Below are 115,343 nucleotides of genomic sequence, written 5' to 3' on the forward strand. Positions count from 1 at the left end.
AGAGCAACACAATAGTGTATTTCCGTAGTGATTGAATACTTGTAATTAAATAAATCAGAAGTCTATATAAAATGCGGAATAAATTAATCTTGCAAAAATCAACCACCATTTAGAAAACAGCCTAAATAATAAAACCCCCGCTTATCCGCGAGGGCAACTATATTAATCTTCTTCTAAATATAACTTTCCTGCTACTACTTCCTCCAGTGCCATACCAACGTACTTTTGTGATTTAGGATTTTCTACTTGTAAATCTTTTGTTTCACTAAGTTGTCGTGCACGTTTAGCAGATAAAATAACTAATGTATATTTGGATTTTACTTTTTCCTGTAGAACGTCAATGGAAGGTTCTAACATCATATTTGATCATCCTCCAATATTTTTTTGTATTGTGCCGCCACCCGTTCACGCTTCAAATGCTCACTTTGAATAATGGCTTCAATTTTATCAACTGCATGATCAACTTGATCGTTTACAACGACATAATCATATGCATCCATCATTTCAATTTCTTTTCTAGCTTCCTTTAATCGATTTAATACCAAGTCGTTTGATTCCGTCCCACGACCCAGTATACGATTTTTTAATTCAGCTAAACTCGGCGGGAAAAGGAATATGAAAACTCCTTCAGGAAAATTCTCCTTCACTTGCAAGGCACCCTGAACTTCTATTTCCAAAAAGACATCAAAGCCTTTTTCCAGTGTTTCTTCTACATATTTACGGGGTGTACCATAATAATTATTAACATACTTCGCATATTCTAAAAGTTCATTTTGTTCAATTAAACGTTCAAATTCCTCTTTCGTTTTATAAAAATAGTCCACCCCATCGGTTTCACCAGTTCTCTTTTCTCTGGTCGTCATTGAAATAGAGTATTTTAAATCTGTGGACTTTTCAAACAGTCTTTTTCTAACTGTTCCCTTTCCTACTCCAGATGGTCCAGAAAGAATAAATAAAATTCCCTTCTCATCAATCAAAATGTTTCCTCCTAAATAATTGGGATACAGAAATTATTCCTCAGTAATCTCTTCATTGCTTATAACCCGCTGTCCAACAGTTTCTGGCTGTACAGCAGACAATACGACATGGTCACTGTCTGTAATAATTACCGCTCTCGTTCTACGCCCATATGTTGCGTCAATGAGTTTATTATTTTCCCTAGCAACTGTAATAATACGTTTTATTGGTGCAGACTCGGGTGAAACAATCGAAATAATTCGATTTGCAGACACGACATTACCGAATCCGATGTTTATTAAACTTAAGCTCAAATTCTTTCCCCCTAAATCTCTCATTTATGTAAAAAATCAAAGTACCAATTTAAAGTGAATCAAAAGGAAATCCCTTCATCCCACAGTTTATTAGCACTACATGAGTATAAATGTTAACTGGATGTAAATGATACTTACCATTTCTGAAATATTAATTATATCTAAAAGCGGATGTTCAAAAATGGGAATCTTACAGACCATTATCAACGTGATAGAATGATACCGGTTGATAATTATACAATAAATTATAAAAAAAAAGATAGATATAATTCAAATTTTTATTCCAAATTCTGCACTTGCTCTTTTAATTTTTCAATTTCACTTTTTAAATGAACCGTCCACTCGCTTATCTTCACATCGGTTGATTTAGAGCCGATTGTATTTGCTTCCCGAAGCATTTCCTGTGTAATAAAATCCAATTTCCGTCCAATAGGTTCCCGTTTATCAAGCATTTCCTCAAAATGACACAAATGACTGGAAAGCCTGGTAATTTCTTCGGTAATATCACCCTTTTCCGCTAAAAGGACGATTTCCTGATGAATTCTTGCCTCGTCTAAGGAAACAGTATCCTTTACATGTTCCCCGATTCTTTCTTCAATTCGCTGACGATATTCGTGTATAACTATTTCTCTTCGGTTATGTAGGTCCGCAACGATTTTATCCATTTTTTTCAAATGTACCCGTAAATCCTCGACTAAAAATTGCCCTTCTTGTATTCTCATTTTCTGTACTTCTTCACATGCATTGCTGGTACATTTTAAGATTACATCTTCTAATTGATCTGGTACTTGATCGCTTTCCTGAACAGAAAAAACTTCCGGGATAGAGGGAATTACGGTAATAGGAACTTCACTGGTTAACTGATAACGTTTTTTCGCTTCTTCCATACTTTTCATGTACTGATCCATTAATTCCCAATCCGCTTCAAGCGTTTTTTGGACAAGATTTTTACCATTCAAGGTTAAGAATAACTCTACTCTTCCTCTTTTAAAGTAGGATTTTATTATTTTCTTCATTTTTTCTTCGTACATCATAAGGGAACGAGGAAACTTTATCGAAACGTCCAGGAAACGATGATTGACACTTCTGATTTCAACAGTAACAGAGGTATCCTCTATTTGTAAACTATATCTTCCATATCCTGTCATACTCATTGCCATTATTATCACATCCGTCATTATTATAACATATTGTTAAAAACGAAAACTACTTTGACTAATGAAGAAGAAAAATTCACCCATAAAAACGGCCCGTGAAGGACTAATACCCTTCTCAAATCCTTTAATAGTAGGATTTATCGTAAAAATGGTTACTTTTTAATACTAGTAATTTGAGATGTTTAAGAAAACGATTGTATCTGTTTACCTCATTTCGTCAATTTTATTGCTTTTTAAACTTCGCAGTTAATATAAACTCCTGACCAATGAAAATTCCTATTTATGATGCTCTCGCTTGATCTAATGATTACATCGTGCATGAATACTTACGGTTCGTGGGCACTACCTAAAGTCTCCTCGCGGAAAACCGGTGCGCCTCAAGTCTTCTAGTAAAGCTTCGTAGTAGGATTCCTCCAAGGGAACAAAGAAGATTACTCAAGTAGTAAACTCGCTGCTCAGGTCTGGAACGTGCTATTCCCACAGGACAAGGAACGCGAACTGGAGCTCTACATCGTACGAAGAAAATCGGTTTGTATTTTCGAGGAGTTATCATGAACGAAACTAGCCCCTTAATCGTAACAACGTAGATTAATTTGGTAATACTGAATAACAATCCAAAAATTACCAAATCAGATCTATAATACGAAAGGAGCTAGTATTATGAATGATATCACAAAATACGTAGGTTTAGACGTATCAAAAGACAAAATTGCAGTAACGGTAGATTAAGCTCCAACATAATATAAAGTTATTTAGCAGTGAAAGTAGCGGCCTTTTAGAAAAAAGCCTTCTGTTCTGCTTGTATTCCACAAATACAACCAAAACAAAAGGCCCTTGGAAAGTTTGTTAAGATGATTTATTTTTTAAATCCGAATAATACGGTTGGGATGGCACTTAATGCTCCAATAAATAACCAGTCCCTAAAAGCTAAACTAGTTGTATGGAAAATTGGCTGCAGTGGTGCCCAATAAATCACAATCAGCAACAATAAAATGGAGGATAAAACGGCACCTACAAGATACATATTTCCAAAAGGATTACGATCAAATACAGAGTTTTCTGCTCGGCAATCAAATACATGAATTAACTGAGCCATGACCAGCGTTGCAAAAGCAATGGTTTGTGCATATATAAGATTATCCGGATTATTTTGATAAGTTAGCATAAATGCTATAAGCGTCACCAAACCAATTATTATTCCTCGACTGATGATTTTATAGCCTAATCCCCTGGCAAAAACCCCTTCCCTTGAATTTCTAGGTGGCCGTTTCATGACATTATCTTCAGCCTTGTCCAGTCCAAGCGCCATAGCGGGAAGGCCATCCGTTACCAAATTCACCCATAATATCTGCACAGGTACTAATGGCAAAGGTAGTGCTAACAGCATCGCAAACAACATGACTAATATTTCTCCAACGTTGGAAGCTAGTAAATAACGAATAAATTTTCTTATATTCTCGTATATATTTCTTCCTTCTTGAATGGCCGACTTTATCGTTGCAAAATTATCATCCATTAATACTAGAGAAGATGCTTCCTTCGTTACGTCTGTACCACTAATCCCCATACTAATTCCGATATCACTTGCTTTAATTGCAGGTGCATCATTCACCCCATCACCCGTCATTGCTACAATATGACCCTTCTCTTGAAATGCTTTGACAATCTTCAATTTATGTTCAGGAGTAACCCGTGCAAATACATACGTATCTTCAATAACCTCTTCCAATTCTTCAACGGACATTTGATTTAACTGATGCCCTTCCAAAACTAGTCCATTCTCTGGAAGAAGGTTCAGATTTCTGGCGATTGCGCTTGCTGTATTCACATGGTCACCTGTGATCATCACCGTCTTAATCCCTGCCTGTCTGCACTCTTCTATCGCACTTTTCACTTCTTTTCTAGGAGGGTCAATCATGCCATATAACCCGATAAACGTTAATTCATTTTCTATAAATGCATCATCCAATGAATCACTTTTCGCTAACGGTTTGACACCAATAGCAATCGTACGAAGTGCCTTATTTGCCATATCATCTATGGAACGTTCAATTTTGCTTTTTTCCTCTTTTCCCAGTAATGCTTGTCTTCCCCCTTCTAATAAGTAAGAGGACCTTGGCAGCAATACATCCGGTGCTCCTTTTGTAATCAGAAGACGTTTTCCGTTTTCGTCTTCTATGACAACACTCATTCGTTTCCTTTCCGAATCAAAAGGCAGCTCTTTTATTATCTGGAATTTTTCGCCATCAATTGGTTTCAAGCCAATTTTTCTAGCAGCTACTAACAGTGCGCCATCCGTTGGGTCTCCATCAATATGATATTTTCCTTTTTTAACCATTAAAGTAGCATTATTACAGAGCATCCCATATAAAAGCATGCTTTCTAAATTTGGATAATCTCGGTCTACTTTTTCTTTATTTAAAAAGAAATCACCTCGAATATCATAACCATCCCCGGTAACATATAAATGCTTTCCATTTAAAAAAATTTCTTTAACGGTCATTTGATTTTCTGTCATGGTTCCTGTTTTATCTGAACAAATAACAGAGGCCGTTCCCAATGTTTCTACTGCAGAAAGCTTTCGCACGATTGCTTTCTTCTTAATCATTCGCTGTACACCAAGTGATAATGCGACCGTAACAATGGCTGGTAAACCTTCAGGAATGGCTGCTACGGCTAAAGAAACACCCGCTAAAAACATTTCGTAAATCGGATTTCCCTGCATGACACCAAGAATAACAACTAGCGCTGTTAATAATAAGGCGACTACAATTAGGATTTTACCTAATTCAGCTAATCTTCTTTCTAATGGTGTTGTCTGTTTCTGTGTATGAACCATTAGGGAGGCGATTTGTCCCATAACCGTATTCATTCCCGTACCGACAACGACACCAATCCCTGAACCCCTTGTGACAAGAGTTCCCATAAACCCCATGTTTGCTTGATCCTGGGCTTCCAGATTATCTCTTTGAATCGCACTTGCATGCTTTACTACCGGCAAAGACTCTCCAGTCAGTGCGGATTCTTCGGTTTCCATACTATTTGATTTAATGATTCGTACGTCAGCAGGAATTCTGTCCCCACTGTTCATTCGGACAATATCCCCTACTACTATTTCCTTAGAAGGGATTTTTTCCCATTTTCCATCTCGAAGCACATTAGCCATAGGAGCAGACAATTCTTTTAACTTTTCGAGCGACTTTTCCGCCTTCTGCTCCTGGAAGTATCCGATAAATCCATTCACCAAAACAATGACCATAATAGCTATTGCATCAATGTATTCGCCAAGCAATCCAGCGATTAGTGTTGCGGCCAGCAGGACAAGAATCATAAAGTCCTGAAACTGTTTTAAGAATATTAGCCATTTCGGTGTACGTTTTTGTGATTCCAATTCATTTAGTCCATATTGTTTCATTCGTTCTTGAACCTGTTTGGAATTCAAGCCTTTAGACGATAAAACGTGCAGCTTCCTTTCTACTTTTTCTACATCTAATTGATACCACTTCATCTGCATTCCTCCGGGATAATAGATAATACAATCTTGTTAACTCCTAATTGATATCTATGCATACTTGTCCCAAAAAATGCTATAATTGCTCAGGGAGGTGATGGAAATGCCTTTTGATGGTATTGTCACTAGAGCAGTAACAGAAGAAATGAAAAATCTGCTAACACCAGGAAGAATTACGAAAATATATCAACCAACAGCAACAGAACTAGTTTTTACGGTTCGCAGTCAGGGGAACAATAACTCTTTATTATTGTCGATTCATCCTACTTATTCACGATTTCATCTAACCGATGATACATATACAAATCCTAAAGAAGCACCGATGTTTTGTATGATACTAAGAAAACATTTATCAGGTGCAACGATTGAATCCATTGATCAGCATGAAATGGAAAGGATTGTTACCTTTACAATAAAGTCGAGAAATGAAATTGGAGATATTAGTCAAAAACTGCTAATTATCGAACTTATGGGCAAACACAGTAATATTATGCTTGTTGATAAAGAGAAGGGTCATATTATCGATAGTATGAAACACATATCAACAGCCCAAAATCGCCACCGTACTATTTTACCGGGGCAAGAATATATTTTCCCCCCTGTACAAAATAAATTAAATCCACTGAAGATAAGTGGTGATGAATTTATAAAGCGACTCGATTTTAATGCCGGAAAAATGGAAATGCAAATCGTAAATACGCTTGAAGGATTCTCCCCTTTTCTGGCAAAAGAGCTGGTACATCGTATTCATCTAGGATCACTTCAAGTTTATGAAGAGAAATTTATAGAAATGAAGGAACAGATAGCCGAAAACCAATTTAAACCAGCCATTTACCGAAATAAGAAGGAAGATTTCCATGTAATTCCGATTTACTCCTTTAAAGGAGAATCCGAATCCTTTGAAGACATAAATAAGATGCTGGATGCCTTTTATTCCGGAAAGGCTGAGCGAGATCGGGTAAAACAGCAAGCAAAAGACTTATATCGATTTATCAAAAATGAAAGAAGCAAAAATGAACGCAAATTAAAAAAACATGAGAAAACAATCAAAAAAGCGGAGAATGCTGATGAATATCAGCGATTAGGTGAACTACTCACCGCCCATATGCATCTCGTATCAAAAGGTGATAAAGAGGTCAAAGTAATGAATTACTATGACCCGGAACAAAGTGAACTAACCATTCCATTAAATCCAAATAAGACACCTAGTGAGAATGCACAAAACTATTTTAAAACGTATCAGAAATTAAAGACATCCAAATATATTGTGGAAAAAGAAATCGAAAAGACTAAAGAGGAAATTCACTATTTTGACCAACTGCTACAGCAAATGGATGTCGCAAGTATGGAAGATATTGAAGAAATTCGCGATGAATTACGGGAAGAAGGGTATCTAAAAAAACAAAAGAAAACAAAGAAAAACAAAAACAAGCCTGCTAAACCGGTTCCGGAAAAGTATATTTCCTCTGATGGTACCGAAATTCTAGTCGGTAAAAACAATAAACAAAATGAATACTTAACCATGAAACTGGCGCGCCGGGATGAAGTATGGCTTCATACGAAAGACATACCCGGTTCCCATGTCGTTATCCGGGAACAGGAACCAAGTGAAAAAACGTTAGAGGAAGCAGCACAAATTGCCGCATATTTCAGTAAATCACAGAACTCTTCTACCGTTCCTGTTGACTATACAAAGATACGGCATGTACGAAAGCCAAATGGAGCCAAACCGGGGTTTGTTATTTATGAAAATCAGAAAACATTATTTGTTACACCGTCCAAAGAAATCGTCGATAAACTAAGAGTAAAATAGTAAAAGAAGCGCAAGTATCCCTTTCTTAAAGGATACTTGCGCTTCTTTTAAGCTAAACTGGAAATTTCTCCTTAAGCTTATTCTATGATGGTAACTTCGACTGTTCTTCTGCCCCAGCTATATGCTTCATCTTTTGTCGGTACATGGACATCAATTTTATTTCCTTTAATGGCACCACCGGTATCAGCAGCAACAGCATAGCCATAACCTTCTACGTACACTCTCGTACCAAGCGGTATAATATTCGGATCAACGGCAATTACTTTCTTATTGGGATTATCCTTTAGATTAACACCTGTTGCAGTAATGCCTGAACATCCGGAACAATACGCTGTATAGGCGGTTGCTTCAACAGATAAGGTTTTTCCTTCCAGTGTCGTTTCCTGTTTTTCCGGTTCGTCTTTCTCTTTCGATTTACTTACTTCCGTGCTGGCTGCTGAAACAACAGATTCTGATTCCGCTTCTGAAGAACTATTATTACTAGCGGGTTTTTCTGCTTTATGAAAATACTCACCATTTACGATTAACTGCTGCCCTGTAATAATGAGATCCGAGGGAAGATTATTCCAAGCTTTGAGTTTTTCAACGGTGACGTCATCTCCCTGCACTTCGCTAATCTCACTCAGCGTATCTCCCTTTTGCACCTCATAATACTCAACATCTTCTTCATCTATTTTCAATACCTGTTTCGGGTAAATTAAGGATGAATGTAATCCATTTATATCCATCAGCGCTTCCACGCTTGTATTCTTTTCGTTTGCTATATCCCAAAGGGTGTCCCCCTCTTTCACCTCATAATCGGCTGCTGATGCCACTTTTGCAAACAAACCTATAATCATAAACCCAACAAATAGAGATACTAACTTTTTCATTATGTAGTCCCCCTCATAATTATTGACAAGCTAATCTTATCATGGGGCCACCCTATTTGTGGTTACAGCCTGTTTAAGTATCCATGTCAGAAATTACAAATATTATATAAATAGGTTAATCGGTTCTAGCTTGTCTTTCTCCAGCATAGAATAAAACGTTGTACATGCCAATTGTATTCTTATATATATTCTGTATAGGTTAATGCTTTTATAAAATGATTAACTTGTGGAAGTTGACGTACCCCTTCCTGAAAACATAGCCACGTATCCCTCGTAACGGGTTGACCATTTAATTCCAGTGGAATATGTGGGTACTCTTCTTTCATGGAATCGGAAACACTTTCCGGCAGTACTGCCATGCCTATTCCCTGTTTCATAAATTGTTTGCATGTTTCAATTTGATCAACCGTCATCATTTTTAATGGTTTAATCTTTTCCTGATGATAATACAACCAGTTGTCCACTTGTTCATGCATACTGTCATCACTCTTAAAGGAAATTAACGGTCTCTCTTTTAATTTTCTTGTTGGAAATGGTTCTGTATCAAAAATATACAAAGGGTCAGCAAATAGCCGGATACACTGACTATCCTTTAATTTATCTCCTCTGATAATGCTGACATGATAGTTTTTATGATCTCGTCTAATATCCTCACTGATTCCTGTTACGAGATCAATCGTTACATTCGGATATTTGGCTGTATATTCTCCTAATATTGCAGGCAGGAAGCGCTGACTAATAACCGACGAACAGGCAATCGATAACGTTCCCTGAACTTCACTACTCGATTTTGCCAGCTGATCCTTGAGTGCATTTTCCTGTTCCACTATTTTCCTGGCATAATTCAAGATAATTTCCCCACTTGGAGTTGGCATTAACTGTTTCGAGGTGCGAATAAATATCGTCACACCAAAATATTCTTCAATATATTTCAATCTTTGCGTAACCGCAGGCTGAGAAATTAAGATAACTTTTGCTGTACCGCGAATCGTTCCAATTTCATTTAATTTTAATAGTAACTCATAGTCTTCAATTTTCATGGCAGACTTCCTTTGATAAGTATTTATTATAACTTTTGATTATAAAACGGAATTTTACTTATTACACTTATCATCATATGATAAATATAGAAAAAAGAAAAGAGGGGTAAACGTGAATGGCAAAGAGAAAGTAAAACAGGTTTTTTCAAGGAATAGAGAAGCATATATATCGAGTAGCACTCATTTGAAAGGTCCGGACTTAGAGTTTGTTAGTTGACTGGCTTTCACCTGACTTACAAATGTCGGTCCTAGACATTGCCACTGGTGGCGGACATGTTGCCAAGACTCTTTCCCCATTTGTCCAAACCGTCTTTGCGACCGATCTAACGAAAGAGATGTTAGCTGTTACGGCCAATTATCTACATGACTATAAAAATATTCACTACGTTATTGCTGATGCAGAAGATTTACCTTTTCTGGACCAGAGCTTTGACATCGTCACATGCAGGATTGCAGCTCACCATTTTCAGGATAAGGAAAGATTTATTCAGGGGGTAAAGCGTGTTCTTAAAGATGATGGAAAGTTCCTTTTTATTGACAATGTTACACCCTAAAATGAGTTACTTGATGCATTTATAAATACATTGGAAAAGATGCGTGACTACAGCCATGTCCGTTCTCTAACCATTTCACAATGGAAACAACTATTAGTGAAATACGGCTTAAGGATCAACAAACAAATGACAAGAAAGAAAAGTTTGCCTTATGATGAATGGTTGAATCGTACGCTAAAACTAGATAATGAAAAGATCAGAGTTACAAACTACCAGTTACATTCCTCAGAAGAAATACAAGATTACTATGATATCAAAATCAGCAATAATCACATTCTCTCATTCGCAATCGACGAATGGATGATAATAGCCGATCAGAAAACGAAGCATTCATCTGTTCTTTAGCAAAAGGATTGTTGCTTTTAAAAAAAGTATTATTCCCATTTTCGGAAAAATTTGAACTCATGGAAATTATCATCGTGACTCTCGTTGTTCTAATGACGTTTAGCGTGCTTACATTCGCTCCGGCAGAATACTCCGTTTTCCGTGGGCACGACCTCAGCCTCCTCGCGGAAAACCGGTGCGCCTGCGTCTTCTAGTAACGCTTCGTAATAGAATTCCTCTGCGCAAGGGAACAAAGAAGATTACTCAAATAGTACCCTCCTGCGGGGGTCGAACCAACAATATGTCAAAACTATATGCTTCCTTATGTAAGAAAAAAGTTCATAAGGGATTGATTTCCCCTATGAACGCTTTATAATTGATTTCGCCAATCTAGCAGTTTAATCTTCTCATCGTTCGTTAACTTTTCATCGTTAAACAGTGCATCTATCAGTTCATCAAAATTCGTTATCGTTGAAAAGGCTAGATTTGCTGCTGCAAATTGCTGAACAGATTTCTTTAGACCATAAGTGAAAATTGCAAGCACACTTAGTACCTCAGCACCCTCTTTTTGCAGTGCTTGAGCAGATTCTATGGAAGAACCGCCAGTTGAAATAAGGTCCTCAATCACAACTACTTTTTGGTCTTTTTTTATTTCTCCTTCTATTTGGTTTCCTTTTCCATGTCCTTTTGGTTTAGATCGTACATAAACCATAGGAATACCTAATCTGTCTGCAAGCCATGCAGCATGGGGAATTCCTGCGGTTGCACATCCAGCAATAACATCCGGTTTTTCTTCCATTGCTTCCACTTTTTGTGCAAATGCTTCGGCAATTTTTTTACGAATCGCAGGATAAGACATCGTTAAACGGTTATCACAATAGATTGGTGATTGTATGCCTGATGTCCATGTAAAATATTTATTTGGATTAATTTGTACAGCTTTGATTGCTAATAAATCCCGCGCTAATTCCTGACTTAATGTCATTTGATGTCCAACTCCTTTACGGCTCTTTCATAAGCATTCCTTGGTTTAACTGCTTCTGTTATGCTTCTGCCAATTACAAGTATATCTGAACCATTTTCTTTAGCATATTTTGGCGTCGCCACCCGTTTTTGATCGTTCACGTTAGAATTTTCCAGGCGGATTCCCGGTGTAACCGTAAGATAATCAGAACCGCATTTTTCCTTAATTTGCTTGGCTTCGTGAACCGAGCATACAACACCATCTGCTCCATTTTGCTTTGCAAAGTCAGCGAAATGAACAGCGTTTTCTGTTACTAATCCTGGAATGTGCAACTCATTGTTTAACGTCTGCTCATCCACCGAGGTTAAGATGGTTACGGCAATTAGCTTGGTTTTCTTATTGCTGCTCAAAAGCCCTTCTTTAGCTGCTTGGATCATATCACTCCCGCCTAAAGCATGTACATTAACGATATCCACTTCAAGATTTCCTAAGTTTCGCATCGCCTTCATCACGGTAGTCGGTATATCGTGCAGCTTTAGATCAAGAAAAATAGAATGATTGTTTGCTTTTAATTTATCAATGACAGAGGGTCCTTCACGGTAGAAAAGTTCCATTCCTACTTTAACCGGAACACCTTGAAGTTCATTTTTTATTAAAAAATTTTCTGCTTCTTTCCAATTTGGAAAATCAAGCGCAATATAGATCGAATCATTTACCATGTTATATAACCACCTTTCCGATGGCATCTTCCACAGAAGTAAATCCGTATTTTTCTAAAGTAGCTGGAAGGGCATCGATAATTTCAGAACATATGAGTGGATTCGTAAAATTAGCAGTTCCGACTGCTACTGCGCTTGCACCGGCTAACAAAAATTCCAGTACATCCTCCGCACTAGTAATTCCACCCATTCCAATGATTGGAATCGATACATGCTGTTTCACTTCATAAATCATTCGAACTGCGATAGGTTTAATGGCAGGCCCTGATAAACCACCTGTTTTATTGGCTATAAGCGGCTGTTTAGTTGGTAAGTGAATCTGCATCCCTGTTAGTGTGTTAATCATGGACAAACCATCGGCTCCTGCACTTTCTACCGCTTTTGCCATACCAACAATATCAGAAACATTTGGTGACAGTTTGACATAGACTGGCAAATTGCTTGCCTTTTTCACCTTCTCCGTTACCTTAGCAGCCATAGATGGATTGGTACCAAATTGAATACCGCCTTCTTTTACATTTGGACAGGAAATGTTTAATTCCAGCGCATGAACATCTTTTGTTGCATTAAAAGTTCCAGCAACTAATTCATATTCTTCGATTGTGCTTCCTGCGACATTTGCAATTATGGACGTATCATAGTTTGCTAAAAACGGGACTTCGTTTTCTATGATTTTTTCTACGCCAGGGTTTTGTAAACCTATTGCATTTAACATTCCTGATGACGTTTCTGCAACACGTGGAGTAGGATTACCAAATCGTTCCCTTCCCGTTGCCGCCTTCATAATAATCGCACCCAATTTGCTTAAATCATAAAATTGGCTATATTCTCTGCCAAACCCAAAGCAACCAGAGGCAGGCATGATCGGATTTTTCAAGTTCAAGCCAGGTAACTGAACCTTCAAATCTATCATAGGACAACCTCCCTGGCATCAAATACAGGACCATCGCTGCATATTTTCTTATAGCCCTTTTCTGTTTTTGTTGGCAGCACACAGGCAAAACACGCTCCAACCCCGCATCCCATTCTTTCTTCCAAGGATATAAAACCCGTTTTTTCCTGCAGTTTATTTGTAATTGCTTTTAACATTGGTAGTGGTCCACAAGAATAGTAGTTGTCAAACTTTCCAACTTTATGAAGGGCATTCGTAACAAATCCTTTATCCCCGTATGAACCGTCATTCGTTACGATAAAGGTTTCTCCTAATTCTTGGAATTCCTCTTCATAAAAAACATGTTCTTTGGACTGAAATCCCAATACAGAAATAACATTTATACCTTGATTAGCGTATGTTTTACCGAGGTAATACATAGGAGGGACACCAATCCCTCCACCTATAAGCAGTACAGTAGATTTACCTTTCGTATCCACCGTAAAACCATTCCCGCCTGGCCCTAAAACATCAAGTAATGCACCAGAATTTACTTCCGCTAATTGCTCAGTACCTGAACCTAATTTTTTAAACAAGATCGTAACTAGTTTTTTTTCTTTATCAACATCTGCTATCGAAATCGGCCTTCTTAGTGAATGACCTTCCAGTAAGATATGAAGGAATTGTCCCGGTACTGCTGTCTCACTGATATATGAATTTTCCAGCTTCATTTCAACCGTGTCTTTAGCAATTTCTTTAGATGAAATCACTTGCATGCTTTCTTTTTTGATCATATTACCACTGCCTCTTGATCTGTCATAGGTTTCGCACTGAACGTGGTGGAATCAATAACATTTAATATCGCATTTGCTGTATCCAAGTTCGTTAGACATGCAATTCCATGCTCGACTGCTTCCCTGCGAATTAAGAAACCATCTGAACGCGGTTTTTTACCAGAATTTAACGTATTGATGACAAATTGAACATGCCCGCTTTCAATCGTAGAAAGAACGTTTGGTTCATTGGATCCAACCTTTTCCACCTTCACTACAGGAATTCCTAGTTGCTGGACATATTCTGCCGTACCTTTGGTTGCATATAGCTGAAAACCTAGTTGATGGAATCGGTCCGCAATTTCCTGAATTTCCTCTTTATCTTTATCGGCAACCGTTAATAGCACACCACCTTCTTGTGGAATTTTAATTCCGGAAGCGATTAATCCTTTGTAAAGTGCCTTTTCCAATGTCTTGTCATAACCAATTGCCTCGCCAGTCGATTTCATTTCTGGCCCAAGAATGATATCTACACTGCGCAGCTTTTCAAAGGAGAAGACTGGAATTTTAACAGAAACCTGGTCTTTTTCAGGTAGTATTCCTGTTTCGTATCCTAAATCAGCTAATTTTGTTCCTAATATACATTTGGTAGCGATATTTGCCATCGTTACTTCGGTAATTTTACTTAAGAATGGTATGGTTCGGCTTGCTCTTGGATTCACCTCTAAGATATATACATCTTCATCACGGATAATAAATTGGATATTAATCAGCCCTTTGACGCGAAGAGCTGCCGAAATTTTTGTTGCAGCATCCATACATTTTTGTTTTACGGCTTGACTGATTCGCTGTGGTGGATAAACGGCCATCGAGTCACCAGAATGAACTCCTGATCGTTCAATATGCTCCATGATTCCTGGAACAATCGTTGTTTCTCCATCACTGATAGCATCTACTTCCACTTCAATTCCGGTAATATATTTATCAATTAGGATGGGATGTTTGGGATCCACTTTATCCGTTTTTTGCAAGTAACTATGAAGTTCATCATCACTGTAAACAATTTCCATCTTGCTTCCGCCGATAACATAGGATGGGCGCACTAATACAGGGTATCCGATAGAATTGGCAACATCTAACGCCTGATCTAGTTTTCGTACTGCCTTTCCTTTGGGACGAAGTAAATCCAGTTCATCCAATAAAATTTCAAATTTATCCCGATCTTCTGCACGGTCAATCGATTCCAGACTTGTTCCTAAAATTTTGACCCCTCTTCGTTCCAATCCTGCGGCAAGATTAATCGCTGTTTGCCCTCCAAATTGAACAATAACTCCTTCTGGCTTTTCAAGGTTTACAACATGCATAACATCTTCCAATGTTAATGGCTCAAAATAAAGTTTGTCGGAAATACTGAAGTCTGTAGACACCGTTTCCGGATTATTATTCATAATGATTGCTTCATAACCCATTTCCTTAATTGCAAGTACGGAATGTACCGTCGCATAATCGAATTCGATTCCTTGTCCAATTCGAATCGGTCCGGATCCCAGAACAAGGATTTTTTTGCGATTAGAAACGATGGATTCATTTTCTTCCTCATACGTACTGTAGAAATACGGTGTTTCTGATTCAAATTCTGCAGCACATGTATCCACCATTTTATAAACTGGTACAATTTGCTTTTTCGTACGGAAAGCATAGACTTCGTCAACCGACACTCCCCATAGTCTAGCAATTTGTACGTCGGATACACCTAATTCTTTCACTGTTTCCAAGATTTCCACAGAAAATGGATGTTCTTTTATTTCAATTTCCAGATGAATCAGATTTTGAATTTTTACTAAGAAGAACCGGTCGATTTTCGTTAAATCAAAAACTTCATCAATGGTCATCCCGCGGCGGAATGCTTCTGCAAGTATAAAGATCCGCTCGTCATCAGCTTTTTTCAGACGCTTGATTAATACATCCTTCTCTACGTTTTCCAAAGCCTTTTGCCAAAGTTCCTCTGTACCACTTTCCAGGGAGCGAATACCTTTTAATAACGACTCTTCAAAGTTCCGCCCAATTGCCATGACTTCTCCTGTTGCTTTCATTTGCGTTCCCAGCTTTCTGTCACCCATGATAAATTTATCGAATGGGAAACGAGGGAACTTCGATACAACATAGTCCAAGGATGGCTCAAACATGGCATATGTTTTACCAGTAATAGGGTTCATGATTTCATCCAATGTATAGCCGACTGCAATTTTGGCAGCCACTTTCGCAATCGGATAACCCGTAGCTTTCGAAGCGAGTGCAGAAGACCTGCTTACCCGAGGATTAACCTCAATAATATAGTAATCAAAACTATTTGGGTCCAGCGCCAATTGAACATTACATCCACCTTCAATTTCTAAGGCACGGATAATTTTTAGTGATGCATTCCGCAACAAGTGGTATTCTCGGTCACTTAATGTTTGTGATGGGGCAACAACAATCGAATCTCCAGTATGGATTCCAACTGGATCGACATTTTCCATGTTACACACGACAATTGCCTGATCATTCTTATCACGCATGACCTCATATTCAATTTCTTTGAAACCTGCAATATTTTTTTCAATTAAACATTGACTAACTGGGGATAGGGAAAGACCATTTCTTGTAATTTCCTTCAGTTCTTCTTCGTTATAGCACATCCCACCACCTGTACCGCCAAGTGTATATGCGGGGCGAACAATTAAAGGAAAGCCAATTTCACTCGCAAAGTCGAGTGCTTCTTCTACCGTATGAACGATTCTGCTTTCAGGCACTGGTTCACCCAACTCTTGCATTAAGGTTCTAAATTGCTCACGGTCTTCGGCTTTTTGGATGGCTTCTAATGAAGTACCAAGTAAGGAGACATTATATTTCTTTAAAACTCCTGCTTCTTCCAAAGCAATCGCTAAGTTCAGACCTGTTTGCCCACCTAATGTCGGTAGTAAGGCATCTGGCTGTTCTTTCCGAATAATCTTTGTTAAAAACTCAACCGTTAAAGGTTCCATATATACCTTATCTGCTACGGTATTATCCGTCATAATCGTGGCTGGATTGGAATTTGCCAGGATAACCGTATATCCTTCTTCTTTTAACGACTGACATGCTTGTGTTCCGGAGTAGTCAAATTCTGCTGCTTGCCCGATCACAATCGGTCCTGATCCAATAACTAGAATTTTTTCTATTGCATTATTTTTAGGCATACACTTCCACCTCTTTCTTGGTGAGATTCTCTTTCATCATGTTTAAAAATTCGTCAAACAGGTAGTTCGTATCCTCTGGCCCTGGTGATGCTTCCGGATGATACTGAACGGAAAATGCCGGATACAGAGTATGTCGGATGCCTTCTACTGTACTGTCATTTAATGCTACTTGTGTCAGTTCCAGTCCTGTACCTTTCAATGACGCTTCGCTTACCGCATAACTATGATTTTGTGAAGTTAAATACGTTTTATTTGTATGAATATCTTTGACTGGATGGTTGGCACCTCGGTGGCCAAATTTTAATTTTTCTGTATCTGCTCCATTTGCAAGTGCGAGCAGCTGGTGACCAAGGCAAATTCCAAAAATCGGTATATTGCCAATAACCTGTTTAATCATTTTGATAGCTTCTGGAACATCTTTTGGATCTCCAGGGCCATTTGTCAACATAATTCCATCTGGTTTTAACCGTAAAATATTTTCCGCGCTGTAGTTATAAGGTACCACCGTAATATGGCAATCCCGCTTCGTTAATTCTCTTAAAATTCCATGTTTTGCACCAAAATCAACCATGACCACTCGCATCCCGCGACCTGGAACAACATATGGTTTTACAGTGGAGGTACGGCTGACCTGATCCGTTGGAAAACTTGTATGTTTCAGTTTTGCAGCTATATCTTCTGCAGATTGATCCATATCAGCAATCATTGCCTTCATTGTTCCGTATTTACGAATAATTTTAGTAAGTTTTCGAGTATCAATCCCAGAGATTCCTGGTATATCATGGGCCTTTAAAAAGTGGTCCAAGCTCTCCTCATTTCGAAAATTAGATGGTGAAGTACTAACTTCTTTTACAATAAATCCATTAATAAAAGGTGTGATTGTCTCAAAATCATCTCGGTTTATCCCATAATTTCCCACAAGCGGATAAGTCATCGTAACCATTTGACCGCAGTAAGATGGATCTGTAATGACTTCCTGATATCCTGTCATCCCCGTATTAAACACTACTTCTCCAGATTGTGTACGTTCACTGCCAAATGATGTGCCAATAAATACTGTCCCATCTTCTAAAATCAATTGTCGTTTAGCCATGAATATCCTCCTCATCAATGTATGCGACATTTCCTTCAACCATCGTTAAGACTGGCTGCCCGGTGACTTTCCAATCATGAAATGGTGTGTTTTTCCCTTTAGAAAAAAATGTTTCTTTATCTATGACACTATTTTTATTTAAGTTTACTACGGTTATATCTGCTGCTGCATTCTCTTCTAATTTGCCATATGGTAATGTAAATACTTCAGCTGGTTTAATAGATAACCATTCTACTAATTGATGAAGTGTTATTTTTTCTGTTTGTACCAGATTGGTATACAGAAGAGAAAACGCTGTTTCCAGCCCTACAATCCCAAATGGTGCTTCAAGCATCCCTTTTGCTTTCTCTTCCATGGCATGTGGTGCGTGATCTGTTGCAATAAAATCAATGGTTCCATCGATTAATCCTTCCAATAAAGCTTCTTGATCTTCTTTAGCACGAAGCGGCGGATTCATCTTAAAGTCTGTAGAGGCAGTTGTAATGTCCTCTTCATTTAACAATAAATGATGTGGTGTAACCTCGGCTGTAACATGAATTCCAGCTCTTTTTGCATCTCGAATCACACGAACAGATTCCTTCGTACTGACATGGCAAACATGGTAATGACACCCAGTTGCTTCTGCTAATAGTACATCTCTGGCAATTTGGACGGATTCGCTTATGGGAGGAATTCCTGGTAGATGAAGAGATTGACTCACCTTGCCGTCATGAACAACACCTTCGTACACAATGGAGTTATCTTCACAGTGTGCAACAATGGAAGCTCCTGCTTTTTTCGCTCGCGCCATCGCTTGAAGCATGAAATCTGCAGTTTGTATGCCAACACCATCATCTGTAAAGGCAAACACTCCCAAGTCAGCAAGTTCCTCGATATTCGTTAATTCTTCACCTTTTAAATTTTTCGTAATCGAAGCATATGGAAGGACACGTACTTGCGCATCCTGTTTAATTTTTTCAAATAGCGCGTTTACTGTTTCTGAACTGTCAGGTACAGGATTGGTATTCGGCATGGAACACACGGTGGTATAACCTCCGCGTGCTGCTGCTTTCGTTCCGGTCAAAATGGTTTCTTTATGTTCCCCACCAGGTTCTCTGAGGTGTATATGGACATCGACAAAACCAGGTAAAACAACATTTCCTTTGACATCTATTTCTCTATCTGCTTCTTCGTTAATGACAGAACGAATTTCCTTTATTTGCTTATCCTCTATTAAGATTTCACAGTCTTCCAATTTATTTGACGGTAGCAAACGCTTTGCGTTCTTTAAAATTGTTCTCATTTATAATCCCCCACTCTTCTAATAATTCCATGATGATAGCCATTCTTATATAGACTCCATTAGCCATTTGCTTAAATATTCGTGACCTGGAGCACTCTACAAGCTCTGTATCAATCTCCACCCCTCGATTAATCGGTGCTGGATGCATAATGATTGCATTGTCTTTCATTTTTTGTTCTCTTTCTTTCGTTAATCCATATAAGTTTAGGTAATTGGATGTTTCCGCTTGATGAACATGTCTTTCATGCTGAATTCGTAATAGCATCATAACATCACAGATTTCCGCAGCTTTATCAATCGGTATATATGGCATGCCCAGTTCTTCATCTTCAAATCCAGGCGCTGCACAAAGGTAAACTTCCGCACCCAATTTTTGCAGTGCCTGAGCATTTGACCTAGCTACTCGACTATGTTTGATATCCCCCACGATAGCGACTTTTACCTCTAAAAATGTTCCATATTCCTGATATATCGTTAATAAATCAAGCATACACTGTGTAGGATGTTCTGCCTTCCCTGCACCGGCATTGATGATCGGTATGGAAAGTTTACCTTTCAATTGATCAAACCAGTCATCCAATTCATGTCTGATGACCAGCATATTCGCACCAATTGCTTCAAAGGTTTTCGCTGTATCATATAAGGATTCTCCTTTCAAAACGCTGGAAGACTCTGAATGGAAGTCTAATGATTCTAACCCTAACTTTCGCTGTGCAACGATAAAGCTCATTTTTGTTCTCGTACTAGGTTCAAAAAACAGATTCGCTACAAATAGTTGATGATTGAGTTTAAAATCTTTCAAACGATAATATTCCGCTCTTCTTAAAACGTTGTATATATCCTTTACTGGCAACTGATCAACTGAAATAAAATGTTTCATAGCTCCTCCTTAGATTTGTTAGACATTTTCCCCATAAAAAAACCTCTTTGCATAAAAGGCTGCAAAGAGGTACACGTGTAGTATGCTTTTCCGCTGTACACGCTCCATTAAACAACCTTTTAAATCTCTCTGGATTTAATTAAAAGTTGAACTCATTTATTTTTCATATATCGAAACCTTATCTTCTTCATCCGTTTCACTTAATTGAACGACAATAATTTCCTTTTCTGAAGTTGGAATGTTTTTCCCAACATAATCTGCTCGGATTGGCAATTCCCGGTGCCCTCGATCCACTAATACTCCCAGCTGGATAAGTGATGGTCTCCCATTATCCATGACTGCATCCATAGCAGCACGCACGGTTCTGCCTGTATATAAAACATCATCAATTAAGATTAATTTCTTTCCAGATAAATCCTCATTAATTGTTGTAGACTTTAATTCTGGATCTGTACTTTGTGTTACTTTTTCTAAATCATCGCGGTAAAGGGTTATGTCTATTTCACCAACTGGCACATCCATGGATTCAATTTGTTTTATTTTTTCCTGGATTCTTTTTGCTAGCGGTACTCCCCTTGTTTTAATCCCTACTAGAATAAGGTCTTCTCCTCCCTTATTCTTTTCTAATATTTCATGTGCCATTCTAGTTAATGCTCGGTTCATTGCAGCAGCATCTAATATTTCCGCTTTTTTCTTCATCTGTTGCAGCACTCCCTATTTCATAACTTCACAAATGATTTTACATTAAAAAAACCCTATTCCATGTATGAGGAAAAAGGGATTTGGATATACGTATAGTATCTTTGATATCACCGTTCCTTTTTTAGCCTCACTGGACTATTTTTAAAAGGGCTTTTATTTAATTGTCCTTATTATTTCAAATTCTAGTCAGGATGTCAATATATTTTTTCAATATAGTTAATAACTTCCTTGAAATAGGCTGGTGCCTCGACTTCAAATTCCATCCATTCGTTCCTTCTTGGATGTCTAAAACCCAGTATTTTCGCATGCAGCACTTGCCCATTCGTTTCCAGTGTTTTTCTTGGACCGTATTTCGGATCACCTACGAGAGGATAACCAATATATTTCATATGGACACGTATTTGATGGGTTCTCCCGGTTTCCAATTGGCACTCAATGTAGGTATAGTCAGGATAACTTTGAATGACACGAAAATGAGTCACTGCGGGCTTTCCTTGATCAACAATCCCCATTTTTTGGCGATCTTTCGGGTCTCTCCCTATCGGTGCGTCAATGACACCTGTTTCATGAGGGATTTCTCCATGAACGATGGCCTCATATTTACGTTTTATTTCTTTGGATGCAAGCTGTTCGGATAAATCAGTATGTGTCAAGTCATTTTTAGCAACGACTAAAAGCCCGCTCGTATCCTTATCAATACGATGAACAATACCTGGTCTTTCCACCCCATTAATCCCTGATAAATCATCACAATGGTATAGAAGTGCATTAACCAGCGTCCCACTTCCATGACCTACAGATGGATGTACAACCATTCCTTTTGGCTTATTTACGACCAATAAGTCACGATCCTCATAAATAATATCCAGTGGGATGTTTTCAGGTGTTAATTCCAATGGCTCTGCTTCCGGGATTGTCCAGGCTATTTCATCCCCTGCTTGACATTTATAATTTGCTTTTACCCTTTCGCCATTAATCGTAACATAACCATCTGCAATCCATGTTTGGACCTGGGAACGGGAATTCTCTGCATTTAGTTCTGAAAGTATTTTATCAATTCTTTGTTTTTCCTGTTCTGCTGTTACAACATGTTGAAAAGCACTCATGATTTTGTTTTTCCTTTCTTTGTTTCCTCTAGAATCGTAGCAATAATAACAAAAATAACGCCAACGGTTAATGCTGAGTCAGCTACGTTAAAAATTGGAAAATTATAGTTAAATATGTAGAAGTCAAAAAAATCAACTACTTCTTGACGGAACAAGCGGTCAATAAAATTACCAATTGCTCCTCCTAATATAAAGCTTAACCCTAAAGCCAACCATTTATCACTGTGGGCATATTTTTGCATGTAATAAACCACACCGATAACAACAATGACCGTTACAATATAGAAGAATAGCATCCTGCCTTCTAATATTCCCCATGCAGCACCTTGATTGCGATGTGATGTAAGATAAAAGAAACCATCTATGATGGATATGTTCTCCCCAATCTCCATGGAGCGAACAACCATCCATTTCGTTAATTGATCTATTCCAATAATAAGAAGAGCAATGATGTAATACCAATACATCGAATATCCCCCGATTCTATCTGAAGTTCTTATTCATCTTATACGTTAATGGATAAATTTTCAAGAACAAAAGCGCAAGCAATGAAAATGAGAACATTTACAACCTTGTGGAGTGTTTCTCCTCATTACCCTGTATTAAGAACAATAACATATTTTAGTATCTTATAGTGGCTGCTTTCTATAAGATTGGGAATGCGCTACTCTTGCCACCGAAAAAATTTGTTTTTGACACAAAATAAATAAACTGTGAAGTAACTTTATATATGTTGAAGCTTAATCTACCGCTCCGGAAATACACTACGCTAGTTTTGTGCTTCCCAACATTAAAATTTAGCTAAATAAATTATTAGGATAGCTAATCACTATTAAGCTGGTTGATTGGAACAGAGGGCAGTCGACTCCTGCAGGAAAAGCACGTGTCAAGACCTCAGCAGCGGCGGTTTTCCGCGAGGAGGCTGAAGCGTGCCCTAAGGTGCGCGACTGCCCGGAGCGGAATCGGGCAGTGCACTCATCAGATGTATATATTAACTGTGAAGAATAAAAGCAACAATTACTAACGAAAATAACTATTTTATTAATAGCAAAAAACGAGGTACAAATAGATTTGTACCTCGTTTCATCTTTATGCACTATAGTTTTCTTTAACAATGCTAGCACAGCGGGTACATAATTCTGGGTGGTCATGGTCCTCGCCAACTGTATCAGATGATACCCAGCAGCGTTCACATTTTTCACCAGGATGATTTTCCACTGCTACACTTACATAACGATAATCCTTCGCACCGTTCACAGTGTCTGTGACAACTGCTTCTGAAACGATTAATAATTGATGTAAGTGTTCCATAGTTTCCAACACTTCTTTCGTTTCGTTGTCTTTTGGTACAATGGTCACTTTTGCTTCTAATGATTTACCAATGACTTTCTCATTTCTAGCTTCTTCTAAAGCTTTTAATACATCATCACGAACCTTCATGAAGTGACTCCATTTTTCTTCATTAAACCCAGCCAATTTTCTAGGTTCAGGCATATCTGTTAATTGAACACTTTCCGCTCCAACACCAGGAATGAATTCCCAAACCTCATCTGCAGTATGTGGAATAATTGGAGCCAACAACTGCACTAATGAAGTGAGGATTTCATAGTAACCTGTTTGCAGACTACGACGTCGCTTGTTATCAGCAGCCTCAATATATAGGATGTCTTTTGCAAAGTCCAAATAGAACGAGCTCAATTCTACCGAACAAAAGTTATGAATACTGTGATAGATCGGAGAATATTCAAATCTTTCATAGCTTTCACGTACCGTTGTAATCAATTGCTGTAATCGGTTGAGCATGTAACGATCTACTTCTTCCAATTCCTCATCAGCTACTCGATCTGTGTTTGGATCAAAGTCTGCTAAGTTACCAAGCATGAATCGGAATGTATTACGGATCTTACGGTAACTTTCCGAAATTTGTCTTAAAATATCATCGGAAATACGTACATCTGCTTGATAATCAACAGATGCCACCCATAAACGTAAAATATCCGCACCGTACTGTTTGAGCACTTTAGATGGGAGAACGACATTACCTAATGACTTACTCATTTTCCGTCCATCCCCGTCAAGTACAAATCCGTGACTGACAATGTTCTTATATGGTGCTTTTCCAGTTACTGCGACCGCAGTTGAAATGGACGAGTTGAACCAGCCACGATATTGGTCACTTCCTTCCAGGTACACATCAGCAGGTCTTCTGTGTCCTTCGCGATTAAGCAAGACAGCCTGATGGGATGATCCTGAATCAAACCATACATCCATGATATCTGTTTCTTTTGTAAATGTACCATTTGGACTATGTTCTGATGTGAAGCCTTCAGGTAGTAAGTCTTTTGCTTCCCTTTCAAACCAAACGTTTGAGCCGTGTTCTGCAAATAATTTAGACACATGATTAATGGTTTCATCGGTAATAATCGGTGTACCATCTTCCCCATAAAATACTGGAATTGGAACTCCCCATGTACGTTGACGGGAAATACACCAATCTTCACGATCACGAACCATATTATATAATCTTGTTTCACCCCAGCTTGGATACCAGTTAATCTGTTTGATTTCATCCAGGATGTTTTGACGAAAGTCTTTAATCGAAGCAAACCACTGTGATGTTGCACGGAAGACAGTTGGCTTTTTCGTACGCCAGTCATGCGGGTACGAGTGAGTAATAAATGAAAGTTTCAATAATGCCCCAGCTTCTTCAAGTTTTTCTGTTACGACTTTATTTGCATCATCATAGAATAGCCCTTCGAATCCTGGTGCTTCAGAGGTGAATACCCCTTTGTCATCCAGAGGAGATAGCGCTTCTAAGCCATAGGATTTACCAACATAGAAGTCATCTTCCCCGTGCCCTGGTGCGGTATGAACACAACCCGTCCCAGCATCTGTTGTTACATGTTTTCCTAGCATTACAATTGACTCGCGGTCATAAAATGGATGTGTTGTAACGGCTTTATCCAGTTCTTTTCCTTTAAATGTTTGGACTACTTGAGGGTTTTCCCATCCTAATTCTGCTGCAACGGTTTCCAACAACTCATGTGCAACAACAAATCTATCTTCCCCAACTTCTGCAGCAACATAATCCAAGTCTGGATGTAAACTAATTCCTAGGTTCGCTGGAATTGTCCATGGAGTTGTTGTCCAAATAACAATTTTATCTCCCTTATCGAGTACCCCGTTTCCATCTGTCACAGAAAAGGCTACATAAATGGAAGGAGAGCGTTTATCATAATACTCAATTTCTGCTTCTGCCAATGCGGATTCGGATGATGGCGACCAGTACACTGGCTTCAAGCCTTTGTAAATATAGCCTTTTTTAGCCATTTCACCAAATACTTGAATTTGTGCGGCTTCGAAATCTTTTGTTAAGGTTAAATAAGGATTATCCCATTCACCTCGAACACCAAGCTGTTTGAATTGAGATCGCTGTCCATCTACCTGGCCTAACGCATATTCAGCACACATTTGTCTGAATTCCGCGATGCTTAACTTTTTACGGTCTATTTTTTTATTTTTGCTTAACGCTGTTTCAATTGGCAGACCATGTGTATCCCAGCCGGGAACATACGGAGCATGATATCCAGTCATAGATTTATGACGTACAATAAAATCCTTCAAAATTTTATTCAGGGCATGACCAATGTGCAAGTCGCCATTTGCATATGGCGGCCCATCATGTAAAACGAATGATGGTCTTCCCTTTGTTCTTTCCTGAACCTTCTCATATAATTTTAATTCATCCCATTGTTCTTGCCTTTTCGGCTCTTTATTTGGTAAATTTCCACGCATTTTAAATTTTGTTTTAGGCATTAACAACGTGTCTTTGTAGTCCATTTTGCTTCCTCCTTAAGTTGTTTTTATACTTATCTAACCTAAAAAAGCCTTCTCAAATCCCAAAAGGGACGAGAAGACTCGCGGTACCACCCTTATAAATTCAAAATAAGCATTTTAAATTCACTCGATATCCGTAACGTGGATCACCGTCCAATACTACTTGTTTCATATTGGATACTTTGGAGTGATGTTCTAAAAGCATTACTGACCAGGCTTCCACCATATCCTGATTCGCTAATCCAGTAAGGCTGCTTTTATACTGTCTCCGTCATCGTATTTCGACTTATTATCCTTGTTTATGAATTATATGTAAAATCGTGCATTTCGTCAAGATTTACGATTCATTTTCTATTAATTCGAGCTCTTCACCCATTTCTGTATCAAATAAGTCCTCCCAATCGTCCGTTTCAATCATCTCCAACTGAGCCTCTACTAACATTTTTAGTCTTGTACGGAAAACTTTTGCCTGTTTCTTTAATTCTTCCACTTCAATCGAAATTCGCCGTGACTTACTTAACGCTTCGTTTATAATACGGTCAGCATTTTTTTCCGCTTCTTTAATAATTAATTTTGACTCTTTCGTTGCACTGCTTTTCACTTCTTCTGCTGTTTCCTGTGCAACCAATATCGATTTATTCAATGTTTCTTCAATATTTGTAAAATGTCCCAATTTTTCATTTAACTGATTCAATTGTTCTTGCATGTCTTTCTTATCTCTGATCACCATCTCATAATCTTTGATGACCTGATCTAAAAATTCGTTTACCTCATCTTCATCATAACCACGAAAACTTTTTGTAAACTCTTTATTATGAATATCCAGTGGTGTTAATGGCACATTGGCCACCTCCTTATAAAAATAATAGATAATAATCATATAAGAACGTTTTTGTTTTCAACTAACTATTCGACAAAAAAGCCTTAAATCCTGCAAAAAATAAAACTAATTTTTAAAAATGGTTTTCTTTGCCAATAAATATAGAAACTCCGGACTAAGTAGATACTGCTAACCAACCGCTGCGAAAAACACCTAATTTAAAACCGCTATCGTTATTTTCCATTTTTCTTTTTTGGATTGTCCATTAATCCTAACTAATTGGCTTCGTCCTTTTCCTCGGAGTGAAAGCAGATCTCCCTCCTGCAGTTGGAAATTAACTTGGTCTACCGTTTTATAATTAACTTTAACCAATTGCTTTTTTATATATTCTGCGGCATCTTTTCTGGAAATATGATAAATTTCTTTAAGAACTGCATCCAGGCGTAAGGAGGAGACCGTTTTATCCGCTTCGTTCCAGTTTTTTTCCATTTCTATCAAACGGTTTAACGGAATTTCCTCGAATAATATGTTTGTTTTTTTGATGGAAATTAAGTTAGTTAGCACATAGGCTGCTATTTCATTTGCTGTCACGAGTTGTACGATTCCATCCCCTACAAAAATATCACCCAGTTTTTTTCTTTTCATGCCTAATGATAAAAAGGCACCCATTACGTCCCTATGGTCAAGTGAAACAAACTTATCTTGATAAAATGCCTGCAAGAGACTAAGTTGGTATGTGTCCTCTTTTATCTCTTCATAATAAGGTGCAATAACCGTACGTTTTCTTTCACTGTGAATTCCACCACCATAAAGGCGGAGCTGTAATTCATCCTGATTTGTTCCAATTAACATTTCCAAAATTTGCTGTTCTCTTGGATCAAGAAAATCAGTCAGTTTAGGTATAAAGGTCCTTTCAACCTGCTCTTTCCATGAAAGGACTTGATCAATAAACTCATGTTCATCTTTACGAAAATGCTGATAAATATCCATTAGAAACTCCTATTTGTAAAAGCCTTACATTAGAATAAAAACATTCTAAAAAACTCATATAACCCTAATCTAGCCAAGTGTAAAACAAAAATGGCTATAATTGGTGAAAAATCTATCATACCGAGTGGTGGGATAAATTTACGAAACACCTCTAAATAAGGTTCACAAATTTTTCCTAACATCTCACCAAAAGCAGATTCCCTTGCTCCAGGAAACCATGACATAAAAATATAAATAATTATTCCCCAACTGTATAAGTTAAGGGCTAAATCTAATATTTGTAATAATGAACCCATTTGCTGTTACCATCCTTTTTCATAATCATCTTCATTAAATAGACTATCTGTAATAGAACCAGAAACATCTATATTCTCGGGTGTGCATAAAAATGTTTCTGCACCCAGTTTTTGAATATCACCATTGACCGCATAAACCGTTCCACTTAAAAAGTCAACAATACGTTTAGCCTGATTGCGGTCCACTCGCTGTAAATTAATGACAACAGCTCGTTTACTAACAATATTATCAGCTATTTCCTGTGCTTCATTATACGTCCTGGGCTCGCATAATACCACTTTGGAATTCGGCTGCTGAACACTTGTCAAGCTGACGACATTTTGACTTTTTGCCTTTGCATTAAATTTACTTTCGGGCATTTGTTCTTCATCTACATATTCATACTCGTAATCTTCTTCTACAAAGAAATTTTTTATTTTGTTTTTTATGCTCATTTGTTTCACCCCACTATGGAAAAATATTTAACTCCCCACTAATTTGGAACCTATTCTAATATGGGTTGCCCCTTCTTCAATTGCAATATCATAATCATTGCTCATCCCCATGGATAAATATTCACATGGGGCATGCTTATAATTTTTTTCTTTTATTTGACCCCTTAACTCTGCTAATTGTCTGAAAACACCTCTAATTTCTTCTCTATCATCAATGTGAGGTGCCATGGTCATTAGGCCAACAACACGAATGTTAGGGAATTTTTCTAGTTCTTCAATAAAAGGCAGCACCCCACCATGGGCTAGTCCATGTTTTGACTCTTCCCCGCTGACATTCACTTGAACAAAACAGTTAACTGGTTTTTCTGTTCGTTTATTCACTTCTTTTGCCAGTGACTTGCGATCAAGGGAATGCAGATAATCGATTTTATTGATGACATCTTTAACTTTACGTGACTGCAGTGTTCCAATAAAGTGCCAGCTTGCTTTGTTACCTATTTTTTCGTATTTTTCAAGAAAACCTTCATTTCGATTTTCGCCAAGATTTTTAATCCCTGCGTCAATTGTCTCTTCTGCTCGTTCTATTGTAACATATTTCGTCACTCCGATAATCGTTATTTCATCAAAATTACGATTGCTTTTCACGCAGGCTTTTCTCATGTTTTCTTCAATTTCTTTCAAATTTTCTGCTACATCCATTATTATCATTTCTCCTCCCTAGTATAATTAAGCTAAATATCCTAGGAAACCTAGCATTCTTCCTGTTTTCCCTTTATCTCTTCGATGTGAAAAAAATAGCGCATCATCTTTAAATGTGCAATAATTTGTCACTTCTATATTATGACGTAATATACCAGATTGTAAAAGGATTTCTACATTTAATTGCTTTAAATTCAATAAAAAACGATTATTTCCTTTAGAAATGATACATTTCTCCCGATATTTTCCATCAATGGTGCTCACTACTCTTTCATCCACTTCGTACATTTCTTGGGAAATACAAGGTCCAATTGCAGCTAACAAATTGGTTGTTTGAACACCTTTTTCTTTCAAAGCCAAAACCATTTTTTCTGCCATTCCATTGACAGTGCCCTTCCACCCTGCATGTGCTATTCCAATGTATTCACTCACTGGATCAAAAAAATAGATTGGTACACAATCGGCGAAAAACGCTGTACAGAGGATTCCTTTTTTATTGGTTATAAGGCCATCTATTCCTTTTAATGAACTATCATATGAAATAGAGCCCTTTCCTTTGTCTTCTTCAGAAACGACCTTTATGGATGTTTGATGTACTTGCTCACCAGACACCCAATTTGCAACCGGAATATGAAGTTTATTCGCTAAAATGTTGCGATTTTTTATTACATCTTCTTGATTATCTGGGACATGCAGACCAAAATTGAGTGTATGAAATGGAGGAGCACTTACTCCTCCATTTCTTGTTGTAAACCCAGCTATTAACTTTGGATGTAATTGCTGCCATTTTTTTATATGTAAAAAAGAGTCATCACTTTGACAAAATGCTTCGATCATTATTTAGTCCCCCTGAAATATATTTTATTACATGAAGTAAACATGGAATTTCAACAATATCGTGTAACGATGCCAAATTTCGCTAACAGTCACGAGTGAATGCGAGTTCCTCTAATATTTTAGCACATCTTACAGTAATTTTTCTTATTTATGCGAATATGACTGTGTGAGCAGTAGTGGCCCCTTCGCTTCTCTTACCAGTATAACATCTGAACCTATTCGGACAATCTGATCCCAGGAAATAATCAGTTCATCGGACCTGCTAAAAAAATTTCCTTTCTTATCCTTTACCAATAAAATAAACGCCTCAATCTTCCCTGTATCAGGGTTAATTTCAAGGTCCGAAATATTTCCTAACCTACGCCCATCCTCAATTAGAATAACTTCTTTTAGCTGCAATTCTGATAATGTAACCATACTAATCACCCACCTTACTACACTATATGCGAGGATGTACAATATTTTCATATAGAATAAAAAGATTTATGTATTTTGTTTTAAAATATGTTAATCGTACAGAAAAAGGAGCTGGGAGATTAATCAACGGGAAGAGTACTCGACGTTCAAATCTTTATGAAAGGCTCTTTTCGCAAAGTTTTTTTGTTATGAATTGATATAAACTCCTGACTAACTTAATTAAGAATAAATGTCTGATGGGATGGGGGCTATGATGATTTCCGCTCCGGGCAGTCGCGGATCTTAGGGCACGTCCTCAGCCTCCTCGGAAGAAAACCACTTCCTGCTCAGGTCTGGACACGTGCTATTCCCGCAGGAGTCGACTGCCCTCCGCTACAATCAACCATCTTAATAGTGGTAGAGTATATTTTATAGCATAATCACATGCTAGAAAGCCAAAAGCACCAAACTAGCTGAGGAAATACACGGAGACTCCCGCGGGAAAAGAGGCATCGGTGAGCCCCCTAAAGAAGACAGCACGAGGAGGCTCACCAGCCGCCCTAAGGTGCGCGTAGTGTATTTCCGCAGCGGTAGTATTATCTCAAATTAAATATATTTGCAGTCTATATAAAATGCGACACAAAATTTCCATTTAAAAGCAATAATCTTTTAGAAAATAGCCATCTGAAAACAGCCTTAATAAAAGAAAAAATCCGAACTAATTCAAATTCTAATGGAAGAATTTTGAATCATCGTTCGGATTTTTTTAACTAGAACACTTTTGCCCCAGCCTCACTTTGCGAATACGAAACAAAAATGATCTGCTATAATATTGCAATTATTATCCTTCAAACATCTGCTTATTCATTTGGCTGATTGCTGCTTTCTCTAGACGGGATACTTGTGCTTGGGAAATTCCGATTTCATCTGCCACTTCCATTTGCGTTTTCCCTTGAAAAAAACGTTTATTTAAAATCATTTTTTCCCTTTCATTTAGCTTATACATTCCTTCTTTCAAAGATAGCTTGTCTACCCATGTGGAATCTTTATCTTTATCATCACTAATTTGATCCATGACGTAAATCGGATCTCCACCATCGTTATATATAGGCTCGAATAGGGAAACGGGATCTTGAATGGCATCCATAGCAAAAACGATATCATGATGGGGGATTCCCATCTCTTCAGCAATTTCAGCTGGGGTTGGTTCTTTAGAAGTCTTATTAATCAATTTTTCCCTTACCTGTAAAGCTTTATATGCAATATCTCTTAACGATCTTGAAACTCTTATAGGGTTGTTATCTCGGAGATACCTTCTAATTTCTCCGATAATCATAGGAACAGCATAGGTCGAAAATCGTACATTATGTGACAAATCAAAATTATCTATAGATTTCATCAATCCAATACAACCTACTTGAAATAGATCATCTACATATTCTCCCCGATTATTAAACCGCTGGATAACACTAAGAACTAGTCTCAGATTTCCATTCACTAGTTCTTCCCGTGCAGATATATCTCCTTCTTGTTGCATTCTTGTAAATAGTTCCTTCATTTCTTCATTGCTGAGTACTGGTAACTTCGATGTATCAACCCCACAAATCTCAACTTTGTGTCTAGTCATATGTTAACCCTCCCGGATGGTGATGCTGTTCATGGACAGTATCTCCTCTCGAGAGGGTTTTTATGCAATGCTAGGAGCTTGAAAAAAATACCATTACCTGTCAAAACCTTAACTAACTAAGCCTAGACCATTTTATTAAATTCTTTTTTCAGTCTCCTGATTATTTTCTTTTCTAAACGGGAAATATACGATTGTGAAATCCCTAACATATCGGCTACATCTTTTTGTGTTTTTTCTTCCTTACCGACTAAGCCAAATCTTAGTTCCATGATTTGTTTTTCTCTATCATTCAGTTTTGATAATGCCGCTTTCAGCAAACTTTTATCTACATCGGATTCTAGTCCTTTAGTTATTATATCATCATCCGTACCAAGGACATCTGAAAGTAATAATTCATTACCATCCCAGTCAATATTCAGTGGTTCATCAAAGGAAACCTCTGATTTGAGTTTGTTATTCCGACGCAAATACATTAAAATTTCATTTTCAATACATCTTGAAGCATATGTTGCTAATTTAATATTTTTCTCTGGATTAAATGTGTTTACTGCTTTAATTAAGCCAATTGTTCCTATACTTATTAAATCCTCAATATTAATTCCAGTGTTTTCAAATTTACGAGCGATATAAACGACTAAGCGTAAATTTCGTTCAATTAATATTGACCGTGCCGTTTTATCACCTTTTGGCAGCAATACCAATAATTCCTGCTCTTCTTGTTTGGAAAGTGGTGGAGGAAGTGCTTCACTTCCTCCTATATAATATATTTCATCCGTTTTAAAACCTAGTCGAACGAGTAACTTATACCACTTTAAACGAAGACGTAATCGCAGTTTCCAAAATTTCACATCTCATCTCTCCTTCTATGCTGAATGAATGGTAGCTAATTGAATAATTTGAGGATGAAGTAAGCAATGATAACTATTGTCCTTCGTAAGTCCTGCAAACTGAATCCCAATTAATAATTTACGACTTTTAATTTTTTCTTCACCGTAGTACACAATCAAATGTTCCGGACGAATAGCAAACAGGTACATATTACTACCCTGTACCCCTTGATAGGGAACAATCTGAATGCTCGTTTGCCATTCTTTCGGGATTTGTTCCATATCAAAATGATCATGAGCCCTTTTTAAACTTTGCCAGTCCTCTTCGGTAAACCACTGTTTAAGAAATGATTCATCACAAATAATGACCGGCTTTTTTGTTAGAGGATCCACTAGCTGATTACCGCTGTCTATGTAACCCGTAGTGGAAAAACTTTTATCCTTGATTTGGATTGTTACTGAATAAAGTTGATCATACCGGATTTTTTCCGATGCGTGCTTGTCCATACGGGCCTTGGTAAAATACCATACAAATGGAAATCCAATAATGACAAATAGCCAACTAACCGGATCTCCATATCCTTTATTAAACGTCATCAAGCCGCCTGATGATACGGCAATTGGATTGGAAAAAAGAAAATGTAATCCTACGAGTCCACCTCCTATGGAAAATGTTGTGAAATAAAACAATAAAAGTAGTTTTGAATACCGATAAATCGTTATAAAACCAAAAGAACATAATATAATAAAGAGAGAATATAAAATTTTACCAACTACCCCAGAAAAGATTGAATCCGGATAAAATACGGTAATCGGTACAATTAAGGAAGCAACAAATGCCCCTAAAATAATTCGGATCATTTTAGTACTATCTCTTGCTAATGCTTTTGTAAGCAATAAGAGCATAAAGTCCAAGCAAAAATTTAACGCCCAGACCGCATCCAGGTAGATGGTCATCTCACTCTTCCTCTCTTAAAAGAGGACTTAACTCTTTTAAATTTAATATCTTATGTTCTAAATGGTTAGGATTTACTGAGAAGTATAACCAATCTCAGCAGCAAAGTCTGTCATTTCTTGTATGCAGAAACAGGCTAATTTTAACTAGTTATTGAGGAGTTTGTCGGGAGGATTCTGATAGAGAGTATGAAAGTGCCAGTTTACAGGGTATCCATTTGTCGAAACTTATTTGAAGAAACTTAAAGTAGAAAGATACGTTACCTTTGTTTACCTAAGTGCGAAATCATCCTCTATGCGAGGAGATTTCATGTTGCCATTCCCGTGCAAAGCATGGTACATCCGAAGCTAGAGATTTTTATACCGGAATAAAGCATATCTTTATTAGTAGGTTTTCCCCCCTACTGATAGTTAGATGAACAAATAAGTAGTTTACTAGCTGTCCGACCCGACCCACTTATCCTTCTTGAAATATCCCGAATTCTTGAAGTGATGACCTTACAGCCAGTTAATTACGTGGTGTAAATTATACAGTCAATAAAATTTACCATTTCCTAAATTGGTATAAACTCCTGGACTAATGAAAATTGCTATTGTGTTGCTCTCGCTTGCTCTAATGATAATGGCGGGCTTCATTCGCTCCGGCAGAATACTTACGGTTCGTGGGCACGTCCTCAGCCTCCTCGCGGAAAGATGCCGTGCTCAGGTCTGGAACGTGCTATTCCCACAGGACAAGGACCACTTCGGCAGCAATACATCGCACGAAGAAAATCGATTTTTATTTTCGAGGAGTCTTCGTATTCTGCCTACGCTAGTACTGGTTTTCTAATTAATGTATAGCTATAACCTCTATAATAGTGACGTATGATAAGTTTCTTTTTACTTAAAGAGAGAGTACTCTAAAGAAATAAACTGCGCTCAGATTCAATCAAACACCGGTTAGCAACACTCAAGTAGAATGGTGAATAGCACTAGACCAGCGGAGAAAATACACGGAGACTCCTGCGGGAACAGTGACCAGAGTGAGACCCCTAAAGACGCGATAGTACGAGGAGGCTCACGGGTCGCCCTAAGGTGCGCATAGTGTATTTCCGTAGCGGTAGGTACAACACCAACTTAGCATCTAAAGTTACTCCGGTGTTTATATTAAATGCGAAATAAAATTTTCCCGCAAAAAAGCAACAATATTGTATAATACAGCCAAAAACAAAAAGCAAACGAGCGATATTTCTCACTCGTTTGCCATGTATCATTATCTTCTATTTCGATTGCGGTTTCTTAAGAAAGTTGGTATATCCAGTTCATCATCTTCCTGCTGTCTGGGACGTTGGACCTGTTCCCGTTGTTGTACAGGCTCCTCTTTTGCTGCTGCATGCTGATTATGATTAATGACTGGTCGCTGCTGTCTTGGTTTTGCTTCCTGTTTTTTATTTAGTTCATCAAAACCAGTTGCAATAACCGTTACGACAATTTCATCATTTAAATTCTCGTTAATAACAGATCCAAAAATAACATTCACTTCTTTATCTGCAGCAGACGTTACTAAATCAGCCGCTTCCTGAACTTCATATAGACTAAGATTCGTTCCACCAGTAATGTTCATTAATATACCATGGGCACCATCAATAGACGTTTCAAGTAAAGGAGAAGAAATAGCCTTCTTCGCTGCTTCTGTAGCACGTGTTTCCCCAGTAGCTATCCCTATCCCCATTAGTGCTGAGCCTTTATCATGCATAATCGTTTTAACATCAGCAAAGTCAACATTAATCAAGCCTGGTTTTGCAATCAAGTCGGAAATACCTTGAACACCTTGTCGTAACACATTATCAGCTTCACGGAAAGCTTCCAGCATTGGTGTATTCTTATCCACAATTTCAAGTAAGCGATCATTTGGAATAACAATTAACGTATCGACACTTTCCTTTAAAGCATCAATACCAGAAATGGCTTGTGTAGAGCGTTTTCTGCCTTCAAAAGTGAAAGGTCTGGTAACTACACCAACAGTAAGTGCCCCTAAATCCTTTGCCACTTGAGCTATTACTGGAGCAGCACCGGTTCCGGTACCACCACCCATTCCTGCCGTTACAAATACCATATCAGCACCTTGTAAAACTTCTTCAATTTGCTCTTTACTTTCTTCGGCTGCTTTCTTTCCAACTTCCGGATTTGCACCTGCACCCAGACCTCTTGTCAGCTTGCCGCCAATTTGAATTTTCAATTCCGCTTTTGATAGATTTAAAGCCTGTGCATCGGTATTTACTGCGATAAATTCAACACCTTCTACACCATGTTCAATCATTCGATTAACAGCGTTATTACCGCCGCCGCCAACTCCAATGACTTTTATCGTTGCCAATTCATCCATATTTGTATCAAACTCTAACATTTTTCGTTCCTCCTAATTTCTACGCAAATCACACGAGTTTTATAGATTTAAGTATATAGTCGCCTAATCAAAGAACCATTTAAATAGATTGCCAACTTTCCCTGTCTCTTTCTTCTCTTTTCTTTTCGGCTCATCTGTGCTTTGCTGCTTGGGATTACGTTTAGGGGAAGGTTCACTAACTTCATTTCGGACTGCTGGATATAATTCTTTTCCTTGAATTTTTGCATTCCGATGAGCAAATTGCAGAACGCCAACTCCTGCAGTGAAATGAGGCTCTCTAACTCCAATGTAATCTGGAATAGCAATACGAACATTAGAGCGGAATAAATCTTGAGCCAGATCTAATACCCCAGGCATTGCCATTGTTCCTCCTGTTAGCACATATCCGCCGGGTAGTTCGTGATACCCCATCTTTCGAATTTCCCTCTCAGCAAAAGCATAGATCTCTTCCATTCTTGCTTCTATCATATCAGAAATTTCGAGCTGATTATACGTTTCTCTTTTATTACTTCCTATAATAGAAACCTCAAATGTTTCATCTTCCTGGGCATCATCATAAAAGGCGTGTCCATAATTTAATTTTACATCCTCGGCTTCTTCCGTGGTAGTACGTAAACCGATGGATATATCTTTTGTTATATTATTTCCACCTAAACTGACAACACTTGTCCCCTGCAAATGATCATTTTCAAAAACAGAGATAGTTGAACAGCCTCCCCCAACATCAATTAATGCAACACCCATGTTTTTTTCATCTGGAGATAAGGCTATCGTACCAGCAGCAAGTGGTTGAAGGCAAATATCTGCTACCTCCAAATTTGCACGTTCAACACATTTTAAAATATTATGTAAAACCGTTTTCGAACATGTAATAATCGTTCCTTCCATTTCCAGCCGAACGCCAATCATTCCTCTTGGATCTGTTATTTCATCTAATCCATCGACAATAAACTGTTTGGGAATAACGTCAATAATTTCACGTTCAGGTGGAATAGAAACCACTTGTGCCCCATCAAGCACTCTACTTATATCTTCATCACCAATTTCACGATTTTCACTTTGAACAGCGACCACCCCGTGACATGGCTGCAGACCAATATGATTCCCGTTTATTCCTACAACCACCCGCTCAATATGCATTCCAACCATACGCTCGGCTTGTTCTACTGCATTTCTAATGGAATGTACGGTTTGATCAATGTCCACTACTGCACCTTTTTTCATTCCATTGGATTTTGCAGTACCTACTCCAATGATGTTTAATGAATCATTTAATACTTCTCCAATGATTACTTTGATTTTTGATGTTCCTATATCAAGACTTACTAGTATTTCACTGTTATTCAAAGAAAGGCACCTCCAAATTCAAAACATCCATACATGATGGATTCAACAATCCGTTCATTATTTCCGGCAATTAACTAGTTTAATAAGAAAAGAAAATATATATAGGTATTTCCACAAAAAAAAGCGTATTCCTTTAATTTTTTCCGAAAAATCTTATCTCGTTTTTCTTTTTCCTGTAATCATATGCATTCGATTGACTTATCAATTATATGGGTTTCGATATCATTATTCTGATAAAGTGAATCTTCAATCAGTGTGAGATTCATCCCTTCTGATTATTAGATAAACGAATCAGGATTTTACTGGCTGCGCGTCCCCCATATCATTCCTGAAGTATCTCGAATTCTTCTAGTTGAGGTCTTCAGCCAGTTAATCACGTGATAATTCTTCGGAAACGTCTTCTGACTCTCCACCCTCTGAAGAATTCGTTTCAAAGGATTCAAAATACACACCGACTCCAATATGTATAATACCTTCTGATCCCGGTTCCAATTGGGAAACAATCGAAGGATACACTTCCATTCTACTGGCAAAGTTTCGAATCGTTCCATCTACCAAATAACCATCTCTCATATACAAAAGGATTTTATTTTGGTTTTCCTCTGTAGGTTTCCAATGAATTTCCGAGATAAGATTGGCTATATTTGCTGGTAACTTATTTAATTCCTGAGCTATCCGTTTTATAGGCTCATCCTCCGTAAAACCAATCAACATTGGAGAATTTCCATTATATGTAGCTTGTCCTGTTTCAAGTGTCACGCCATTAGCTAAGATTGGAAAAAAGTTCCTCTCTTGTTTTATATAACCGACAACATTATGTTCCGTTATATCAATTGTCACTGTCCATGGAAGTTTTCGGTTCACTTCTGCACTGTCTACAATGGGATTACTCTGAATCTTACTTTCTATGGAATCAAAATCAATCATCCATATATTTGTATCGGCAATTAGTTGACTTAATTGAATAATTTCTTCTTCCGTTGTATGTACATTTCCATGAACAGTAATCGTTTTAATTTGGCTTAATGGTGATTGTAAATAAACGATAATTGAAATCAAGAAGAAAAAGATTGATAGATAAAAAATTAATCGACGATTTGCTTTTTTTTTGCGGGCTTGTTTTAATTTCGGAATGCGATCCTCAATTGAAACAATATTTTTGTCACTCATCTCCATTTCTTCCTTTTTAGAAAATTAAAAGAATAAACGGCATAAAATTATGCCGCTTTTATTCAGTTACATGAATTATATCATAAAATACAGGGAAACATATAGTGTACAACCATTAGTTTATCAAGTTTTTTCATAAAATGTATCTTCTAATATTTTCCACTCACAAATCGCCACTATATTTTGGAATAAATGCTAATATTTAACAATATCCCAACCGAACATAGGGTTAAAGTTAACGAAGATCCCCCATAGCTGAGAAACGGAAGCGTTATCCCTGTAACAGGTATTAAGCCAATAACAACACTAATATTAATCATTGCCTGAACAGCTAACATAGAGACAATCCCAAGTGCCAACAATCTTCCGAAAAGATCCGGTGCTTCCAACGAAACTTTTATTCCCCTCCATAGGAGAAGCAGAAATAATACAATAACAAATGTTCCCCCAATGAAACCTAATTCTTCTCCTATAATTGCGAATATAAAATCATTCTGTGGCTCAGGCAAATAAAAATACTTTTGAAGACTATTCCCTAAACCTAAACCCATTAAACCTCCGGGACCAATCGCATATAACGATTGTATAATCTGAAATCCGTCCCCCAACGGATCTTCCCATGGATTCAAAAATGCAGTAATACGATTAATACGATAGGGCGCAGATGCAATTAAACCGACTAAACCGAGTACACCAAGTGCAGCTAGTCCAAAAAAATGCGACAGTCTTGCACCGGCAGCAAATATCATAATCATACAAGTAAGCACCAAAACCATACCAGTTCCTAAGTCAGGCTGCAGCATAATCAGACCAAAAGCTGTAAAAACCAGCAATAGACACGGTAAAAACCCCTGTCTGAAGGAAGTTATATACTTCTGACCTACAGCAAGCAAATTAGCCAAAAAGATAATAAGACCCAGTTTCATAAATTCGGAAGGCTGAATACTGAATGCACCAACTCCTATCCAGCTTTGAGCACCACCGCGTACTAAACCAATCCCCGGAATTAGAACAAGAATTAACAAACTAAAACATACAATCAAAATTACTTTGGCATATTTTTTCCATGTATTGTACGGTATGAACATAAAGAAGAACATGGCAATTACCCCTACACCAGCAAATAGTAATTGTCGCTTCAGATAGAAAAACCGATCACCAAACTTATACTCTGACCAAACATAAGACGAGCTGTAAACCATCACGACTCCGACAATCAGTAAAACTATAATAATCCATAACAACATAAAATCAGGTTTACTTTGATCATCCAGACGTTTTTTAAACAAAAAAACACCCCTTTACCTAAAATGATAGACAGGGGCATTCAATATTCCTTTTATTTTTATTTATACAAGCCCCTACACTAGTTTATGCACGGCTTGTATAAACATGTCACCTCTTTCTTCAAACGTACGATACTGATCCCAGCTGGCACAGGCTGGTGAAAGTAATATAATATCTCCTTCATTTGAAAGCGAATATGCTTTTTCGACCGCATCTTCCACACGATTCGCCAATACAACTTCATTAACTCCCGTATTCTCGGCTAACTGTTTCAGTTTTTCCTTCGTTTGCCCAAAAACAACCATTGCTTTGACATATGTTAAAAATGGAGCCAGCTCATCAAATCCATTTCCTCTATCCAATCCACCAGCAAGTAAAATCACCGGTTTATCAAAAGCAGATAACGCCTTTTGTGTTGCTAAAAGATTGGTTGCTTTGGAATCATTGTAAAATAAACGTCCTAGTTTATGACCCACATATTGGAGTCTGTGTTTTACACCCTGGAATGACGTTAGTACGCTACGAATCCCCTCATTTGTTGCACCATTTAATTTAGCGGCTGAGATGGCTGCTAATATATTTTCCAGGTTATGTTTCCCTACTAGGACAATTTCTTCACGGGAAATAACTTTCTCATCTTTAAAATAGACAAAGTCCTCGTCCATCCACGCACCCTGTTCCACTTTTTTGCTTATAGAGAATGGAACAAGCACCGCTTTTGCATTTTTTAATTCAGAAACAATCACATCATCGTCTGCATTATAAACTAAGTAATCATCACTCGTTTGGTTTTTAAAAATATTGCATTTTGCTTGCTTATAGTTTGCGAAAGTCTTGTGATAATCGAGATGTGCTTCGAAAATATTTAACAAAACAGCAATGTTCGGTCTGAATTTTTCAATGCCCTGAAGCTGAAAGGAGGACAATTCTAATACTAACGTTTCCTTTTCTGTAAGTGTTTGAGCGACCTCGGTAGCTACTATTCCGATATTGCCGGCTACCTTCACAGGCCGTTTACTTGCTTGAAGTATTTCTGTAATTAAGGTTGTCGTAGTTGTTTTTCCATTGGAACCAGTAATACCTATAATCGAATGACCAGCTAATTGATAAGCAATTTCTATTTCGGTAATAATAGGTATGTCGCGTTTCTTTGCCTCAACGATAATAGGATTATCATAAGAAATACCTGGATTTTTTACGACTAATTTGATGTCATCCAGAACAGAAAGTGGGTGTGATCCTACAACCACCTCTGCTCCCATTTTACGTAAGTCAACCACAACCGAATCGTTTTCCTCTGTTTTCATATCATTTATACGTACTTGTATTCCATTATCGAGCAGTAGTTTTGCTGCTGCTGTACCACTCTTAGCCAGGCCAAGAACGAGCACATGTGAATATGGAAAATCCAATAGTTTTTTCAATTTAAGCCCACCTCAATATATATGCCAAGCACAGCAAAAATAAGTCCAATTAACCAGAATGTCGTTACCACTCTCCACTCGGACCAGCCTAATAATTCATAGTGATGATGTAGGGGACTCATTTTAAACACTCTTTTTCCAGTTGTTTTAAATGAGATAACTTGAATGATAACAGATAAGGTTTCCAGAACGAATACCCCACCTATGATAACAAGCAATATCTCTGTTTTTGTTAAAATCGCAACAGCACCTATAGCTCCCCCTAGTGCTAAAGAACCTGTATCTCCCATAAACACCTTTGCAGGGTGTGCATTAAACACTAAAAATCCTAAAAGAGAACCTACAACAGCAAGGGAGAAGATTGATACTTCCGTGTGTCCTCCCAAAAACAAGGCAAGAATTGCATATGCCCCAAATGCAATGGCTGCTATTCCTGCTAAAAGCCCGTCTAAACCATCCGTCAAATTTACTGCATTGGATGCACCTACAAGCATAACAATGATTAAAATAGCATAAAACCATCCAAAATCCCACTGTACATCGGTACCCGGTATATGAATATATGTAGAAAAGCCTTGTCCTTTAAGGATAAAGTAAAAGATAAGTGCAATAAGAATTTGTCCCAGCATCTTTTGCTTTGAAGTCAAACCTAAGTTACGCTTCATTGCTACTTTTATAAAATCATCTAAAAATCCGAGTAATCCATATCCAACTAAAACAAAAATCAATAGCCAAAATTCATAGCTCAGATTGTTCCCCAGAACTTTATAAACCATAATAATGGATGTAATCACAATACTTATGACTATCATGATCCCACCCATTGTCGGGGTACCTGACTTTTTCATATGTGACTTTGGTCCTTCTTCTCTAATACTTTGACCAAATTTCAACCTTCTTAATAAGGGGATGAAAATGGGAGACAAAAGGACGGTAACTAGAAATGCAATTGCTATGGTTACAAATATGACAAATAGATCCATTAATATTCCTCCTCTTACCTTAACCGTCCATACATAAAAATATGGTTAATCCGTTAGTTCATTTACTAGTGATTCGAATTTTAATCCTCTGGATGCTTTAAATAATAGCAATGATTCATTATTTAAATACGGTTGAAGTGATTCCAACAGTTCTTCTTTTGAATGAAAATGCTCGGTCTTAATGAAATTAGCTTTCTCCCTATTTACGGTCTGAGAAATGACTTTTGCATGTTCCCCTATCGTGAACAACGCAGTAATTGGTGACTCAACCACTTCTGCTACTGTTTGATGCAGTTGTTTCGCATGTTCCCCAAGTTCCAATACATCTCCAAGAATTAAAACTTTATCGGTAAATCCGCTCAATTCTTTTACCACTTCAATGGCCGCTCTCATCGATGTTGGTGATGCATTATACGCATCATTAATAATCGAAACATCGTTTACACCCTTGATTAACTCAAAACGCATCGACGTTCGCTGAACCGAAAGTAATGCTTGTTTCCTTTGGTCTTTTTTAATTCCCAACTGTTCACCTAGTGCTATCGCAAAGGTTGCATTTTTGGCATGGTGTTTACCTAGTAATGGGACATGATAAATGGCATCATCAGCCAGCTTAAAGATGGTTTCCTTTACCGTAACTTTCGCATCTACTATTTTATAATCATTTCCATCATTAAATCCACAGGTAACCGTATTTGGCTTTTGATGCAATGAACGAAGCAAATCTTCATCACCGTCAATAATAATCGTACCATTTTCTTTTAAGCCATGTACGATTTCCATTTTCGCTTTTGCAATTCCTTCTCTGGATCCAAGAAATTCAATATGTGACTCTCCTATATTGGTAATGATTGCATGATCAGGCTTCGCTATTTTAGATAAGGTTTCAATTTCGCCAAAATTACTCATTCCCATTTCCAATACAAGTACTTCTGTATTTCTTTTCATCGATAGTATCGTTAATGGAAGACCAATGTGATTATTAAAATTTCCATTTGTATAATGAGTCACATAACTTGACATTGCCATCGAGGCAACTAAATCCTTTGTTGTCGTCTTCCCATTGGAACCTGTAATCCCAATCACAATTGGGTTCACCTCATCACGATAATTCCTTGCCAGCCTCTGCAAGGCGTTTAATGTATCTTCTACCATAAATACTGGAATATCAGAAGAGATCGATGACGGTAGCTCCTTATCTTTCTTCCAAAATATGGCCACAGCTCCATTCTCGATAGCTTGCTCCACAAATTGATGACCATCAAAGTTTTCACCAATAAGTGGAATAAACAAAGAATTTCTAACCTTTAACCGGCTGTCTGTATTTACCTCTTGAATTTCAACAGTTGGATCAACATTCCCTTGAATATCGGAAAACCAATTTGCTAACTCCTTTATCGTCCATAACATGAGTCATTACCCCTTAGCAATAATCGCGCTTTTTGCTACTTCACGATCATCAAAATCATATTTAATGTGACCAATTTGCTGATAGGTTTCATGTCCTTTTCCAGCAATTAATATAATATCATCTTTTTTGGCATAAGCAATCGCTTTGTTGATTGCTTCTTTCCGGTCTACAATAACTTCGTAGCTATCTGATGCTTCCAATCCTTCTATCATATCATTTAAGATTGCTGATGGATCTTCTGTTCTTGGATTATCCGAAGTAAAAATAGCATAATCAGCATATTGTAGTGCTTTCTTTGCCATTAATGGACGCTTGGTTCGATCACGATCTCCCCCACATCCTACAACAACATAAATATGGTTTGCGGCAAATTCGTTTACCGTTTGCAGCACATTTTCCAATGAGTCAGGGGTATGTGCGTAATCAACGATAACCGTATAGTTCTGACCATTGTCAACAACCTCAAATCGGCCACTTACACCTTGTATACTTTCCAAAGCTGCTTTTATCACTTCTAATGGAACATTTCCAGCAATAGCCGCTGCAGCTGCTGCAAGCATATTGTAAACATTAAACATTCCAATTAGTTTGCTGGAAACCGTTACTGTTCCAATTGGAGTAATTAAGGTGAAGGAAGTTCCGGCTGCATCGAGCTTTACATCTTTAGCCGAAACATCTGCTTCATGGTTGTATCCGTATGTTAAAATATGCTGTGCCGTGCTTCGTTTTAAAAGGTCGCAAGAAGCATCATCTGCATTTATAACAGCAAATTTTTGTTTATCTAGATTATAGTTATTACCCAATTGACTAAACAAAAGACTTTTTGCCCGCAAATAATCATCTAAATCCTTATGGTAATCCAGGTGATCCTGGGATAGATTCGTGAAAACAGCAATATCATAATCACTGCCATGCACCCTTCCTAAATCAAGGGCATGGGAGGATACCTCCATGATGGCCTGTTCAACCTGTTCGTCTTTCATTTTTTTGAAAAAGCGTTGAAGATCCAAAGCATTTGGTGTTGTATTTGGTGTAGGAAACGTATCTTCACCAATTTTCATTTGAATGGTTCCAATTAACCCTGTTTTTTTCTCATACTGATTAAATATTTTTTCTAATAAATACGTAACCGTAGTTTTTCCGTTCGTACCGGTAACCCCAATGAGTGGTATCCTTGAAGTTGGGTAATTAAAAAACCTAACTGCTAGCATTGCCAGTGCCTTGGAAGTGTCACTAACTAAAATAGTTGGTACACTCGCTTCTACCTGTTTTTCCGCAATAATTGCTGATGCACCATTGCGAACCGCTTCATCTACATAATCATGTCCATCCACGGTAAATCCTGAAATACATACAAACAGAAAACCGGGCTTCACTTTTCTTGAATCCATTTCGAGATCAATAATGTCAATATTGTCCAAGACAGATTCGGTTCTGTAAAAAGGTATAATCGAAAGTAATTCATTTAAATTCATGCAAAAACATCCTTTATTTTATTGTTTCTTTTCGGAAGTAAAGTTACTTTTACGTACCGCAGCAGATACTAAAATGTGACACTACTTCATATGGTTGATGATCATCATCCGCTTCGAATATACAAAGTACTTCCGTAGTGGTCGTGCTAAAGCAACACTCATTTTAGAAAGTAGCCTTTTATTTTTTACCTGCTGAATAATTGGAATCGCAAACTAGCTATATATGTATTCTATAACTTACCTATTTTTAAGAGGGTGAAATTCACCCTCTTAAAAAATCATCACGTTTTTTTAAAGATAAAGATGGATAGAAACGATAACCATATCAAAACTGTTTCCATTTATTATAGCAAACTTTATTCATCATCTCGATGTTTTTCATCACTTAAATAAATGCGAACCTTTGAACCTGGTTCCAATTTCGTTCCTGGATCAGGTGCTTGATCAATAATATAATCACCAGACCCACTTGTTTCGATGGACAAGTTCGTAAGCATTTCAGCTAATTCACCTTTGGATAAACCGATTAGATCCGGAACCTCCACTGCAGGTTCTTCTGGCCATTGATATTTCTTTTCTAATCCACCAGTACGCGGCTCCACCCCTAAAGCACGTAAACTGTCTCCAATTATTGTTCCTACAATTGGTGCTGCAACAACCCCACCAAATTGTACCGTATTTTTCGGATTATCGACTGCTACATAGACAACAATTTCCGGGTCATCTGCAGGTGCGAAACCAATAAATGAAACAATATAGTTATTTTCTAAATAACCTCCATTTGGACCTACTTTTTGAGCAGTACCTGTTTTCCCACCAACTCGATACCCTTCAACATATGCTGGTCGGCCTGTCCCTTGTGCAACTACACTTTCCAATGCATAGCGCAGTTCCTCTGAAGTAGACTGTGAAATCACCCTTTCTTTCATTTCGGGTTCTCGTTTGTCGACTACTTCACCGGTCTGTGGATCAATCCACTCTTCCGCTATATATGGTTCATATAAATATCCTCCATTCACCGCAGCAGCTACTGCCATAACTTGCTGAATAGGTGTAACAGAAACACCTTGACCAAAGGAAGTAGTAGCCAATTCAACAGGTCCAACGTTTTCAGGTTTAAATAAAATCCCTGTTGCTTCCCCCTGTAAATCAATTCCGGTTTCTTGCCCAAAACCAAATCTATCAATATAGGAATACAATTTTTCCGTCCCAAGCATTTGACCCAAGTTTACAAATCCAGGGTTACAGGAGTTCTGTACAACCTCTAAATAACTCTGATGCCCATGCCCACCACTTTTCCAGCAATGAATATTGGCTCCTCCAACTTCTATGGATCCATCATCATGAAATTCGTCTTCTTCTAAATCCACGGCATCTTCCTCTAGAGCTGCAGCTAATGTAATAATCTTAAATGTGGATCCCGGTTCATATGTTGCCCATATAGGTAGGTTTCGGTTAAAGATTGACTGATCAACATCCATGTAATTTTCAGGGTGGAAATTAGGTCTGGAGGACATTCCAAGTACACCTCCAGTTTTTGGATCAACAGCAATTGCCAGTGCTGAATCTGGCTCATACTTGGATTCCACTAGATCAAGCTCACGCTCAATAATTGTTTGCACCTTTGAATTGATGGTTGTTTTTAGATGGTTACCATCTGTAGGAGGATTATAGATATCAGCAAGCGTCTCTAATCTCCTCCCCTTTGCATCTGAATAAAATGCCAAACTTCCCTCTTCACCACTTAACTGTTCATCATAGTAAAGTTCTAATCCCATTAGTCCCTGGTTATCAATACCTGCAAAACCTAATACATGGGATAAATCATCACCTAAAGGGTAATGCCGTTTGGAATCCTTTGACAGATAGACACCACTCAAATTGGCAGAACGGACCGCTTTTTCCTGTTCTTCAGAAATTTTAATCCCTTCAGGGCGTAAATTAGCACTGGAAGCATTTTTCGTTATTTGCTCAAAAACCTGATCTTTATCCATATTAAGTATATTGGCCAATTTCGATGCCGTATCTTCTGGTTCCTCAATTTGCCTAGGAACGACTACAATGGAAGGTGCTGTAACATTTTCGGCGAGCACTTCCCCCTCCGCATCCAATATAAGGCCCCTTTCCGGCTCAAATACAATGTCCCTTGTCCATAAATCCGTTGCTTGTCCAACCAATTCATCACCTAAGAAAAATTGAACATAGCCTAAACGGATAACAATGATTGCTAGGATTAGAATAGCAAAAAGAAAAACAGTGACTATTCGTTTTCTAACCGTTACAGTGGATACACGCTTCATTTCTAAATCCCCTTTTCATAGGTAGGCTTGTATCAACTATATGAAGTAAAAAATTCGAATAGAACACTGTTTATCTTTAAATTTCATCACTCTGTTTCATTTGACTCTTCTGGTTGAACTGATTCCGGTATTTCTTCTGGTTCACTGGAATGCTCCTCTTTATCTTCTTCTGTACTTTCAGATTCACCTGGAGCTTTCAACTCCACCGCTAAATAGTCATTTTCCTTTATTGGTGTACCCTCTTCAATATTTTGCGTGATGACATATCCATTCCCGAAGCTTTCCATTTTCAGTCCGATTAAATCCGCGAGCTGGGATACATCTCTGATTGACCAGTCCTTAATATTTGGCATCGTTGGTTTATCTGTGACTATAATAATCCGTTCTTGTGCAATAACCTTGTCACCTTCTTTAACATTAGCTGAAATGATGTTTCCTCCGTCACCAACAACGGTGACATTTAATCCATAATCAGCCAGTTGCTGTTGGAGATCGGTAGTTTTTGCACCTATGACCTTTGGAATTTCCACCTTATTTGGCGTATTATCTTCTTGTTTGTCAGGATCAATATTCAAATAATGCAAGCTGTTTTCCATTACGTTTCGGTAAATAAAGGAAACAGGGTCTGATCCGACTTCATACGTATCTAATTTTGGTTGTTTCACAGATACATACATGACTAGCTGCGGATCGTCAATCGGGGCCATTCCAAGGAAAGAAAAAATATAATTATTCTTCCCTGTTAGGTAACCGCCACCTTCTGGATTTGGTATTTCAGCAGTCCCCGTTTTCCCACCGGTTGTATAATCCTCCAATTTGAACTTTTTCCCTGTCCCATTTTCACCAACAACGACAGATTCCAGTAAAGTTAACACCTGGTCTGCTGTTGCTTCTGATATTGGCTGACCAACGACATTTGGACTTTTTTCTTCCATTATTTTTCCGGTAGAAGAATCAACGATTTTCTGAATTACATATGGCTGGACCATTTTCCCATCATTAGCAATGGCTGTTGCAGCTTTCATTTGCTGAATTGGTGTTGATGTTGAACCTTGACCAAACGATGTAGTAATTTTTTCAAGGGGCCAGTTATACAGTATTTCACCGGCAACCTCCCCAGGTAAATCGATACCTGTCTTCTTATCGAAATCAAATGCATGCAAGTAGTCTAAAAACTTGTCTGTTCCTATATTTTCCCAAACAAGCTTTGCAGCTGCAACGTTGGATGAACGTTCAAAACCTTCATCAAAGGAAATCGTGCCCCACCCTTCCCCATTATTGTGATCGTGAATAGCATTGATTTGCGCATTTACTTGAAAACTACCCGATTGAAAAATATCTTCTCCATTATAAACTCCTTCCTCAATCGCAGCAGCCCATGTAAACATTTTTACTGTTGACCCTGGCTCAAAAGGTGTAGAAATAACATCATTATACCAATTTTCTACATTTGCTGGATTATTCGGATTATAGCTCGGCCGATTCCCCATTGCCAGAACTTCTCCGGTTTTAGGGTCCATAACAACCGCGGTAATCCGCTCGGGTTCATATTCTTCCTCCACCTGTGATAAAACATCTTCTACGAGCGTTTGAATTTTTTGATCAATAGTTAAATAGACATCGTCTCCATTTTCCGGCTCACTAATAATTTCATTCGGCTTTAACAACCGTTTATTGTATTGATCACGTTGATAGGAAATATACCCATCCTCACCTTTTAGCAAATCATTCATTTCGTTTTCCATACCTGCTATCCCTTTTATTTCACTGGTAAGTTCCCCATCTATTTCCACTTCTTCTTCTCTGGCAAACCCGATAATATGAGAGGCGAATGTTCCATTTGGATAATATCGCTGGGAATGTTCTTCAAAGTTTATGCCTGGCAAGTTTAAATTTTCAATCTGCTCTTTCGTTTGCTGAGATATATCGTTACCAGCCTTTCCAAATTCAACTTGGAACCTATCCTGATTGATCCCTTTTAATAGGGGGTCAAGTATATCGCTCTCTTCCACCCCCAGGATAGGAGCCAAAGCTTGTGCTGTTCTCTCAGGATCAACCACATGCTTTGGCTCATCTAAATTCTTCGAGTACTCTTCCCGAACGATTGCATATAGACGATATACAGGCATATCATAAGCAAGTGCCATCCCATTATTATCGTAGATTTTTCCCCTTTCCGCATTAATCGTATAAGAAGAAGTCCGCTTTTGATCGGCAAATTCCTTCAGAGAAACCCCATCAATCTCACCAGTTGCTTGTATATACATAAACCTTCCAGTCAGCACTATGAAAGCAACAGAGAATAAAACAATCAAAATAGCAGACATGAAGTGGGTTGTTTTGTTTTTCCGCATACAAATTCCCCTTGCTTAGTTGTTAAATATCTGTGCTTGTTTCACTTCAGCATCTTGAATTTTTAATCCTTTATCTTTTGCAATCCCTAAAATCCTTTCAGGTCGACTAAGCTCTTTCTTTTCAAACAATAAGCCCTCATTCGTTACTTGCTGATTTCTTACTGTTTGTTCTAAAGTCTCCAGTTCTCGGTTTAATGTATCAGTTGAGGAAGAATAAGAAACAATAAAAACACCTGAAAGAATAAAGCACATGAAGACAACGGAATAGATTACCTTTTCCCCTCTTGTTATCCATCCTTGTTTACGGACTTTTACATGTGGTTTCTGTTCTTTTTGAGGAGTTTTCTGTGGATTTAAATGTTGCCAGCTATGGGCATGATTTGCACTCATTATTTCTTCCACCCTTCTTCATAAGTAAATTCTTCATTCCATGGATTGACCTTCTCAACAATACGCAGCTTTGCTGAGCGTGATCTCCGGTTTTCTTCTAATTCCTCGTCCCCTGCAATAATTGGCTTTCTTGTAATCAGCTTAAATGGTGCCTCAAACTCTTTTGGAATAATTGGCAGATTCTTTGGTGTTTGTTTCGGTGTGCTCCATTTCTTAAAAGCTTGCTTACACAGTCTATCTTCTAATGAGTGAAACGTAATAACAGCAATTCGGCCATTTACACCAATTATTCTTGCAGATTGATGAATAGCATCATTAAACGCTTCTAACTCATCGTTTACAGCTATACGCAGTGCCTGGAAAATACGTTTAGCAGGATGTCCACCTTTCCTTCTCGCCGGAGCAGGTATCGCATCTTTAATTATTTCCACTAATTCATGTGTCGTTTCTATTGCCTTCGTTTTACGGTATTCTTCCAATTTCCTGGCAATTTGTTTAGAGAATTTTTCTTCCCCATACCGGAAGAAAATCGAAACCAATCGATTGTAAGGCCAATTATTTACAATTTCATAAGCAGTCAAATCTATGGTTTGGTTCATTCTCATATCCAATTTCGCATCTTGCTGGTAGCTAAATCCTCTATCTCCTCTATCCAACTGTGGTGATGAAACACCCAAATCAAATAAAATACCATCTACCTGTTCAATACCATGTTCATTTAACTTTTCTTCCATCTCTCTAAAGTTGGCATGAATAAATAGAATATTATCCTGATAAGCCTTTAGCCTTTCTTTTGCAGCATCTAAAGCGTCAAGATCCTGATCAAAAGCAATTAATAAACCATTCCCGTTAAGCCTGGAAGCTATTTGTTCAGAATGACCTCCACCGCCAAGAGTACAGTCTATGTATGTGCCATCCTCTTTAATAGCTAATCCTTTTATCGTTTCATCTCTTAATACACTATAATGTTCAAACATCATTACACCCACTTTTTTATCTTAAACAGCTAAATTAAATATCAAAATCCATAAGATTTTCGGCAATTTCTCCAAAAGATTCCTCAGAATCTGTAACATATTCTTCCCAATTATCACTAGCCCAAAACTCTATACGGTTTGACACCCCAATCACTACACATTCCTTTTCTAAATCCGCATATTTCCGAAGTGTCTGTGGAATATTTATTCTCCCCTGTTTGTCCACTTCGCATTCAACTGCACCAGAAAAGAAAAATCGAGTAAAAGCTCTAGCATCCTTTTTTGTTAGTGGGAGTTTTTTTAACTTTTCTTCTAGTAATTTCCATTCTTCCATTGGGTAGGCGAATAAACACTTATCAAGTCCACGGGTCACAACAAATGAGTCTCCAAGATCCTCACGAAACTTGGAAGGGACAATGATTCTGCCTTTTGGATCAATGTTATGTTGAAATTCACCCATGAACATAAAGTACGCCCCACTTTCATATTTCTAATATTACCACATCCCCCCACAATTCACCACTAAATTCCCCAAAAATATTTTATTTTTTTATATAATCGGGATCCACCAATAAACATCGGCCATCAAAAAAGCCGTCATCTCTTGAGATGACGGCTTTTTTACAATTACTTTTTAATTAGTGGTGAATGGTGGTGGACTTTTCCCAAAATCTATAAATAAACAAGATAATGATCATTCGAAAAGGAACATGAATATTCCAATGTTTCTTTAATAAAATCCGTACCATATTTATTTATTATCGGAAGTGGGTTCCATACACGTTCCTGTAAACCATCTGGATAAAGGAATAACTGTATAAGATTCAGTTCCTCCAGATCCTTCTCATATTTCTCTTCAACCGCTCGAATCATTCTTTCTTCCAAGAATGTAATTTCTTTATGTAAATAAAATAAGTTTTTATCAGCTAAATCACCTATATCAGATCGGATTTCTTTTGCAAGTGTCCTTAATGGCTGATGCGCTTTACCAACGGTGTCTTTTATTTCCTCTGCTAAAGCACGGATTGGCGGATGGGTTTTGGAGTCAATCCAGGCTTTTTTATAATCTGTAACTCCATTATTAATCACATCACTAGGAGTTAGACTGAAATGCTTCAAAACTTTATTTACTTTGGAATCAATATATGTAAAAGACAAACGCGGTAATACTGGCGGCATTTTTATGTCAAATGCATGAAAGGCAGGCTTTAATGCAGCCCAATAACTTATTTCACCCGGACCACCTATGAAAGCAAGAGATGGAAACAATAATTCCTGCATAACCGGTCTTGTAACCACATTATTACTTAATTTCTCCGGATTTTTTTCTGCAATTTGAATTAATTCCTCTGTTGAAAGCACCACCTCATTTTGCTTTCCTATCCAATCTCCATATTCATTTCGAAAGAGCAGGATTCTTTCCTTTCCTTGATGATAAAAAAGATTTCCCCCACTTAACTCCACTTCAAGAGGTACATGATAATCCTGCGCCTTTAATCTTTCCATCGTTTCACAAACACCACTGCTTAATTCGTTTTGTTTCTCAATCATATACACAAAATGTTTGCTTTCCATTCTTCGGACTAGTGGGTGGGCTGAGTCCATTAACACTAATCCTTCCTCAGGGAACAGACTGTAAATAAGCCGCGCAAAAAAGTCGGTATAAGTTGCTGATTGCTCTAAGCAATCGATGATAGATTCATATAGCGTTATCGTATACTCCGTTTCTTCGATTTGGAGGAAAATCCCCTTCAGCCAGCGAAGCATTTCTTCCTTATCCAATTCAATGTCAGAGACAGAACGCTTGTCTGTTACCTGCTGAGCCACTTTATATTTTTTCATTCGTGAATTTTTTTGTAAATAAATATGATTAATTTCATCAAAATCATGATCTTCTCCAGCAATCCAAAACACAGGAATTACTGGGACATCTAGCTTTTCCTCTTGTCGTTTGGCTAATTGTATAATGGAAATTATTTTATTGATGGTATACATCGGTCCTGTCAACAGTCCTGCTTGTTGACCTGCAATGACAACCACACTGTTTTCATCTGACAACCGGTCTACATTATGCAGTGTAGAACTTGGAGCCCCCCACTGCTTATTCATTTTATAGAGTACCTCTGTTAAAGAATCCCTCTGAAAGGTTCTTTTTTTTAAATCCTTCAGTCTCTGTTCCAGATTTTCAGATGGAATATATTCAAAAAAATCCAAGATATCTTGTTTATTCGAACGATAGTCGGAAACAATCTTACTTTGATTATATATTCTAATTGGATCAATCCACATAGAAATTCGTTCTCCTTTATCTACTTAGTCCTTTTTTGTATTTTACCTAAATCCTATCTTTTTTTCATTCATTCTGTTTCTAACTGTTTCTAAGAAAGTATTTCCTGGAACTCATGCCTGCTCTATCCAATTATCTGCATGATGATTCCAGTAATCACCAAACACACATAGCTGAACATAAATAACAAAAAACTAATTCTCCACAATATCCTAAATGCCTTTTTAAACTCAATATCCATATGGTTTCTCCATTGATAAAGGATCGTTAAGGTGAGAACAATAAGCATGAATAATAATATAAAACCAGTGGTTGACATATGAAAGAGATTTTGGATAAGAAGATTCACTGCTATTATATATAGTAATGTTGTCCAATTTACCGAAGTATGTACAGCTCTTTTTGTTGAATGAAAAATTTTCAATGAAATGATATAAACAATAACCGAAGCTATGGCAGGTATTGTTATGAAAAATGCCAGGAAATAAACAATGAAATCAACCAAACCTATCCGCCTCCTACCCACACCACTGGACTCTTTTTCCATATCAGTCTATATTTTTACTATTTTCTTTATCTCACAAACCTTTTTCCATCGATATTACTTTATCATATATTACGCAAACAGAATATATTTTGCTTTCAAAAAATGATATTTAAGTAATTTTCTTATTGTTTATTTTATTTAAAAATTAGCGTGTTTATATTATAATATAATTGTATGATGATTCACCTAAGAAAAATCATTACAATAAGTTAGTCTTTCAGGGGAATTAAAGCGCTAACACATAGGGGAGTGATTTCATGGATAACATTAAAGTAGAAAGGCTACTAATAAATTATAAAACGCTTGAAATGTTTAAACGTTTTCGAGAATATGGCCACCAGGAATTATCAATGATGGAAGAATTACAAAATAATATCGTCGAAAATAATAGTGAATCACCTTTTTATGGCATTTATTATGGAAACAACCTCGCAGCCAGAATGAGTTTATATGAAGTGAAGAAGGAATATGATCATTATTTCGATCCTCCTCAGGATTATCTCACTTTATGGAAGCTGGAAGTATTGCCGGACTACCGGGGAAATGGATATGGAAGAGCTTTGGTTGATTTCGCTAAAAGCTTCCAATTGCCCATAAAAACCAACCCACTCGTTAATTCTCATGGGTTTTGGAAGAAAATGGGCTTTCAAAAAGCACAATATGATATGCAGCGTGACTTAGGAGAAAATCCACTTATTTGGATGCCTGAAGGAGTCAGGGAAAAGGAAATTTCTAAATAAATAATGATGAAAGACATGAATGCCCAAATCCATTCATGTCTTTTTCTTTCAGATATGTTATGCTGCGATATTAGTTTATATGGTCGTCTTTATAAGACTTGATTCTTTCTAGGATTTTCGTGATTTCATCCCATGCATATTCATAGCGCTGCAGCACTTCTTTTAATTGTTTATTTTCATCCTGTAACTCTGCAACAGCTTTTTCATGCTCTTCTTTACTCAAACCGCCCTCTTCCTGAAATTTCACTTTCATTTTTTCCAATAACATAATAGCGGATTCAATAGTGTCTTTTTCTTGGTTCTCTGTTTTAACCAGCTTCCATACATCTTTTCGTGTTCCTTGTTTTCTTTCTTCTTTTGCTAACTCAATTGCATCTTGATATTGTTTACGAATCGTTGCATTCCATCTAAATCCGCACGCTGCTGGTGTACGGGATAATTGAGCTGCGACCTCTCTAAAGGCTTCTAGTTGCGTCTTACCCTCTCTAATATAACGAAGTACGGTCTCAGCTAAAATAACATCTTCATCTTTTGTCCAAGCGTCTTGCCGTGTTTCGTTCATAACACCCCTCCTTATTTCTTTGCTATAAAATGTATGCAAAAAATAGGAGTACTAGAATAAAATGTTTCGTTATTTGTGTGATAAAAAATTTAAAAAAGTCATTTTATCTTCCTCAGAGTTCCATAACAGAGCGGTTTACTTCGCTTCTTTAGTCATATGAAAAATATATGCTCTCAAGTGTCCTATTTTTTATTAATAGCATTTGACGATAGGATTTCGATATGTAGGCATTTAATAGGTTATCCATATTTTTGGACTTCATATCATTCACTGTTTTATGTATGCCTTTGCCCCAATCACTTTCCTAAGTTGTTTGCTTTTCATATACTTGGGATGTGAAAATTTTTGCTGTATTGATTTTTTACTTTCCCAAAAAAAGAACAGACCACAAATAAGTGATCTGTTCTCTAATAGGTTGATTTAGTTATTAACTACATCTTTCCCATCGTAGTGTCCGCAAGATTTGCAAACATGGTGTGGCTTCGTTAATTCTCCACAATTTGAGCATTCTACCATTCCAGGTACGTGTAATTTTTTATGAGTACGACGTTGATTCTTCACTTTTTTAGACGTTCTTCTTTTAGGTACTGCCATGACTTACACCTCCTTTAAAGAAAGAAAAACTATTTTTCTTCCGTTTTTTTATCAAGTAATGACTGTAATTTTTGAAGACGTGGATCTACCTTACTTTTTTCTTCTTCTTCTGAGAGGAATTCCCAGCCTTCTCCACTAAAAGGAGCATTATCTGTATCTTTATCAGAAAAAACCCGAAATGGTATTTCCAATAAAATATTCTCCTTTATGTATGGGGTTAAATCTATTGTGTCCCCATTTACTGGGTGGATTTCCTGTTCCTCTTCTTCCTTACCCATATATGATGAAGTGGAAAATATCTCAGTCGCTTTCATTTTGAAAGGATAAGGGACGTCCACTAATGTACGTGCATCAGGCAAAATCATTTCCCCTTCTATTGTGAAAGAGAAAATAAACTGATTGCCTCTTTGCGTACAATGTCCAAGAACATGTACAGGTTTAATTTCACGTATATCGTTGTTCATCGTTTGAAGTTCGGAAACATCCACATGTTCATCAAATGTGAAAGGTTCTTGGTTAGCATGTTTTCTAATTTGACCTAATGTAAATTTCATTAATTTCACCTCAAGGCAACAAGAGTTATTTTAAAAGAAAAAAAGACTTTTGTCAATATGTTTTCTTTACACCAGTCGTATTATTCCCTATGTGGATTTCAAGTAATCACCTCATCTCCACCCTACTTGATAAAATGTGCGATAAATATGATATTTTGGTACAATATTAACCAAAATATCAGGAGTTGAAAACATGAAAGCATGTGGTCTAATCGTAGAATACAACCCCTTTCATAATGGACATAGCTATCATATTCATGAAGCCAAAAAGGCTGCGAATGCTGACTGTATGATAGCCGTTATGAGTGGCTCATTTCTGCAACGGGGAGAACCGGCCATTATAGACAAATTTCACCGAGTGAGAGCGGCTTTAAAAACAGGTATTGATATGGTTATTGAGTTGCCATTCCTATATGTAGTGCAAAATAGTGATATATTTGCCAGGGGGGCAGTCCTAACACTAAACCAAATCGGCGTTTCCAATGTTTGTTTTGGAAGTGAGTCTGGTAATATATCCTATTTTATAAAAAGCTATGAAAACTATAAAGAGAAAGAACCTATTTTTAAAAAAACGTTAAAGTCAGGATTAACGAACGGTCTGTCATTCCCTGAAGCAAGTCGATTAGCTTATCAGCAAATAGGACTATCCGCGGAAGAAGTGGATTTATCCAAGCCAAACAACATACTAGGATTCAGTTATGTACAAGCTATATTCGATTATGACTTACCTATAGAACCATTAACCATTAAACGCACGAAAAATAATTTCCATGATGAACTAATAACAGATAAAATAGCTAGCGCCACAAGTATTCGTAAAAAGATCTTTGAAGAAAAGGATCTTATTCCATCCATCAGAGAAACAATGCCAGAAGAAACTACTTTACAATTACAGAAATATAAATATATGGCAGGTTTATGGCATAATTGGGAACAATATTTCCAATTACTTCATTATCGTGTAATGACCATGTCTCTAGACGAATTAAGCGAAATTCACGGGGTAAATGAAGGCATCGAATTCCGAATTAAAAAAACTGCAAAAAAGGCAATATCTCTTCATCATTGGATAGAGCTAATAAAGACAAAGCGTTATACATGGACTAGAATTCAGCGAATCTTTGTTCATATATTGACAAATACCAAGAAAAAAGATAGTGAACCTTATTTAGAACATGGCTATATCCCTTATGTACGTGTTCTTGGTATGACAAAAAAAGGACAATCCTACTTAAATCATTATAAAAAGAAAGTCCCTGTTCCTATTATTACTAATTTCAATAGAGATTCTAATCCTTTGCTTGAGATGGAGGAAAGAGCAACCAATGCTTACTATAGCATTTTAAAATCGGATGCAAAAATTCAACTATTCCAGCAAGAACTGAAGGCTCCAATTATTGTAGGATAATGGTTGAAACGCTTTTGGGTTGGAGTGGAGGACAATCGACACCTTTTGGAAAAGCGAATACGCTGAGCTGCAGTGAGCGGTTTTTGCTCGCAAGGAGGTTCAAGCATCTCCTTAAGGTGCCGACTGCACAAAGCGGAAATCACCGCCCGCTCATGTGTCGCTGTTTGCAAATTTAGAACTCTTTTAGAGAACCATTCAGGAAAACTCACATTCCCTCGTCTCTTTTAACGAAGCGACTCCTAGAATTAATATATGATTTTCTACTTCAATCACCTTCTTGTAGCTTTGCGAAAAGTGCTGCTTTACTGAATAAAATCTTGCAAACGAGCACATTTATGTTCGTTTGTTTTATGTTTGGAAGTCAAAATTCAAAGCTTCGTCAACCCCACTCACGGCTTGCATTTTACACCTAACGAAAAAAGACTAGCTTCTTCCAGCTAGTCTTTTTCTTCTAGGTTCTCCAGATATTCTAATGCGTCATAAAACGTATTAACAGGTATAATTTGCATATCTGTACCGATTTCTTCTGCTTTTTGTTTAGCAATTTCGTAATTAGAATCTTTTGCGCCATTTTCATATGGTGCAAAGAAGATATCAATGCTTTCTCTGTCAGCAGCGATAATTTTTTTATCTATACCACCAATACGATGTACGTTTCCGTCATAATCAATTTCTCCTGTACCCGCGATTTCGTAACCTTTTGTTAAATCATCTTCTCTAAGCTGATCGTATATTTCTAAAGAAAGCATTAAGCCTGCACTTGGTCCTCCAATGCTGCCACTTGAAAATTCCACTCCGGGTTCCACCGTAACACTTCGGTCCGTTACAAGACTGATACCTACCCCGACTTTACCATCCAAATCATCAAAAGGTTCCAGCGTAATATTTTCTGTCATCCTTTTATCCTCTCTTACAAATTCTAATGTAATGGTATCGTTTGCCTGTTTCTTTTCTACATAATTTATCAAATCATTCGCTTCTTCAATCGTTTCTCCATCGATGCCAATAATGCGGTCCCCTGTTTTTAATTTTCCATCCGCGGGCATTTCTTCGATAACAGAGACAACATATACTCCATTATATTCGATGGATATATCACTTCCTGAAGCTTTGTAAGCAACAACAGTTGCGGCTTCCTGAGAACTTTCCATAACTTGCAGCTGTGCTTCCATATATTCTTGCTGTGAAACTCCCTCAGGAAATACTTGTTCTATTGGAAGAATCTCATTATGGGGGAAAATTTTAGCCAATGCATATTGAACTGGAGTTGCCTGCAAACCGCTAACTGTTACGAGATGCATATCTCCTTTACTCTCAAAGCCATTTTCTACTTCCACCATTGGATTTAATGCGTCTGCTCCTCCTGGTCTCTGTATGTAATATGGAAGCTGATAAGAAGCTAAGAAATAAGCCAATATGATAACAATCATTAAATATACAACATTTTTCTTTGAGAAATTCATTCTTACGGTTTGTCCCCTTCCATCGAATTACAAAGTAAATAATACACTAAAAAGTCATCCTTTATTTAGCTCCAAGTCAAACAGAGTGTGTGGAGGTTTCTATCCTCCTCCACTGCTTGTTAGAAACAAGATAAGGTGTTTAATTTCTGTTGACCCACATTTATATTCCTAAAAGTAACTATATTACTGTAATTAAAGGTCTTAACAGCAATTATTCACGTAAGAAATAGATACTTTTAATAAAAGTGTATGGCATAAATGAGGGATGTATGTGCGTATATTGATATAGACTTGTACAAACTTTTTCCAGATTGAACCTGCCAGCAAAAAGTTTTCAGTAAAATTATTTTACTACTAACCCAACTATATGTACAGAAAAGAGCAGAAACAGCAGGAAACAGTAACTGACTAGGGGGCATCCTTTTTGAAACAAATCATGAAGACAATATTATTTTCAAGTATAACTGTTTTTATTACAATCTCATTAATCAAATTTCCAGATCCGGCCCTAGAAGCTAGCATTCGTGGACTAAATTTATGGTGGGAAGTCGTTTTCCCTTCTCTCCTTCCTTTTTTCATTGCAGCTGAATTATTAATCTCATTCGGGGTTGTAAAGTTTATTGGTGTTTTATTTGAGCCTATTATGCGTCCACTGTTTAATATTCCTGGTGTAGGCAGTTTTGGCTGGATGATGGGAATGGCAAGCGGATATCCAACAGGAGCTAAAATTGCCTCACGATTAAGAGAGCAAAATCAGCTTAGTAAGGTAGAAGCAGAAAGACTCGTATCTTTTACAAATAATTCCAGTCCATTATTTATATTTGGTGCCATATCAGTTGGATTCTTTCACGATGCTAAGTTGGGTGTTTTATTGGCAACCTGTCATTATGTAGGAAATACGCTTGTTGGAATGAGCATGCGTTTTTATGGGAGAAAAAATGAACACCGTACAACAGATAAAAATAAAAAGGTTTCGTTAAAAAGAGCATTCTTTGAAATGCATGAAACGAGATTAAAGGACAAGCGGCCATTTGGAGAAATACTGGGGGATGCTATTTTAAATTCAATTAAATCTTTAGTAATGGTTGGTGGGTTTATCGTATTATTTTCCGTCTTAATTAAAATTCTATTTCTAGTTGGGGTATCTACATTCATTGCTAATATTTTTGCACTGCTGTTAAGTTTTTTAACTTTACCTGCAGAATATGCACTGCCTTTCTTTTCAGGGTTGTTTGAGATCACGATAGGTGCTGACATGATATCCAAAGTAACTACAGACACCTTACTGCAACAGGCAATTCTCGTCAGTTTTATTTTAGGCTTTAATGGTTTTTCTGTACAAGCTCAAGTTGCTAGTATCTTAGCAAAAACAGATATAAGCTTTACTCCATATTTCTTTGCACGCATTCTTCATGGTACGATTGGAAGTTTACTAACTATCATCCTTTATAAACCGCTATATCTTGATAGAAAAACGATTGAAACAGAAGACATGCCCGTTTCAGGACAGGCAACTGAAAGTTTTTGGGTTTCATCATTAGAAGTAATTAGAGAAGCCGGGCCGTTAATAACATTTGCTTTCCTGGGAATTGCTGCAATCATCTTATACAGGAGGAGTATAAAGAAGGATGTTGCATAAAACTGCAACATCCTCTTTTCTACGCATGATGATATTTTTCTTTTAATGCTGTTTGAACAACATTCGGAACCAATCCCGATATATCCCCATGATACTTTGCTGCTTCCTTTACCATGCTTGAACTAAGAAAGGAATATTGATTATTTGTCATCATAAATAATGTTTCAACCTCAGGATTTAGCTTTCGGTTCATCGAGGTAATCTGCATTTCATATTCGAAATCACTTACAGCTCTGAGTCCCCGAATAACAGCGTCTGCATGCTTTTCCTTGGCGTAGTCCATAAGCAAGTGGTCAGAAGAATCAATAATGATATTAGGTAAATGATTGGTAGACTCTTCAAGCAGCTTTACCCTCTCCTCAACAGTAAATAGAGGTGATTTCGCCTGATTATTAAATACAGCAACAATAACTTGTTCAAATATCCCAGATGCTCGTTCAATAATATCCAGATGCCCATTGGTTATCGGGTCAAAACTCCCAGGGCAAATTGCTAATTTTCCCATAGAATAAACTCCCTTTTAGTTCTTCTTTTTATAAAAATAAGAAAGTATAAATTTTTGCGCTTAGATGTCTAGCTCCATCGCCCAGCGACTAGCGGACTTCCCTCACCTCCGTACGATAAAGAAGACTTGCCGATTGGTGAAACCAGAGGCTTAGTCGCACTTATACCCTTGCGGTGAAAGTCAACATCAACTCACTTTTTTTAAGGAAGGCCGACTAAAAGCGGGCCAGCGCTCAGGCGTCGGCATACCCCTATAAAGGGGCATGTTTCCTTTATCTCCTACGGGGACTGTTCGGTTAACCGCCGCTTTGCGCGGCAACACCGAACCACCTGGCATGGCCAGGCGCAGTCCGTACGTCGCTAAACGGGCGCTTGCGCTTTTCTTAATATCGTTATTCCTATCGTTCCTCCATAATTATCTTGCTTCAATATTTCAAATGAATGCTTCATACCAGATAAATCCTCTTTGGGATCGTGCTCACAATAAATAATCCCATCATCAGACAACAACTGAAACTCTACAATCTGATTTATTAATTTTACATAATCAACTTTTCCATATGGAGGATCCAATAAAATTAAATCAAATATTATTTCTCTTTTTGCAGACGCTTTCAACGCACGAAAAGCATCTGCACGAAAAACCTCTACGCTGTCTTCCAACCTTAAAGCTTTTATATTCTCTGTTATTGTATGTACTGCTTTCGGGTGTTTATCTACAAAAACACCTGAAGTCATTCCTCTGCTTATTGCCTCTATTCCTAATGAACCACTTCCTGCAAATAAATCGAGAACCTTACCACCATCAAAAAACGGGCCAATTACTTGAAATACGGATTCTTTCACTTTATCAGTAGTAGGTCTTGTTGATTTACCAGGAACTGCTTTTAATTGTCTTCCTTTAAATTCCCCAGCAATGACCCTCATGTATCCACCTCTATTAACGTATGTTGAAAGCAATAGTCTTTTAAGTGCGTGTTTTGAACATCCTCTTTAAACATACTTTCAAATTTTATTTGCTTTTTATCCTACCATAAAAAGAGAGTGCTGCAAACTAATAAGAAATTAATTGTATTTTTAATGTATATTAAAAAATCTCCATGTACATAATAATAATGATACAACTACTTAATTAGTTGTTTCAAAACACGGAGAAGACTTAAACTTCCCCATAAGTTCTTCCTCCGGTTTCTCCTCTCCCTTTGCCTATTTGTTTTTCTTAGAAAAAACAAAGGGACCTGCAGAATGATTTCTGCAGGTTTATTTTTTTACGTTAGAAAGTATAAAATTTTAGCTTAGTAGTTACTTCTTCCATGCGGCTAAGAATGTTAGCATCCTTCCGTAAATATCATGACAAGTTGTAAATGCCCCCGCAAAGCTAAAAGTAGATGATTCAAGTAAGCTTTCAGGATAGTAACACAGGGAGTGGCCTCGCTAAATCATAGCTTTTCCAATCTTTATCTTCCCATTAGATTCCCATTTTGTAATCGTATTGTTTTGCTTTATCCGGTTTAGCATTTTCATAATCTGTTCGAATAAACGGCCTATAGGATTTTTCAACCTTTGATACAAAGGGGAGTTTTAACAATTTTGTTTCTATATAATCGATATCTGCCTTGTTCACATAAAGAACAGCATACTTTAATCTCCTGGAAGCATATATTAAGTTTCCATGACGCTTAATTTGTTTCAAATTCTTCATATGTTGAAACCAAATAATCAAGCCCTGTCGATTCGTTCTCATTTCTAATTCCTCACTATTTCGTATAGTATATTAAAAACAGTTATAGCTACTGTGATATTTAAAAAGCAATTAAACTTAGAAAAAGATCTTATGTATGTAAAAATAATAGTTATTCAACTAACCTTCAGAAACTACTGAAGGCTAGCCGAATTTAAGAGGCGCATCCACATGCTCCCCCATGTCCACAACCACTATCTGTCAATGCTGCCCCATCTCTAGGTGCTTTGATTTGTTCACTTACACTGTTTGCAACATATTGACTAATTTCATCCAATAGTTTTTGAAGGTTGCGTTCTGCTATTTTATAAGATGCCACTTTTTCATTCATATCCATTTCACGTTTTGTCGTTCTAACCTTTTTCATTATTTCATTGTAGTCAGGGTGATACCTTCCAAAACGCTGTATATCGTCGTAGTGACTTTTCATATCATTAAAAGCCTTAATCAGCTTTTGCGCTTCTTTATCTTCATCAAGTGCAACCCGAGACTTCTTGTAGTCTTCCATAACCTCTGATTCCATAACCATTTTACCAAGTTTCTCAGAATGATCCAGAATATCTACATATTCCAAAGTTGCTATCATCAAAACACCTCCAATCATATTTTATCATTTATTTATCTTTCTGAAAACATATTAAGATTTCTTTGTTCTAATCCTTCATAGCTCCAGCAAATTTGGCAAGCATATTTAACATTTGAACATTATTTCCGAACCTTTCCATTCTTTGTGGAAGTGTTTTTCCATAAAATATTTTTGCTTCTTTTTCCATTTCACGTAAACTGTTGGGGTCTCTAGTTAAATAACGGTACCAAATCGGGTTATATCGAATAAAGTTGACTAAATCTGGTCGATTCGATAGAAACTGATAGACAGATGGGTCCATATTATCTCTCCTTAATCCCGAAACCAATTAAACGGACGGGAGTGTTGTGCATTTTGATGTGGTGGATGCTGAAATTGGTCAACCAATTCCTGAACAGAGGCTATGGTTTTATTCAGATTAGACACTTGGTTCTGTATTTTATTCATATCTATGTTTTCGGTTAACTTCATTAACTGACTCATCAACTCAAAATTCTTCTCTTCTGCCTTATCTTTAGACTTTGCTCTGGACTGTCTCGTCGTTTGATCATCTTTTTCTTTAAATTGATCCCAATAGGGGTCTTCTTCACCTAACAATACCCATTTTTCATAATACTCTTGCCATGTTCTACCGCTTTTTCTTATTTCTCTGAGCAACAATGGATATTTGTTGACAAATTGTTTAAACGATACAACAGATGGATGCAATTTCTGGTCTTCATTTTCCATAAACTCACCCCATAGATAGTCATTTATACTATATAAAATATGCTGCTGTCATTTAACTGTGCTAATCGTGCATCCATCGTGTGAAATGTGAATTTTACTAATGTACTAAATGAAATTATAATGCTTGTGCTAAAAAGTTCTGTGTATAATGAAGACGATAAACACCGACCCCAATATGGGTATATTCGTCATTAAACAATGCTTCACGGTGTCCTTCACTATTGAGCCACCCTTCCATTGCAGCTGGTGCATCTGTATATTGTGCAGCAATATTTTCACCTGCTGACACGTAGAAAACTTCCTTAGCAGCCAATCGCTCCTTTAAACCTTCTCCATCCAGCCCAAAATGGGAAAAATAATCATTTTCAGCCATATCCTTACTATGCTCGTAAGCAACCTCACTGACCGTATCCTCCCACTCCAGAGCTTTTTTACCTTGTCTTTCACGCATTACATTTGTAATATCATAAATTTGCTTTTCCATCCCCTTTTCGACAGCTTTCCACTCTTCTTCACTCATGTTGGGTTCCCCTGGCAATTCTCCTCGATAAACAATTTCATATGGACGATGTTTTAGCAGGGTATCAGCTGTTAAAATGCGAACAGAAGAAAGTTCCTCTGTAAATGAATCAAAGTATAATTGCATAAATACTTCATTGGAGACTTTAACTAGTGGACGAATTTTCACATCTTCCTCTGTTAATCGAAAAGTATAAGAAGATAAAGTTTCACTATAGGTGATTTCATCGGAAAAATTAAACTCATTCTGTAATTCTTCATATGCTTGTCCAATATAAATTGGATCTAGTTCTAAATGGTCACCTGTAGCATATATGGAAACAATTTCTTTATCCAAAACTCCAAATTGTACATATTCAGAATTTGCTTTCTTATAAACCCACCATTCATATCCATATGCACTTGGATCCTTTCGTAAAGGCTCCCCAAATTGTTCCAGCAATTCATTTTCCGTTTGGCTAATCCACCTAAAAATATTCTCTCTAAATAATTCTTCAGGAACGACTTTTGTATCCAGCACACTTCTCTTTTCCTTCACGAAATCAACTGTATTTTCCATAGCCTTATCTTCGGACATATCAGTTTGTTCCATAAAATAAAAGACTGCTAAAGCAATAATCATTACTAATACTAAGCTTTGAATAAACCGCATCTTCAACCGATTCCCCTTTTCCGATTTTAAATATACTTCATTCTATGTCAAAATAAGAGGATACATTCTCTTTTCTCTATCATTTTTAAGATAATTTGTTTTTCTATAGCTCTTATTGCTGAATTGATATAAACTTCGAACTAGTATTGTGCAACGTTGATTTCCGCTCCAGGCAGTCGCGCACTTTAGGGCAACGCTTTAGCCTCCTCGGAGGAAATACACGGAGACTCCTACGGGAAAAATGGCATCGGTGAGACCCCTAAAGAAGACAGCACGATGAGGCTCACCAGCCACCCTAAGGTGCGCGTAGTGTATTTCCGTAGCAATAGTATTTATCTCAAATTAAAGTTTTCTGCAAAAAGCAACCCCCCTTTTGGAAACAGCCTTTGCTATTAATCAATATACTTATATTATTTATAATTTTTTCAATTGCATCTTAAGCGTTTTCGTACTATTATAAGATAATGAGGACAATTATGCGAGGTGAAGAAAATGAAGATAGAAAACACTGGAATTGAAGATGCGGTATTAGATTTGAAACCTCTTGATCATCTTACCGGAAAACATGCTTTTATTCGTGCTGGTCAATGGGATTATGAACGGGTAACTTATGATTACAAAATTGGGTCTAAAGAAAAGAATATTACATACTATATTCGTATTCAAGGTTATGCTATCGAAGGGGACGTGGATAGCGGCGATGCTGTAATTAAACTGTTAACCCCTCTCTTAGGGAAGCATTATTACCCTCACGGTGTCGAATATGGAGAAGGAGAAGAATTTCCTGAAAGTATGGTTGAACGCGCAAAAACGTTACTATCTAAAGTAGCTGAAGAACTCGAACCATATAAAAAGTAATTATCATTCTCTAATTTACTAAAAGGGTGTGAACTTATTTCAAGTTCACACCCTTTTAAGTTAAAACCCCCATATAGCCTTAAAAAGATTAGTTGTTTCTCCTACATCAAAAAGAATATACAAGAATAAGTAAACCATAATTCCCGTAATTGCTGTAAAAAACCATATGATTGATGTGACAGGACCAATCTTTTGATGCTTTTCAATCTTACGCTTAAATGCAAGTGTTAGGGATATAATTCCGAAAATTGCCCCTGTTGTTGCCAGGATAATATGGAATATAAGGAAAATTGTATAGTATATTTCTAATTCAGCGGGTCCTCCAAAACGCGTATTTCCTACAAATATCGTCCGTGACATATAGATGATGAAAAACAACAAAGCACTTACAGATGCAGCAATCATTGTTATTTTATGGGCTTTAACTCGCCCTTTAGCTATAAATCTCCACCCGAATGCAACGAATATTGCACTCAAAAGTATGAAAAATGTACTTAGTGTCGGTAAAAAAGGCATAATTTGCATAATTCCTTTCTATAAAAAATATATCATAATTTTATTAATCAAACTCAATTAATGTGTTTCTAATGTTGTATTGGTATTAGGTAATTCATCAATTTTAGATCCATCCGCCTTAAACCAACCATACAACACACTTGTTAACACCGCACCATATGTAAATTCCTGAATCACTTTCATAATAATACCACCTAATTGCTGGTCTCCCATGATACTTAGCGGTGAGAACATTTCCGGTCCGGATAGCTCTGAAGCAATCCCAGTCAAAATATCTGCCGGAACACAGAGGCTTAAAGCAGTAAGCCATGCCCCATCATGTGTATAAGCAGCATAAAGAGGGGCTGAAGCAAATATAATTAAAACACAGGCAGGGGTAATAAGTACACTATTCACAAAAATATAGGCTACTTTCAGCAACGGTTTTAATTTATCCAACTCCTTAACAGGTGCCAGCAACGGAAGCCACATAATAAATGCAGCGATTAATAAAAATAGATGGATGATAGTATGTGCCATTGGTGACGACTTAGAAAAATTAAAGATTACTGGAATATGATACAGGCTAAACAATCCATTAAAAAATAATAGAGAAATAATAGGCTTTGTTAAAAAGTCAATAATATTGCCGAGCACTGGAACATGGTATATTTTTTTCCATATCCATACAGGCAACCCTTTTATGATTAAAATGGGAACGATGATTAAATAGATTGCCATCTGAGTCATATGTGCTGTTAACATGATATGGGATAATAAATCGACAGGCGATCCTTTCGCAATATAAATTAAAACGATACCGATATAAAACGAAAATTGCTGGATCCGGGTTGGTCTTGTGTCGCCGCCAAATATATGACGGTATGGACCAGTTATAAGATAATACGCAATTGCTATTACAAGAAGAAATATAAAAAAGTAAGGGCTCCATAATGCACGAAAGCCAAATATCTGCAGTTCTAGCCACATACATACTCACTCCAAAATGGATATTTTCTTTATTATACAATATACAGATAGTGGAAACCTATTTAGAATGTGACGAAATTATAAACAAACACTTTAGAAAAACTCGCATTCGCTCGTCCTTTAGCGAATGGGTAGTTTTTCTTATACTTAGGACGTTAAAATTTTAGCTGCGTCGAAAAACTTTGCTAAAATTTTATACTTTCCTAACGTATAAAGAGATCGGGATATACATCCCGATCTCTTTAGTTATCATCTGTATTGTTATTATTTTACCACCAAATAATAGTCGTAAAAGTAAGAATGGTTATGATGGCAATCCATATGCCACCATATATTAAAGCTGCAATTACTTCATGTCCCTTGTCTTTCATATGCATAAAATAGTAAAACTGAAACCCAACTTGCACGACAGCTAGTGTAAGTATAACCGGAATTACATAAGTCTTATCCATTCCTGCTGCAACAACAAGAAATGCAATTAATGTAAAGATAATCATTAGTGCAAAAGTAATAACTTGATGTTTCATTTCTTCTTTTTGCTTATGCCTTCTGAAGGAATTCAGTTTATTCGTGTGATCAGTCATAAATTAACTCACCATCCCCATCAAGTATACTACAGTGAAAATAAACACCCAAACGACATCAATAAAATGCCAGTAAATAGCAAAAGTATTATATTTAGGTGCATTATACAAGCTTAATCCCCGTTTTGCATTTCGGACCATCAATGCAATTAACCAGCTCAAGCCAAACACAACGTGCCCTCCATGGAAGCCAACTAAGGTATAGAAAGCTGATCCAAATGCCGAGGAACGAAAAGTAAATTCATACTCATGTATATAGTGTGCAAATTCATATATTTCACATGCAAGGAATGCGATACCAAGTAACGCAGTAATTCCAAACCACAATTGCATCTTCTTAAAGTTGTTGTTTTTCATGTGATAAATAGCATACACACTGGTTAAAGAACTTGTTAATAACAAAATTGTCATAATAAACACAAGTTCTAAGCCAAATAAATCCTGTGAAGATGGTCCACCTGCAGTTGACTGATGTAATGCCAAGTATGTTGCAAATAAACAAGCAAATAAAACTGTCTCCCCACCTAAGAAGAACCATAAACCAATATATTTATGTTTACCTTCTTGGGTTGCTTTGGCTGGATCCTGTGGAAAAGATTCAGGATTTAAGGAATGATCTTGACTCATATTAGTCAGCCTCCCTTTCTAGGTCTTCTTTATGAATATGGAAGCCATGGTCATCTTTCAGGGATCGAATCAGCATGCATCCTAAAGCAATTGCCATCCCAGCATATAGAACGATTAGCCATGCCTTGCTATCTACTTGATAAATAAATCCAAGAGAAGCAATAAAGAACCCTATTGTCATAATTAATGGCAAGATGGAACCATTCGGCATATGAATATCATTTAAAGGCTCTGCCGGAGTCATTTTTACGTTTCCATCCATTTTTTCAATCCATAATGGATCTAATCCACGAACCAATGGTAACTGTTTAAAGTTATATTCTGGTGCTGGTGATGAAATTGCCCATTCCAGTGTACGCCCAGTACCCCATGGATCAGCGGAAGCTTTTTCACCTTTCATCGTTGTATAAACAACATTGATGACAAAAACGATAGAACCTAATGCCATTAAGAATGCTCCGATTGTACTTACTAAGTTACCTGTATCCAAGCCCTGATTTTCTAAGAATACCCAATAACGACGCGGCATTCCCATTAAACCAAGAAAATGCTGAATAAAGAAAGTTAGATGGAAGCCAATAAAGAATAACCAAAAAGCAATTTTCCCCATACCTTCATGTAAGACTTTACCAAATAATTTTGGCCACCAATAATGCAATCCAGCTAAAATACCAAATACTACCCCACCAACAATAACGTAGTGGAAATGGGCTACAACGAAATATGTGTCATGATATTGGAAGTCAGCAGTAGATGCCGCAAGCATTACCCCTGTCATTCCCCCTATAGTAAAAGAAGGAATAAATGCAAGAGACCATAACATTGCAGAATTAATTCGAATGCTGCCACCCCACATTGTCGCTAACCAGTTAAAAATCTTAATACCTGTAGGAACTGCAATCGCCATGGTTGCTACTGCGAAAATGGCGTTAGCGACTGGTCCAAGACCTACTGTAAACATATGATGGGCCCAAACCATAAATCCTAAGAACGCAATCATAAACGTTGCAAACACCATGGATGAGTATCCAAATAACCGCTTTTTAGCAAATACAGGAAAAATTTCACTGAAAATACCAAAAGCAGGTAAAATCAAAATATAAACTTCCGGATGACCAAAGATCCAGAACAAATGTTGCCAAATAACAGAGTTACCACCTAGGGCAACATCAAAAAATGCGGAACCAAACATGCGGTCAAACATAAGTAAAAATAAGCCCACTGTTAAAGCTGGAAACGCAAATAAAATTAAGATACTTGCAACAAAAGTAGTCCAGGTAAATAACGGCATACGCATATAAGTCATTCCCGGTGCACGCATCGTAACGATGGTAACGAGGAAGTTAATGCCCCCCATTAATGTTCCAGCACCTGATAGCTGCAATCCCATTACATAAAAATCCACCCCGTGTCCTGGGGATTGTGTGGAAAGTGGAGTATACGCTGTCCAACCTGCGTCTGGTGCTCCACCTAAGAACCAGCTAAGGTTTAACATAATTCCACCGAATAAGAACAGCCAAAATCCCAATGAATTCAGAAACGGAAACGCAACATCACGTGCCCCTATCTGAAGTGGCATAATTGCGTTCATAAAACCGACCAATATTGGTGTGGCCGCTAAAAATATCATTGTTGTACCGTGCATAGTAATCATTTCATTATATAAGCCTGCACTAATGAAATCATTTTCTGGTGCCATAAGTTGAATACGGATAATAAGAGCTTCAATACCACCAAGTATAAAGAAAAATGCACCAGCAGCTATATACATATTCCCTATTTTTTTATGGTCAACTGTTGTTAAGTAATCCCATAAAATCGCACCGAAGCCCTTGTTTTGAGTAGATGCAATACTCAAGACTTTAACCTCCCTTTTGTGTCTTTCATCCCATTAAGTATTATTTCTATATATCTAATTGCCAGCACTTTCCGGAGTAACATCAGAATGATCCAATTGCATTAGATATTCTGCAATACTATTTGCTTCTTCTTCAGAAAGGCTAGGATAATTACCAGTCATTTTATTACCTGGTTTAATTGTTTCCGGATCGAGTAACCAATCCACTAAGTTTTCTGTTGTCGGCTCTAAAATTCCAGCAATTTTTGTACGGTTCGCATAGTTGGTTAAATTAGGACCAGTTGCAACTGGTGAAGAACCAATCGCGTGACATGCCATACAATTATTTGCTTCAAATAATTCTTGTCCTTCTGTTGCTACAGCATTCTGTGGTGTTTGTTCAGGATCTACATTCTTCATATCTTCTACCCAAGCATCAAATTCTTCTGGACTGACTGCAACAATTTTAAAATCCATTAATGAGTGTGAAGGGCCACAAAGTTCAGCACATTTCCCCCAATATACGCCTTCTTCATATGCTTCAATGTACATGGTATTTACATTTTCAGGATTGGCATCCATTTTCCCGGATATAGTTGGAACCCAAAATGAGTGAATAACATCAGAAGCTTGAATATCTAAATATACTTTTTCACCAACTGGTATATATAAGTCCTGACTTGTTTGAATTTCTTCACCCTCATAATTAAAATGCCACCAATACTGATTACCAGTAACTTCAACATTTAAAGAACTGCTGGCATCTGTTGTATCAGCTAAATCAAATACAGATATAACAGTAGGAACAGCTAGAACTAAGACCAAAATAATTGGTATTCCGGTCCATACGATTTCTAATGTGTGATTCCCTTCAACTTGCTTTGGAATGTAATCTTCCTGACCTTTCTTTTCACGGAACTTGACAAGAGCAATGGTGAAAACCAACATTACGATTATAAAGACCGCTACCATGATAATGATAGACAATATCATAATGTCCATTGCTTGTTCTGCACCATATCCTTTAGGGTCAAGAGCAGTTAAGTTTTCTTTGCCACATGCTGAAAGCACAATGGCCACAAAACCTAACATGATTAAAGCTTTCATTTTTCCCATCCAACGACTCATGTATTCATACCTCTCTTTCTCCTTATATCTATTATCTATATTTTATAAAAAATATAAACAAGGTTAAAACTAATTAAAAATCGGTAACGTAACAATAATCATGAGCATAAATATAACCGTTAAATAATTTAACGAATAGATAAAAATTATATTTGCCCATTTTAAATCATCATTTGTGAACAATCCTATTATACCGAAAATCAGCCAACCAATATTAAGCAATGTGGCAACAACTACAAATACGGTACCCAGAGATGTTAGAAAATAAGGTAACGGTAGCAAGCAGGCAATATAGACTACGATTTGCCGCTTTGTTATATCAAACCCATGGACAACCGGAAGCATCGGAACTCCTGCTTCTCTATAATCTTCCGTTTTTTTCATAGCTAATGACAGAAAATGCGGTGTTTGCCAAATAAACATAATTAAAAACAAAATAAAAGGAACGATATGGAACTGAGGATACACGGCCGCCCACCCAATTAATGGCGGCATCGCTCCAGAAAAACTTCCAATAATCGTATTTAATGTAGTTTTTCTTTTTGACCACATCGTATACAAAACGACATACACAAACCAGCCAACAAAACCAAAAAAGGCTGCTTCCAAAGTGGTAAACGACAATAGTATTAATCCAATAATGGTCGCAGCAATCCCCATGGTCAATACTGCCTTAAGCGAGAAAAATCCTGTCACTGTAGGACGGTTTCTTGTCCGAATCATTTTTGGATCAATATCTACATCATACCAATTATTGACCATACATCCTCCGGCTATAACTAAAGCGCTTCCTATCATTGTAAGGAAAAACAAATCCCAGTTCTGGGATAGGGAAGAACCAGTAAAATATATTGCTAACCATAAACCTGCAAAAGTAGTAATTAAATTAGAATTAACAATACCAATCTTTACTAAAGCTTTAATTTCTGAAATGATTTTTTTTAATTTTTGTCTACTTGATACGGAGGAGTCCTGTATCGTTTCTGAATATGGCGCACCCGCTTTATTCATATACCTCTATACCCCCTTTTAGCACGATGTCAATGTTGTGAAATCTAAAGATTCATTAAAAAGGACACTTATCAATCTCAATAATTCATTGTATCACGGAAAGATAATATAATCTAATTAGCCATATTGTATACTATCTTATCACGGAGTACGCCTTTGAAATGTGACAAAAATCTGAACTTAAGTAAAAACTGGTGAAATTACCGGGAAAATATGTATTCTTAAGACTGCTAGTATTAGAGTTAGCAATTATTCCCTATTCTATTTCTAGCAAACTACAGGAAATATTGCAAGGAGTTTTTTACTTTTTGGATAGTGAAAATATAATCTAGTCGTGTTACTATTTAATATGTAGTATATTATTGGATTATTGAAAGATCTAATATTAATATAAAGGTACAAGTAATTATCATCTAAACATCATAAAGTGAGGCATACATAACATTATGATCAAAAAATTAAAATGGTTATCTGTTGTAGCAACTTTCGGTATGATTCTTATTTTACTGGGAGGAGCACTGGTAACAAAGACCGGTTCGGCTGATGGCTGTGGAGATAGCTGGCCTCTTTGTGAAGGACAAGTAATTCCCTCAGAGTTTACCTTTGAGATGGTTGTCGAACTAAGCCATAGGGCTGTTTCAGGAGTAGTGGGTATCGTTGTTGTTCTTTTAGCAGTACTGGCATGGAAAAATATTGGGCATATTCGTGAAGTTAAATTTCTGTCTGTTATGTCTGTGGTTGTGCTAGTACTTCAAGCATTAATAGGGGCAGCCGCAGTAATGTGGGGCCAATCTGATTTTGTATTGGCAGCTCATTTTGGGATTTCTTTAGTTTCCTTTGCATCTGTTTTTCTACTTATGCTGCTTATCTTTGAAATTGATAAAAAATGGGATACAACATCCTTATTTATCCAAAGAAAACATCGAATAGAGATTTACTGCCTTTCCATATATACCTTATTTGTTGTATATACTGGGGCATTGGTTCGCCACACGGAATCCAATTTAGTTTGTGGGGACTGGCCGTTTTGCAATAACGGGTCACCATTAGCTTTTCAGGATTATAATTTTCAACAATGGATACAAATGGGACACCGGTTAGCAGCAGGCCTGCTTTTTATTTGGACAATCATTCTTTTTGTAAAAATGATTAAAACCTATCGCAATCATAGAGTGGTTTACTGGGGATGGATTATTACCCTAACATTAATTTCCCTTCAGGTATTTTTCGGTGCGATGATTATTTTTACGATGTTAAACCTTGGAGTCGCTTTAATGCATGCACTAGTCATTTCCTGTTATTTTGGCATGTTAAGCTACTTTATGCTGCTGTCAACTAGAAGTGCAAAAGCTGATTCAGCTAATTTGAAGAAACAAACGGAACTTAATCACTCTGCAATTAAATGATAATCTTTATTATAAAGCTTGACAATCGCCTGGCTATTAGATGATTGTCCCAGTTCCACTATGCAGATAGAGGCTGGGACAAAATGTGATTTAAAAGAAAAAACCGAACTATGATTCAAACTTCTTAGTTAGAATCATAGTTCGGTTTTTTTAATGACTCTTTTCCTAAAGTTTTTTGTTATTGAATTGATATAGAATGCGAATTGCAAGAGCTGCACAAATAGGAATTTTCATTAGTCAGGAGTTTATATCACATATGGAACAACATTTTCCTGTAAAAGCAAAATCTTTTATTGCTTTAAATAACTCGCATTCGATTGTCTTTTAGTGCTGTATTCGTTTTTTATAGTTGGAACTCTTAAGATTTCAGCTACATCGAACCCACTTCTTGACTATTTTATACTTTCCAAACGTGGAAAAAGGAAGCTAACCTCGCTTGGTTGCTTCCTTTATTCTATTCTTATTCAAATTCTATTAGGAGGTCGTCTACTTCTATTCCGTCTCCCTTGTTTACATGTATGTCTTTAATAACTCCTCTAAATGGGGCTTGAACAGTTGTTTCCATTTTCATTGCTTCTGTTGTTAATAGGTAGTCCCCTTTGTCAACATGATCACCTTTCGAACAATTTACCTCTAAAACCGTACCAGGCATTGTAGCACCAATTTGTTTTTCATTTCCTTTATCTACTTTCGGTCTGGAAGCAAGTGATGATTGGATGCTTACATCTTTAACATTTACTTGCCTTGGTTGACCATTTAATTCAAAGTATACCGTACGTGTTCCGTCTGGTTTAGGTTCAGAAATAGAAATTAACTTAACAAAAAGCGTCTTCCCTTTTTCAATTTCCACTTCAATTTCCTCACCCAACTTCATTCCATAAAAGAATGTAGGGGTATCCAGTACAGACATGTCACCATACTGCTCATGGAATTTTTGATAATCCATAAAAACTTTTGGATATAGAGCGTATGAAATGACATCAAAACTTGTTACTTGGCGGTTTAATGTTTTAAACAATGAATTTCTAAGTTCTGTAAAGTCGATTGGATCTAATAATTCACCTGGACGAACGGTGATTGGTTCCTTCCCTTTTAGGATAATACGCTGCAGTTCTTTTGGAAATCCTTGATAAGGCTGACCGATATATCCCTGAACAAACTCAATAACAGAATCAGGAAAATCAATGGACTCCCCACGCTCATATATATCGTCTTCCGTTAAGTTATTCTGTACCATGAATAATGCCATATCCCCAATGACCTTGGATGATGGTGTTACCTTTACAACATCCCCAAACATATCATTTACTTGACGGAACATAGCTTTCACTTCATCCCAGCGTTCACCTAAGCCAACAGCTTTTGCTTGCTGCTGCAAGTTACTATATTGGCCTCCCGGCATTTCATGGAAATATATTTCAGTATGTGGTGCTTTCATACCACTTTCGAAACCTCTGTAATAATCACGAACCCCTTCCCAATATGCGGAAAGTTTTTCATAGTTTTCTACATCGATTTTTGGTTTGCGATCATTTCCTTCCAATGCATGATATAATGTTTGAGCACTTGGCTGGGAGGTATGACCTGCCATCGAACCACTTGCAACATCAACCACGTCCACACCTGCATCAATTGCACGTGCATATGTGTAAATACCATTTCCACTAGTATCATGCGTATGCAAGTGAATAGGTAAGTCCGTCGTTTCTTTTAAAGTGGAAATTAATTGATAAGCTGCTTCTGGTTTTAGTAATCCAGCCATATCTTTGATTCCTAAAATATGTGCTCCAGATGCTTCCAATTCTTTTGCCATATTTTTGTAATATTCCAGGTCATATTTTGTTCTGCCTTTATCCAGTATATCACCTGTATAACATACTGTAGCTTCTGCAATTTTATTATTTTCACGTACGGACTCGATTGCAAGCTTCATTCCATCAATCCAATTTAGACTATCGAAAATTCGGAAAACATCAATTCCAGCATTGGAACTCTTCTCAACGAACTCGCGAATCAAATTATCAGGATAGTTCTTGTACCCGACTGCATTACTCGCTCTTAGTAACATTTGGAATAAAACATTTGGCATTTTCTCACGCAATTTCAACAATCTGGTCCACGGATCCTCTTTTAAGAAGCGATACGCAACATCGAACGTCGCTCCGCCCCACATTTCCACAGAAAATAAATTAGGAAGCAGCCTGGATGTTGGCTCAGAAATTTGTAATAAATCCTTTGTTCTAACCCGAGTTGCTAGTAATGATTGATGTGCATCACGGAACGTAGTATCAGTCAGCAATACTTCCTTTTGTTCTTTTAACCAGGAAGCTAACCCTTCTGGACCCTGTTCATCCAAAATTTGTTTTGTTCCTCGTGGTACTTCCTCCATATTATTTATTTTTGGAATTTTTAATGGAGAAAAATCAGGCTTGTCTTTTTTATTTCCGTCCATTCCATTTACGGTTGTATGGCCAATATACGTAAGCATTTTTGTACCACGGTCTTTCCGTTTTGGAAAAACAAATAACTCAGGTGTTTTGTCAATGAACGTTGTATCATATTCACCAGACAAAAACTGCTCATGCATAATTACATTTTCCAAAAAGTGAATATTTGTTTTAATACCACGAATTCGGAATTCCTTTAAATTTCGGACCATTTTATGTGCAGCTTGTTCAAATGTGAGTGCATGCGTTGAAACTTTCACTAACAAAGAATCATAATGTGGTGAAATAACTGCACCTTGATATGCATTACCTGCATCCAGCCTTACACCAAATCCACCACCTGAACGATAGGCCATAATTTTTCCTGTATCTGGCATGAAATTATTTAACGGATCCTCTGTAGTAATTCGAGATTGAATAGCATAACCATTTGTACGAATACTATCCTGTTGTGGAATTCCAATTGTATTACTAAACAAATCATAGCCTTGAGCAACTTTTACTTGTGTTTGGACAATATCTATACCTGTAATCATTTCTGTAATCGTATGTTCTACTTGGACACGAGGATTTACCTCAATAAAGTAGAACTCATCATCTGTTACAAGAAATTCAACTGTACCAGCATTCAAGTAATTTACATTTTCCATCAATTTAACAGCTGCTTCGCAAATTTCCATACGAAGTTCCTCAGGCAAGGAAATACTAGGAGCAATTTCAATTACTTTTTGATGACGACGCTGTACTGAACAATCTCTTTCATAAAGATGAACAATGTTGCCATGGTTATCCCCGATAATCTGCACTTCAATATGTTTTGGATTTTCAATGAGTTTCTCTACATAAATCTCATCATTACCAAAAGCAGCCTTCGCTTCTGATTTCGCACGTTCGTAAGCTTCCGTGACACTTTTCTCGTTACGGACAATTCGCATACCACGTCCTCCGCCACCGAGAGATGCTTTAATGATAATAGGATAACCGTGTTTTTCACCAAATTGTATGACTTCATCAAGCGTTTCTACCGGACCGTCACTTCCTGGTATAACCGGTAGACCTGCATCCACGGCCTGTTCCCTTGCTTTGACTTTGTCACCAAACATGCTTAAATGTTCACTGGTTGGACCAATAAAGATAATCCCTTCTTCTTCACAGCGCTTCGCAAATTGGATGTTCTCGGATAAAAAGCCATATCCGGGATGAATTGCATCAACATCCACTTTCTTTGCAAGTTCAATAATTCCTTCTATATCCAAGTATGCATCAATTGGTTTCTTCCCTTCCCCAATCAGATAAGCTTCATCTGCTTTAAATCGGTGGTAAGAACCTGTATCCTCCTGGGAGTAAACAGCGACAGTACGAATGTTCAGCTCCGTACATGCACGGAATACACGAATAGCAATTTCTCCACGATTGGCAACTAATACTTTATTAATTCGTTTGATTTCTTCCATAATATTCCTCCTCTATTATTCTTTTAATTGGTAGGTTCATTTTCTTTTCTGTTCACATTCATTGCAATATTATTTAAAATCCCCATAGATATTAGCAAAACTAATAGTGAGGACCCACCATAGCTTACAAACGGAAGTGGTACACCTGTTATAGGAAGAATTCCACTTATCGCTCCTAAATTAATAAATGCTTGAATACCCACCATAGAAGATATTCCAATTGCAAGTAATGCCCCGAAACTGTCTTCACATTTTCTAGCAATAAAGATTCCCCTTAATACAATAATAGCAAGCATACCAATTACAATAATGACACCTATTAAGCCCAGTTCCTCTGCAATAATTGCCATGATAAAATCTGTGTGTGCTTCCATTAAGTAACCGAGTTTTTGAACACTTTGCCCAAGTCCTTCTCCTGTCAGCCCACCAACTCCTATTGCTAAGTAAGACTGAATTAAATGGTATCCATCCGAATCCGGTGTCTCAAATGGCTGATAAGCACCGGTAAACCTGGAAAGTCGTTCTTCGGTAACCATAAAAGGAATGGCAAGAAGAATTAAGGCTACACCTGTTGCTATTAAAATAGATAGATGCTTAAACTTGATCCCTGAGCTAAATATGACAGAACAAGCAATTAAGAAAATAATTGCTGCAGTACCTATATCCGGCTGCAATACAATCAGCCCTAAAATAATGCCAGTCATAACTAAAGGTGGTAATACTCCCCGATAAAACTCATTTATATACGCTTGTTTTTTTGAATAAACCGAAGCAAGGTACATAATAAGAGCTAATTTTGCAAATTCTGCAGGCTGCATACTCATCGGACCCAAAGCATACCATGACTTTGCATTATTTACGGCATTTCCAAAAGGGAATAACCCTATCAGTAGGATAATAACAGCAAAAATAATCACTTTCATTAATTTCTGATAATTCTTGTAAGGAAAGATGGAAGTGCAAATAAAACCAATCATACCAAAAGCAAACCATATACCTTGTCTTATTAGATAATGTGTGCTTTCCCGTCCTTCAACAACGGCACTAACCATGCTTGCACTGTAAATCATTACAAGTCCAAATGCTGACAATAGTATCGGGGTAATGATTAAGGTGTAATCATAATCTTTCAATCTTTTAATCATCTTACTACTCCCTGCTATATGTATTCCCAAAATAGTAGATGAATAGAAATATTTCTAATAGTTTACCATATTATCGTTAAAAATGTAAAATCTATTAAAAAATTTACTTTTCCACCTACTTAAATCGTTCAAATTTATATGGACTGGCCATAAGAAAAGCTAGGCTTAAACCTTACCTTCTTATCGAATCGAAAACAGTGAAAGATTTCTATACCTGGACTCTTCTAATCTCAATTTCGATTCCATATCCACATTTTACAGTTTCCTGCGTTAAAACAAAAAAACCTTGCCATTACATGTTAGAAAGGCAAAGTTTTTGCAAAAATCTTACATAACATTTGAACATAATAACTACAAAGAATTTTGCGATGCTTCGTGAAGTATGTTAAGCTTTTTTTCCAAATTTTCAAGAAGTGCTTTACCTTCATTCTCACTTATTAAGTCCAAACGTACCGCAAAATCAATTTCCCTAGAGAGGCCAAACATTTGTGTATCCAGTACATCCTCATATACAGGACATTGTGGCATCGTTAAATTTTCTATTTGAACTTCTATAAGTCTAAGGATTTTATCAGCATCAGCCTTAAGAAGAGCGTGGGCTTTATCACGATGATTCACAGTAACCTCAGGCATCAAATTTATCCCCTCCGCTAAAAGACTTCCGTATAATATATTATATTATCGTTAGCACTAAAAAAATGCAAATAAAATTAAATCATTCTTATCGAGTGAAATATTTTATTATCTCTGCTATCCTTGATAGAGATACATACATGAGGGAGAGAATAAAATGATTGTACCAATTGTTGGAAACGTTTCCTACTCCATCACTTTAGATCCAACTGTCTGGATATTTGATGAACGAAAAATATTATTGGAAGACGCATTTACAGAAAAGAAGGAGACAGGAGTTAAAGAAGATCATCTGAAACAAGTAGCACAAAGATTCAACAGAGACGTAGTTCAGCAGGATAAACCTAAAACTAATAAAGGAATAACAAAAAAAGAAGGAGAAGAAATATTAAAAAATTCTTACGTCATTCCGATACATGATTTCATTAAAAATGCTGAAATCAAAGATTCAGCTAAAAATGCTACATTCGTAACAGATGATGAAAAAGAGGGTTATACCTTACCATTAAAGGATTTAGAAACTGGATATTTATTGTTTGCAAAGAATGGTAAACCATTAAAAGAAGACGGACCTGTTCATTTTTTATACAAAGACGGTTCCAATAAAGATAATCCAATTAAAAATATTAAAAAAATCGTCATTAACTAATGAAAAGGCTGCTGTAAAATATATACAGCAGCCTTTTCATTTTCTTTTTTGTATATTTTATCTCATTCTACCTAAAATAAAAGTACTAGCAGCATTTAGGAGGAATGATAAATGAGATTACGTATCGGTGTCCTTTTTATTGTTACATTATTGATAATCACTGGTTGTGCACAGCAAGAGGAAAATAACTCCCTAGAGTCAGAACAGACAAATGATCAAATGATACAAGTAAAAAATTCAGACCCAAAAAATTTACCGGAACTAACCAATAGTGAAATTGCTTCACACTTATCTAATCTCGCAAGTGAAGTTCCCGAAGTAAACGATGCGGCTTCTGTTGTGGCTGGCCCTTATACGGTTGTTGGCATAGACGTGGACAAAGATTTAGACAGATCACGTGTTGGTACGATTAAATATACTGTACTAGAAGCATTATACCATGATCCTTATGGAAAAACGGCTGTGGTTGTAGCTGATGCTGATGTAACGGAAAGACTAAGGGGAATGGCAGAAAAAATAAGACAAGGCCATCCTGTACAAGGATTTGTCGATGAATTATCAGCAATTGTCGGCAGATATATGCCTGATTTTCCAATAGAAAACAATCAGCCAGAACAACCAGACCAAAATAAGCAAATGCTTCCTGAAGACGAAGAAAATCAACTGGAAGAAATTGAGGAAGAACAATCCAATGAGAACTTAAATCAGAACTAAAAAGAAAGGGGCTTGTAGTTGCCCCTTTCTTTTTTAGCTTTCATTCCATTCATTATAGTAATGGACCCCGAATTGCGACCCTTCAGATACCATCTTTGCATTTTCCATTTGTACCTCGTCAACTTCCGAAGATTGATCTGGTATACCAGCATTTACAAGGCTGGAATGTTTCTGTTCAACCGTTTGTCCCCTATCTTTAAAAATAGATTGAACTGCAACCGTTCCAATTGCTGCTCCTATTACACCCATTGCTGTATACATAGTACTTTTTTTCATAATATATCACCTCTACTTCATCTTTTACTATTATATTTCCCCCACTTCCATAGCTAAAACATGACAATTTTGTGTTATAATTATTAAACACGTTCAAATTTGAGGTGATAATATGCAGGTTAAATGTACATTATGTGACCGAATAGATACATTAATGGATAGCACACTACAAGCAAAGCGATTAAGAAACAGAAGAATTAATATGTATTTATGCAAAACCTGTTATGATCGAATTGATGCAAAAACAAAGGAACGTCATGCGACAGGAAAATTCCGTTTATATGAAGAAAAAAGGCAGGATGATCAATTCATTTAGTTCCTACTATAAGTGTTTGTTCAAAAAGGAGGATGAAAAAGACCGGTCGGCTAAGATCGTAACGTCCTGTGCGTCGAAAGTTCGAGGCGGCGAAGATTTGAGTAGCAGGCCCCTAGCGTGTTGTGGTGACTTCTACGGTGCCCACAGGATGTGATGACTTCGACGTTTGACACAGGACGTGTCGGTACTTAGTCGAAGTTCCCCTAACGATGTGTCATTTTCACCGGACTTTTTGAACATCCTCTATAAGAAAGATTCATTATTTTTCACTAAATCGATAAACTCTGACACAGTATATGTGCAACATTGATTTCCGCTACGGGTAGTCAATTTCCGTAGCAGATAGATAAAGCTCCAACATCACGAATTTCAGATTAACCGCGTGACGTGGATTTTAAAAACCAAAAGGACTTATAAAATAGCCAAAAAAACGCCGTTATATGGCGTTTTTTAGGCGTTTGGCATATTCTCCTTATTAGACTTACGCTGAAAGTGAAGTCTTGTACGATAAATAGCTAAAACCAAATTAATAACAATTAAGCTTTCTACACTGGGCATCCTCATAACTGTACTGAATATAGTTAGAATATATACACCAATTAACAGGAGTATGTAAACAATTACTGTCTTTAATACAGGTAATTTTTTAGCAAAACCTAATTCATATGCAATAATTGATAAAATTAAGTTTAATACATAAAATATCCAAAAAATATTATCAGTCCCATTCCATTCGAGAACAAAATCAAATACAAGTCTAAAATTTTCCATATGTCTCCCCCATTAGTAAGATAAACTCTTATTTTATCTTACTAAATCTTCGGCATTCTAGCTAGACAAAAGCGAAGGAAATACACGAACTATTTTTGATAAAATGAACAGTTTGTTTTATAATCATTATAAGAAATAGGGGTGTTTACATGCAAAAGATCAATGTTCCCATGCTATTATTAGCTATTTTGGTTATCGCAATGTTTTCAGGTGCAGCCGTTTCCATTGCCTATCGAAATATTTGGCTTATTTTATTGTTTATCGTGATGGGATTTGCTGTAATGGGATTTGGCTTATCATTAAAAAAAAAGGAAAGAAGTGACTCATAACTGTCACTTCCTTCCTTTTTTTATAAATTTAATGATATCTTTTTGCAAATTGGAATTACATACTAAAACTGAATTTTTTTCAAGCATATTTAATGGTTGCCCATCAATATTTGTAGCAGTTCCACCTACTTCACCAGCTATAACAACTCCCGCAGCAATATCCCATGGAGACAGACTCATCGTAAGATAACCGTCAATTATACCTTCTGAAAGAAAGGCAAATTCAAGAGCAGCAGACCCGTATGTTCTTGTACCACGCACTTTTCGAACAAATTGCTGCATAGTCTCTTCTTCTACTAAGCGGTTGGGACAAAGCCAAAAATGATTCATTCCAACGATGGCTTCTTCAAGAACCACTTCCTTATTGAGTGGATTCAGTTTTTTATCATTCTTATATGCTCCCTCATTCCGTTTTGCATGGTATAAAACATCTGCCATGACATCATATATCAATCCGATTACACCGATTCCATTATGATAAACTCCAACAGAAATCGCAAAGTTTCTCTTTTGATGCACAAAATTCATCGTACCATCAATGGGATCAATAATCCATACCGTTCCTTCCAAGGTTGTTAGCTTATCTCCATACCCCTCTTCACCAATAATGGAATGATCGGGATATGTTTCTTTTATCTTAGATACAAAAAAGGATTCCGTATCCTGATCCATTGTTGTAACAAGATCATTAGGATTCGATTTTGTATCTACTGTCAAAGGATTATCGATATTAGTTCTAATATAATGTCCCGCTTCTTCTACCCATTGCCTTGCCTTCGTATAAATTTCTTTCAGCATCTCAGCGTTCATACCAATTCCTCCATTACTACAATATACGCTCTATTGTATCAAAATGGAAGAATCAAGTCATTTCGGAACGGACGGATATATAGAATACCTTGAATTTTTAATCAGTCATATGACAGCCGGAAATTTTATATTTTCCTGGTGTAAGAGAAGAGACCCCAATAAGTATTCGAACGTTAAACATTTAATGCGCATATACTTATTGGGGTCGGGTTTTTATTATTACTCCGTTTTTTCAATTTCCATTAATTGTTTTGTCAAAAATTTCAAACGTTCCTTTGATTTTATAACTTGAACCTGATCATCATCCTGCATTGCATCATGAAGTGTCATCAGTTCATAATCAATCTCCATTTTAATAATTGGTAATCTCTGTTTCGCTTCTTCGCGTTTAATAATTTCCATCACAAATTTCAAAAGAGCCTCTCCTTTCGGGTAAATTTGCAAGCTCCAAATCCATTTCGTCCTTTCTATATTTTATGATTTAGTTTATATTTGGTTCATTTAATTTATGGAATTTACGGTTATCTAGTTCTTACCCCTTTTCTGCTTCCTTAAAACATTTTTACGAACCTTAGTTCTTGAAGATATAATGCTTGACTTCATTATATGAATACTTAATAATAATTATTATAATTTATAGGTTAGGAAGGATGACAAATGTGAATTTGCAAGGTTTTGTAAAAGAAGATTTTGAGACTTTTTCCATCGATGGCTTAGATGAGAGAATGGAGGCTATCCAAACAAGAATCCAGCCAAAATTTCAAGTCATTGGCAGTGAACTCGCTGATTACCTCTCAACTAACTTGGGAAATGAAGTTTACTTACATATTGCCAAACACGCAAGAAGGACGGTTAATCCTCCTAAAGACACTTGGCTGGCCATTGCCAACAATAAAAGAGGATATAAAAAACACCCTCATTTCCAATTAGGATTGTTTGATGATCATATATTTATCTGGCTTGCATTCATTTATGAATTGCCTAATAAAAAAGACATTGCCCAAACTCTATTGGATCATTATGAAGACATACATCGTCTTCCTGATGATTTTGTTATATCCCTTGATCATACAAAAAAAGAATCCTTCCCATTAGCAGAGCTAGATGTAAAACATCTTGAACGTTTTCGTGACGTGAAAAAGGCAGAATTCTTAATTGGAAGACATCTGCCTGCTATAGATGAACGTGTTAAAGACGGCACAAAATTAACAGAAACAGCTAAAAGCACCTATGAAACGTTAATCCCATTTTATCAACGCGCATTACAAGCATAATCGTTAGGTAAAGAAAGACGAGGGCATTCACTATAAAATGCCTCGTCTTTTTCCTTAGTTCCATCTGCTGGTTATTTCCTCTGTTTCACGAATAATTCTTTGGATTAATTCCTCAACAGTAGGTATATCTTTAATTCTTATTGAAGACTGACCTGCCCAACCAAATCCGTTTTCCATATCACCATCATAAATAAATCTTTTGTTTGCTGTTCCGCTTATGTAATCTTTAAGGGAATCATAGCCTTCATTTCGTTTTTCTATTTCTAAAATTTGATTTGTCCAACTATTGCTCAACGCTCTTGCTGGTGCACCGATTGATTGTTTAATCACAACGGTACTATCTTCCTCCGCGTTCAGAATTTCTTGTTTATATTGATCATGAGCGTCTACGCATTCTTTCGTTGCAATAAAGCGTGTTCCCATTTCAATTCCTTCAGCCCCGAGGCTTAAAGCAGCCATCAGACCGCGCCCATCCACAATACCACCTGACGCAATCACTGGTATTGAAACGCTGTCAACGACCTCAGGAGTTAGAACGAACGTTCCGGTATCATTTCTGCCCAAATGTCCTCCGCCTTCTTGACCTACCACCATTACTGCATCTGCACCAAGTTCCTCTGCTTTTTGTGCTTGTCTTTTCGCTGCAACAAGAACGAGTGTTTTAATGTTATGTTCTTTAACCATATCCAGAACACCTTTTGGATTTCCGCCAGTTACTGAAATAACTGGTACTTGCTCCTCAGTAGCAACTTCTACCATGTGCTCGAATTTTCTTCCATGCTGACCAATCGCATAATTCACACCAAAAGGTTTATTTGTAAGCTCTTTAACCCGCCGGATTTCTTTACGTAATTTTTCCGGATCAGCTAAGCTCATTGCAGTAACTTGACCCAATCCACCGGCATTGGATACGGCCGCAGCTAAATCCGAATACGCAAGGTAAGCGAGTCCCCCCTGAATAATCGGATAGTTTATATTAAATAGTTCTGTGACTCGTGTGTTAAGATTCATGATGCACTCCCCCCTCCCCTTATATTAATTAAATCTTAACATTTTTATATGTATTCCTGCTAATACTATATCTTAAGTAGAATAAATAAACTTATTTTGCTATAATACTCTGGTTATTACACACAATTTTATATGGCTCTCTCTTCGAAAAGATTGTTGGTATTGAATATATATAGACTGCGAAGTAGTTTAATTTGAGATAATACTACCGCTACGGAAATACACTCCGCGTACCTTAGGGCGGCTGGTGAGCCTCCTCGTGTTGTCTCGTTTTTAGGGGTCTTACCGATGCCTTTCTTCCCGCAGGAGTCTCCGTGTATTTCCTTCGCTGGTATAGTGCTATACAACTTCTTGTCGTGACGGTTGTTTAGAACACACCTATATATTAATTTTACGTACTTATGCTAATCAATTATTAGAAAATCCCAACCAGCGTAGTATTCTGCCGGAGCGATGAAGCCCACCATTATCATTAGAACAAGCAAGAGCATCACGATAGGAATTTTCATTAGTCAGGAGTTTCTATCAAATATGGAACAACTTTTCCTGTAAAAGCAACAAATCTTTTCGGTGGGACGAGTAACCGCAGTCCCAGTCTTTTAGAAAACAGCCTAATTTATTAAGAAGAGGTGTCACTCATGAAAGATCAGAACAAGACTCCGTTATTTTCCGGTTTATTACATCATATTGAAAAGAAACCAATTCAATTTCATATACCAGGCCATAAAAAGGGAAGCGCTGCTGAGTCCTCCTTCAAACAATTTTTAGGAGAAAATGCGTTTCAAATGGATTTAATAAACATTCAGCCTTTGGATGATCTGCATCACCCACACGGTATTATAAAAGATGCCCAGGAGTTAGCCGCAGATGCATTCGGGGCCGAATATACTTATTTCTCTGTCCAGGGAACCAGTGGAGCCATTATGACAATGATATTAAGTGTATGTAACCCGGGCGATAAAATCATTGTTCCTAGAAACGCCCATAAATCCATCACTTCTGCAATCATATTTTCGGGGGCAATACCAATATTTGTTTATCCTGAATTAGATGAAACTTTAGGAATTTCTCATGGAATAACTCCTACAGCAGTAAGACATGCACTACAAGTACACCCGGACGCGAAAGGTGTTCTTGTCATTAATCCGACTTACTTCGGCATTGCAGGTGATTTAGAACAGATCGTTTCTATTGCTCACGAATACGATGTCCCAGTACTTGTTGATGAAGCACACGGGGTACACATTCATTTCCACCCTGACCTTCCCCTATCTGCCATGCAGGCGGGAGCGGATATAGCAGCTACAAGCGTTCACAAATTAGGTGGATCCTTAACTCAAAGTTCTGTATTAAATTTACAAGGGAATCGAATTTCCCATGAAAGAGTTCAGACCATCATGTCCATGCTTACGACGACTTCAACATCATATTTATTACTGGCATCGTTGGATGTAGCTAGAAAACAGCTTGCTATGAACGGCTACAACATGATAGAAAAAGCGATTCAGCTTGCAGAGTATACAAGAAAAGAAATTAATAAGTTATCCTATATTTATTGTGCTGGTAATGAAATGATAGGAACAGAAGCAATCTACAATTATGATCCAACAAAGTTAATCATATCGGTAAAGGATCTAGGCATTACCGGTTATGATGTAGAAGTGTGGTTACGTGAAAATTATAATATAGAAGTTGAACTATCTGATTTATACAATATTCTATGCATTATTACACCTGGAGATTCCGAAAAAACGGTTCATTCGTTATTACAAGCACTAACAGTATTGGAAAAGGAAAAAGAAGAATATGTATCCAAGAAGGACGTACAAGTTAAAATACCTGATATTCCATTACTAGCCATACTTCCGAGAGATGCATTTTATGCCGAAACAGAAATCATTCCTTTTTCAGAAGCTGCTGGCAGAATAAGTGCGGAATCCATTATGGTCTATCCACCAGGAATTCCTATTTTTATCCCAGGCGAAATTATAACCGAGGAAAATATAAATTACATTTATAAAAACATGGAAGCCGGTTTACCTGTTCAAGGTCTTCAGGATGAAACACTTAAAACCATTCGAGTTATTAAAGAACGAAAACCAATTTTATAACAGATGCCGACCCTGAGCACTGGCCTGCTTTTAGTCGGCCTTCCTTCTTTATCGTACGGAGGTGAGGGAAGTCCGCTAGTAGCTGGGCGATGGAACTAGACATCAAAGCGTAAATTTATATTTTCTTATCGTACAAAAAAAAACGCTCACAGTGAGCGTTTTTTATATTTATAAAGCGTTTTCTTTTTTCGACTACCATTACTTTTCATCGCAAGTAGGACATGTACTATAAAGTGTTGTTACTTTTTCATCTTCGTATGATTCAATAACCTTCTCACAATCTTTGCAAACAATTGTACCCATTTAGCCCATCTCCCTTTTCACTCTAATAAGTTATCTTACACACATTATAATATGTCATAATTGTGGAGTCAAGGCCAATTAGTATAACACAATGAATTTTGGTTCACTTATAATGCACGTTTATGATACATATTGGCATTTTAACCGTTATATTTAATACTTTATTACTTTGTATTGTGATGTCTAATAAAACGAAAATTTCAAGTTATGGTGTAGAAATCTAAAGCGTTCGGAGACATGTGCTATAAGATTACCAAAGCAATGATTACGGCAATCACTTTTTCTTATTTTCAATACCTATAATTGAAAAGGTTTGCATAAGGTTTTTTCTACAATCTTCCATTTTTTCATGTTATAATTTGTTGTCTGAAATTATATCATGTCTCTTTATTTAGTGGAGATTTTTCTTCATCCTCTTCACTGGCTTAAAAAAGTATGTGTTTACTGGCTATTAATTTCCCATATATCATTCTTAAAGTATCCCGAATTGGGCTTATAGCTAGTTGATCACTTTATAAAGAATTACTTATTCCCTTTTATATATATTCAAAGCCAGTCATGAAATAACTCTGAATTATAAGGTTCTATTTTGGGAAAAGTAAAGACACATCATTAGTACTTGAAGGAAGGTAGTAAAATGAAATTGAGTATAACGAACGTATTTTATATTTCTGTAATCATCGTTGTTCTATTTATAATTTGGGGAATCATACCTGCTGAAACCCTGCCAAATGGAAATTTAAATCAAGTAACTTCGGTAATACAAGGTTTTCTCGTGGACCACTTTGGCTGGTTCTATTTAATGAGCGCAACAGCATTTCTTATCTTCTGTATTTATTTGATTTTTTCCAGATATGGAACAATGAAGTTAGGAAGACCAGAAGATAAACCAGAATTTTCCTATTTAACTTGGTTTGCGATGTTATTTAGTGCCGGTATGGGAATTGGATTGGTATTTTGGGGAGCTGCTGAGCCGCTTTCTCATTTTTATACTCCACCATATGGAGAAGGCGGAACTCCGGAAGCTGCTAAAACAGCAATGAAATACAGCTTTTTACATTGGGGGTTACATCCTTGGGCCGTCTATGCAACGATAGCTTTAGCATTGGCATACTTTAAATTTAGAAAACAAGCTCCTGGTGTAGTTAGTTCCATATTACAACCGTTATTTGGGGATAAAGTCAAAGGACCATTTGGAACTGCAGTAGATACGATCGTTGTTTTTGCAACCGTATTTGGTGTCGCAACTTCACTGGGATTTGGAGCCATTCAAATTAGTGGAGGTTTGTCCTATTTATTTGGATTTAATCAAACTACCCTTTTACAGCTAATTATTATAGCAATTGTCACCGTATTATTTATGGTATCTGCAATGACAGGATTAAGCAGGGGGATTAAATATTTAAGTAATTCCAACCTAATATTGGCTTCCCTATTAATGATATTTGTGCTTGTCCTTGGTCCTACAGGTTTTATTTTAAATTTCTTTACCACCACACTAGGGAGTTATATTCAGGATTTACCAAGTATGAGTCTGCGCATGTCACCCTTTAATGAAGAAAATATGGGTTGGACAAATGCCTGGACCATCTTTTACTGGGCATGGTGGATTGCGTGGGCACCTTTTGTTGGTACCTTTATTGCAAGGGTTTCCCGCGGAAGAACTGTTCGGGAATTTGTATTAGGAGTGTTATTGGTTCCTACTATTATTGGAGCACTATGGTTCACTGTCTTCGGAGGTACTGCCATTGATTTAGATTTATATCATGGAACCAACATAATTGAGGAAATTAATAATTATGGGGAGGAAGTGGCTTTATTCGCCGTCCTGGAACATCTTCCTCTAGGTACGCTAATATCCATTTTAGGTATCGTCTTAATCAGTACCTTCTTCATTACATCGGCAGACTCTGCAACACTGGTTCTTGGCATGCAGACTACTGGGGGAAATTTAGACCCTTCCAATCGCGTTAAATTCACCTGGGGAATCATTCAATCCGCCACAGCTGCTGTATTACTATGGCAAGGAGGTCTGGGTGCACTACAAACCGCATCCATTATTGCAGCCTTTCCATTTACAATTATTATGATTTTAATTGTTATTTCCTTAATTAAATCGTTTAAAGAGGATGCACAAGCAATCGAGCACTATAAAAGGAAAAAGCTCATTAAAGAGTTAAAAAAGGATATCAGATAAAGTTATTTTCAATCAGTGGGTATTTCACCCACTGATTTTTTACATCTCCCACAATTATAAAGTGAAAGAAACAGGAGAAAGAGGCTAGGATATAACTAAACACTCCGTTCTAAAAAAAGAAGAAAAAAATCGAACTTTTTCAAATTCTAACTGAGGAATATTGAATCACAGTTCGGATTTTTCATAACTAAAAAACTTTAGTTTAATTCTCTTTTTATATATGATCAAAGATTTTCTGCAAACTAAAATAAGGTGACACCAAATTGGTGGCACCTTATTACTTATAATATTACATAATATGAATTGGAGAACCTAACGCCACTTCTGCAGCTTCCATAGTAATTTCCCCAAGTGTTGGATGTGCATGAATAGTAAGTGCTAAATCTTCAGCAGTCATGCCGGATTCAACAGCTAACCCAATCTCAGAAATCATATCACTAGCGTTTGGACCAGCAATCTGACCTCCTAGAATTAATCCATCTTCTTTACGGGTAACTAGTTTTAAGAATCCATCTGTGTTATTTAAGGATAACGCACGGCCGTTTGCAGCAAATGGGAATTTACCAACTTTCACGTCATATCCTTGTTCCTTCGCTTCATCTTCAGAAAGACCAACTGTAGCTAATTCTGGCTCAACAAAGGCTACTGCAGGAATTCCGATATAATCCACTTCAGATTTTTCACCACTGATTGCCTCCGCAGCAATTTTACCTTCATAAGAAGCTTTATGTGCTAATGGAGCACCAGGAACAATATCACCAATTGCGTAAATATTGCTTACACTTGAACGGCATTGCTTATCTACTTTAATTAGACCTCTTTCATCTAATTCAACACCTACTTGTTCTAGTCCAATTTCACTTGTATTTGGACGGCGACCAACTGTAACTAATACATAATCAGCTTCAATTGTTTCCTCTTTACCTTTCACTTCATAGCTAACTTTTACACCATCTTTTGTTTCTTCTACACCTTTTGCCATTGCTTCGGTGATAATGGTAGCACCTTTTTTCTTCAAGCCTTTTTTAACTAGCTGTGTCATTGATTTTTCAAAGCCGCCAAGAATATCTTTCGCACCTTCAAGGAAAGTAACTTCTGTACCAAAGTTAGCGTATGCAGTACCTAATTCACTTCCAACATAACCTGCACCAATAACAACTAATCTTTTAGGAACTTCTTTTAAGTTCAATGCACCAGTTGAATCTAATACACGATCAGAGAATTTGAAAGTTGGAATTTCAATTGGTGTAGAACCAGTTGCAATAATACAGTTATTGAATTTATATGTTTGAGAACTTTTCTCATCCATAACTTTTGCTGTATTGCCATCAACAAAATATGCTTCACCTTTAACGATATCTACTTTGTTCCCTTTAAGAAGCCCTTCAACACCTGATGTTAACTTATTAACAACTGAGCCTTTCCATTCTTGTACTTTTGCGAAATCAACCTTAACATCTTTGGTTGTAATACCAATGTCTTCACTTCCATGAGCATTTTCAACCATATGCCCAGCTTGAATAAGTGCCTTCGAAGGAATACAACCAACGTTTAAACAAACGCCGCCAAGTGCACCCTTGTCTACAATTGTAACCTTTTGCCCTAATTGTGCAGCACGAATTGCAGCTACGTAACCACCAGGACCAGCTCCGACAACTAGAGTATCTACTTCTACTGGGAAATCTCCTACTACCATTTACCTACGCCTCCATCATAATTAATTGTGGATCACTTAATAAACGCTTAATTTGGTTAAGAGCATTTTGAGCTGTAGCACCATCAACAACACGATGGTCAAAGCTTAAGGATAATGCAAGTACTGGTGCAATGGTTACTTCACCATCTTTTACAACCGGTTTTTCAGCAATGCGGCCAATACCTAAAATTGCTACTTCCGGATGGTTAATAACTGGTGTAAACCATTGTCCGCCAGCAGAACCAATGTTTGTGATTGTGCATGAAGCCCCTTGCATCTCTCCCGGTGCTAGTTTACCACTTCTTGCTTTTTCTGCCAATTCATTGATTTCCTGAGAAATTCCAAATATAGATTTTCTATCCGCATGTTTTACTACTGGTACTAATAAACCTTTTTCTGTATCGGCTGCAATACCAATGTTGTAGTAATGTTTTTGAACAATTTCATCTGTTGCATCATCAACCGATGCATTAAGGATTGGATATTGTTTCAATGCAGAAACTAGCGCTTTTACTACATATGGAAGATAAGTTAATTTAATACCTTGATCTAAACCAACTTGTTTGAACTTCTTGCGATGTGAAACAAGCTCAGTAACATCCACTTCATCCATTAATGTAACGTGTGGAGCTGTTCTCTTCGAATTAACCATTGCATTCGCAATCGCTTTACGGATTCCTGACATTTTTTCACGAGTTTCCGGGAATTCTTCTCCAGCTGGTACATATGGTTTCTTCGGTGCTTCTTCTTCTTTGGCCTCAGGAGCAGCTTCTGCAGCTGTTGTTGCTTGACCACCATTTAAGAATGCATCAATGTCTTCTTTTAAAATACGCCCATTTTTACCAGTACCAGTAACTGCTGTAATATTAACATCTTTCTCACGTGCATATTTTCTCACAGAAGGCATTGCTATTACACGTTTTCCATCATCAGTAGCGTCTGCAGCTTCTGATTTTTGCTCTGCTTTTTCTACAGGCTCTTCTTTAGGAGCTTCTTCCACTTCTTCTGCCTCTTCTGATTCATAACCTTCTGCATCTAAAGTGACAAACACATTACCTACTGTAGCAACTTCACCTTCTGCGACGTGAATTGTTTTGACTGTTCCATCTACTGGAGAAGGAATTTCAACAACAGCTTTGTCATTTTGTACTTCACACAATACATCGTCTTCTTTTACTTCGTCGCCTTCTTTATAAAACCACTTTACGATTTCACCTTCAGCAATTCCTTCACCAATATCCGGGAATTTAAATTCGAATGCCATTTTCATGTACCTCCTAATTTTAGAAATTCAATACTGTGTTAACTTTTTCAATGATGTCTTTATGATTTGGAAGCCATACTTCTTCTGCATCAGAGAACGCATATACTGTATCTGGAGCTGTTACACGTAAAACTGGTGCTTCTAAATGAAGGATAGCTCTTTGTTGAATTTCAGTAACTACGTTTGCTGCTACACCTGCTTGTTTTTGTGCTTCTTGTACAACAACTGCACGATTGGTTTTCTTTACAGATTCTAAAATTGTTTCTATATCAATAGGAGAAACCGTACGAAGGTCAATAACTTCTGCAGAAATTCCGTCTTTTTCTAATTCATCTGCAGCTTTAAGGCATGAATGAACCATAGCACCATAAGCAACTAAGGTAACATCCTTCCCTTCCCGTTTAACATCCGCTTTTCCGATTTCTACTGTATATTCTTCCTCAGGTACCTCTTCACGGAATGAACGATAAAGTTTCATATGCTCTAAGAAGATAACAGGATCGTTATCGCGAATAGCAGAAATTAATAATCCTTTTGCTTCATATGGTGTTGAAGGGATAACCACTTTTAAACCTGGCTGTTGTGCCATTAAACCTTCCAGAGAATCCGCATGTAATTCTGGAGTATGTACCCCACCACCAAAAGGAGCACGAACAGTGATAGGCATATGCCATCTTCCACCCGAACGATAGCGCATACGTGCCATTTGACCACTGATAGAGTCCATTACTTCATAAACGAAGCCGAAAAATTGAATCTCTGGTACTGGACGGAATCCTTGTGTGGCAAGACCAATTGCTAAACCGCCGATTCCAGATTCAGCCAATGGTGTATCGAATACACGGTCTTCTCCAAATTCAGCTTGAAGTCCCTCAGTAGCACGGAAAACACCGCCGTTTTTACCAACATCCTCACCAAACACAAGCACATTTTCATCATTTTTTAACTCTGTGCGCATTGCATCTGTGATTGCTTGAATCATTGTCATTTGTGCCATGATTTATTTCGACTCCTTCTCTTTGTATTCTTCCATTTGTTCTTTTAAGTTAGATGGAAGTTCTTCATACATATTCCCTATTAAGTCAGTTACTTTTTGTTTTGGATATTTTTCAGCATCTTTAATTGCTTGTTTAATATCTTCTTTTGCTTCTTCAATTACTTTGTTTTCTTCTTCTTCAGACCATAACCCTTTATTCTCAAGGAACTTACGGAAACGTACAAGCGGATCTTTCTTTTCCCATTCATTATCCATTTCCTCTGAGCGGTAGCGAGTTGGATCATCACCAGACATCGTATGTGGACCATAGCGATAAGTTAACAATTCTAATAATGTTGGACCTTCTCCAGCAACAGCGCGTTCACGAGCTTGTTTCGTTGCTGCGTATACAGCTAAAACATCCATACCGTCTACTTGAATCCCTTCAATACCTGCCGCCACTGCTTTTTGTGCTAATGTTTTTGCACTAGTTTGCAATTCTCTTGGAACCGAAATAGCGAAACCATTATTTTGCACAACAAATATTGCTGGAGCTTTATAAGCACCTGCAAAGTTAATTCCTTCATAAAAGTCACCTTGTGAAGTACCGCCATCACCTGTATAAGTAACCGCAACCGTTTTCGCACCGCGTTTCTTCATACCTAATGCAACACCAGCAGTTTGAACATATTGCGCACCGATAATAATTTGAGGACTTAATGCTTGTAAGTCTTCCGGCATTTGGTTTCCATGGAAATGTCCTTTAGAGAATAGGAATGCTTGATATAATGGAAGACCTTGCCATATTAGCTGTGGAACATCACGATATCCTGGCAATAGAAAATCATCTTTTTCCAGAGCAAATTGACTTCCTAATTGTGAAGCCTCCTGTCCCGCTGTAGGTGCATAAAACCCTAAACGCCCTTGACGATTAAGAGCAATGGAGCGCTGATCCAATATACGTGTATACACCATACGACGCATTAGCTCTTTTAACTCATCATCAGAGATATCAGGCATATCATCTTTATTAACAATTTCTCCATCCTCGTTAAGAATCTGGAATGTCTCGAACAAACTTTCAACACTTTCTAAAACGTGTTTCAAAATAGTTCACCTCTTCCTTTCTTTAACCCAAATTTTATTTTCAGTTTTAGCCTTTCCCAAAAAAAGAAAAAACTGTACTTCTTTTATAATTCTTGTACCCATTTTCATGTTTTTAAATCTATAAACTGATTAATGCCTATGTAACTCTGTTATAAAAACTACCGAAAAATTATTGGTACAATTATTAACTAAACTAAATATATCTTATAATAAATCAAAGGTCAATCACTTTGATTTATTTTAAATTTATTAAGAATATAAAATCGTTCCTATCGATAGCATTTCCCGAAAAGCTTCTTCCAACTGTTATAATACTATCTAAAAACTGTATTAGTATTGATTGCGACAGTTCTTTGAAAATTTTTCATTTTGCCTGCTATAGGTATGCTATATTTGGTTAATATTGTTAATCCTCATCACACGGAAAAATTTATAAGTTCGCATTGTGTATCGACTGCGAATATTAAAATGCAACAATGCTTACAAAAAAGCAAATTTATAAAACAAAAAGAGTCTGCTAAACATGCAGCAGACTCTTTCGCATTACTCCTCACTATTTTCATTTGAACCTTCGTCATTTGTTGTTGGATTTTCTTCAAATGATACGTCGATTCCAGCTAAATCATAGAATTCCTTCTTTAATTCATTGTACTTAACGGTATACTGATTAAATTGTTCGTTTGCATCCAACACTTTCTGATAGCTATCATTAATTTTATTAATATGTTCGGTAAGTTCTTCCTGTTTCAATTCCTCTCTTTGCAGCATTTCATATAACTCGGATTCTAATTCCAATGAATCCAAATAAGATTCATTTAATTGTTCGTAGGACGTATACCTGTTGTTCATCACTTCAAACATCGAATTGGCTTTACTTTTTACTTCTTCGTCAGTTATGTCTTCCATTAGCCCTTCAATTTTTTGAAATTCTTTTTGTGATGCTTGAATACTTTCTTTCTCTAGAGCTATTAAATTAGTGCGTGTATTTATATTTTCAATAGCCCTTTCAGATAAATCGGTAATCTGATCAAACTCATCCATACCTAAATCAATAATTTCATTATAAATTTCCTGCTCTTCCATTTCCAATTGTGTTATTTCACTTTGCTGATTCTCAAAGTCCGCTTCTAAACGAACTGCCTCTTCTAAGTGTATATGTATTTCTTCTTCCACTGTTGTATTATTACAAGCTGATAAAATAACTATGAAGCTCATACAAAAAAATATAGGTTTCCATTTTTTAAAAATCACTTACTTCACCCCTTCTACATCCGCATTACTACAATAATTATGTTCTACAGTATATCACAAAACATACAATGCTAAATGAAAATTCTCTTCGCTTTTAGCTTGTCCTGCTAGCAAATATATGATTTATTGTATAAAAATATGTTAAAATAATTAATTGATATTAGTTGAGATCAACAGCCAGGATTAGAAACCGAAATCCAGCTTGATGAAGTTGCACTTTATTATTATCCATATATAGAAGGAGTTTTAAATGATGATTACCATGAAAGATATTGTACGTGAAGGACATCCTTCTCTAGAGAAAATTGCTGAAGAAGTTTCCCTTCCAATTAATAATGAAGAAAAACAGCTTTTAGAAGAAATGGTTACATTTTTAAAAAATAGTCAAGATGAAGAAATAGCGAAGAAATATAATTTACGTGCTGGTGTTGGGTTGGCAGCTCCCCAGTTAGGAATAGAAAAACGCCTGATTGCTATCCACTTTGAGGATTCAGATGGGAAGTTGTATAGCTATGGTTTAGTGAATCCCAAGATTGTCAGTCACTCCGTTGAAGGGGTATATTTAGCTAGTGGTGAAGGTTGCCTATCAGTAGACCGACCTGTAGAAGGTTATGTTCCTCGCCATAGAAGAATTACCGTTAAAGCTACAGATATAGAAGGCAATCCCGTGAAATTAAGGTTAAAGGGATATCCTGCCATTGTCTTTCAACATGAGATCGATCATCTCAATGGTATTATGTTCTATGATCGGATTAATAAAGAAAACCCATTTAAAGTCCCTGAAAATTCGGTACCGATTGAATAGTAGATTACGTGTAGCGCCTAATGTTATTTTCAGGTGCTATTTTTCTTACATAAAGGCCATTTTCTAAAAGATTGTTAATTTGTGCAGAATAGTTTTAATCGTATTATTTATTTAGTCCGATAATATATGCACATTATATACCACTTAAATTAGCAACAAACGATGCGAAAAGAGATTACATGAATAATATTTACATTTCTGTAAAAGCTAAGGAAAGCAGAAAAACTTTTAAGGAATTATCACTATTTTTTCATAAATGATGGATTTTTATTTCAAAATTTCCTGAAACATACTATACTATATTATAAGAGGGATTGGAACGGTAGATGTTTTTTATTGCTTTTCTTGAATTTTTGAAAGGAGACGTGCATCATCATGTTAAAACGCCTTAAAGAAAAGCTAAAGAAACGTTGGAAGGAATTTTTAGGAAAAGAAGGACGTGTACCTACTACTTTTGAAAAAGACTACCATTAAAATTTACCAATCAATAAAATTAAGCGGATATAAATCATAACTGTTCAACAGACAATGTAAGACACGTCCGGTGACAGCATCATTCAGCAGATGAACGCTGAATAGGCTAAAGTTTAACCTTGTACGTCGGAGCCAGGGCGAAGTCTTCTTAATTTGAGGATATTGCTTTCTCTGAAACATTGCAGGTAACCTAGTCGGATAAGAAAAGATACAGAACGGAAAAATAATATCACATCTAAAACAAATGAAAAATAGAAAAAGAATAGGAGAGATGAAATGATATATAAAGTTTTATATCAAGAATTACCAGAAGAAATTCCTGTTCGCGAACGTACAAAAAGTATGTACGTGGAAGCGGAATCTGTACGTAATGTACGCAAAAAACTAGCCAATAATGGCCTTCATATTAATATCGAGTATATCCAGCAATTGGATCCAGCGCATCTAGAATACGAACAACAATCCGAAGACTTCCAATTGGAGAATGTATAACAAATGAAGTTTGTCAAAAATGATCAAACAGCAGTTTATGCATTAGGTGGACTAGGTGAAATTGGCAAAAATATGTATGCCGTGCAATTTCAGGACGAAATTATAATCATTGACGCTGGGATTAAATTTCCAGAAGATGAACTGCTTGGTATTGATTATGTCATTCCTGATTACACTTACCTTGTCCAAAATCAGGATAAAATTAAAGGATTGTTCATTACTCATGGTCATGAAGACCATATTGGGGGTATACCTTATCTCCTTCGCGAAGTAAATATACCCATTTATGCTGGAAAATTAGCGCTAGGATTAATTAGAAACAAATTAGATGAGCATGGATTATTACGTAATGCAAAATTAACAACCATTCAAGAAGATGATGTTATTAAATTCCGTAAAACTTCTGTAACTTTTTTCCGTACAACACATAGTATTCCAGACGCATTTGGGATTGTAATTAAAACCCCACCTGGAAATATTGTTCACACGGGGGACTTTAAATTTGATTTTACTCCTGTAGGTGAACCTGCTAACTTAGCAAAAATGGCTGAAATTGGAAAAGAAGGTGTACTCTGCTTACTTTCCGACAGTACAAATAGTGAAGTACCAGGATTTACAATGTCTGAAAGAGTTGTTGGTGAAAGCATTAATGATATCTTTAGCCGAGTAGACGGGCGGCTAATCTTTGCCACTTTTGCTTCCAATATTTATCGCTTGCAACAAGTTGTTGAATCTGCTGTAAAGCATAACCGCAAAGTAGCTGTATTTGGTCGAAGTATGGAAAATGCAATTAATTTAGGTCAAGAATTGGGGTATATCCAAGCTCCTAAAGAAACGTTTATTGATAGTAATCAAATAAACCGCTTGCCGGCTCATGAAGTAACCATTCTATGTACTGGTTCACAAGGTGAAGCAATGGCAGCATTATCCCGTATAGCAAATGGTACACATCGACAAATCCAGTTAATCCCTGGTGACACCGTTGTATTTTCTTCCTCTCCAATCCCTGGAAATACGGTAAGTGTGTCAAAAACAATAAATAAATTATACCGGGCCGGAGCAGAGGTCATTCATGGTAAATTAAATAACATTCATACATCAGGACATGGTAGTCAAGAAGAACAAAAGCTGATGCTCCGATTAATGAATCCGCAATACTTCATGCCTATTCACGGTGAATATCGCATGTTAAAGGAACATATTAAACTGGCAACAGCCTGTGGTGTTAACCCTGACAACTGCTTTACAATGGACAATGGAGACGTATTGGCTTTAGGAAAAGATACTGCTTCCATAGCAGGAAAAATCCCATCCGGTTCTATTTATGTAGATGGCAGCGGTATAGGAGATATTGGTAACATCGTCTTGCGTGACCGTAGAATCTTATCTGAGGAAGGTCTCGTTATCGTTGTTGTAAGCATTAATATGAAAGAATTTAAAATTGCTGCAGGTCCAGATATCATTTCTCGTGGTTTTGTTTACATGAGGGAATCTGAAGACTTAATTAATGAGGCTCAAAAACTTGTCTCCATTCATTTAGAAAAAGTGATGGAAAGAAAGACAAATCAATGGTCTGAAATTAAAAATGAAATTACAGACACGATAGCACCTTTCCTATACGAAAAAACAAAACGCAGACCAATGGTATTGCCAATTATTATGGAAATCTAAGTTTAGACACAGAAAAAGCATTGTGGGAATTCAACTCACAATGCTTTTTATTATTTAGGCTTGTTTCAAGCATGCTGCTAGGTGCTTCCATCCGTAAGCTGCACTAGTAACGTTCTTATCGTTCTTCCTAAATACCAGAACCTTGCGTTGTTTTTCTATTAATCATCTATAACGAGATGTTTTTCAAACCGTGATAAATCTTTATCTGCTCCAATAACAATCAGTACATCATCTTCCTGCAGAGCAACATCCGCCTGTGGTGAAACATTAATTTCCCTTCCCTGCTTAATTGCTACAACGTTACAACCATAATTTGCACGGATATCAAGTTCAACTAATGTCTCACCAGCCATTCTTTTGCCTGCTTTCACTTCCACAATACTATGATCATCCGATAACTCTAAATAATCCAGGATATTATTCGATATAAAATTATGCGCTAACCTCTTGCCCATGTCCCGCTCTGGATGAACAACCTGATCTGCACCTATTTTATTTAATATTTTCTCGTGATAATCATTCTGCGCTTTTACTGTTACCTTTTTTACTCCTAAATCTTTTAGGATAACCGTAGTTAAAATACTGGCTTGGATATTTTCACCAATAGCTACAATGACATGCTCAAAATTAGAAATTCCAATCTCTTTTAAGGAATCTTCATCTGTTGAATCAAGGATAACAGCATGGGAAGCAATATTTTTAAATTCATTTACTTTATCTTCATCGTTATCGATTGCAAGAACAGGCATCTCTTCTTCGCTAAGCTCACGGCAGATGCTTCCGCCAAACCGCCCTAAACCAATTACTGCAAATTCTTTCCTTTTCATTTTTTTTACCCTCCGACTAATTGGAGAATATTTTTCTCCATTAATACGTATAATGTGTCTTTATTTTATCATAAAGAAATAGGAAAAGAAGCAAATTTAATGTATTCACCTCTCTCCCTATATATAAAAGTTATTAAATAGCATCTAACATTTGAAATTGTGATTTAACTAAATGATAATATTTCCCCTGTTTATTCATTAATTGGACATGGTTGCCATTTTCTAAAACCTTTCCATTCTCCAATACAAAAATATTATCTGCTTCCCTAATGGTTGACAAACGATGGGCGATGATGATGGATGTTCTTCCATTGAGCAGCTTTTTAAGTGCTTTTTGAATCTTTATTTCGGATTCGGTATCAATACTAGCTGTTGCCTCGTCAAGGATAATAATACTTGGATTTGCAAGCAATGCCCTTGTAAAGGAGAGAAGCTGTCTTTCACCCGCAGATAAAATATTCCCTCTTTCTTCTACCTCTGTCATATAGCCGTTACTTAAACGACTAATAAAATCATCCGCACCAACCACTTTTGCCGCTTCCATGACTTCTTCATCTGTTGCATCTGGTCTGCCAAACCGTATATTTTCCATAATGGTTCCTGAGAAAATAAAAGTATCCTGCAGTACTACACTAATCTTACTGCGCAGGCTATCTAAACTTACATCTCTCAGGTCGATTCCATCAATTTTAACCTTTCCTTTCGTCGGATCATAAAACCGGCTAATTAAATTGGCAATAGTGGATTTACCGCTGCCTGTATGACCAACTAACGCAATGGTTTGCCCTTCTTTCATTTCCAGTGAAACTTTTTGCAGCGCAACCCGTTTACTATCATAGGAAAATTCCACCTTATCAAATTCGATATGACCTCTCATTTCACTGAATGTATATGGATTGGTTTTCTCTTTGACATTTGGCTGCTCATCCATAAACTCAAAAATACGTTCTGATGAGGCCATCGCCATTAACAATTGATTATAACTTTGACCCAGTCTGGAAATTGGTTCCCAAAACATCCCCAGAAAAAATGCAAACGATACAAACGTACCAATCGCTATACCACCATTTTCTTCCCCTAATAAAATTAAATATGCACCATAAGCCAATAGGATAATGGTACCAACTGCGTCACTCAAATCCACCAAAGGACGAAATGCAGCACTTTTCTTTGCAGCATTTCGAAAGCTATGGAAATACCCTGAATTAACACCCTCAAAAAATTCCGCATTTTCTTTTTCCTGTGAGAAAGATTGAGTAATTCGCATTCCCTGCAGGCTTTCATTTAAATGTGAGTTTAAGCGTGACTGATGTAACCGAACCTCTTGCCATGAACGACGAATATTCCTTCTAAGTTTCGTTGATATATAAAACATAATCGGAATAACAACTACTACCGCCAAGGCTAGCTGTGGACTTAATGCGAATAAAATAACGATAATTCCGACTAAGGTAACCATATCCATCAGCAAATTGATAATACCATTTGTAAATAGCTCCTGTAATGAGTTAACGTCATTTAAAATTCGAACGAGGATTGACCCTGCGGAACGTGTATCAAAAAAACGATGTGACAGCCGTTGCACATGGGAAAATAAATACTGACGTAAATCGTAAATGACGTTTTGCCCCAATATGTTTACCCATTTTATACGAAAGCTATTAGCCAAATAATTTAATAAATATAAAACACCTATCCCAATAACTAAGTAAGTTAATAATGTGGTGTCTCTATCCATTATCGCTACATCTATTGCCACTTTTCCGACCAAAATTGGAACGGTTAGTCTGACAATGGTAGAAATGACCATCGCAATAATTGCACCAGGAAGGTATGTTTTAGCATATAGTTTTAAATATTGAAGAAGCCTGAGCATTTGTTTCCAGTTAAATGGTTTTTCAATTGCAGTATCAACCGTATAATGGAATCGTTTTAAATGCCTGCTTTCTTTTTTTGCATTCGAATTAGCCATAGATGGGCTCCCCCTTATAGATTTCCTGCGGGTTTCATGATTTCTTCCCGGTCCTGATATTGAATATTATAGATAGTTTCGTAAAGACCCTGGTTTTGAAGCAATGCTTCATGAGTCCCCCGCTCCACAATTTCCCCTTGATCCAATACCAAAATCTCATCCGCGTGTTTTAACGAAGAAATACGGTGAGCAATGATAAATGATGTTCTCCCTTTCATCACTTCCTTTAATGCTCGTTGTATTTTAAATTCCGTCTCCATGTCAACCGCACTAGTTGCATCATCCAAAATTAAAATACTGGGATTAATACAAATTGCTCTAGCTATCGCAATCCGCTGCTTTTGCCCTCCTGACAATCCCATGCCACGTTCACCAAGCATCGTTTGATAACCATTTGGCATATTTATAATAAAATCATGTGCTTGTGCTCGTTTGGCCGCATCAATAATTTGCTCATCAGTCACATCAGGGTTCCCGTATGCAATATTTTCCCTGATTGAAGTAGAAAACAGGAACGGTTCTTGCAATACGAATCCAACATGTTTGCGAAGGGTTTTTATATTGAATTCCGAGACAGATTTCCCGTCAATTAGTACTTCACCTTTTTCCGGTTCATAGAAGCGCGTAATTAATTGAGTAATGCTTGTTTTTCCTGAACCTGTTGCTCCCATTAATCCGATGACCTTACCTTGTGGTGCATCAAAGCTTATGTTTTTCAGTGCTGCATCATCATCTTCTGTGTAGGTTAGGGTGACATCCTTAAACGTTACGTGACCATATATTGGGACATCCAGTGCATTTTCTTTTTCTGCAATATCTTCTTTTGCTTCCAGAATTTCAAGGAGGCGCTCCCCAGATGCTTTTGCCTGTGAAAATTGGTTAATAACAAATCCAAAGTTTTGAAGCGGCCCCAAAATATACCAAACCAAACTAAAAAATGCTACCAGTTCACCTAATGCTAGTTGATTATTCATAACAAGAAATCCGCCATAAGCCAGTAAAACAACGACACAAATATTCCCGATAAACTCCATGATTGGAAAATACTTCGCCCATATTTTAGAAGTATCTATATATTTTTGTTTGTAATCATGATTGCTTTTTGAGAATCGATTGATTTCAAAATCTTCTCTTGATAAGGATTTTACAGTGTTTATCCCACTGACATTTTCCTGTATACGGGTGTTCAATCTTCCCATTGATTTCCTTACACTTCTAAACGCTGGATGGACTCTTCTGTCAAACTGAAATACTACAACAGCTAAAAATGGAATTGCAAACATGGTAACAAAGGCAAGCGGAATAGAATAATAAAACATTACACTTAAACTGATAATTATTAATGAAATGATTCGTATAAGTTCTGCAAAGCCCGCTGATAGAAAGAATCGAAATCCTTCTACATCAGAAGTCAAACGGGACATAATGTCACCTGTCTTTGCATTGTCATAAAATTTAAATGCTAATGACTGCAGTTTGTCATACAATGCCTCACGCAGTTTATAAACGGCTGTCATCCCAAATAAATCTCCTAAATATTGAAAAGAAAATGTAGAAATTCCTTTCAGTATCATTAATGCAAGAAAAACAAAAGATATATATGGTATTAATTCATACCTGTCCTGTAAAACAACCTCATCTATGGTAATTTGCAAAAAAATCGGATATACAACCGTGATTGCTGTAACAGAAAGCAAAAAGAACAATGACCAAAATAAGTATCTTTTATGCGGCCAGTAAAAGCGTTTTAATTTTTTAAACGTATTCAAAAGCATTTCCCTCCCCAGGATAACCTTTTCATAAATACTAATATAACGGTTTCCGAAATAAATTACCATACCTTTTAAGGAATTTTTTTAATTTTTTCTATGGTCAGAACAAAAGAAAAACTAACTGACCTTACATGCTAAGAACACGACACCTGTCGGAAAGCCTGTACTCCCCCCATCCATTTTTAAGCTGAAAATTTATATTTTCCTAAAGTACAAAAAGAAACAGACTCCATAATTAAGAGTCTGTTTCTTTGCTGCTACTTGTAGTTAAGATAATTTCTCATTAACCATTTGAACGATATCTTGTGCTTCAAACCCATGGGCATTAATCACAGAAGCGTCCGTACTGGTATCAGCCATACCCATTACATCTTTATCCTGTCCAGAAATAATACAGCAATCACATCCATTTACATCTTCTTCTGTTCTAAGATCAACGACTTCATGACCCATCTCCATTAATGCTGCTTTAACATCTGTAAGTGTTCCTTCAACTCCAATACGTGCCATACGTATTTCCTCCTCTACATATGAAAATTTACATATGTAGTTTCACCCAAAACTTTCAAAATATGCAAAAACCTATTTAGCAAGCACATCAATCATACGAGTAGCTGCTTTGACACCGACTTCTAGTGCATCTTCCTTAGGATTTAAACTAGCATGATGCAAACCATACTCCGAATCTACCCCGAGCCAAAACATAAACCCGGGTATTTCTTTTAGAAAATATCCGAAGTCTTCTCCAGTCATAGCAGTATTCGCACGCTTAAACTGGATTCCTTCCTGATTGACAGTTCTTTCAAAAAGATCAACATATTCTTTCTTATTGTATACTTGATAATAATTAGATCCATAGTCAATAGAAATGGAGCAATCATAACTGGTTTCAAATCCTTTAATCAGCTTATCCAGTCGATCCTTTACCGTTTCTATCGTATTCGGGTCAAGCGTTCGAATTGTTCCTTCCAATCTAGCTGTTTCTGCAATGGCATTCTGTACAAAACCACTTTCCATCTTGCCTATTGTTACAACAGCGCTCTCCAATGGATCAATCGCTCGAGAAACAATTTGCTGAAGCTGAACGACAAAGCTACTTGCAGCAACGGTCATATCATGTGTTAAATGCGGATAAGCTGCATGGCCGCCAAGTCCTTTAAAATCCAAAAACAATTCACTTGTATTAGCAAATAAAGTACCTTCCTTGCTTGAGACCGTCCCCACTGGGAGTTCCGGAGCAATATGCAAGGCAAAAATCACATCTGGCTTCCATTTCTGAAACTCTTCCGATTGAAGCATCGGGAGTGCACCGCCAGGCCCTTCCTCTGCTGGCTGAAAAATGAACAATAAGTGATCAGTAATTGGATTCTCAATAAAATACTGCATGGTCCCAAGAGCAATGGTCATATGAAAATCATGTCCACAAGCATGCATCCTACCTTGATGTGTAGATTGAAAGGAATAGCCGGTTTGCTCAGTAATGGGCAAACCATCTATATCTGCACGATAACCGATAGTCTTCTTTGGTTCTGTACCATTAATTCGAACTAAGATTCCAGTTTTCCAAGTTTGTACCTCAACACGTTCGGATTTTATTTCATTTATCCTGTCCAATAAATACTGTTGTGTTTTAATTTCATGAAATCCCAGTTCTGGTATCAGATGTAGATCTCTTCTAATATTTTTTAAATGTGTTGTATCCATAAAAATCGCCTGCTTAATTATCTAATTTACGTAATTCCTGTTTAATCTCTGTTTTCGATTTAGTTTGCTCGTCGATTTCCTTTAGTACTTTTGCTGGAGTTCCACCAACAAGGGTATATGGTGCTACATCCTGTGTGACAATGGCACCTGCAGCAACAATTGCTCCCTTACCAATTGTAACTCCTTCTAATACAACTACATTTGCACCTATCACAACATCGTCCTCTACAATAACAGGTTTAGCTGATGGTGGTTCAATTACTCCTGCAAGCACTGTTCCTGCACCGATATGGCAATTTTTCCCAACGGTAGCTCGTCCACCTAGGACCGCGTTCATATCAATCATAGTCCCTTCCCCAATAACAGAACCAATATTGATGGAAGCTCCCATCATGATAACCGCACCGTCCCCTATTTCTACTTGATCGCGAATAATGGCACCAGGCTCAATTCTTGCATTTATTCCTTTTAGATCAAGCAATGGAATGGCTGAATTTCTTCTGTCATTCTCTACCACATAATCTTGAATCACTTGTTTATTTGTTTCTAAGAAGGATTGAATATCCTTCCATTCACCGAATAATACACCACTTTTGTTCTCAACAAAAGCTTGAATCGTATCTTCTATTTGTAATGAACTTAATTCTTCACCTTTTATGTATACCTTTACAGGTGTAGACTTTTTACTGTTTGAAATAAAACTGATAATTTCATTTGCATCCATCATTCCCATTTTTAAATCCTCCTAAAACTTTTTCTCTTCTACTTTATCAGACGAAAATTTTACTGGCAATATTTTTAATAAAAACATCCCTATTTATACATTTACTTTTATAAAAGGCGTTTTTTAGCAAACGATGATTACCTGAAATTTTAATTCATATTTTATATAAACTTCGGACTAACTTTAAATGATGTTGGAGCACCAACTTACCGCTATGGAAATACACTACGACTTCCGCGGGTGACCATAAAGAAGCACATGTCGACCGTTGTGCAAAATATCAACACAACGGGTGCACATACAACCAGTGTATGCGGGATATCAACCATTAGAGGGCATTATCACTCGTGTTTAGACTTTAGCAGCGAGGGTACGTCTTCTTCGATCCCTTGCGCCGAGGAATTCTATTACGAAGCGTTACTAGAAGACTTGCGGCGCGCCGGTTTTCCGAGAGGAGAGTTTTAGGTCGTGCCCACGAACCGCAAGTATTCTGCCGGAGCGAGAATGCTTGCACGCTATCATCATTAGAACAAGCGAGATCATCACGATAGGAATTTTCATTAGTCCAGAGTTTATATCAATTCCACATCAACAAACTTTGCGAAAGGAGCCTTATGAAAAAAAGAAGGGAGTACTTAAGCCCCCTTTCTTTCGTTTTAAAGTGTATAATTACTTTTTAAATAACTTGGATGTATAAATTTCTTTTTTTAACTGCTTTAAAACTGCCCTTCTCGTTAAAATACCTTCAAAATAATCATACTCATCTACAACGCAGACAAATGCATGATCAATCATAGCATTTAAAGCATCCAATAAATGATTTTGTTTCTTCAGAGAAAGTATTTTCGAATTCATGACATCTTTTACTCGCATTTCAGAGAGCTTTTCTATTTCAAAACGTTCTATACCTAATATTTGATTTAGAATGACAGTTTTTCCTATAACTCCAGCTAATTTATATGATGAATCTAAAACCGGAACAGCTGAATAACCTGATTTAACTAATACTAATAATGCATGTTCCAAAGGATTATTTACTTGTACATGTGCAACTTTTTCAGAAGGAATCATCAACTCATCCACATAAATATCTGACAGCTTTCTATCTTCTTGTAACATACTCATACATAAACTCCCCTTCTTTAAAATCATTTAAATAAATCGTATACGCTCGTTCCCCATAATGAAACGAGAGTTCTATTTGTATTTGCTACCTCCATATATATTTTTACTTCACCAATCTCTCATTGCTGTAAACATTTTTTTACCCTTTTTAAACAAAAAATAAAATGTATGCGTTTTCTTTTCTGTTAATTAGTTTATCACATTATTGCTGAATACACATCCCGGTTCCTTTCAAATCCCCTTTTAGTCACTCATGTTATGACGTGAACATATGATTTATATTATATTGTTACCAGAGGGAGAAACATGGTAGTTTAAGACATACGAAATAAATGGGGGGGGATTTTTAGGACACCTCTTCATATAAGGTGCGTGTCTTCTTGAATATCCTTTATAATCAAGTTAATTGGAATAGATATTATTTTAATATAGAGGGAAGAAGCACTCTTGAAATAAACAATACATCATATTTTGAGTATAAATATTATTGGGGTTGATTTCCTTTGAGTGAAGTTTATAATCAGGAAAAATGTGCACCTGCCCTTCTAGGATGACACACTCCATTTCATCGTTTACAATAAAACTATTGCTTGAAATTATTTTGCTACTGTAATTTTATACAAAAATTATTAAAAAGTCAAATATTTCAATCTATTTCATCCCCAATCATACTGAACTAAAATTTAGAGAGGTTTTTATATGAATAGACGTTCCTTTATCAAAAGGGGGTTGGGAAGTGTTTTAGCTATACTTGGTTTCACTGGTGGAGGATACTATTACGCAAGAGATGTGGAACCAGGCCTGCTGAAAATCCAACAAGAAGTGATCCGTTCTAATAAGATTCCCCAATCATTTAATGATTTTAAAATCGTACAATATTCTGATACACACATTGGTTTTCACTATACTATCGATCAACTCCATGGACTTATTAATAAAATAAATGCCTTAGAGCCTGATGTTATTGTTTTTACTGGTGACCTTGTTGATAAGCCGAATCAGTACAACCAGTTTTCACATTTACAGGAGAAACTGTCATTACTGAACGCTCCTTACGGGAAATATTGGGTATATGGAAACCATGATCATGGTGGTTATGGAACTGAAATTATAAAGGACGTGATGGAGAAGGCCAATTTTGTTTTATTGCAAAATAGTCATTCCACCATAACAAAAAACGCTGATCGTCTCGTTTTGGCAGGAATTGATGATCTCATGTTAGGGAAACCAGATATAGAAATGGCTTTAAACCACGTAAACCCGGACTTATTTACAATACTGCTCGCACACGAACCTGATTATGTTGAGGAAGCTATTCACTACCCTATCGATGTACAATTATCAGGACACAGTCATGGTGGGCAAGTTCGATTACCATTTATTGGACATTTGTATACACCGGCTTTTGCCGAAAAGTATGTACAAGGAAAATATATGTTCAAAGATAATTCATTTTCACTATATGTGAATAGCGGAATCGGTACAACTCGCCTCCCCTACCGGTTCCTTTGCAAACCGGAAATTCATGCTTATATGTTGAAAAGCAATAAATAGCAGGGGTCCGGATTTAATGTCGGATTTTCTTGCTATTTTATTTTGTCACAAAGAATTCACAACATTTTTACGGTTTTTTTGATAATAAATTACGGCAAATGTTATACTATAACTAGTTTTTTTTATTCATACATAAGACATACATATTTCATCAGAAAAGGAGAGGAGATGGAATGAGGTTCTTGAAATTTAGCACACTAGGACTCTTCCTGCTCTTAGCAGCATGTGGTGGATATCCAATCGATACAACCATGTCTGAACAAGTAGTTGATTTTGAGTTTACCACACAAGATAATGAAACATTAAGTCTTGGTGACCTAGAAGGAGAATGGTGGATAGCTGACTTTATTTTCACAAATTGTACAACGGTCTGTCTTCCGATGACTCATAATATGTCTGTATTACAATCCAGACTGGAAGAAGAAAATCTCGATGCACAGCTTGTATCTTTTAGCGTAGATCCAGATTATGATACACCAGAAGTGTTAAAAGAATATGGCGAAAGTTATGATGCAGACTTTTCAAATTGGACTTTTTTAACAGGATACGAATTTGAAACAATTAAAGAGTTATCCATTAAATCATTTAAAAACCTTGTAGCAGAGCCTCCTGAGGGTTCCGATCAAGTTACTCATGGCACAAGCTTTTTCCTAGTGAGTCCAGAGGGAGAAGTTATTAAAAATTACAGTGGTGTTGACTCTAGTCAATTGGATTCGATAGTGTCCGATTTGAAAAAGGTCAACTAGTTTTATGCAAAACCACAAGATATACTTAGCAATATGAAAGAAGAACAGACATTTTGTTCTTCTTTTTCTCTTGCACAGGGACAAGCTTTGCGATACGATAGATTTAATAGAAAGTTACAGACTTGAGAGGAGGGCAACTAAAAATGGAACAGCATAAAGTCTCTTTAGCAGATTTAGCTAAAGCACTATATACCATAAATCGTCATGCTAAAACAGCTCCAGAACCTAAGCACTTATATTTTATTAAAAAAGAAACGATTAATAAACTATTAAAAGAAAAAAGAGCAAGAAAGGTCGGGCTCCATTTTTCTAATCATCCAAAATTCAGTAATCAGCACTCCACTTTATTAGTTAAAGTTGACGATTATTATTTTCATATCCCCCCAACAAAGGAAGACTTCAAAGAACTTGAGCATTTAGGTACACTTGATCAAAATTATCGGAATCCTCAAACAAAGATGTCTTTATCAAAAGCAAAAAAAATCGTTTACAACTACATTAATTGGAAGCCGGAGAAGAAACAGCACTCTATAAAAAGAAGATACACTTCTTCCTACTATACACCTTCATCCCTCGGGAAAATGGAATGGCCACCAACTCATAAGCACAGAAAGTTTTAATTCATAAACAGTACATGAGAAAAACCCGGTATTCACCTCCTATTCGAATGCCGTTCGTTTTTCTTGTGCTTGGCTGCACAGTCGACTTTTAAAACATCGTTGCTAAGATTTCACCCTTTCCTAACGTCGTTAAAACTTAGGCAACGTCTTAGGATTTCCAACTATCCTCCCCGTTGTTATGTCTTTCCAATCAACCTTCGTACACTATAGTATAAAATCAATACGCCGCCAAACATAGCCAACGACTGCAGCATCAGTTTTAATATTATTAATAATATCTCACTTAAATCCGATATGAATATACCCATAACTAAAAATATGATAAGTAGTACTAACGTGCTAATCACATAGCTTAATAATCTTGTAGACTGTAAAGCGACAAACCATTGAACAAAAGGATGGATAATAATAAAAGATATAACTGCTCCGAGAGTTATTAAAATGAAATAAAAATGTTCTCTTTCCAGACCTAATGCAGCAAGATGTGAAAATTTTATAAAGCTAACGAAGGAATTTGCCATACTTCACCCCGCCCTTCATCATTTACATTTAATAAAGAAAGTTCAAAATGTCTTGTAAAAAGCGACACATCGTGATAGTTGATTTTCCTATGACTGCCCCCTACTTGGGAGTTTGCACCACCTCGAACTGTTCGGTCCTTTTCACCCTCTTTTTTAACATGGATTTATATTTATTTTTTCCCGAAATGAAGAAAACTATACGGATTCTTATCACTTATTTTTCACTTTTGTTATAATTTCCATAGGAGTGAGCCAGTTAAGGAAAATAGCTACATAGCAAACAAGAAAGGATGGGTAGTTGTTTTGAATAAAGCTTTTATCTATATTATCGTTGGGGCAGCATTATGGGGAACTATTGGATGGTATGTAAAACATCTATACGAATTTGGATTTACACCAATGGAAGTAGTTACATTAAGAGTCTTCACAGCTGCCGTACTTTTAGTGCTCTATATGATTACTATTTCTCCAAAAAAAATGAAACTACATAGAATAACAGATATAAGATATTTTTTGGGTACTGGAATTCTTAGTATCACCTTTTTTAATTTTTGTTTATTTACAGCTATGGATATTTCAACAATCCCGGTTGCAACCGCATTATTGTACACTGCACCTGCCATCGTAACCATTTTATCATACTTTCTTTTTAACGAGTCATTTACCAGAAACAAACTACTCGCACTTATCATTACGATTTTTGGAACTTGTTTAGTTGTTGGTCTCGTGCCATTGAACTTAGGAATACTCAGTTTCGGTACTATATTATTCGGCCTGGGGTCTGCACTAGGGTATGCATTGTATAGTATATTCAGTAAATATGCATTAAAGCATTATTCTAGTCTAACTATAACCACATACACATTCATTGTAGCGGCTGGAGCATTATTACCCTTTTTTCCATTTGTGGAAAAATTCGATATACTATTCCGTCCGACTGTTCTTCTGTATGCGTTTGGATTAGGATTTTTGCCAACTGCTGCCGCCTATATCATTTATACTTATGGGCTGCAAAAGACCGAAGCATCGAAAGCATCCATTTTATCAACGATTGAACCAGTTGTAGCAACTATAATTGGAATTTCTATTTTTAAAGAACCATTTAGCACGATCCAAATGATTGGCATGATTTGTATCATTTCTGCAGTAATTATATTACAGAGAAAACGACCGATAAAAAGAAATTTAAACGTGGACAGACGATCTAGCTAAATCTATATATACATGAAAAAGCAAGAATGATAATATATCATTCCTGCCTCTGCGAAAAAGTTTATATTTACTGAATCTGTTTATGTTTAGATTTTTTTAATAAATCTTTATGTTTCTTCTCTAATCGCATTTCTATTTGTTGTATACTTCTTTCATCATCTAAAAGTTCTTGTTTATTTTGTTTAACTAATTGCTCAAAGTTTAATGTTTTTGGTCTCATATGTTACACTCCTTATTATGTTCTAATATTATTATACCCTATTTTTCACATTTTTAAATCAAAATTATTTGAACATTTTATTAAAATTCAATAATTCATGAAAAGGTGGTTTTTTTCCAAATGGATCATTTACTTAATAAAAAGGTTAAAAACATAGAAATATCAGGAATTCGTAAATTTTTTAATATGGTGCAAGGGGAACAGGACGTCATTTCTTTAACGATTGGTCAACCGGATTTCCACACACCGGAATACGTAAAAAATGCTGCTCAGGAAGCAATATTTGAGAATAAGACAACATATACTGAAAATGCAGGGATATTAGAATTAAGAAGAGCTATATCTGCTTTTTACGAGAATAATTATGAAGTAAGTTATAACCCGGAAAGTGAAATCATCGTTACAACAGGTGCATCACAAGCAATCGATATTGTGTTTCGAACCATTTTATCACCTGATGATGAAGTCATTTTACCAGGACCTATTTACCCGGGTTATGAACCATTAATCAAACTGGCAGGAGCAAAAGTAGTACATGCCGATACGACAAATAGTGGATTTAAATTAACAAAAGAAACACTGATGGAAAATTTAACGGAAAATACGAAGTGTGTTGTATTGCCCTATCCCTCTAATCCTACTGGTGCTTCCTTTTCAAAGAACGAACTGGAAGACCTTGTGACTATTTTAAGGGACAAGGAAATCTTTATACTAGCTGATGAAATATACAGTGAACTCATCTTTGACCTTAAACATACTTCTATTGCGAGTTTGAATGGAATGAAAGATAAAACGATTGTAATTAATGGTTTATCCAAATCACATTCAATGACTGGATTCCGAATTGGATACGTACTCGCTCCGAAATGGATTACAGAACACATGATTAAAGTACATCAATACAATGTTTCCTGTGCCTCATCCATTAGCCAATATGCTGCACTAAAAGCTTTAACTGGTCAATCGGACGAAACGAAAAAGATGCGTAACGAATATAAAATCAGAAGGGATTATGTATTTGAACGATTGATAAATATGGGGTTAGAAGTTAACAAACCAGAAGGTGCCTTCTATTTCTTCCCAAAATTTCCAATTGAGGAGATGACTTCCTTTGATTTAGGGTTAGATTTAGTTCGTAAAGAAAAAGTTGCTTTAGTGCCCGGCAGCAGTTTTTCTAAATTAGGGGAAAAATATATGCGACTGTCCTATGCTTATGATATAAGTACCATTAAAGAAGGACTAAATCGTATAGAAGGTTACTTACAAAAAGATTATTTAAAATAATATATACACTTTGCTATCCTTTTATATTTTTCTCCTTTATGTTTTCATAAAGA

The 115,343-nt window shown here is 36.8% G+C and carries 109 protein-coding genes and 1 other annotated feature (1 of these 110 running past the window's edge); of the genes, 23 read left to right on the forward strand and 86 right to left on the reverse strand.

Annotated features, from left to right (window positions below; genetic code table 11):
* Positions 1-162: 162 nt before the first annotated feature.
* From rpoZ to GMJ66_RS11145, 5 genes are all read right to left on the reverse strand, one after another.
* On the reverse strand, positions 163-360 hold the full coding sequence (rpoZ, locus tag GMJ66_RS11125; RefSeq protein WP_156290395.1) for a DNA-directed RNA polymerase subunit omega: 198 nt from the start codon (positions 358-360) through the stop codon (positions 163-165).
* Positions 357-977 carry a guanylate kinase gene (gene gmk / locus GMJ66_RS11130; protein WP_156290396.1) on the reverse strand — a complete coding sequence of 207 codons (621 nt, stop codon included), beginning with the start codon at positions 975-977 and terminating at the stop codon, positions 357-359. The genes rpoZ and gmk overlap by 4 nt, the downstream gene beginning before the upstream one ends.
* A gap of 33 nt (positions 978-1,010) precedes the next feature.
* Positions 1,011-1,271, reverse strand: coding sequence for an extracellular matrix/biofilm regulator RemA (gene remA / locus GMJ66_RS11135; RefSeq protein WP_156290397.1), 261 nt, complete (start codon positions 1,269-1,271; stop codon positions 1,011-1,013).
* A 278-nt stretch (positions 1,272-1,549) separates the two neighbouring features.
* Complete coding sequence (locus GMJ66_RS11140; protein WP_156290398.1) at positions 1,550-2,431, reverse strand: YicC/YloC family endoribonuclease; 882 nt, start codon at positions 2,429-2,431, stop codon at positions 1,550-1,552.
* Between the two features lie 853 nt (positions 2,432-3,284).
* The gene (locus tag GMJ66_RS11145; RefSeq protein WP_156290399.1) at positions 3,285-5,936 is read right to left on the reverse strand and encodes a calcium-translocating P-type ATPase, SERCA-type; all 2,652 of its coding nucleotides are present in this window, start codon (positions 5,934-5,936) and stop codon (positions 3,285-3,287) included.
* A 106-nt stretch (positions 5,937-6,042) separates the two neighbouring features.
* Between GMJ66_RS11145 and GMJ66_RS11150 the strand changes: the two genes are divergently transcribed.
* Positions 6,043-7,752 (forward strand): Rqc2 family fibronectin-binding protein, encoded by a 1,710-nt coding sequence (locus tag GMJ66_RS11150; RefSeq protein ID WP_156290400.1) that lies wholly within the window; start codon positions 6,043-6,045, stop codon positions 7,750-7,752.
* Between the two features lie 77 nt (positions 7,753-7,829).
* Here GMJ66_RS11150 and GMJ66_RS11155 read toward each other — a convergent pair whose 3' ends face one another.
* Together GMJ66_RS11155 and GMJ66_RS11160 are read right to left on the reverse strand one after the other, a co-directional pair.
* Positions 7,830-8,624, reverse strand: coding sequence for a 3D domain-containing protein (locus GMJ66_RS11155; RefSeq protein ID WP_156290401.1), 795 nt, complete (start codon positions 8,622-8,624; stop codon positions 7,830-7,832).
* Positions 8,625-8,803: 179 nt separating this feature from the next.
* Complete coding sequence (locus GMJ66_RS11160; RefSeq protein ID WP_156290402.1) at positions 8,804-9,664, reverse strand: LysR family transcriptional regulator; 861 nt, start codon at positions 9,662-9,664, stop codon at positions 8,804-8,806.
* 206 nt (positions 9,665-9,870) lie between these two features.
* Here GMJ66_RS11160 and GMJ66_RS20710 point away from each other — a divergent pair, with 206 nt between their 5' ends.
* The gene (locus tag GMJ66_RS20710) at positions 9,871-10,218 is read left to right on the forward strand and encodes a class I SAM-dependent methyltransferase (protein ID WP_231514904.1); all 348 of its coding nucleotides are present in this window, start codon (positions 9,871-9,873) and stop codon (positions 10,216-10,218) included.
* A gap of 126 nt (positions 10,219-10,344) precedes the next feature.
* Entirely contained in the window at positions 10,345-10,563 is a 219-nt protein-coding gene (locus tag GMJ66_RS20715; RefSeq protein WP_231514905.1) for a hypothetical protein, read from the forward strand.
* A gap of 349 nt (positions 10,564-10,912) precedes the next feature.
* Here GMJ66_RS20715 and pyrE read toward each other — a convergent pair whose 3' ends face one another.
* The 37 genes from pyrE to GMJ66_RS11350 all read right to left on the reverse strand — a co-directional run bounded on the left by pyrE (position 10,913) and on the right by GMJ66_RS11350 (position 54,164).
* Positions 10,913-11,527: an orotate phosphoribosyltransferase gene (gene pyrE / locus GMJ66_RS11170; RefSeq protein WP_156290403.1), complete on the reverse strand. Its 615-nt coding sequence runs from the start codon at positions 11,525-11,527 to the stop codon at positions 10,913-10,915.
* Complete coding sequence (gene pyrF / locus GMJ66_RS11175; protein ID WP_156290404.1) at positions 11,524-12,225, reverse strand: orotidine-5'-phosphate decarboxylase; 702 nt, start codon at positions 12,223-12,225, stop codon at positions 11,524-11,526. Before pyrF ends, pyrE begins: the two co-directional genes overlap by 4 nt.
* A 1-nt stretch (position 12,226) precedes the next feature.
* Complete coding sequence (locus GMJ66_RS11180; protein WP_156290551.1) at positions 12,227-13,135, reverse strand: dihydroorotate dehydrogenase; 909 nt, start codon at positions 13,133-13,135, stop codon at positions 12,227-12,229.
* Entirely contained in the window at positions 13,135-13,890 is a 756-nt protein-coding gene (locus GMJ66_RS11185; protein WP_156290405.1) for a dihydroorotate dehydrogenase electron transfer subunit, read from the reverse strand. The genes GMJ66_RS11180 and GMJ66_RS11185 overlap by 1 nt, the downstream gene beginning before the upstream one ends.
* The gene (gene carB, locus GMJ66_RS11190) at positions 13,887-17,087 is read right to left on the reverse strand and encodes a carbamoyl-phosphate synthase large subunit (RefSeq protein ID WP_156290406.1); all 3,201 of its coding nucleotides are present in this window, start codon (positions 17,085-17,087) and stop codon (positions 13,887-13,889) included. Before carB ends, GMJ66_RS11185 begins: the two co-directional genes overlap by 4 nt.
* The gene (locus GMJ66_RS11195) at positions 17,080-18,180 is read right to left on the reverse strand and encodes a carbamoyl phosphate synthase small subunit (protein ID WP_156290407.1); all 1,101 of its coding nucleotides are present in this window, start codon (positions 18,178-18,180) and stop codon (positions 17,080-17,082) included. The genes carB and GMJ66_RS11195 overlap by 8 nt, the downstream gene beginning before the upstream one ends.
* On the reverse strand, positions 18,173-19,462 hold the full coding sequence (locus GMJ66_RS11200; RefSeq protein WP_156290408.1) for a dihydroorotase: 1,290 nt from the start codon (positions 19,460-19,462) through the stop codon (positions 18,173-18,175). The genes GMJ66_RS11195 and GMJ66_RS11200 overlap by 8 nt, the downstream gene beginning before the upstream one ends.
* On the reverse strand, positions 19,416-20,342 hold the full coding sequence (locus GMJ66_RS11205; RefSeq protein ID WP_156290409.1) for an aspartate carbamoyltransferase catalytic subunit: 927 nt from the start codon (positions 20,340-20,342) through the stop codon (positions 19,416-19,418). The genes GMJ66_RS11200 and GMJ66_RS11205 overlap by 47 nt, the downstream gene beginning before the upstream one ends.
* 156 nt (positions 20,343-20,498) lie before the next feature.
* Positions 20,499-21,041, reverse strand: a complete 543-nt coding sequence (gene pyrR / locus GMJ66_RS11210; protein WP_156290410.1) for a bifunctional pyr operon transcriptional regulator/uracil phosphoribosyltransferase PyrR — start codon at positions 21,039-21,041, stop codon at positions 20,499-20,501.
* A gap of 197 nt (positions 21,042-21,238) precedes the next feature.
* Complete coding sequence (locus GMJ66_RS11215) at positions 21,239-22,150, reverse strand: RluA family pseudouridine synthase (protein WP_156290411.1); 912 nt, start codon at positions 22,148-22,150, stop codon at positions 21,239-21,241.
* Positions 22,147-22,617, reverse strand: coding sequence for a signal peptidase II (gene lspA, locus GMJ66_RS11220; protein WP_156290412.1), 471 nt, complete (start codon positions 22,615-22,617; stop codon positions 22,147-22,149). The genes GMJ66_RS11215 and lspA overlap by 4 nt, the downstream gene beginning before the upstream one ends.
* Positions 22,618-23,239: 622 nt before the next feature.
* A complete protein-coding gene (ileS, locus tag GMJ66_RS11225) occupies positions 23,240-25,990 on the reverse strand; it encodes an isoleucine--tRNA ligase (RefSeq protein ID WP_156290413.1) in 2,751 nt (916 codons plus the stop codon).
* 61 nt (positions 25,991-26,051) lie between these two features.
* Positions 26,052-26,271: a binding site (T-box leader), on the reverse strand.
* A 53-nt stretch (positions 26,272-26,324) separates the two neighbouring features.
* The gene (locus tag GMJ66_RS11230; RefSeq protein ID WP_156290414.1) at positions 26,325-26,828 is read right to left on the reverse strand and encodes a DivIVA domain-containing protein; all 504 of its coding nucleotides are present in this window, start codon (positions 26,826-26,828) and stop codon (positions 26,325-26,327) included.
* A 192-nt stretch (positions 26,829-27,020) separates the two neighbouring features.
* Positions 27,021-27,797 (reverse strand): YlmH family RNA-binding protein, encoded by a 777-nt coding sequence (locus tag GMJ66_RS11235; protein WP_156290415.1) that lies wholly within the window; start codon positions 27,795-27,797, stop codon positions 27,021-27,023.
* 29 nt (positions 27,798-27,826) lie between these two features.
* Positions 27,827-28,093: a YggT family protein gene (locus tag GMJ66_RS11240; protein ID WP_156290416.1), complete on the reverse strand. Its 267-nt coding sequence runs from the start codon at positions 28,091-28,093 to the stop codon at positions 27,827-27,829.
* A gap of 6 nt (positions 28,094-28,099) precedes the next feature.
* Positions 28,100-28,528 (reverse strand): cell division protein SepF, encoded by a 429-nt coding sequence (locus tag GMJ66_RS11245; protein ID WP_156290417.1) that lies wholly within the window; start codon positions 28,526-28,528, stop codon positions 28,100-28,102.
* Positions 28,529-28,555: 27 nt separating this feature from the next.
* Positions 28,556-29,227 (reverse strand): YggS family pyridoxal phosphate-dependent enzyme, encoded by a 672-nt coding sequence (locus GMJ66_RS11250; RefSeq protein ID WP_197046671.1) that lies wholly within the window; start codon positions 29,225-29,227, stop codon positions 28,556-28,558.
* Positions 29,228-29,254: 27 nt separating this feature from the next.
* Positions 29,255-30,064 carry a peptidoglycan editing factor PgeF gene (pgeF, locus tag GMJ66_RS11255; RefSeq protein ID WP_156290418.1) on the reverse strand — a complete coding sequence of 270 codons (810 nt, stop codon included), beginning with the start codon at positions 30,062-30,064 and terminating at the stop codon, positions 29,255-29,257.
* A gap of 144 nt (positions 30,065-30,208) precedes the next feature.
* Entirely contained in the window at positions 30,209-30,481 is a 273-nt protein-coding gene (locus GMJ66_RS11260) for a YlmC/YmxH family sporulation protein (protein ID WP_156290419.1), read from the reverse strand.
* An 820-nt stretch (positions 30,482-31,301) separates the two neighbouring features.
* Positions 31,302-32,087: an RNA polymerase sporulation sigma factor SigG gene (gene sigG / locus GMJ66_RS11265; protein ID WP_156290420.1), complete on the reverse strand. Its 786-nt coding sequence runs from the start codon at positions 32,085-32,087 to the stop codon at positions 31,302-31,304.
* A 122-nt stretch (positions 32,088-32,209) separates the two neighbouring features.
* Complete coding sequence (gene sigE / locus GMJ66_RS11270; protein ID WP_156290421.1) at positions 32,210-32,935, reverse strand: RNA polymerase sporulation sigma factor SigE; 726 nt, start codon at positions 32,933-32,935, stop codon at positions 32,210-32,212.
* 15 nt (positions 32,936-32,950) lie between these two features.
* Complete coding sequence (gene spoIIGA / locus GMJ66_RS11275) at positions 32,951-33,871, reverse strand: sigma-E processing peptidase SpoIIGA (RefSeq protein WP_156290422.1); 921 nt, start codon at positions 33,869-33,871, stop codon at positions 32,951-32,953.
* A gap of 1,249 nt (positions 33,872-35,120) precedes the next feature.
* A complete protein-coding gene (gene ftsZ / locus GMJ66_RS11280) occupies positions 35,121-36,254 on the reverse strand; it encodes a cell division protein FtsZ (protein ID WP_156290423.1) in 1,134 nt (377 codons plus the stop codon).
* A 63-nt stretch (positions 36,255-36,317) separates the two neighbouring features.
* Entirely contained in the window at positions 36,318-37,601 is a 1,284-nt protein-coding gene (gene ftsA / locus GMJ66_RS11285; protein WP_156290424.1) for a cell division protein FtsA, read from the reverse strand.
* Positions 37,602-37,970: 369 nt separating this feature from the next.
* Positions 37,971-38,771, reverse strand: a complete 801-nt coding sequence (locus GMJ66_RS11290; protein ID WP_156290425.1) for a cell division protein FtsQ/DivIB — start codon at positions 38,769-38,771, stop codon at positions 37,971-37,973.
* A gap of 176 nt (positions 38,772-38,947) precedes the next feature.
* On the reverse strand, positions 38,948-40,018 hold the full coding sequence (spoVE, locus tag GMJ66_RS11295) for a stage V sporulation protein E (protein ID WP_156290553.1): 1,071 nt from the start codon (positions 40,016-40,018) through the stop codon (positions 38,948-38,950).
* A 114-nt stretch (positions 40,019-40,132) separates the two neighbouring features.
* Complete coding sequence (murD, locus tag GMJ66_RS11300; RefSeq protein ID WP_156290426.1) at positions 40,133-41,482, reverse strand: UDP-N-acetylmuramoyl-L-alanine--D-glutamate ligase; 1,350 nt, start codon at positions 41,480-41,482, stop codon at positions 40,133-40,135.
* Positions 41,479-42,465: a phospho-N-acetylmuramoyl-pentapeptide-transferase gene (gene mraY / locus GMJ66_RS11305; RefSeq protein WP_156290427.1), complete on the reverse strand. Its 987-nt coding sequence runs from the start codon at positions 42,463-42,465 to the stop codon at positions 41,479-41,481. Before mraY ends, murD begins: the two co-directional genes overlap by 4 nt.
* Positions 42,466-42,510: 45 nt before the next feature.
* On the reverse strand, positions 42,511-43,875 hold the full coding sequence (locus GMJ66_RS11310) for a UDP-N-acetylmuramoyl-tripeptide--D-alanyl-D-alanine ligase (protein WP_156290428.1): 1,365 nt from the start codon (positions 43,873-43,875) through the stop codon (positions 42,511-42,513).
* Positions 43,876-43,881: 6 nt separating this feature from the next.
* The gene (locus GMJ66_RS11315) at positions 43,882-45,351 is read right to left on the reverse strand and encodes a UDP-N-acetylmuramoyl-L-alanyl-D-glutamate--2,6-diaminopimelate ligase (RefSeq protein ID WP_156290429.1); all 1,470 of its coding nucleotides are present in this window, start codon (positions 45,349-45,351) and stop codon (positions 43,882-43,884) included.
* 356 nt (positions 45,352-45,707) lie between these two features.
* Positions 45,708-47,651: a stage V sporulation protein D gene (locus tag GMJ66_RS11320; RefSeq protein WP_156290430.1), complete on the reverse strand. Its 1,944-nt coding sequence runs from the start codon at positions 47,649-47,651 to the stop codon at positions 45,708-45,710.
* 86 nt (positions 47,652-47,737) lie between these two features.
* Entirely contained in the window at positions 47,738-50,005 is a 2,268-nt protein-coding gene (locus GMJ66_RS11325; protein ID WP_156290431.1) for a penicillin-binding protein, read from the reverse strand.
* Positions 50,006-50,020: 15 nt separating this feature from the next.
* Complete coding sequence (ftsL, locus tag GMJ66_RS11330; protein ID WP_156290432.1) at positions 50,021-50,395, reverse strand: cell division protein FtsL; 375 nt, start codon at positions 50,393-50,395, stop codon at positions 50,021-50,023.
* Positions 50,395-51,372, reverse strand: coding sequence for a 16S rRNA (cytosine(1402)-N(4))-methyltransferase RsmH (rsmH, locus tag GMJ66_RS11335; protein WP_197046672.1), 978 nt, complete (start codon positions 51,370-51,372; stop codon positions 50,395-50,397). Before rsmH ends, ftsL begins: the two co-directional genes overlap by 1 nt.
* A 34-nt stretch (positions 51,373-51,406) precedes the next feature.
* On the reverse strand, positions 51,407-51,838 hold the full coding sequence (gene mraZ / locus GMJ66_RS11340; RefSeq protein WP_156290434.1) for a division/cell wall cluster transcriptional repressor MraZ: 432 nt from the start codon (positions 51,836-51,838) through the stop codon (positions 51,407-51,409).
* Between the two features lie 206 nt (positions 51,839-52,044).
* Positions 52,045-53,661: a bacillithiol biosynthesis cysteine-adding enzyme BshC gene (gene bshC, locus GMJ66_RS11345; protein WP_156290435.1), complete on the reverse strand. Its 1,617-nt coding sequence runs from the start codon at positions 53,659-53,661 to the stop codon at positions 52,045-52,047.
* 122 nt (positions 53,662-53,783) lie between these two features.
* Positions 53,784-54,164, reverse strand: coding sequence for a DUF3397 domain-containing protein (locus GMJ66_RS11350; RefSeq protein WP_197046673.1), 381 nt, complete (start codon positions 54,162-54,164; stop codon positions 53,784-53,786).
* A 299-nt stretch (positions 54,165-54,463) separates the two neighbouring features.
* Between GMJ66_RS11350 and GMJ66_RS11355 the strand changes: the two genes are divergently transcribed.
* The gene (locus tag GMJ66_RS11355; RefSeq protein ID WP_156290437.1) at positions 54,464-54,946 is read left to right on the forward strand and encodes an N-acetyltransferase; all 483 of its coding nucleotides are present in this window, start codon (positions 54,464-54,466) and stop codon (positions 54,944-54,946) included.
* 70 nt (positions 54,947-55,016) lie between these two features.
* Here the strand turns inward: GMJ66_RS11355 and GMJ66_RS11360 are convergent, their stop codons facing one another.
* From GMJ66_RS11360 to GMJ66_RS11370, 3 genes are all read right to left on the reverse strand, one after another.
* Positions 55,017-55,508, reverse strand: coding sequence for an RsfA family transcriptional regulator (locus GMJ66_RS11360; protein WP_156290438.1), 492 nt, complete (start codon positions 55,506-55,508; stop codon positions 55,017-55,019).
* 420 nt (positions 55,509-55,928) lie between these two features.
* Positions 55,929-56,102, reverse strand: coding sequence for a 50S ribosomal protein L32 (gene rpmF / locus GMJ66_RS11365; RefSeq protein ID WP_156290439.1), 174 nt, complete (start codon positions 56,100-56,102; stop codon positions 55,929-55,931).
* A gap of 29 nt (positions 56,103-56,131) precedes the next feature.
* Complete coding sequence (locus GMJ66_RS11370) at positions 56,132-56,656, reverse strand: YceD family protein (RefSeq protein ID WP_156290440.1); 525 nt, start codon at positions 56,654-56,656, stop codon at positions 56,132-56,134.
* 193 nt (positions 56,657-56,849) lie between these two features.
* Between GMJ66_RS11370 and GMJ66_RS11375 the strand changes: the two genes are divergently transcribed.
* A complete protein-coding gene (locus tag GMJ66_RS11375) occupies positions 56,850-58,064 on the forward strand; it encodes a nucleotidyltransferase (RefSeq protein ID WP_156290441.1) in 1,215 nt (404 codons plus the stop codon).
* 437 nt (positions 58,065-58,501) lie between these two features.
* Here the strand turns inward: GMJ66_RS11375 and GMJ66_RS11380 are convergent, their stop codons facing one another.
* Positions 58,502-59,527 (reverse strand): SepM family pheromone-processing serine protease, encoded by a 1,026-nt coding sequence (locus GMJ66_RS11380; RefSeq protein ID WP_156290442.1) that lies wholly within the window; start codon positions 59,525-59,527, stop codon positions 58,502-58,504.
* A gap of 424 nt (positions 59,528-59,951) precedes the next feature.
* Here GMJ66_RS11380 and ylbJ point away from each other — a divergent pair, with 424 nt between their 5' ends.
* On the forward strand, positions 59,952-61,166 hold the full coding sequence (gene ylbJ / locus GMJ66_RS11385; protein ID WP_197046674.1) for a sporulation integral membrane protein YlbJ: 1,215 nt from the start codon (positions 59,952-59,954) through the stop codon (positions 61,164-61,166).
* Positions 61,167-61,185: 19 nt separating this feature from the next.
* Here ylbJ and coaD read toward each other — a convergent pair whose 3' ends face one another.
* The 7 genes from coaD to GMJ66_RS11420 all read right to left on the reverse strand — a co-directional run bounded on the left by coaD (position 61,186) and on the right by GMJ66_RS11420 (position 65,897).
* The gene (coaD, locus tag GMJ66_RS11390; protein ID WP_156290443.1) at positions 61,186-61,671 is read right to left on the reverse strand and encodes a pantetheine-phosphate adenylyltransferase; all 486 of its coding nucleotides are present in this window, start codon (positions 61,669-61,671) and stop codon (positions 61,186-61,188) included.
* 359 nt (positions 61,672-62,030) lie between these two features.
* Positions 62,031-62,597, reverse strand: coding sequence for a 16S rRNA (guanine(966)-N(2))-methyltransferase RsmD (rsmD, locus tag GMJ66_RS11395; RefSeq protein ID WP_156290444.1), 567 nt, complete (start codon positions 62,595-62,597; stop codon positions 62,031-62,033).
* A 541-nt stretch (positions 62,598-63,138) separates the two neighbouring features.
* Positions 63,139-63,414 carry a YlbG family protein gene (locus GMJ66_RS11400; protein WP_156290445.1) on the reverse strand — a complete coding sequence of 92 codons (276 nt, stop codon included), beginning with the start codon at positions 63,412-63,414 and terminating at the stop codon, positions 63,139-63,141.
* A 151-nt stretch (positions 63,415-63,565) separates the two neighbouring features.
* A complete protein-coding gene (locus GMJ66_RS11405) occupies positions 63,566-63,997 on the reverse strand; it encodes a YlbF family regulator (RefSeq protein ID WP_156290446.1) in 432 nt (143 codons plus the stop codon).
* 67 nt (positions 63,998-64,064) lie between these two features.
* Complete coding sequence (locus GMJ66_RS11410) at positions 64,065-64,298, reverse strand: YlbE-like family protein (protein WP_156290447.1); 234 nt, start codon at positions 64,296-64,298, stop codon at positions 64,065-64,067.
* Between the two features lie 11 nt (positions 64,299-64,309).
* The gene (ylbD, locus tag GMJ66_RS11415) at positions 64,310-64,726 is read right to left on the reverse strand and encodes a YlbD family protein (RefSeq protein WP_156290448.1); all 417 of its coding nucleotides are present in this window, start codon (positions 64,724-64,726) and stop codon (positions 64,310-64,312) included.
* Between the two features lie 115 nt (positions 64,727-64,841).
* Positions 64,842-65,897: a CAP domain-containing protein gene (locus tag GMJ66_RS11420; protein WP_156290449.1), complete on the reverse strand. Its 1,056-nt coding sequence runs from the start codon at positions 65,895-65,897 to the stop codon at positions 64,842-64,844.
* 492 nt (positions 65,898-66,389) lie between these two features.
* On the opposite strand from GMJ66_RS11420, the gene GMJ66_RS11425 reads away from it, so the two are divergent.
* Positions 66,390-66,755: a YugN family protein gene (locus GMJ66_RS11425; protein ID WP_156290450.1), complete on the forward strand. Its 366-nt coding sequence runs from the start codon at positions 66,390-66,392 to the stop codon at positions 66,753-66,755.
* 60 nt (positions 66,756-66,815) lie between these two features.
* Here GMJ66_RS11425 and GMJ66_RS11430 read toward each other — a convergent pair whose 3' ends face one another.
* From GMJ66_RS11430 to cyoE, 7 genes are all read right to left on the reverse strand, one after another.
* Positions 66,816-67,271, reverse strand: coding sequence for a DUF420 domain-containing protein (locus tag GMJ66_RS11430; RefSeq protein WP_156290451.1), 456 nt, complete (start codon positions 67,269-67,271; stop codon positions 66,816-66,818).
* Positions 67,272-67,328: 57 nt separating this feature from the next.
* Positions 67,329-68,240: a cytochrome c oxidase assembly factor CtaG gene (gene ctaG / locus GMJ66_RS11435; protein ID WP_156290452.1), complete on the reverse strand. Its 912-nt coding sequence runs from the start codon at positions 68,238-68,240 to the stop codon at positions 67,329-67,331.
* Between the two features lie 269 nt (positions 68,241-68,509).
* Positions 68,510-68,824, reverse strand: coding sequence for a cytochrome c oxidase subunit IVB (gene ctaF, locus GMJ66_RS11440; RefSeq protein WP_156290453.1), 315 nt, complete (start codon positions 68,822-68,824; stop codon positions 68,510-68,512).
* 3 nt (positions 68,825-68,827) lie between these two features.
* Entirely contained in the window at positions 68,828-69,451 is a 624-nt protein-coding gene (locus tag GMJ66_RS11445; protein ID WP_156290454.1) for a cytochrome (ubi)quinol oxidase subunit III, read from the reverse strand.
* Between the two features lies 1 nt (position 69,452).
* Positions 69,453-71,309, reverse strand: coding sequence for a cytochrome c oxidase subunit I (ctaD, locus tag GMJ66_RS11450; RefSeq protein WP_156290455.1), 1,857 nt, complete (start codon positions 71,307-71,309; stop codon positions 69,453-69,455).
* A gap of 54 nt (positions 71,310-71,363) precedes the next feature.
* Positions 71,364-72,416 (reverse strand): cytochrome c oxidase subunit II, encoded by a 1,053-nt coding sequence (coxB, locus tag GMJ66_RS11455; RefSeq protein ID WP_156290456.1) that lies wholly within the window; start codon positions 72,414-72,416, stop codon positions 71,364-71,366.
* Positions 72,417-72,485: 69 nt separating this feature from the next.
* Positions 72,486-73,427: a heme o synthase gene (cyoE, locus tag GMJ66_RS11460; protein WP_156290457.1), complete on the reverse strand. Its 942-nt coding sequence runs from the start codon at positions 73,425-73,427 to the stop codon at positions 72,486-72,488.
* Between the two features lie 446 nt (positions 73,428-73,873).
* Between cyoE and GMJ66_RS11465 the strand changes: the two genes are divergently transcribed.
* Positions 73,874-74,833 carry a COX15/CtaA family protein gene (locus GMJ66_RS11465; RefSeq protein WP_156290458.1) on the forward strand — a complete coding sequence of 320 codons (960 nt, stop codon included), beginning with the start codon at positions 73,874-73,876 and terminating at the stop codon, positions 74,831-74,833.
* Positions 74,834-75,293: 460 nt separating this feature from the next.
* Here GMJ66_RS11465 and pyc read toward each other — a convergent pair whose 3' ends face one another.
* The 3 genes from pyc to GMJ66_RS11480 form a co-directional block, all read right to left on the reverse strand.
* Entirely contained in the window at positions 75,294-78,734 is a 3,441-nt protein-coding gene (gene pyc, locus GMJ66_RS11470) for a pyruvate carboxylase (RefSeq protein ID WP_156290459.1), read from the reverse strand.
* A 23-nt stretch (positions 78,735-78,757) separates the two neighbouring features.
* The gene (ftsW, locus tag GMJ66_RS11475) at positions 78,758-79,879 is read right to left on the reverse strand and encodes a putative lipid II flippase FtsW (RefSeq protein WP_156290460.1); all 1,122 of its coding nucleotides are present in this window, start codon (positions 79,877-79,879) and stop codon (positions 78,758-78,760) included.
* Positions 79,880-80,230: 351 nt separating this feature from the next.
* The gene (locus GMJ66_RS11480) at positions 80,231-80,512 is read right to left on the reverse strand and encodes a YlaN family protein (protein WP_156290461.1); all 282 of its coding nucleotides are present in this window, start codon (positions 80,510-80,512) and stop codon (positions 80,231-80,233) included.
* Positions 80,513-80,669: 157 nt separating this feature from the next.
* On the opposite strand from GMJ66_RS11480, the gene GMJ66_RS11485 reads away from it, so the two are divergent.
* Both GMJ66_RS11485 and GMJ66_RS11490 read left to right on the forward strand, forming a co-directional pair.
* A complete protein-coding gene (locus GMJ66_RS11485; RefSeq protein ID WP_156290462.1) occupies positions 80,670-81,161 on the forward strand; it encodes a hypothetical protein in 492 nt (163 codons plus the stop codon).
* 111 nt (positions 81,162-81,272) lie between these two features.
* On the forward strand, positions 81,273-81,875 hold the full coding sequence (locus GMJ66_RS11490) for a YhcN/YlaJ family sporulation lipoprotein (protein WP_156290463.1): 603 nt from the start codon (positions 81,273-81,275) through the stop codon (positions 81,873-81,875).
* Between the two features lie 33 nt (positions 81,876-81,908).
* On the opposite strand, the gene GMJ66_RS11495 is transcribed toward GMJ66_RS11490, so the two are convergent.
* Entirely contained in the window at positions 81,909-82,151 is a 243-nt protein-coding gene (locus tag GMJ66_RS11495) for a hypothetical protein (RefSeq protein WP_156290464.1), read from the reverse strand.
* Positions 82,152-82,263: 112 nt separating this feature from the next.
* Between GMJ66_RS11495 and GMJ66_RS11500 the strand changes: the two genes are divergently transcribed.
* Positions 82,264-82,467 (forward strand): YlaI family protein, encoded by a 204-nt coding sequence (locus GMJ66_RS11500; protein WP_156290465.1) that lies wholly within the window; start codon positions 82,264-82,266, stop codon positions 82,465-82,467.
* Positions 82,468-82,917: 450 nt separating this feature from the next.
* Here the strand turns inward: GMJ66_RS11500 and GMJ66_RS11505 are convergent, their stop codons facing one another.
* The gene (locus GMJ66_RS11505; RefSeq protein WP_156290466.1) at positions 82,918-83,238 is read right to left on the reverse strand and encodes a YlaH-like family protein; all 321 of its coding nucleotides are present in this window, start codon (positions 83,236-83,238) and stop codon (positions 82,918-82,920) included.
* A gap of 149 nt (positions 83,239-83,387) precedes the next feature.
* On the opposite strand from GMJ66_RS11505, the gene GMJ66_RS11510 reads away from it, so the two are divergent.
* On the forward strand, positions 83,388-83,567 hold the full coding sequence (locus GMJ66_RS11510) for a DUF5325 family protein (RefSeq protein WP_156290467.1): 180 nt from the start codon (positions 83,388-83,390) through the stop codon (positions 83,565-83,567).
* Positions 83,568-83,570: 3 nt separating this feature from the next.
* Here GMJ66_RS11510 and GMJ66_RS11515 read toward each other — a convergent pair whose 3' ends face one another.
* Both GMJ66_RS11515 and GMJ66_RS11520 read right to left on the reverse strand, forming a co-directional pair.
* Positions 83,571-84,377: an inositol monophosphatase family protein gene (locus GMJ66_RS11515; protein WP_156290468.1), complete on the reverse strand. Its 807-nt coding sequence runs from the start codon at positions 84,375-84,377 to the stop codon at positions 83,571-83,573.
* Between the two features lie 219 nt (positions 84,378-84,596).
* Positions 84,597-84,782 carry a hypothetical protein gene (locus GMJ66_RS11520; protein ID WP_331279680.1) on the reverse strand — a complete coding sequence of 62 codons (186 nt, stop codon included), beginning with the start codon at positions 84,780-84,782 and terminating at the stop codon, positions 84,597-84,599.
* Between the two features lie 254 nt (positions 84,783-85,036).
* On the opposite strand from GMJ66_RS11520, the gene GMJ66_RS11525 reads away from it, so the two are divergent.
* Positions 85,037-85,651 (forward strand): YktB family protein, encoded by a 615-nt coding sequence (locus GMJ66_RS11525; protein ID WP_156290470.1) that lies wholly within the window; start codon positions 85,037-85,039, stop codon positions 85,649-85,651.
* Between the two features lie 54 nt (positions 85,652-85,705).
* Here the strand turns inward: GMJ66_RS11525 and GMJ66_RS11530 are convergent, their stop codons facing one another.
* On the reverse strand, positions 85,706-86,662 hold the full coding sequence (locus GMJ66_RS11530) for an NAD(P)H-dependent flavin oxidoreductase (RefSeq protein ID WP_156290471.1): 957 nt from the start codon (positions 86,660-86,662) through the stop codon (positions 85,706-85,708).
* 638 nt (positions 86,663-87,300) lie between these two features.
* Between GMJ66_RS11530 and GMJ66_RS11535 the strand changes: the two genes are divergently transcribed.
* Entirely contained in the window at positions 87,301-88,773 is a 1,473-nt protein-coding gene (locus GMJ66_RS11535) for an aminotransferase class I/II-fold pyridoxal phosphate-dependent enzyme (protein ID WP_156290472.1), read from the forward strand.
* 198 nt (positions 88,774-88,971) lie between these two features.
* On the opposite strand, the gene GMJ66_RS11540 is transcribed toward GMJ66_RS11535, so the two are convergent.
* Positions 88,972-89,076 (reverse strand): GapA-binding peptide SR1P, encoded by a 105-nt coding sequence (locus tag GMJ66_RS11540; protein ID WP_156290473.1) that lies wholly within the window; start codon positions 89,074-89,076, stop codon positions 88,972-88,974.
* Between the two features lie 637 nt (positions 89,077-89,713).
* On the opposite strand from GMJ66_RS11540, the gene GMJ66_RS11545 reads away from it, so the two are divergent.
* Positions 89,714-91,273: a glycine betaine uptake BCCT transporter gene (locus GMJ66_RS11545; RefSeq protein WP_156290474.1), complete on the forward strand. Its 1,560-nt coding sequence runs from the start codon at positions 89,714-89,716 to the stop codon at positions 91,271-91,273.
* A 289-nt stretch (positions 91,274-91,562) separates the two neighbouring features.
* Here the strand turns inward: GMJ66_RS11545 and lpdA are convergent, their stop codons facing one another.
* From lpdA to GMJ66_RS11570, 5 genes are all read right to left on the reverse strand, one after another.
* Complete coding sequence (lpdA, locus tag GMJ66_RS11550) at positions 91,563-92,969, reverse strand: dihydrolipoyl dehydrogenase (RefSeq protein WP_156290475.1); 1,407 nt, start codon at positions 92,967-92,969, stop codon at positions 91,563-91,565.
* 4 nt (positions 92,970-92,973) lie between these two features.
* Complete coding sequence (locus GMJ66_RS11555; RefSeq protein ID WP_156290476.1) at positions 92,974-94,233, reverse strand: dihydrolipoamide acetyltransferase family protein; 1,260 nt, start codon at positions 94,231-94,233, stop codon at positions 92,974-92,976.
* Between the two features lie 19 nt (positions 94,234-94,252).
* Positions 94,253-95,230, reverse strand: a complete 978-nt coding sequence (locus GMJ66_RS11560; RefSeq protein ID WP_156290477.1) for an alpha-ketoacid dehydrogenase subunit beta — start codon at positions 95,228-95,230, stop codon at positions 94,253-94,255.
* Positions 95,231-95,233: 3 nt separating this feature from the next.
* Complete coding sequence (gene pdhA / locus GMJ66_RS11565) at positions 95,234-96,316, reverse strand: pyruvate dehydrogenase (acetyl-transferring) E1 component subunit alpha (protein ID WP_156290478.1); 1,083 nt, start codon at positions 96,314-96,316, stop codon at positions 95,234-95,236.
* A 543-nt stretch (positions 96,317-96,859) separates the two neighbouring features.
* Positions 96,860-97,567, reverse strand: coding sequence for a YkyA family protein (locus GMJ66_RS11570; protein WP_231514906.1), 708 nt, complete (start codon positions 97,565-97,567; stop codon positions 96,860-96,862).
* Positions 97,568-97,820: 253 nt separating this feature from the next.
* Between GMJ66_RS11570 and def the strand changes: the two genes are divergently transcribed.
* The 3 genes from def to rnjA all read left to right on the forward strand — a co-directional run bounded on the left by def (position 97,821) and on the right by rnjA (position 101,009).
* Positions 97,821-98,372: a peptide deformylase gene (gene def / locus GMJ66_RS11575; protein ID WP_197046675.1), complete on the forward strand. Its 552-nt coding sequence runs from the start codon at positions 97,821-97,823 to the stop codon at positions 98,370-98,372.
* Positions 98,373-99,122: 750 nt separating this feature from the next.
* Positions 99,123-99,338 (forward strand): DNA-dependent RNA polymerase subunit epsilon, encoded by a 216-nt coding sequence (locus GMJ66_RS11580; protein ID WP_156290480.1) that lies wholly within the window; start codon positions 99,123-99,125, stop codon positions 99,336-99,338.
* Positions 99,339-99,341: 3 nt separating this feature from the next.
* The gene (gene rnjA, locus GMJ66_RS11585; protein ID WP_156290481.1) at positions 99,342-101,009 is read left to right on the forward strand and encodes a ribonuclease J1; all 1,668 of its coding nucleotides are present in this window, start codon (positions 99,342-99,344) and stop codon (positions 101,007-101,009) included.
* A 158-nt stretch (positions 101,010-101,167) separates the two neighbouring features.
* Here the strand turns inward: rnjA and GMJ66_RS11590 are convergent, their stop codons facing one another.
* The 7 genes from GMJ66_RS11590 to cbpB all read right to left on the reverse strand — a co-directional run bounded on the left by GMJ66_RS11590 (position 101,168) and on the right by cbpB (position 109,133).
* Positions 101,168-101,836 carry a potassium channel family protein gene (locus GMJ66_RS11590; RefSeq protein ID WP_156290482.1) on the reverse strand — a complete coding sequence of 223 codons (669 nt, stop codon included), beginning with the start codon at positions 101,834-101,836 and terminating at the stop codon, positions 101,168-101,170.
* A 133-nt stretch (positions 101,837-101,969) separates the two neighbouring features.
* Positions 101,970-103,808: an ABC transporter ATP-binding protein gene (locus tag GMJ66_RS11595; RefSeq protein ID WP_156290483.1), complete on the reverse strand. Its 1,839-nt coding sequence runs from the start codon at positions 103,806-103,808 to the stop codon at positions 101,970-101,972.
* A gap of 14 nt (positions 103,809-103,822) precedes the next feature.
* Positions 103,823-105,577: an ABC transporter ATP-binding protein gene (locus tag GMJ66_RS11600; protein ID WP_156290484.1), complete on the reverse strand. Its 1,755-nt coding sequence runs from the start codon at positions 105,575-105,577 to the stop codon at positions 103,823-103,825.
* Positions 105,578-105,847: 270 nt separating this feature from the next.
* Positions 105,848-106,090, reverse strand: coding sequence for a YkuS family protein (locus GMJ66_RS11605; RefSeq protein ID WP_156290485.1), 243 nt, complete (start codon positions 106,088-106,090; stop codon positions 105,848-105,850).
* Positions 106,091-106,162: 72 nt separating this feature from the next.
* Positions 106,163-107,284, reverse strand: coding sequence for an N-acetyldiaminopimelate deacetylase (locus tag GMJ66_RS11610; protein ID WP_156290486.1), 1,122 nt, complete (start codon positions 107,282-107,284; stop codon positions 106,163-106,165).
* Between the two features lie 13 nt (positions 107,285-107,297).
* Positions 107,298-108,017, reverse strand: a complete 720-nt coding sequence (gene dapD, locus GMJ66_RS11615) for a 2,3,4,5-tetrahydropyridine-2,6-dicarboxylate N-acetyltransferase (RefSeq protein WP_156290487.1) — start codon at positions 108,015-108,017, stop codon at positions 107,298-107,300.
* Between the two features lie 660 nt (positions 108,018-108,677).
* Positions 108,678-109,133, reverse strand: a complete 456-nt coding sequence (cbpB, locus tag GMJ66_RS11620) for a cyclic-di-AMP-binding protein CbpB (RefSeq protein WP_156290488.1) — start codon at positions 109,131-109,133, stop codon at positions 108,678-108,680.
* Positions 109,134-109,832: 699 nt separating this feature from the next.
* Between cbpB and GMJ66_RS11625 the strand changes: the two genes are divergently transcribed.
* From GMJ66_RS11625 to GMJ66_RS11635, 3 genes are all read left to right on the forward strand, one after another.
* Positions 109,833-110,687 (forward strand): metallophosphoesterase, encoded by an 855-nt coding sequence (locus GMJ66_RS11625; protein WP_156290489.1) that lies wholly within the window; start codon positions 109,833-109,835, stop codon positions 110,685-110,687.
* Positions 110,688-110,860: 173 nt separating this feature from the next.
* A complete protein-coding gene (locus tag GMJ66_RS11630; RefSeq protein ID WP_156290490.1) occupies positions 110,861-111,433 on the forward strand; it encodes an SCO family protein in 573 nt (190 codons plus the stop codon).
* A 143-nt stretch (positions 111,434-111,576) separates the two neighbouring features.
* Positions 111,577-112,053 carry a YkyB family protein gene (locus GMJ66_RS11635; RefSeq protein WP_156290491.1) on the forward strand — a complete coding sequence of 159 codons (477 nt, stop codon included), beginning with the start codon at positions 111,577-111,579 and terminating at the stop codon, positions 112,051-112,053.
* A gap of 176 nt (positions 112,054-112,229) precedes the next feature.
* Here GMJ66_RS11635 and GMJ66_RS11640 read toward each other — a convergent pair whose 3' ends face one another.
* Positions 112,230-112,574 (reverse strand): hypothetical protein, encoded by a 345-nt coding sequence (locus GMJ66_RS11640; protein WP_156290492.1) that lies wholly within the window; start codon positions 112,572-112,574, stop codon positions 112,230-112,232.
* A 303-nt stretch (positions 112,575-112,877) separates the two neighbouring features.
* On the opposite strand from GMJ66_RS11640, the gene GMJ66_RS11645 reads away from it, so the two are divergent.
* Positions 112,878-113,786: a DMT family transporter gene (locus GMJ66_RS11645; RefSeq protein WP_156290493.1), complete on the forward strand. Its 909-nt coding sequence runs from the start codon at positions 112,878-112,880 to the stop codon at positions 113,784-113,786.
* A 67-nt stretch (positions 113,787-113,853) separates the two neighbouring features.
* Here the strand turns inward: GMJ66_RS11645 and GMJ66_RS11650 are convergent, their stop codons facing one another.
* Entirely contained in the window at positions 113,854-114,006 is a 153-nt protein-coding gene (locus tag GMJ66_RS11650) for an FbpB family small basic protein (RefSeq protein WP_156290494.1), read from the reverse strand.
* 120 nt (positions 114,007-114,126) lie between these two features.
* Between GMJ66_RS11650 and GMJ66_RS11655 the strand changes: the two genes are divergently transcribed.
* A complete protein-coding gene (locus GMJ66_RS11655; RefSeq protein ID WP_156290495.1) occupies positions 114,127-115,290 on the forward strand; it encodes an aminotransferase A in 1,164 nt (387 codons plus the stop codon).
* A 13-nt stretch (positions 115,291-115,303) separates the two neighbouring features.
* On the opposite strand, the gene GMJ66_RS11660 is transcribed toward GMJ66_RS11655, so the two are convergent.
* A protein-coding gene (locus GMJ66_RS11660) for an aspartyl-phosphate phosphatase Spo0E family protein (RefSeq protein WP_231514907.1) crosses the window boundary here: on the reverse strand, positions 115,304-115,343 show its 3' portion. Its footprint extends 200 nt past the window's final position; 40 of the gene's 240 nt are visible here — the last part of the coding sequence; its start codon lies beyond the right edge, outside the window; the stop codon is at positions 115,304-115,306.

Origin of the sequence: Oceanobacillus salinisoli (assembly GCF_009733865.1) — a bacterium.
GTDB lineage: Bacteria > Bacillota > Bacilli > Bacillales > Amphibacillaceae > Oceanobacillus > Oceanobacillus salinisoli.

Bases quoted from the DNA above. Each gene is read 5' to 3' on its own strand.
- rpoZ (WP_156290395.1), bottom strand. From the start codon at position 360: ATGATGTTAGAACCTTCCATTGACGTTCTACAGGAAAAAGTAAAATCC.
- GMJ66_RS11140 (WP_156290398.1), bottom strand. From the start codon at position 2,431: ATGGCAATGAGTATGACAGGATATGGAAGATATAGTTTACAAATAGAG.
- GMJ66_RS11145 (WP_156290399.1), bottom strand. From the start codon at position 5,936: ATGAAGTGGTATCAATTAGATGTAGAAAAAGTAGAAAGGAAGCTGCAC.
- GMJ66_RS11150 (WP_156290400.1), top strand. From the start codon at position 6,043: ATGCCTTTTGATGGTATTGTCACTAGAGCAGTAACAGAAGAAATGAAA.
- GMJ66_RS11155 (WP_156290401.1), bottom strand. From the start codon at position 8,624: ATGAAAAAGTTAGTATCTCTATTTGTTGGGTTTATGATTATAGGTTTG.
- GMJ66_RS11160 (WP_156290402.1), bottom strand. From the start codon at position 9,664: ATGAAAATTGAAGACTATGAGTTACTATTAAAATTAAATGAAATTGGA.
- GMJ66_RS20715 (WP_231514905.1), top strand. From the start codon at position 10,345: ATGACAAGAAAGAAAAGTTTGCCTTATGATGAATGGTTGAATCGTACG.
- pyrE (WP_156290403.1), bottom strand. From the start codon at position 11,527: ATGACATTAAGTCAGGAATTAGCGCGGGATTTATTAGCAATCAAAGCT.
- pyrF (WP_156290404.1), bottom strand. From the start codon at position 12,225: ATGGTAAATGATTCGATCTATATTGCGCTTGATTTTCCAAATTGGAAA.
- GMJ66_RS11185 (WP_156290405.1), bottom strand. From the start codon at position 13,890: ATGATCAAAAAAGAAAGCATGCAAGTGATTTCATCTAAAGAAATTGCT.
- carB (WP_156290406.1), bottom strand. From the start codon at position 17,087: ATGCCTAAAAATAATGCAATAGAAAAAATTCTAGTTATTGGATCAGGA.
- GMJ66_RS11195 (WP_156290407.1), bottom strand. From the start codon at position 18,180: ATGGCTAAACGACAATTGATTTTAGAAGATGGGACAGTATTTATTGGC.
- GMJ66_RS11200 (WP_156290408.1), bottom strand. From the start codon at position 19,462: ATGAGAACAATTTTAAAGAACGCAAAGCGTTTGCTACCGTCAAATAAA.
- GMJ66_RS11205 (WP_156290409.1), bottom strand. From the start codon at position 20,342: ATGAAACATTTTATTTCAGTTGATCAGTTGCCAGTAAAGGATATATAC.
- pyrR (WP_156290410.1), bottom strand. From the start codon at position 21,041: ATGAAGAAAAAAGCGGAAATATTAGATGCTGCTGCAATGAACCGAGCA.
- GMJ66_RS11215 (WP_156290411.1), bottom strand. From the start codon at position 22,150: ATGAGTGCTTTTCAACATGTTGTAACAGCAGAACAGGAAAAACAAAGA.
- lspA (WP_156290412.1), bottom strand. From the start codon at position 22,617: ATGTATTGGTATTACATCATTGCTCTTCTTATTATTGGAATAGATCAA.
- ileS (WP_156290413.1), bottom strand. From the start codon at position 25,990: ATGGACTACAAAGACACGTTGTTAATGCCTAAAACAAAATTTAAAATG.
- GMJ66_RS11235 (WP_156290415.1), bottom strand. From the start codon at position 27,797: ATGGATATTTATCAGCATTTTCGTAAAGATGAACATGAGTTTATTGAT.
- GMJ66_RS11240 (WP_156290416.1), bottom strand. From the start codon at position 28,093: ATGGGTTCATTATTACAAATATTAGATTTAGCCCTTAACTTATACAGT.
- GMJ66_RS11245 (WP_156290417.1), bottom strand. From the start codon at position 28,528: ATGAGCATAAAAAACAAAATAAAAAATTTCTTTGTAGAAGAAGATTAC.
- GMJ66_RS11250 (WP_197046671.1), bottom strand. From the start codon at position 29,227: ATGGATGTAGCAGAAAATTTGAAAGAAATTGAAGAAAACATGAGAAAA.
- pgeF (WP_156290418.1), bottom strand. From the start codon at position 30,064: ATGATCGAAGCATTTTGTCAAAGTGATGACTCTTTTTTACATATAAAA.
- GMJ66_RS11260 (WP_156290419.1), bottom strand. From the start codon at position 30,481: ATGGTTACATTATCAGAATTGCAGCTAAAAGAAGTTATTCTAATTGAG.
- sigG (WP_156290420.1), bottom strand. From the start codon at position 32,087: ATGACTAGACACAAAGTTGAGATTTGTGGGGTTGATACATCGAAGTTA.
- spoIIGA (WP_156290422.1), bottom strand. From the start codon at position 33,871: ATGACCATCTACCTGGATGCGGTCTGGGCGTTAAATTTTTGCTTGGAC.
- ftsZ (WP_156290423.1), bottom strand. From the start codon at position 36,254: ATGTTAGAGTTTGATACAAATATGGATGAATTGGCAACGATAAAAGTC.
- GMJ66_RS11290 (WP_156290425.1), bottom strand. From the start codon at position 38,771: ATGAGTGACAAAAATATTGTTTCAATTGAGGATCGCATTCCGAAATTA.
- spoVE (WP_156290553.1), bottom strand. From the start codon at position 40,018: ATGTTGTTATGGATTATTATAGTTTTACTGATTGTCGGAGTCGTGATG.
- mraY (WP_156290427.1), bottom strand. From the start codon at position 42,465: ATGGATCTATTTGTCATATTTGTAACCATAGCAATTGCATTTCTAGTT.
- GMJ66_RS11310 (WP_156290428.1), bottom strand. From the start codon at position 43,875: ATGTTATGGACGATAAAGGAGTTAGCAAATTGGTTTTCCGATATTCAA.
- GMJ66_RS11315 (WP_156290429.1), bottom strand. From the start codon at position 45,351: ATGAATTTAAATGAATTACTTTCGATTATACCTTTTTACAGAACCGAA.
- GMJ66_RS11320 (WP_156290430.1), bottom strand. From the start codon at position 47,651: ATGAAGCGTGTATCCACTGTAACGGTTAGAAAACGAATAGTCACTGTT.
- GMJ66_RS11325 (WP_156290431.1), bottom strand. From the start codon at position 50,005: ATGCGGAAAAACAAAACAACCCACTTCATGTCTGCTATTTTGATTGTT.
- ftsL (WP_156290432.1), bottom strand. From the start codon at position 50,395: ATGAGTGCAAATCATGCCCATAGCTGGCAACATTTAAATCCACAGAAA.
- rsmH (WP_197046672.1), bottom strand. From the start codon at position 51,372: ATGTTTGAACATTATAGTGTATTAAGAGATGAAACGATAAAAGGATTA.
- mraZ (WP_156290434.1), bottom strand. From the start codon at position 51,838: ATGTTCATGGGTGAATTTCAACATAACATTGATCCAAAAGGCAGAATC.
- bshC (WP_156290435.1), bottom strand. From the start codon at position 53,661: ATGTGGATTGATCCAATTAGAATATATAATCAAAGTAAGATTGTTTCC.
- GMJ66_RS11355 (WP_156290437.1), top strand. From the start codon at position 54,464: ATGGATAACATTAAAGTAGAAAGGCTACTAATAAATTATAAAACGCTT.
- GMJ66_RS11360 (WP_156290438.1), bottom strand. From the start codon at position 55,508: ATGAACGAAACACGGCAAGACGCTTGGACAAAAGATGAAGATGTTATT.
- rpmF (WP_156290439.1), bottom strand. From the start codon at position 56,102: ATGGCAGTACCTAAAAGAAGAACGTCTAAAAAAGTGAAGAATCAACGT.
- GMJ66_RS11370 (WP_156290440.1), bottom strand. From the start codon at position 56,656: ATGAAATTTACATTAGGTCAAATTAGAAAACATGCTAACCAAGAACCT.
- GMJ66_RS11375 (WP_156290441.1), top strand. From the start codon at position 56,850: ATGAAAGCATGTGGTCTAATCGTAGAATACAACCCCTTTCATAATGGA.
- GMJ66_RS11380 (WP_156290442.1), bottom strand. From the start codon at position 59,527: ATGAATTTCTCAAAGAAAAATGTTGTATATTTAATGATTGTTATCATA.
- coaD (WP_156290443.1), bottom strand. From the start codon at position 61,671: ATGGGAAAATTAGCAATTTGCCCTGGGAGTTTTGACCCGATAACCAAT.
- rsmD (WP_156290444.1), bottom strand. From the start codon at position 62,597: ATGAGGGTCATTGCTGGGGAATTTAAAGGAAGACAATTAAAAGCAGTT.
- GMJ66_RS11400 (WP_156290445.1), bottom strand. From the start codon at position 63,414: ATGAGAACGAATCGACAGGGCTTGATTATTTGGTTTCAACATATGAAG.
- GMJ66_RS11405 (WP_156290446.1), bottom strand. From the start codon at position 63,997: ATGATAGCAACTTTGGAATATGTAGATATTCTGGATCATTCTGAGAAA.
- GMJ66_RS11410 (WP_156290447.1), bottom strand. From the start codon at position 64,298: ATGGACCCATCTGTCTATCAGTTTCTATCGAATCGACCAGATTTAGTC.
- ylbD (WP_156290448.1), bottom strand. From the start codon at position 64,726: ATGGAAAATGAAGACCAGAAATTGCATCCATCTGTTGTATCGTTTAAA.
- GMJ66_RS11420 (WP_156290449.1), bottom strand. From the start codon at position 65,897: ATGCGGTTTATTCAAAGCTTAGTATTAGTAATGATTATTGCTTTAGCA.
- GMJ66_RS11425 (WP_156290450.1), top strand. From the start codon at position 66,390: ATGAAGATAGAAAACACTGGAATTGAAGATGCGGTATTAGATTTGAAA.
- GMJ66_RS11430 (WP_156290451.1), bottom strand. From the start codon at position 67,271: ATGCCTTTTTTACCGACACTAAGTACATTTTTCATACTTTTGAGTGCA.
- ctaG (WP_156290452.1), bottom strand. From the start codon at position 68,240: ATGTGGCTAGAACTGCAGATATTTGGCTTTCGTGCATTATGGAGCCCT.
- ctaF (WP_156290453.1), bottom strand. From the start codon at position 68,824: ATGACTGATCACACGAATAAACTGAATTCCTTCAGAAGGCATAAGCAA.
- GMJ66_RS11445 (WP_156290454.1), bottom strand. From the start codon at position 69,451: ATGAGTCAAGATCATTCCTTAAATCCTGAATCTTTTCCACAGGATCCA.
- coxB (WP_156290456.1), bottom strand. From the start codon at position 72,416: ATGAGTCGTTGGATGGGAAAAATGAAAGCTTTAATCATGTTAGGTTTT.
- cyoE (WP_156290457.1), bottom strand. From the start codon at position 73,427: ATGAATAAAGCGGGTGCGCCATATTCAGAAACGATACAGGACTCCTCC.
- GMJ66_RS11465 (WP_156290458.1), top strand. From the start codon at position 73,874: ATGATCAAAAAATTAAAATGGTTATCTGTTGTAGCAACTTTCGGTATG.
- pyc (WP_156290459.1), bottom strand. From the start codon at position 78,734: ATGGAAGAAATCAAACGAATTAATAAAGTATTAGTTGCCAATCGTGGA.
- ftsW (WP_156290460.1), bottom strand. From the start codon at position 79,879: ATGATTAAAAGATTGAAAGATTATGATTACACCTTAATCATTACCCCG.
- GMJ66_RS11480 (WP_156290461.1), bottom strand. From the start codon at position 80,512: ATGCCTGAGGTTACTGTGAATCATCGTGATAAAGCCCACGCTCTTCTT.
- GMJ66_RS11485 (WP_156290462.1), top strand. From the start codon at position 80,670: ATGATTGTACCAATTGTTGGAAACGTTTCCTACTCCATCACTTTAGAT.
- GMJ66_RS11490 (WP_156290463.1), top strand. From the start codon at position 81,273: ATGAGATTACGTATCGGTGTCCTTTTTATTGTTACATTATTGATAATC.
- GMJ66_RS11495 (WP_156290464.1), bottom strand. From the start codon at position 82,151: ATGAAAAAAAGTACTATGTATACAGCAATGGGTGTAATAGGAGCAGCA.
- GMJ66_RS11500 (WP_156290465.1), top strand. From the start codon at position 82,264: ATGCAGGTTAAATGTACATTATGTGACCGAATAGATACATTAATGGAT.
- GMJ66_RS11505 (WP_156290466.1), bottom strand. From the start codon at position 83,238: ATGGAAAATTTTAGACTTGTATTTGATTTTGTTCTCGAATGGAATGGG.
- GMJ66_RS11510 (WP_156290467.1), top strand. From the start codon at position 83,388: ATGCAAAAGATCAATGTTCCCATGCTATTATTAGCTATTTTGGTTATC.
- GMJ66_RS11515 (WP_156290468.1), bottom strand. From the start codon at position 84,377: ATGAACGCTGAGATGCTGAAAGAAATTTATACGAAGGCAAGGCAATGG.
- GMJ66_RS11530 (WP_156290471.1), bottom strand. From the start codon at position 86,662: ATGAATCTTAACACACGAGTCACAGAACTATTTAATATAAACTATCCG.
- GMJ66_RS11535 (WP_156290472.1), top strand. From the start codon at position 87,301: ATGAAAGATCAGAACAAGACTCCGTTATTTTCCGGTTTATTACATCAT.
- GMJ66_RS11540 (WP_156290473.1), bottom strand. From the start codon at position 89,076: ATGGGTACAATTGTTTGCAAAGATTGTGAGAAGGTTATTGAATCATAC.
- GMJ66_RS11545 (WP_156290474.1), top strand. From the start codon at position 89,714: ATGAAATTGAGTATAACGAACGTATTTTATATTTCTGTAATCATCGTT.
- lpdA (WP_156290475.1), bottom strand. From the start codon at position 92,969: ATGGTAGTAGGAGATTTCCCAGTAGAAGTAGATACTCTAGTTGTCGGA.
- GMJ66_RS11555 (WP_156290476.1), bottom strand. From the start codon at position 94,233: ATGGCATTCGAATTTAAATTCCCGGATATTGGTGAAGGAATTGCTGAA.
- GMJ66_RS11560 (WP_156290477.1), bottom strand. From the start codon at position 95,230: ATGGCACAAATGACAATGATTCAAGCAATCACAGATGCAATGCGCACA.
- def (WP_197046675.1), top strand. From the start codon at position 97,821: ATGATTACCATGAAAGATATTGTACGTGAAGGACATCCTTCTCTAGAG.
- GMJ66_RS11580 (WP_156290480.1), top strand. From the start codon at position 99,123: ATGATATATAAAGTTTTATATCAAGAATTACCAGAAGAAATTCCTGTT.
- rnjA (WP_156290481.1), top strand. From the start codon at position 99,342: ATGAAGTTTGTCAAAAATGATCAAACAGCAGTTTATGCATTAGGTGGA.
- GMJ66_RS11590 (WP_156290482.1), bottom strand. From the start codon at position 101,836: ATGAAAAGGAAAGAATTTGCAGTAATTGGTTTAGGGCGGTTTGGCGGA.
- GMJ66_RS11595 (WP_156290483.1), bottom strand. From the start codon at position 103,808: ATGGCTAATTCGAATGCAAAAAAAGAAAGCAGGCATTTAAAACGATTC.
- GMJ66_RS11605 (WP_156290485.1), bottom strand. From the start codon at position 106,090: ATGGCACGTATTGGAGTTGAAGGAACACTTACAGATGTTAAAGCAGCA.
- GMJ66_RS11610 (WP_156290486.1), bottom strand. From the start codon at position 107,284: ATGGATACAACACATTTAAAAAATATTAGAAGAGATCTACATCTGATA.
- dapD (WP_156290487.1), bottom strand. From the start codon at position 108,017: ATGGGAATGATGGATGCAAATGAAATTATCAGTTTTATTTCAAACAGT.
- cbpB (WP_156290488.1), bottom strand. From the start codon at position 109,133: ATGAGTATGTTACAAGAAGATAGAAAGCTGTCAGATATTTATGTGGAT.
- GMJ66_RS11625 (WP_156290489.1), top strand. From the start codon at position 109,833: ATGAATAGACGTTCCTTTATCAAAAGGGGGTTGGGAAGTGTTTTAGCT.
- GMJ66_RS11630 (WP_156290490.1), top strand. From the start codon at position 110,861: ATGAGGTTCTTGAAATTTAGCACACTAGGACTCTTCCTGCTCTTAGCA.
- GMJ66_RS11635 (WP_156290491.1), top strand. From the start codon at position 111,577: ATGGAACAGCATAAAGTCTCTTTAGCAGATTTAGCTAAAGCACTATAT.
- GMJ66_RS11640 (WP_156290492.1), bottom strand. From the start codon at position 112,574: ATGGCAAATTCCTTCGTTAGCTTTATAAAATTTTCACATCTTGCTGCA.
- GMJ66_RS11650 (WP_156290494.1), bottom strand. From the start codon at position 114,006: ATGAGACCAAAAACATTAAACTTTGAGCAATTAGTTAAACAAAATAAA.
- GMJ66_RS11655 (WP_156290495.1), top strand. From the start codon at position 114,127: ATGGATCATTTACTTAATAAAAAGGTTAAAAACATAGAAATATCAGGA.